The sequence below is a fragment of the Streptomyces sp. NPDC096048 genome, from assembly GCF_044763415.1.
Classification (GTDB): Bacteria; Actinomycetota; Actinomycetes; order Streptomycetales; family Streptomycetaceae; genus Streptomyces.
Genome location: NZ_JBIWGG010000012.1, coordinates 170626 through 265885 on the forward strand (window position 1 = coordinate 170626; position 95260 = coordinate 265885).

Genomic DNA, 95260 nt, shown 5'->3' on the forward strand with positions numbered 1-95260 from the left:
CACGACGTCGACCCCGTCGAGGGTGTCGGGGTTACCGGCCCGGCCGATCCCGCGGATCCGGCCCTCGCGGATGCCGATGGAGACCTTCCTGATCCCCTGGGCGGCGTCGATCACGACGACGTTGCTGATCACGACGTCGCAGGTCTCGCGGACGGCGGCGGCCTTGAGGTGCAGTCCGTCGCGTGCGGTCTTGCCGAACCCGGCGAGGAACTCGTCGCCGTAGCGCTGGGCGTCGGACTCGACGCGGATCACCAGCCCCGAGTCGCCGAGGCGGACGCGGTCGCCGGCGCGGGGGCCGTGGGTGGCGGCGTAGGCGTGGGGGTCGATGTGGATCGACTCGCTGATCTCGCGTCCCTTCGAGCGGCTCATCGCCCGCCTCCTTCCGGTGTGGTGATCCCCAGGTATCCGCAGGCCGCGGCCCGCCGCAGCGCCTCCTCCTTGGCCCCCGGCGCGTCCAGCGGACCGTCGACCAGGCCGGCGAAGCCGATCGCGATCCGCCGGCCGCCGATGGGCACGAGGCCGACCTCGGCGCTCTCCCCGGGTCCGAAGCGGACCGAGGAACCGGCGGGGACGGCGAGGCGCATGCCGTAGGCCCGCTCGCGGTCGAAGTCCAGGCGCGGGTTGGCCTCGAAGAAGTGGAAGTGCGAGGTCACGGAGACCGGCACGGTCGCGGTGTTGGTGACCGGGACACGCACCGCGGCCTCGGGTTCCGCGTGACCGGGGCCCGGCAGCAGGGCCCCCGGGCCCGCCGGTCCGAGCGCCCCGCCCCCGATGGGGTCGGAGACGACCGCGAGCCGGGAGCCGTCGTCGAAGACGGCCTCCACATGCACCTCGGTGACCACGTCCGCGACACCGGGCAGCACGTCGTCCGGGCCGAGTACGGACCGGGCCCGTTCGATCGCCTCCGCGAGGCGGGCACCGTCGCGGGCGGCCTCGCACACGGTGTCCGCGATCAGCGCGGTCGCCTCCGGCACGTTCAGCCTGAGCCCGCGCGCGCGGCGGGCACGGGCCAGCTCGGCCGCTCCGAAGAGCAGCAGCCGGTCACGTTCCGTGGGAGTCAGTCTCACGACGCGGTACCTCCTTGCCGACATGACATTAGAGCAACACTCTAAACATGCGATTCCTGCAACGGAAGGATTGACGGACCGACGGGGCAGACGTCACATTGAACGTCGCTCTAAACCTCAGGCGGCCGTCGAAGGAGACCAGCCATGCCGATAGAACAGCGCGGAGTCGACACCATCCCCGAAGGGGAACGCACCAGCGGGCCCCGGGACCTGGTCTCGATCCTGCTGGGGTCCAATCTCTGCCTGGGCGTGATCGTCTTCGGCTGGCTGCCGCCGTCCTTCGGCCTCGACTGGTGGGCGTCGGTCAGCTCGGTGGTGGCGGGTACGGTCGTCGGCACCCTCTTCACGGCTCCGCTGGCCCTGGTCTCCCTGCGCACCGGCACCAACCTGTCCACGTCGTCCGGCGCCCAGTTCGGCGTGCGCGGACGACTGGTCGGCTCGGTGCTCGGCCTGCTCCTCGCCCTCGGCTACACCGCGCTGACCGTGTGGATCGGCGGCGACGTGATGATGGGCGTGCTGGGCCGGCTCTTCGGCCTGCCGCAGGGCGGGGCCGCGTACGCCGTGGTCTACGGGCTGCTCGCCGCGGCGACCGTGGCGGGCGCGGTCTACGGCTACCGGGTGCTGCTCGCCATGTCCCGGGTGCTGGCCTTCGGCATGACCGCCCTGCTGGTCCTGGGCGTGATCGCCTACGCCCCCGACTTCACGACCGCCGCGCTGCCGGACGCGGGCGGGTACCTGCTGGGCGGGTTCTGGCCGACGTGGCTGCTCGCGGCCGTGGCCGCCGGCCTGTCCGGGCCGGTCGCCTTCATCACCCTGCTCGGCGACTACACCCGGTACATCTCCCCGGCCCGCTTCTCCTCCCGCCGGGTACTGCACGCGACCTGGCTGGGGCTGATGCTGGGCCTGCTGGTGCCGCAGCTCTTCGGCACCTTCACCGCGTACGCCGCCCGCGCCGCCCTGGACTACGCCGGGCCGCTGGTCGACGCCGCCCCCACCTGGTACCTGGTCCCGCTGCTGCTCGCCGCCTCCGCGGGCTCGGTCGGCAACGCGGGGCTGATGCTGTACTCCATGGGCCTGGACCTGGACGCCATCCTGCCGCGCGCCTCCCGGGCCCGGGCCACCTGCGCGGTCGCCGTGGTCGCCACGGCCTGTGTCTTCGTCGGGCACTACGCCTGGGACGCGCAGTCGGCGATGACGTCGTTCGTGCTGCTGCTGACGGCGATCGGCACGCCGTGGGCGGTCATCACGATGATCGGCTTCGTCCGCTGCGGCGGGGTGTACGACGCCGACGCGCTCCAGGTCTTCAACCGCCGGGCCCGCGGCGGCGCCTACTGGTACCGGGTCGGCTGGAACGTCCCCGCCACGGTGGCCTGGGCGGTGGGCGCGGCCGTCGGCCTGCTGGCGGTGTCCCTGCCGTCGTACGAGGGCCCGCTGCTGGCCTTCACCGGCGGGGTGGACTGCAGCTTCCTGCTGTCGGGGCTGGTGGGCGGGGTGGTGTACCTGGTGTGGACACCGGGTGCCGGTGCCGCCGTGGTGACGGCACCCGGGGAGGCGCCGGTCGGGCCCGCTTCCCGCCCGACCGAGTCGAGTGGTGGGCGGCGGGCATAGGCCGGGGGTCCGGGGGCGGAGCCCCCGGCGACGCCCGGCCTATGCCGCCGGAGTCCTCACGCCAGGCGGTGCATCCACCCGTGCGTGTCCTCGGCCGTGCCCCGCTGGATGTCCAGCAGCGCGCTACGCAGCCGCCGTGTCACCTCGCCGGGCTCGCCCCCGCTCTGCTGCCACTGGGCACCGGCCCGCTTCACCGTGCCGACCGGAGTGATCACGGCCGCGGTGCCGCAGGCGAAGACCTCGGTGAGGGTGCCGTTCTCCGAGTCGCGCTGCCACTGCTCGACCGAGACGCGGCCCTCCTCGGCCTCGTAGCCGAGGTCGCGGGCGACCGTGAGGAGGGAGTCGCGGGTGACGCCCTCCAGGATGGAGCCGGTGAGGGCCGGGGTGACGATCTTGTCCCCGTAGACGAAGTACAGGTTCATGCCGCCGAGTTCCTCGACCCACTGGTGCTCGACCGCGTCGAGGTAGCAGACCTGGTCGCAGCCCTTCGCGGCGGCCTCGGCCTGGGCGAGCAGGGAGGCGGCGTAGTTGCCGCCGGTCTTGGCGTCGCCCATGCCGCCGGGGACGGCGCGGACCCGGTCCTCGGAGACCCAGATGGAGACCGGCTTGACGCCGCCGGGGAAGTAGGCGCCGGCCGGGGAGGCGATGACGATGAAGAGGTACTCGTTGGCCGGCTTCACACCCAGACCCACCTCGGTGGCGATCATGAAGGGGCGGAGGTAGAGGGACTCCTCGCCGCCGTGCCCGGGCACCCAGTTCCGGTCCTGCCGGACAAGGGCGTCGCACGCCTCGATGAACGTCTCCACCGGCAGCTCCGGCATGCCGAGCCGGCGCGAGGACGCCTGGAAGCGCTGCGCGTTCTTCTCCGGGCGGAAGGTGGCGACGGACCCGTCGGGGCGCCGGTAGGCCTTCAGACCCTCGAAGATCTCCTGCGCGTAGTGCAGGACCATGGTGGCCGGGTCGAGGGAGAGCGGGGCGTACGGAACGAGCTGACCGTCGTGCCAGCCCCGGCCCTCGGTCCACTTCACCGTCACCATGTGATCGGTGAAGTGGCGGCCGAACCCGGGGTTGGCCAGGATCGCCTGCCGCTCCGTGTCGGAGAGCGGGTTGGCGGAGGGCTTGAGCTCGATCGTGGGCGTCGTCATGGGTTGATGTCCTTCACCGGTTCGGTTGTGACGGGCCGCGGTCACGCCCGTACGGCCGGTGGCCGGTGCTAGGACGTCCGAGCATTCCCTCATGTCGCGGCTTCGCGTTCGATTATCGCGCGCGAGTGGCGATGGCTGAAACGGGGTGAATGCGGCCCAGGGTTCGATGGTCGCACCTGGCGGACGCAGGAGAAAGCCGCCGGGTGCCTTGTTTTGAGACCCGGCGGCTTCGAAACGGATTCGATCGAGTGGCGCGGCGGGTGTCAGCCGGCTACTCGTACGGCGAGCGCGTCGCCGATCTCGGAGGTGCTCCGGGCGGGCAGGTCCCCGCGCTCGCCGAGGTCCGCGGAGACGGCGTCCTCGATCCGGGTGGCCTCGGCCTCGTGACCGAGGTGGCGCAGCAGCAGGGCGACGGACAGCACCGTGGCGGTGGGGTCGGCCTTGCCCTGGCCGGCGATGTCGGGCGCGGAACCGTGGACCGGCTCGAACATCGAGGGGAAGTCGCCGGAGGGGTTGATGTTCCCGCTCGCGGCGACGCCGATGCCGCCGGAGACGGCCGCGGCGAGGTCGGTGATGATGTCGCCGAAGAGATTGTCGGTGACGATCACGTCGAAGCGCTCGGGCTGGGTGACGAGGTAGATCGTCGCCGCGTCGACGTGCATGTACTCGGTGGTGACCTCGGGGTACTCCGCGGCCACCTTGTCGAAGACGTTCGTCCACAGGTGACCGGCGAAGGTCAGCACGTTGTTCTTGTGGATCAGCGCCAGCTTCTTGCGCGGGCGGGCCTGCGCGCGGGCGAAGGCGTCGCGGACGACGCGCTCGACACCGAAGGCCGTGTTGACGGAGACCTCGGTGGCGACCTCGTGCTCGGTGCCCTTGCGGATGGTGCCGCCGTTGCCGGTGTAGGGGCCCTCGGTGCCCTCGCGGACGACGACGAAGTCGATCTCCGGCTGCCCGGCGAGCGGGGTGGCGACACCCGGCAGCAGCTTGGACGGCCGCAGGTTGACGTGGTGGTCGAAGGCGAAGCGGAGCTTGAGCAGGAAGCCGCGCTCCAGGACGCCGGACGGCACTGACGGGTCGCCGATCGCGCCGAGCAGGATGGCGTCGTGCGCCTTGAGGGCGTCGAGGTCGGCGTCGGTGAGCGTCTCACCGGTGGCGTGGTAGCGCCGGGCGCCGAAGTCGAACTCCTTGGTCTCCAGCTTCACATCCTGCGGAAGGACGGCGGAGAGGACCTTGAGACCTTCGGCCACGACCTCCTGGCCGATGCCGTCACCGGGAATCACTGCGAGATTGAGGCTGCGAGACATGACGGCACCCTACCCCTCGTCCCACGGGATGACATGCGGCGTCCGGCATGCGGACGCCGGCCTGTCACCTCCGGCTCAGTGGCCGGTGGCGCCGCCGTTGTCCCGGCGGTCGAGGGCGCGCTGGAGGGCGGCCGCGGCGTTCTTGCGGTCGGAGTCACTGGTGGGGGAGAGATGGCGGACTCGGCGGCGGACGGTCGTCTCGGCCATGGGAATCGACTCCTTCGGCACGCGAAGAGCGCGGAAAGCGAGTGGTACGGGGAGACGCCGGAAGGGGCGGGGAGCGCGGAGCCGCAGGGGTTGCCTGCACGGGGCCCGGCTCACGACCGCCCTTCGCTCGATCGAGCGGGACGTTCGGCTCCTACAAAGTTAAGGGAGTACGGAGCGTCTGTCTCCACAATTACTCGGACTTCCTACTATCTGAGACGGTGCCCTCGGCCACCCGGTCCCGACCTGCGAAAACGCCCGACGGGCCAGGTCGGGTGACCTGGCCCGTCGGGCGTTGTTCCACAGGGCGTCAGCCCATGTGCGGGTACGCGTAGTCGGTCGGCGCGACCAGCGTCTCCTTGATGGCGCGGGTCAGCGTCCAGCGCATCAGGTTCTGCGGAGCGCCGGCCTTGTCGTTGGTGCCGGAGGCACGGCCGCCGCCGAAGGGCTGCTGGCCGACCACGGCGCCGGTCGACTTGTCGTTGATGTAGAAGTTGCCGGCCGCGTAGCGCAGCTTCTCCATCGTGTACGCCGCCGCCGCGCGGTCGTTGGAGACGACCGAGCCCGTGAGGGCGTAGTCGGACACCGACTCCATCTGGGTCAGCATCTCGTCGTACTTGTCGTCCTCGTAGACGTGGACGGCGAGGAACGGGCCGAAGTACTCGGTGCGGAACACCTCGTTCTCCGGGTCGGAGCACTCGACGACCGTCGGACGGACGAAGTAGCCGACCGAGTCGTCGTAGGTGCCGCCCGCGACGATCGTGCAGGTGTCGTCCGCCTTGGCGCGGTCGATGGCGGCCTTGTTCTTGGCGAAGGACCGCTCGTCGATGACGGCGCCCATGAAGTTCGACAGGTCGGTGACGTCACCCATGGTGAGGTAGTCGACCTCGGCGGCGAACTCCTCCTTGAAGCCGTCGTTCCAGATGGACGCCGGGATGTACGCGCGGGAGGTGGCGCTGCACTTCTGGCCCTGGTACTCGAAGGCGCCGCGGGTCAGGGCGGTCTTCAGCACGGCGCGGTCGGCGCTCGGGTGGGCGACCAGGAAGTCCTTGCCGCCGGTCTCGCCGACCAGGCGCGGGTACGTGCGGTACTTCTCGATGTTGTTGCCGACCGTCTTCCACAGGTGCTGGAAGGTCGGAGTCGAGCCGGTGAAGTGGATGCCGGCGAGGTCCCGGTGCTCCAGGGCGACCTCGGAGACCGCGATGCCGTCGCCGGTGACCAGGTTGATGACACCCTTGGGCAGCCCGGCCTCCTCCAGGAGCCGCATCAGCAGCACGGCGGCGTGCGTCTGGGTCGGGGACGGCTTCCAGACCACCACGTTGCCCATCAGGGCCGGGGCGGTGGGCAGGTTGGCCGCGATCGCGCTGAAGTTGAACGGCGTGATCGCGTAGACGAAGCCCTCCAGCGGGCGGTGGTCCATGCGGTTCCACACGCCCTGGGAGTTGGCCGGGGGCTGCTCGGCCAGGATGTTGCGGGCGTAGTGGACGTTGAACCGCCAGAAGTCGATCAGCTCGCAGGGGCTGTCGATCTCGGCCTGCTGGGCCGTCTTGGACTGGCCGAGCATCGTGGAGGCGGCGATGGTCTCGCGCCACGGGCCGGACAGCAGCTCGGCGGCGCGCAGGATGATCGCCGCGCGGTCGTCGAAGGACATCGCGCGCCAGGCCGGGGCGGCGGCCAGGGCGGCGTCGATCGCGTCCTGGGCGTCCTGCTGGGTGGCGTTCGCGTACGTGCCCAGGCGCGCCTTGTGGTTGTGCGGCTGCACGACGTCGAAGCGCTCGCCGCCGCCCATCCGCTTCACGCCGCCGATGGTGCAGGGCAGGTCGATCGGGTTGTCGGCCAGCTCCTTGAGCTTGGCCTCCAGACGGGCGCGCTCGGGCGAGCCGGGGGCGTAGCCGTGCACCGGCTCGTTGACGGGGGTGGGGACCTGGGTCACAGCGTCCATGGGTTCCGTAACTCCTTTAACTGAGCGGTCTTGCGAGCGGGCGGGCTCAGCCCTTGCTGACCATCGAGCGGGCGAAGAACCGGAGGTTGGCCGGCTTCTCCGCCAGACGGCGCATGAAGTAGCCGTACCAGTCGGTGCCGTAGGCGGTGTAGACGCGCATGCGGTGGCCCTCGGCGGCCAGCCGCAGGTGCTCGTCGCCGCGGATGCCGTACAGCATCTGGAACTCGTACTCGTCGAGCTTTCGCCCGGCGGTCCGGGCCAGCTCCTGCGCGATGGAGATCAGACGCGGGTCGTGGGACCCGATCATCGGGTAGCCCTCGCCCTCCATCAGCGTCCGCAGGATGCGCACGTACGCCTTGTCGATCTCGTGGCGCTGCTGGTACGCGACCTCGGCGGGCTCCTTGTAGGCGCCCTTCACCAACCGTACGCGACTGCCGTTGTCGGCGAGCCGGCGCGCGTCGGCCTCGGTGCGGAAGAGGTAGGCCTGGATGACGCAGCCGGTCTGCGGGACGTCCTTCCGCAGCTCCTCGTGGATGGCGAACATCGAGTCGAGGGTGGTGTGGTCCTCGGCGTCGAGGGTGACCGTGGTGCCGATCTCGGCGGCGGCCTCGACGACCGGGCGGACGTTCTTCAGGGCCAGCTCGTGGCCGCCGTCCAGAGCCTGGCCGAACATGGACAGCTTGACCGACATCTCGGCGCGGGCGCCGAGGTCGAGCGGCTTGAGCCGGTCGACCAGCTCCAGGTAGGCGTCGCGGGCGGCCTCGGCCTGCGCGGGGTTGGTGATGTCCTCGCCGACGACGTCCATCGTCAACTCCAGGCCCTGGTCGGTGAGGCCCTGGATGATCGGCAGCACCTCGTCGACCGTCTCGCCGGGGATGAACCGGTCGACGACCGGCTTGGTCACGGGCGCGGCCGAGACCAGCCGACGCATCCGGTCGCTGCGCGACGCGGCGAGAATCACGGGACCCAGCACGGGGCACCTCCACTTACCGACCAACACGAGGCCGCCGCCCGACGAACGGGGGACGGCACGGAGAACCACCGTGAAATCTAAGGATCCACCCGATCGTCGGCCATCGACAGCTGTCACGCATCCGCGCCGCGGATCTCAGACAGATGTATGAAGGGCGCGCGCAAATGCGGCAGAATGCCCGGGTGATGTCGGATTCCAAGGATGACTACCAGGAGCTGGTCGACGAGATCTCCGAGCTGCTGGGCGCACCCGCGACCCTGGAGAACCGCGACTTCGAGCTGATCGCCTTCGGCGCCTACGACAGCGAGGGCGACCTCGATCCGTCCGCCCTCGACCCGGTGCGCACCCGCTCGATCCTGACCCGGCGCTCCACCGCGGCCGTCCGGGCCTGGTTCGAGGGCTTCGGCATCACCCGCGCGACCGGCCCGGTCCGCATTCCACCGACCCCGGAGGCGGGGGTGTACCGGGGGCGCACGTGCCTGCCGGTACGCCACCGGGGTGTCGTCCTCGGCTACGTGTGGCTGCTGGACACCGACCCCGGCCCGACCGATCGGCAGCTGGCCGCGGCCATGGAGGTCACCGCCCGGATCGGCGCGCTGCTCGCGGACGAGGCGCAGCACGGCGCGGACCTGAGCCGGGAGCTGCGGGCCGTGCTGACCGCCGAGCGCGACTGGCAGCGGGACATGGCCGTGGCGGAACTGCGCACCGCCCTCGGCTCCCGCGCGGCGACCCCGCACGCGGTGGTCTGCGTCGCCCCCTGGCCGTCGGCCGACCCCGACGACGCGCCCTCGGTCCGCACGGTGCCGGGGGCGACGGCGCTGTGCACGGTGCCGTGGGGGTCGGCGGGCCAGTCGCTGGCGTTGCTGGTCCGGCTGCGCTCGGCGGACGTACTGACCCCCGCGACGTCGGCCGCGGGGCGGCTGCTGGAGCGGACGCGGGGCACGAGCGGGGCCGGGGGCGCCACGGCGGCCGGGATCTCCGCGCCGCGCACCGGACTGGCGGAGCTGGGGGCGGCCTGGGCGGAGGCGTCGGCGGCGGCCCGGGCGGCGCGCGCCGAGACCCGGTTCGGCCCGGTCGCCGAGTGGACGTCCATCGGGCCGTTCCGCCTGCTGACCGCGCTGCCCCCGCGGTCCGCCCACGACCCCGCCGTACGGGTACTGCTCTCCCCCGCCCACCGCGAACTGACCCGCACCGCCGAGGTCTACCTCGACTGCGCGGGCCAGGCCGGCCGCACCGCCGCCGAGCTGGGCATCCACCGACAGACGCTGTACTACCGCCTCTCCCGCGTCGAACAGCTCACGGGCCTGGACCTGGACGACGGCGAGGACCGGCTGCTGCTCCACATGGCGCTCAAGGCGCACCGCCTGTAGCGGCCTCGATCACCCGGCGCAGACCCTCGGTGAGCTGGGCCGCCTCGGGGGCGGTCTGGGGATCGAAGGTCCACTGCGCGATGAGACCCGTCATCAGGGTCACGTAGAACGTCCCGAGAGTGTCCGCCGCCTCGTCGGAGACGTCCTCCTCCCGTCCGCCCATGAGCGAGGGGATGAGGCCGCGCCCGGCCTCCCGCTGGGCCCGCGCCAGATGGTCGCGCACCTCGGGCATCCGGTCGCCCATGACCAGGATCTCCATGCTGAGGTGCCAGATCGACCCCGGCTCCCGCATGGTCTGGATGATGTTGGTCCACACCACCTGGAACCGCTCGGTCGAGCCGGGTGCGGTCTCGTCCAGCGCGGCCCGGTCCCCCTCGAAGGCGTCCCCCATCCCCTCGACCAGCGAGACGTAGGCCTGCGCGAGCAACGCGTCCTTCGAGCCGTAGTGGTAGCCGATGGACGCCAGGTTGGTCCCCGACTCCTTGACGACGTCCCGCGCGGTGGTGCGCGCGAAGCCCTTCTCCAGCAGGCAGCGCTTGGCGCCTTCCAGCAGATCCTCACGGTGTCCCATCGGACCACCCTACCCCCCGATTCATACACTCGTCCCATACGATCGTACTAGACACTCGTATAAGACGTGCGTACAGTCGCCGTCATGACAACGAACCCGCCCCGCGCCGGCCGCCGTGAGTGGACCGCGCTGACCGTGCTGATGCTTCCGCTCCTCCTGGTCTCGATGGACGTCTCCGTCCTCTACTTCGCGGTCCCGGAGATCAGCGCGGATCTGGAGCCGAGCGGCACCCAGCAGTTGTGGATCTTCGACATCTACGGCTTCGTACTGGCCGGCCTGCTGATGACGATGGGCTCGCTGGGCGACCGCATCGGCCGCCGCAAGCTGCTCCTCATCGGTGCGGCGGCCTTCGGGGCCGCCTCACTGCTCGCGGCCTACGCGCACAGCGCCGAGACCCTGATCGCGGCCCGCGCGGTCCTCGGCATCGGCGGCGCGACGCTGATGCCGACCACGATGGCGCTGGTCCGCACGATGTTCACCGACCCCGCCCAGCGGGCGAAGGCGATCGGGCTGTGGTCCGGGGTGATGACGGCCGGGATCGCGTTCGGCTCCGTGATGAGCGGTGTTCTCGTCGAGCACTTCTGGTGGGGCTCGGTCTTCCTGGTCAACCTGCCCGCCATGGCCCTGCTGCTGGTCCTCGGCCCGGCGCTGCTCCCCGAGTCGAGGAACCCCTCCCCCGGCCGCTTCGACCTGCTGAGCGTCCCGTTGTCGCTGGCGGCGGTCCTGCCGGTGATCTACGGGCTGAAGGAACTGGCCGCCGAGGGCTGGAACGTCCGGTACGTCATGTCGATCACCGTCGGCCTGCTGTTCGCCGCGCTGTTCGTGCAGCGCCAGCGCACCTCGGCCGCGCCGATGATCTCCCCGGCGCTCTTCCGCGGGCACGGCTTCACCCCGGCGCTCGTCCTCAACACCCTGTCGGCCTTCGGGATGATGGGCTCGGCGTACTTCACCACCCAGTACCTGCAGTCGGTCCTGGGCAAGAGCGCGCTGGAGGCCGCGCTGTGGAGCCTGCTGCCGTCGGTGCTCATCGGCGCCGCCGCACCGGTCGCCGCCCAGCTGGTCCAGCGGGGCGTCGAGCGCGCGTACGTGGTGACGGGCGGCTTTCTCGTCGCGGCGGCCGGCTACGGGCTGCTGGCCCTGGCCGGCACGGACTCGCTCTGGCTGGTGCTGGCCGCGTGCGGTGTCCTGGCCGCCGGCATCGTCATCGTGCTGTCCCAGCTCACCGATCTGGCCCTGAGCTCGGCCCCGGTCGAGAAGGCGGGGGCGGCCTCGTCCCTGCTGGAGACCGGCACCGAGTTCGGCGGCGCCCTGGGCATGGCCGCCCTCGGCTCCATCGGTACGGCCCTCTACCGCCACGGCATGCCGTCGAACGCGCCCGCTCCGGCCCAGGAGACGCTGGGCGGCGCGCTGGCCGTCGCCGCCGAACTGCCGGGGCGCGCGGGGGACGCCCTGGCGACGGCGGCACGGGAGGCGTTCACCGACGGAATGCGGGGCGCCGCGATCGCCGCGGCGCTGCTGCTGGTCGTGGCGGCCGGACTGGCGGCGGCCGGACTGCGGCGCGTCCGGGTGCGGGAGGACGCGCCCACGGAGAACGCCGGACAGGCTGGACATCCCAGCCCGTCCGGCGTTTGAGGACGAGCCCGTTCAGGGCGAACGGGGGTCCGGGGGCGAAGCCCCCGGGTCACGTCAGACCAGGTTCACCGAACGGGCCGACGTCGCGCCGATCTCCGCCGAGACCTCGGCCAGCACCCCGGAGGGCACCGTGTCGTCGACGGTCAGCACGGCCAGCGCCTCGCCGCCGACCGTCGCACGGGCGACCTGCATGCCGGCGATGTTGATGCCGGCCTCGCCGATGACGCGCCCGACGGTGCCGACGACGCCCGGACGGTCCTCGTAGCGCAGGACGACCATGTGGTCGGCGAGGGCGAGGTCGACGTCGTACTCGCCGACGGCGACGATCTTCTGGAGGTGCTTCGGGCCGGCCAGCGTGCCGGAGACCGACACCTCCTCGCCGTCCGAGAGGGTGCCGCGCACGGTGACGACGTTGCGGTGCTCCGGGGACTCCGAGCTGGTGGTCAGCCGGACCTCGACGCCGCGCTCCTGGGCGAACAGCGGGGCGTTGACGTAGGAGACGGTCTCGTCGACGACGTCCTCGAAGACGCCCTTGAGGGCACTCAGCTCCAGCACCTTCACGTCGTGCTGGGTGATCTCGCCGTAGACCTCGACGTCGAGGCGGACGGCGACCTCACCGGCGAGCGCGGTGAAGATGCGGCCGAGGCGCTCGGCGAGCGGCAGGCCCGGCTTGACGTCCTCGGCGATGACGCCGCCCTGGACGTTGACCGCGTCGGGGACCAGCTCACCGGCGAGGGCGAGGCGGACCGACTTGGCGACGGCGATGCCGGCCTTCTCCTGGGCCTCGTCGGTGGAGGCGCCGAGGTGCGGGGTGGCGACGACCTGGTCGAACTCGAACAGCGGCGAGTCGGTGCAGGGCTCCTTGGCGTACACGTCGAGACCGGCGCCCGCGACGCGGCCCTCCTTGAGCGCCGAGTACAGCGCCTCCTCGTCGACGATGCCGCCGCGCGCGGCGTTGACGATGCGGACGCTCGGCTTGACCTTGCGCAGCGCCTCGTCGCCGATCAGGCCGAGGGTCTCGGGGGTCTTGGGCAGGTGGACGGTGATGAAGTCGGAGACCTCGAGCAGCTCGTCGAGGGACAGCACCTTGACGCCCATCTGCGCGGCCCGCGCGGGCTGCACGTAGGGGTCGTAGGCGACGACCTTCATGCCGAAGGCCGACATGCGCTGGGCGACGAGGGCGCCGATGCGGCCGAGGCCCACCACGCCGAGGGTCTTCTCGGCCAGCTCGACGCCGGTGTACTTGCTGCGCTTCCACTCGCCGTTCTTGAGCGCGGTGTTGGCCTGCGGGATGTTGCGGGCGGTGGCGACGATCAGGCCGCAGGCCAGTTCGGCGGCGGTCACGATGTTGGAGGTCGGGGCGTTGACCACCATCACGCCGGCCTTGGTGGCGGCGGAGACGTCGACGTTGTCCAGGCCGACACCGGCGCGGGCGACGACCTTCAGCTTCTTCGCGGCGGCGATGGCCTCGGCGTCGACCTTGGTCGCGGAGCGCACCAGGATCGCGTCCACGTCGGCGATGGCGGGGAGCAGTTCGCCCCGGTCCGCGCCGTTGCACTGGCGGATCTCGAAGTCGGGGCCAAGCGCGTCCACGGTCGCGGGCGACAGCTCTTCAGCGATGAGTACGACAGGTTTCGAGCTCACGTGAGTCCTCACAAGTCCAATGCGGACGGCCGTCCCGACGGCCGCATGCGGTGGAGGTTTGCTAGCCGCGTGGAAGACGCACGACGCTGTGGGCCTGACGCGTTTGTTGTTCAGCAGTCTAGTGGCGTGACGGGGGTCGTCCTGCGCCTCCGCGGAAGGATCACCCGGAAGTGGCTGTACAGGACGGCCAACAAGGATCCGGCCCCTCCGGTGATCGAGGAGCGGGATCCGGCGCCGAGCCCCGCGACGGCGCGTGCGGCGCACGGCACCGTCGCGGGGGCGAAAGGCTTACGCCTCCTCGTCGACCCAGCTCATGAGCTTGCGCAGCTCCTTGCCGGTGGTCTCCAGCAGGTGCTCGGAGTCCTGCTGCTTGTACTCGTTGTACTTCTTCAGACCGCCGTGGTACTCGTCCATCCAGTTCTTGGCGAACGTGCCGTCCTGGATCTCGGCGAGGACCTTCTTCATCTCGGCCTTGGTGGCGTCGGTGATGATCCGCGGGCCGGTGACGTAGTCGCCCCACTCGGCGGTCTCGGAGATCGACCAGCGCATCTTCTCCAGGCCGCCCTCGTACATGAGGTCCACGATCAGCTTCAGCTCGTGCAGGCACTCGAAGTAGGCGATCTCCGGCTGGTAACCGGCCTCGGTCAGGGTCTCGAAGCCCGCCTTGACCAGCGCGGCGGTGCCACCGCACAGGACGGCCTGCTCGCCGAAGAGGTCGGTCTCGGTCTCCTCGGTGAAGGTCGTCTTGATGACGCCGGCGCGGGTGCCGCCGATGCCCTTCGCGTACGACAGGGCCAGCTCGAAGCCGCTGCCCGTGGCGTCCTGCTCGACGGCGGCGATGCAGGGAACGCCGCGGCCTTCCTCGTACTGACGGCGCACCAGGTGGCCCGGGCCCTTCGGGGCGACCATGCAGACGTCCACGCCGGCCGGCGGCTTGATGAAGCCGTAGCGGATGTTCAGGCCGTGACCGAAGAACAGGGCGTCGCCGTCCTTCAGGTTGTCCTTGATGTGCTCCTCGTAGACCTGGGCCTGGATGGGGTCCGGGACGAGGATCATGATGACGTCGGCCTCGGCGGCGGCCTCGGAGGGGCTCACCACGCGCAGGCCCTGTTCCTCGGCCTTGGCCTTGGACTTGGAGCCCTCGTGCAGACCGACGCGCACGTCGACACCCGAGTCACGGAGCGACAGCGCGTGGGCGTGGCCCTGGCTGCCGTACCCGATGACCGCGACCTTGCGGCCCTGGATGATGGACAGGTCGGCGTCGGCGTCGTAGAACAGCTCGGCCACTGGGTTCTCTCCTTGTGTGCAGGTGTTGCGTCCCACCGTATGCCGGTGAGGGGAAGGGAAGTTTCGGGGTCTCGGAATGCGGGCGGCCGGTGGTGTCCGCGGCCGCCCGTTTCCGTCGTTATGCGGACCGGTCGAGTGCGCGCAGCGAGCGGTCCGTGATCGAACGGGCGCCGCGGCCGATGGCGATGGTGCCGGACTGGACGAGTTCCTTGATGCCGAACGGTTCCAGCATCTTGAGCATGGCGGACAGCTTGTCGCTGCTGCCGGTGGCCTCGATGGTGACGGCCTCCGGGGAGACGTCGACGGTCTTGGCGCGGAACAACTGGACGATCTCGACGATCTGGGAGCGCGTCTCGTTGTCGGCGCGCACCTTCACCAGAACGAGCTCGCGCTGGACGGCCTGGGTGGGCTCCAGCTCGACGATCTTGAGCACGTTGACCAGCTTGTTGAGCTGCTTGGTGACCTGCTCCAGCGGGAACTCCTCGACGCTCACCACGATGGTGATGCGGGAGATGTCGGGGTGCTCGGTGACGCCGACGGCGAGCGAGTCGATGTTGAAGCCGCGGCGGGAGAACAGGGCGGCGATCCGGGCGAGGATGCCGGGCGTGTTCTCCACCAGGACGGAGAGCGTGTGCTTGGACATGATCTCTGGGTCTCTCTCGCTCAGTCGTCTTCGTTGTCGCCGAAGTCGGGGCGGACGTCCCGGGCGGCCATGATCTCGTCGTTGGAGGTGCCGGCGGCGACCATCGGCCAGACCATCGCGTCCTCGTGGACGATGAAGTCGACGACGACGGGCCGGTCGTTGATGGAGTTGGCCTCCTCGATGACCTTGTCGAGGTCGGCGGGGTCCTCGCAGCGGATGGCGTAGCAGCCCATGGCCTCCGACAGCTTCACGAAGTCGGGGACCCGGGTGCCGCGGGCGTCCGGGTTGACGTCCTCGGGGCCGGAGTGCAGCACCGTGTTGGAGTACCGCTGGTTGTAGAACAGGGTCTGCCACTGGCGGACCATCCCGAGGGCGCCGTTGTTGATGACGGCGACCTTGATCGGGATGTTGTTCAGGGCGCAGGTGGCGAGTTCCTGGTTGGTCATCTGGAAGCAGCCGTCGCCGTCGATCGCCCAGACGGTCTGCTCGGGCGCGCCGGCCTTGGCGCCCATGGCGGCCGGGACGGCGTAGCCCATGGTTCCGGCGCCGCCGGAGTTCAGCCAGGTGGCGGGCTGCTCGTACTTCACGAAGTGCGCGGCCCACATCTGGTGCTGGCCGACGCCCGCCGCGAAGATCGTGCCCTCGGGCGCGAGCTGCCCGATGCGCTCGATGACCTGCTGCGGGGAGAGCGAACCGTCCTCGGGCTGGTCGTAGCCGAGGGGGTAGGTGTCGCGCCAGCGGCTGAGGTCCTTCCACCAGGCGCTGTAGTCGCCGGTGTTGCCCTCGCTGTGCTCCTTCTGGACGGCCTGCACGAGGTCGGCGATGACCTCCCGGGCGTCGCCGACGATCGGCACGTCGGTGGCGCGGTTCTTGCCGATCTCGGCCGGGTCGATGTCGGCGTGGACGATCTTGGCGTACGGGGCGAAGCTGTCCAGCTTGCCGGTGACGCGGTCGTCGAAGCGGGCTCCGAGGGCGACGATCAGGTCGGCCTTCTGCAGCGCGGTGACGGCGGTGACCGCACCGTGCATGCCCGGCATTCCCACGTGCAGCGGGTGGCTGTCGGGGAACGCGCCGAGCGCCATCAGGGTGGTGGTGACGGGCGCTCCGGTGAGTTCGGCGAGGACCTTCAGCTCGGCGGTGGCCCGCGCCTTGAGGACGCCGCCGCCGACGTAGAGCACGGGGCGCTTCGCGGCGGTGAGGAGCTTGGCGGCCTCGCGGATCTGCTTGGCGTGCGGCTTGGTGACCGGGCGGTAGCCGGGCAGGTCCATGACGGGCGGCCAGGAGAACGTCGTCTTCGCCTGGAGCGCGTCCTTGGCGATGTCGACCAGGACCGGGCCCGGGCGGCCGGTGGAGGCGATGTGGAACGCCTGCGCGATCACCCGGGGGATGTCGTCGGCCTTGGTGACCAGGAAGTTGTGCTTGGTGATCGGCATGCTGATGCCGACGATGTCGGCCTCCTGGAAGGCGTCCGTGCCGATCGCCTTGGAGGCGACCTGGCCGGTGATCGCGACCATCGGCACGGAGTCCATGTGCGCGTCGGCGAGCGGCGTGACCAGGTTGGTGGCGCCGGGTCCCGAGGTCGCCATGCAGACCCCCACCTTCCCGGTGGCCTGCGCGTAGCCCTCGGCCGCGTGGCCGGCGCCCTGCTCGTGGCGGACCAGGACGTGACGCACCTTGGCCGAGTCCATCAGCGGGTCGTACGCCGGAAGGATGCACCCGCCGGGAATGCCGAATACCGTGTCGGCGCCGACCTCCTCGAGGGAGCGGATGAGGGCCTGCGCACCCGTGACGTGCTCGGGGGCGGACTGTCCTCCGGATCGGGGCCGGGGCTGCGGGTGATGGGCCCCGGTGGCCTGCTCGGTCATCGGCATTCTCTTCTCGATGCTGAGGGTTTGATGCTGAGGTTTTTGCGAGGTTTCGGGCGGTGCGTGGCTGTTGCTCAGCGGTGCTGGTGCAACAAAAAACCCCTCGTGCCATAAGGCAAGCGAGGGGAGCGCGCCGGGTGTGGGTCGCTGGGAGTCCGGATCGGCCCGGACATCACCAGCTCAGCCGACGCGCTTTCCAAGTACGAGAATTCGGGTGCGCATGGCACTGACCCTCCCCCCGGCACGCACCCACTGTCAAGTGGGTGGGACGGGAGTCTCATTATGTGAGCGCAGGGCCGTGCCACCACTCAGGACGGCCGGCAGCCCGGAGCCGACACCACCGGCGACCTGGCCGGTGGCGGCGCTGCCGACACCCGTGCCGACACCGGTGCCGACCCCCGTACCCACTGTTGGACCGCCCCCGGTGCCGACGCCTTTGGAGTACACCCCCGCGCCGCCGCCCGCGAAGGCCGGTTCGGCCGGTCCGTGCGGTACCGGGAAGTGGCCGGTTTTGAGCGCTCTGCGCAGCCGGTACTCGTCCAGCGGCCCGGAGAACGCCGTGCCCTGCCCATGCGTACAGCCCATCGCGCGCAGGGCGACGATCTGCTCGGGCAGGTCCACCCCGTCGGCCACGGACTTCAGCCCGAGGTCGGTGGCGATGCGCAGCAGACCACTGGTGATCTTGTGCAGCCGCGCGGACTCCACGATGCCCTCGATCAGGCCGCGGTCGAGCTTGAGGACGTCCACGGGGAGGCGCCGGAGCGCGGTGATCGCCGCGTAGCCGTTGCCGAAGCCGTCCAGGGCGATGCGGACGCCGACCCTTCGCAGGGCGTTCAGCCGGCGGTCCAGCTCGTCCAGGCCGACCCGTGGGTCGATGTCCGACAGCTCGATCACAAGTGAGCCGGGTGGCAGTCCGTGCCGGGTCAGCAGGGCCTCCACCGATCCCAGCGGCATGGAGCGGTCCAGCAGCCGACGGGCGCCGATGCGTATGGCCACGGCCGCCGACAGTCCGGCCGCCGCGCGTTCGGCGGCCTGCTCTACGGCCTCCTGGAGCACCCAGCGGTCCAGTTCGGCGGTCTTGTCGCCGTCCTCGGTCACGCGCAGGAACTCGGCGGGGGTGAACAGCACCCCCTGCGAGGAGCGCCAGCGCGGCTGGGCGCAGACCGACGTGATCCGGCCGTCCGTCAGGGAGACCACCGGCTGGTGCAGCAGCGCGAACTCGCCGTCGTGCAGCGCGGCCCGCAGGCGGGTGGCCAGCTCGGCCTTGCGTACGACGTCCTGCTGCATCTGCGGTCTGTACAGCTCGACGCGTCCCTTGCCGCCTGCCTTGGCGCGGTACATCGCGAGGTCGGCGTTGCGCAGCAGCTCGCCCGCACCGAGGCCCGGCTCGGCGAAGGCCACCCCGATGGAGGCGTTGACCCGGACATCGTTGCCGTCGATGAGGTAGGGCTGCGAGAGCGTCATCCTGAGACGGTCGGCGAGTTCCAGGATGTGACCCTCGCGGGCGGCCCGGTCCCGGGCGCCGTCCCCGACGATCAGGGCCGCGAACTCGTCGCCGCCCAGCCGGGAGGCGGTGTCCCCCTTGCGGACGGCCTCGTGGAGTCGGCGGGCGGCCTGCACGAGCAACGCGTCGCCGGCCTGGTGCCCGATGGTGTCGTTGACGGCCTTGAAGCCGTCGAGGTCGATGAAGAGCACCGCCGTGCCGCGCAGGGCGGCGCCGCGGTCGGAGGCGCGGCGGCCGGACAGGGCCTGCTGGACGCGCCGGGTGAACAGGGCGCGGTTGGGCAGGTCGGTCAGCGGGTCGTGTTCGGCGTTGTGCTGGAGCTGCGCCTGGAGGCGCACTCTCTCGGTCACGTCCCGGCTGTTGAAGATGAGGCCGCCGTGGTGGCGGTTGACGGTGGACTCGACGTTGAGCCAGCCGCCGTCCCCGGACCGGAAGCGGCACTCGATGCGCGTGGTCGGTTCCTCCGCCGGGCTCGCGGCGAGGAACCGGCGCACCTCGTGCACCACGCAGCCGAGGTCCTCCGGGTGGATGAGACCGGCCAGTTCGCTGCCGACGAGTTCCTCGGCGGGGCTTCCGTAGACCCCGGCGGCGGCCGGGGAGACGTAGCGGAGGATGCCGTTGGGCGCGGCGATCATGATGACGTCGCTGGAGCCCTGCACCAGGGAGCGGAAGTGGTTCTCCTTCTGGGCCAGTTCCTGGGTGAGGGTGATGTTGTCGAGCAGCATGATGCCCTGTCGCACGACCAGCGCGAGGACCACGGTGCCGCCGGTCAGCAGCACCACGCGGTCGACGCTGCGGCCGTTGAGCACGTTGTAGAGGATGCCCAGGGTGCAGACCGCGGCGGCGAGGTACGGCGTGAGCGCGGCCAGCGACCCGGCGATGGGCCGGGAGGCCGGATAGCGGCCGCGCTCACCTGCGGGCGCGGGCACCGGCGTGGGTGCGGGCCGGTGAGTGGTGCCGCGCTGCCCGGGCAGGTGCTCGCGCACCACGCGCGTGTGCCCGCCGGGCCCCTCCTCGTCCGACGGCCGCCCGCGCCGGGCCGCGGCCCAGGGGGCGTACGCGAGCAGCAGTGAGCCGGCGAACCACCCCGCGTCGAGCAACTGGCCGGAGCGGTAGCTGTGGTGCAGCAGCGGCGAGGTGAACAGGGCGTCGCAGACCACCGTCAGGGCGAGCGCGCCGATGGCGGTGTTGACCGCGGACCGGCAGACGGGCGACCGCCGGAAGTGCAGGGCGAGCACCATGCTGACGAGAGCGATGTCGAGCAGCGGGTAGGCCACCGAGAGCGCCGAGTGCGCCACGCTGGAACCGCCCTCTGCCTTCGCCGCCTGGGCGAGCGCCAGACTCCACGCCAGGGTCAGCAGCGAACCGCCGATCAGCCAGGCGTCCAGGCCCAGGCAGATCCAGCCGGCCTTCGTCACCGGCCGCTTGGCCAGCACCAGCAGCCCCACGATGGCGGGCGGCGCGAAGCACAGGAAGAACAGGTCCGCGTAGCTGGGACTGGGCACCGGCTGCCGCAGGACGACCTCGTACCACCCCCAGACCAGATTGCCCAGGGCCGCCATCGCCGAGGAGAGGGCGAACAGCAGCCAGGCCGGTCGGAACCGGACGCGGGGGCCACGGGCGTAGAGCACGCAGGAGACGGCGGCGGCGCCCGCCGCGGCGCTCAGCCCGAAGTCGCCCATGATCTTGGCGACGTGGTCCGAACCCCAGCCGAGCGCGGAACCGACGGCGTATCCCGCGCAGATCAGGGCCAGCACGAGCTGACGGACGAAGGTCGGTCCACCGGCGGCGGCCGACGGCCGGGGCAGCAGCGGTCGGGGCGGGGACTGCGTCCGCAGCGCTCCGTCCAGAGTCGGCGCGGGGGGCGGCGGACTCACCGGGACCTCCCGGTCCGCGCCGCCCCCGTGTCCCACGGGCCCCGGTGCGGCGGCCGGGCCTGCCCCTCGCTGCCGCTCCGCCGGAGCCGGTGAGGGCCGCACCGACCGTGGCGGCCGTCGTGCCGGCCCCGTCTGCGCGCGGTCGTGGTCGTGCGCCAGGGTCGCCGGCGGCGGCTTCGCCGCGTCGGGTCGTTCGTCCATAGGCCGTGCATCGCCCGTCGCCCCCCTCACAGTCTGAGATGTCCATCCCCGGCGCCGAACCGTGCGCGGCGCATCCCCTGTCGGACGATACACCAGTCTCGTCACTCAGGGACATAGGTTCTCTACGCTCCGTGACGACCAGCGGATATGCGCGTACCCGCCGCATCCGGGGAGTCGCGGAGGGTACCCGAAACGGATTACGCGCCCGTCGTCAGGATCACGTTGCGCAACGGTTCCTGGTTCACGAAACGGCTCAACTGGTCCGCCAGCAGCCGCTTGGCGCGCGGCAGAAAGGCGGAGGTCGGCCCGCCGGCGTGCGGGCTGATGACTATGCCGGGAGCATGCCACAGAGGGTGGCCCGGCGGCAGCGGTTCTGGGTCGGTCACGTCGAGGGCGGCGGTGAGGCGCCCGCTCTCCAGTTCGGCGAGCAACGCCTTCGTGTCGACGACGGGGCCGCGTGCGACGTTGACGAGCAGGGCGCCGTCCTTCATCCGGGTCAGGAAGTCCGCGTCGACCAGGCCGCGGGTGGCCTCGGTGAGCGGCGTGGAGATGACGACGACGTCCGCCTCCGGGAGCAGGGCGGGGAGTTCGGTGAGCGGATGCACCGGACCGCGCGCCGTGGTGCGGGCGGAGCGCGCGACGCGCACCACCGGCGCGACCTCGAAGGGCACGAGCCGGTCCTCGATCGCGGCGCCGATCGAGCCGTACCCGACGACGAGCACCTTCCGGTCGGCGAGCGCCGGCCGGAACCCGCCGAGCCATTCGCCCCGGTCCTGCGCCCGGACGAAGTCGGGGATGCCGCGCAGCGACGCCAGGATCAGGGCCAGGGTGAGCTCGGCGGTGCTGGCCTCGTGCACTCCGCGGGCGTTGCACAGCCGTACGCCCGCGGGCAGGTGCTTCAGCCCCGGCTCCACGTGGTCGATGCCGGCGGAGAGGGTCTGGACGACCTGGACGGAGCGCATACCGGGCAGCGGACGGATGCCGATGCCGCTGGGCTTCATGTAGGGGACGACGTAGAACGCGCAGTCGGCGGGGTCGGCCGGGAAGGCCTCCTCGCCGTTCCAGTAGCGGTAGGCGGGGCCCTCGGGGAGGCCCTCGATCTCGTCCGGCGGGATGGGCAGCCACACGTCAGGAGTCATGGTCAGGAGGCTATGTCAGGGGCGCGGAGGGCAGAGGTTAGGTTGGGTGGCCTGACGAGGGAGGGTCACGACCAGGTGGAGCGCAGGACGATCGGCGCGACGGCGCTCGCGGTGGGGGCCGTCGGACTGGGGTGCATGCCGATGAACTGGGCGTACAGCGCGTCGCGGCAGCGGGGGGAAGAGTCGGTCAGGGCGGTGCACCGGGCCCTCGACCTGGGTGTCTCCCTGCTGGACACGGCGGACATGTACGGCCCGTTCACCAACGAGCTGCTGCTGGGACGGGTGCTGAAGGAGCGGCGGTCCGACGCCTTCGTGTCGACCAAGGTCGGCCTGCTGGTGGGTGATCAGCACATCGTGGCCAACGGCCGCCCCGGCTATGTGAGGCGTGCCTGCGACGCCTCACTGCGCCGGCTGCAGACGGACGTCATCGACCTCTACCAACTGCACCGTGCCGATCCCGAGATACCCGTCGAGGAGACCTGGGGCGCGATGGCGGAGCTGGTCCGGGCCGGCAAGGTACGGGCCCTCGGACTCTGCGCGGTCGGCGCGCGGTCGGCCCGGCGTCCGGGGGCCCGGTTGCACGACGCGACGATCCGGCAGCTGGAGCGGGTGCAGCAGGTCTTCCCCGTGAGCGCGGTCGAGGCCGAGCTGTCGGTGTGGTCGCCGGAGGCGCTGCGGACGCTGCTGCCGTGGTGCGTGACGCGCGGCGTCGGTTTCCTCGCCGCGATGCCGCTCGGCAACGGCTTCCTGACCGGCACGCTGACCCCCGGGCAGGGCTTCGAGCCGGAGGACCTGCGCGCCCGGCACCCCCGCTTCACCGCCGAGATGATGGCGGCCAACCAGCCGATCGTGGCCGGCCTGCGCCGGATCGCGGCCCGGCACGGCGACGGGGTCACACCGGCGCAGGTGGCGCTGGCCTGGGTGCTGGCGCAGGGCAGGCACGTGGTGCCGGTGCCCGGCACCAAGCAGGAACGCTGGGTGACCGAGAACGCCGGGGCGGCACGGCTGCGGCTGACCGAGCGGGATCTGGCGGAGGTGCGTGAGCTGCCCGCGGCGCAGGGGTCGTGGGAGTGACGCGCGCGCGATGGCCGGGTTCGGGATTCGGCGATCGGGAACTCGGAGGGCGCGTGCGGTGTATGACAAGGAGAACCGCCGCGTCGAAGGGACCATGATCGTGCAACGTCGAGCCGTGACGGCCGTGTTGGCCACCGCCGCCCTGCTGCTGACGGCGGGCTGCTCCTCCGGCGACGGGGACCCGTCGGGCGCGGACGCGAGCGCCTCCCCGAGCAGTACGGCGGCGCAGTCGTCGCCCCCGGGCTCGGCGGCCGCCGAGGAGGCGCCGCCCGCGAAGGGTTCCGTGAAGGTGGTCCGTACCGTCACCACGGGGCTGGAGAGCCCCTGGGGTCTGGCTCCGCTGCCGGGCGGTGGGCTGCTGGTCTCCTCCCGTGACGAGGCCACGGTCACGCGGGTCGACGAGAAGACGGGCGAGAAGACCGAGCTGGGTGAGGTGCCCGGGGTGGCTCCGTCCGGCGAGGGCGGCCTCCTCGGCATCGCCCTCTCCCCCGACTACGCCTCGGACCGGATGATCTACGCGTACTTCACCTCGGCCTCCGACAACCGCATCGTCCGCATGCGGTACGACGAGAAGAAGCCGTCCGGTGAGCAGCTGGGCGCGCCGGACACGGTGTTCCGCGGCATCCCCAAGGGGGTCGTCCACAACGGCGGCCGGATCGCCTTCGGCCCCGACAAGATGCTCTACGCGGGCACGGGCGAGAGCGGTGACACGGGGCTGTCCCAGGACAAGGAGTCCCTCGGCGGCAAGATCCTGCGCATGACGCCGGACGGCGACCCGGCGCCCGGCAACCCCTTCCCCGACTCCGTGGTGTACTCGTACGGCCACCGGAACGTGCAGGGGCTGGCCTGGGACGACGAGCAGCGGCTGTTCGCCTCGGAGTTCGGTCAGGACACCTGGGACGAGCTGAACGCGATCAAGCCGGGCGACAACTACGGCTGGCCCGAGGCCGAGGGCAGGAGCGGCGGCTCCGGGTTCCACGATCCGCTCGCCCAGTGGAGCACCGACGAGGCGTCCCCGAGCGGCATCGCCTTCGCCGAGGGTTCGGTGTGGATGGCGGGCCTGCGCGGTGAGCGTCTGTGGCGGGTCCCGCTGAAGGGCACGGAGACCGCGGCCGATCCGCAGGCGTTCCTGGAGGGCGAGTACGGGCGGCTGCGCACGGTGGCCTCGGCGGGCGGCGACAAGCTGTGGCTCATGACCAGCAACACGGACGGCCGGGGCGACGCGAAGGAGGGCGACGACCGGATCCTGGAGCTGCGGGTGACGTAGCCGGCGCCGTCACTCCTCCGCCGCCTCCGCGGGGCGCGGCAGGTGGACGACGACCTTGCCCGAGGTGAGGTCTATCGGGCCGTGGCCGGGATCGCCGTCGCCGACGTCCTCGCGGGTCAGTTCCAGACGGTTCTGCTCGTCGCGGGTGTGTTTGCGGCCGGGGGAGAACAGTTCCTCGAATGCGTTGAACACGGAGCCTCCGTCGGTCGGCGTCTCTCCAGCCTAAGCCTCACTCCGCGGAACGGGACGTGAGCCGTCCGGCCGGGAACAGCGCCAGCCGGTGGGCCACCGCCGCCGCCTCGCCCCGGCCGGAGACTCCGAGCTTGGCCAGGATGTTGGAGACGTGGACGCTGGCCGTCTTCGGGGAGATGAAGAGTTCCTCCGCTATCTGGCGGTTGGTGCGGCCGTCGGAGACCAGGCGCAGCACGTCGCGTTCCCGGCTGGTGAGGCCCAGGGCCTCGGCCGGGTCGGCGGGGGCGGCGCCGGCTCCGGGGGTGCGGCCGAGGGGAAGGCGGGCTCGCTGGGCGAGCAGGCCGACCGCGTCGGCCAGCGGGCGGGCGCCGAGGTGGTCGGCGACCGTGCGGGCCAGGCGGAGCAGTTCCGTGGCGCGGGCGCGCTCGTCCTCGCCGCCGGTCTCCAGCAGGGCGCCGGCCAGCCGGTGCCGGACGCGGGCGAGTTCGTAGGGCCGCTCCAGGCACTCGAAGGCGGTGACCGCCTCCGACCAGGCCTCGGGGGTGTCGCGGCCCTCGGCCCGGTGGAGTTCGGCGCGGACCCACTTCTCGTGGGCGATCCAGACCGGTGCGCCCGTGGTGAGGGACTTGGCGGTCTCGGTGAGCCGATCGAGGATCTCGGCGCGGCCCTCCTCAGCGGCCGGCAGCGCGCGGGCGTCGGCCTCGGCCTCGGCCGCGAACAGCAGCAGGGGCCAGCCGTAGCGCTGGGTGCCGGGTGGGAAGCCGTCGTCCAGGGCCCGGCCGAGTTCGGCGCGCGCGTCGAGGATGCGCCCCTCGGCGGCGGCGAGGGCGACCGTGAGGGCGGCCAGCGGCAGCCGGTACTGCGGCATGGTGTCGTGGGTGCCGTAGGCGGCGCGGGCCTCGGCGATCCGGGCGGCGGCCTCCGCCGTTTCGCCTCGGGCGAGGGCCACGGTGGCTCGCCTCAGGGCGGCTCCGGCGCGTGGTGCGGCGCTGCGGCCCGGGGCGCCGGACAGCACCGCGGCCTCGACCGCCTCGTCCCAGCGGCCCAGCGAGATGGACGACTCGGCGAGATTGCCCCACACGTAGGCCTCGGACTCCAGCAGGCCCATGCGCCGGGTGAGTTCCACCCCTTCGCGCAGGATGCCGAGCGCCTCCTCGGAGCGGCCGACGCTCTCCAGCACGGAGGGCAGGTTGACGTGGCTGCGGGCCACCGCGGCGGCCCGTCCCTGCGCCACCACCAGGTCTCTCACCTGGTACATCTCCGCGAGCCCTGCCTCGATGTGCCCCGCGTCGACCATCAGGCCGCCCAGGGTGAGCCGGGCGTTGAGCTCGATGTCGTCGGCGCCGACCATGCGCGCGTACTCGACGGCCCGCTCGGCGGCGGTCACCGCGTCGGGGCCGGGGTTGTGGAGCATCGACCAGTTGGCGGCCATGGACAGCACCTCGGCGTGCACCTCGGAGGGCGGCAGGCCGCGGACCAGCTCCTGGGCGATGCCGAGCTCCCGCCAGCCGTCGCCGCGGCCCTGTGCCTGGACCAGCAGCGAACGCTGCGTCCAGAACCAGGCGGCGCGCTGCGGGTCCCGGCCGCTCGCGTTCGCCCCGGCGCCCGCCTCCTGCTCGTCCTCCAGCAGGCGCAGCGCCCGCTTGGTGATCTTCATGGCGCGCTCGCGCTCCCCGCACAGCCGCCCGGCGACGGCGGCCTCGGCCATCAGGTCCAGGTAGCGCAGGGGCTTGGTGGCGGGGTCGCAGCCGCAGGGAGGGTAGACCTCGGTGTAGTCGACGGGGCGCAGGGTGGCGCGTACCTCGTCGGGGGCGGCGTCCCACAGCTCCATCGCACGCTCCAGCAGCCGGAGCTGCTCGGAGTAGGCGTGCCGGCGGCGGGCCTCGACCGAGGCGTCCAGTACGGCGGGCAGGGCCTTGGCGGGGTCGTGGGCGTGGTACCAGTAGCTGGCCAGGCGCATCACCCGCTCGGCGGCGGGCACCAGCGTCGGATCGGCGTCGAGGGCTTCGGCGTATCGGCGGTTGAGGCGGGAGCGCTCGCCGGGGAGCAGGTCGTCGGCGACGGCCTCGCGGACCAGGGAGTGACGGAAGCGGTAGCCGTCGCCGTCGGGCGCGGGGAGCAGGATGTTGGCGTTCACGGCGGCCCGCAGTGCCTCGATGAGGTCGTCCTCGGCGAGCCGGGCGACGGCGGCGAGCAGTCGGTACTCGACGGTGGAGCCGCCCTCGGCGACGATCCGGGCGATCCGCTGCGCGCTCTCGGACAGGGCTTCGACGCGGACCAGGAGCAGGTCGCGCAGGGAGTCGGTGAGGCCGGTGCGGCAGCCCTCGTGGGCGGCGACGGCGAGTTCCTCGACGAAGAAGGCGTTGCCGTCGGAGCGTTCGAAGATCTCGTCGACCCGGAGCGGGTCGGGTTCGCGGGCGAGGATGCCGGCGATCTGGCGGCCCACCTCGTCGCGGGTGAAGCGGCCGAGTTCGAGGCGGCGGACGGTGCGCAGCCGGTCGAGTTCGGCGAGCAGGGGGCGCAGCGGATGGCGGCGGTGGATGTCGTCGGACCGGTAGGTGGCCAGGACGACGAGGCGGCCGGTGCGCAGGGTGCGGACGAGGTAGGCGATCAGGTGGCGGGTGGAGGCGTCGGCCCAGTGCAGGTCCTCCAGGACGAGGACGACGGTGTGCCGGACGGCGACGCGTTCCAGCAGGCGGGCGGTGAGTTCGAAGAGGCGGGCCATGCTCTCCTCGTCGTGACGGCCGCTGCCGCCGCCCGGGGTGCCCTCGCCCAGTTCGGGCAGCAGCCGGGCCAGTTCCTCCTCCTGGCCGGAGGCGGCGGCGGCCAACTCGCCGGGCAGTTGGCGGCGCAGGGCGCGCAGCGCCGTGGAGAAGGGCGCGAAGGGCAGGCCGTCGGCGCCTATCTCGACGCAGCCGCCCAGCGCGACGACGGCGTCCTGCCCGCGTGCGGCGGTGGCGAACTCCTCGACGAGGCGGGTCTTGCCGACTCCTGCCTCGCCGCCGAGCAGCAGCGCCTGCGGCTCGGCGGCGTCGGCGCGCACGAGCGCGTCCTGCAACGTGTCCAGTTCGCCGGCACGGCCGACGAACACGGGACTGACGGACCTGGTCTCCACGGAAGCGAGCATCGCACGCGGGTCGGACAGTGGGGCATCGGTTTTCGCGAGGGGGCCGGCGGTCGCGACGGCGGCGGGGAGGGCGGCCGCACGGCCGCCCTCCCCGGTCCCCCCGCTCACTCCGTTCACGCGGCCCGGGTGAACCGGTGCCGGCGGAAGCGGAAGCTATGGCTCTCCGCCTCGGTGGTGTTCCTGGCCGCGTCCCGGCGGGCGGCGCGACGGGCGCGGACGGCCTCGCGGGCCAGCCGGGCCTGATCGGCGCGGCGGATCAGTTCGGCGGAACGGGTCTGCTGGATCTCGTACTCGAACATGGTGTCCCTCGTGTCCCTCGGTGAGAGCCGGTTCCGGCCTCGGTTTCGGTTTCGCTCGCTTGCGATGCCTCAACCTTCGTCTCCCAGGGGGGTGCGCCACATCGGGTAAGTTCCGCATCTTCGGCGGGGGATGGGGCCTTAGACATGCGTGAGGGGTCTTAGGGCGTGCGCCGTGGGCGCGCTGATTCCCTAAGACCCCTCAGAGGGCTTGGTCAGCCGGTGGACGGCAGCCCGAGCAGGACGTCCGTGTACTTCAGGACGGCGAGGAGCAGACCGATGACGCCGAGGGCGACGCCCGCCCAGGCGACCGACTTGATCCACGGGGCCTGCGGGCGGCCGGGAGCGCCGAACGCGGGACGGGCCAGGACCACGACGCCGACGATCAGCGCGACCAGGGCGAACAGTCCGCCCCACAGCGCGGTGGCGTGCCAGGCGTCGCCGTAGCCCTTCTCGATCAGCATGCCGACGTCGGAGGACGAGGACGTCTCCAGCTGGCCGATCAGCGACTCGCGGGCGGAGGCCACGGTGCCGACCCAGCTGCCGGTCAGCGAGACGATGCCGAGCCCGGCGGAGACGACGGCGCCCGCGCCCTGGCCGACGCCGGTGGGGCCCTCGTTCCCGGTGGAGGCGGAGTCGGCGTGGTCCGCCGCCTCGGCGTCCGTCGTGGCGTCGTCCGTCGTGGCGTCCGCTCCGTCCGGGGTCTCGGCCTCGGCGGTCACGGGAGCCTCCGTCGCCTCGTCCGTCTTGTGCAGGTCGGTCTTCACGCCGGTCTCGTCCACTGTCTTCGTTCCCATGTCTCGCACCGTACGGACGCTGTCTGAGAGGTCCCTTAATGATCCTTGTGAGCGGCACGCGCGCGTGCCTCACGTGCCGCACGCCACTCGGGCGCGAGCACCGCCCACACCTCCGTGTCCTGACGGACACCCCGGTAGGGAAAGGTCTCGCGAAGCACGCCCTCACGCATCATGCCGAGTCGCCGGGCGGCGTTGACACTCGGGGTGTTGGCGGAGGACGCGCGCCACTCCACGCGGTGCATGCCGCGCTCGTCGAAAGCCCAGTCGATCAGGACCCGGGCGCCGCGTGCGACGAGGCCGCGCCCCGTGCCGGCGGGCTCCAGCCAGCAGCCGATCTCGCAGACGCCGGTGGCCGCGTCGAAGACCCGGAAGAGCAGGCCGCCGACGAGCTTGCCGTCCAGCCACAACCCGTGCAGGAAGCCGCTGTCGGCGGCGCGCCGGTCGGCGTAGGACTGGATCAGCTGCCGCGCGGAGTCGGTGTCGGTGGCCTTCGTCCCGAAGGGGATGTGCTGTGTGATGAAGTCCCTGCCCCGGTCCAGGTGGGCCAGGAACTCCTCGGCGTGCCACGTCTCCAGGGGGCGCAGTTCGGCTCCGTCGTCACCCAGTGATATCGCGTACATCCCGCTGCCGCTCCTCCTCCGCAAGGACGTCCGCCACCTCGGCGTCCGTCGCCGCGGCCAGCCTCTCATGGGCGGCGCGGCACTCGGGAGGCTCGATGCTGATGCGCGGCAGGAGCTTGTCCAGCCGGCGCGGCAGCCACCAGTTGGCGCTGCCGAGCATGTGCATCAGGGCGGGCACCAGAAGGGTACGCAGGACGAAGGCGTCCAGGGCGACGGCGGCGGCGAGCGCGATGCCGAACATGGCGATCACGCGGTCGCCGCTGAGGACGAAGGCGAGGAAGACCGAGATCATGATGACCGCGGCGGAGTTGATCACCCGGCTGGTCTCGGCCAGGCCGACGCGCACGGCCCGGCGGTTGTCGCCGGTCTCCAGCCACTCCTCGTACATCCGGCTGACCAGGAAGACCTGGTAGTCCATGGAGAGTCCGAAGAGGACCGACACCATGATCACGGGCAGGAAGGGTTCGATCGGGCCGGCGCTGCCGAGGCCGAGCAGTTCGCTCCCCCAGCCCCACTGGAAGATCGCCACGACGATGCCGAACGAGGCGGCCACGGCCGCGACGTTCATCGCGGCCGCTTTGAGGGGGATGCCGACGGAGCGGAAGGCCAGCAGGAGCAGCAGGCAGCCCAGGCTGATGACGACGCCGACGAAGAGGGGCAGCTTGCCGACGATGACGTCGGCGAAGTCGTCGTGGCCGGCCGTGACGCCGCCGACGTGCACGTCGAGCGCGGTGCCGGCCTCGGCACGCGGCAGCACCTCGGAACGCAGCCGCTCGACGAGGTCGCTGGTGGTCCGGGACTGCGGGGCCGACTCGGGTACGACGGCGAGGTACGCGGTGTCGCCACCGGAGTTGTACGTCACCGGTGTCACCGAGGAGACGCCCTCGGTGGTGCGCAGGGAGGCGCCGAGGTTGTCCAGGGCGAGCCGGTCCTCGGCACCGCCGACCTCGGTGACCAGGGTGAGGGGGCCGTTCACGCCGGGTCCGAAGCCCTCGGCGAGGAGGTCGTAGGCCTGACGGGTGGTGCTGCCCTTGGGGTCGTTGCCCTGGTCCGAGGTGCCGAGGCGCAGTCCGAGGGTGGGCAGCGCGAGGACGGTGACGACGACGAGGGCGACGGCGCCCAGCAGCTTGGGGTGACGCTCCACGAACGCCGACCAGCGGGCGGCGAACCCGGTGGGCAGCTCGGGTTCGGGCCCGTGCTCCGCGAGCCGGCGCCGCTCGCGCCGGCTCAGGGCGCGCGGGCCGATGTACGACAGCAGGGCGGGCAGCAGGGTCACGGACGCCGCGACGGTGAGGACGACGGTCAGCGAGGCGGCGATGGCGACGCCGTTGAGGAAGCTCAGCCGGAGGATCAGCATGCCCAGCAGGGCGATGCAAACGGTGGCACCCGCGAAGACGACCGCGCGTCCCGTGGTCGCGACGGCGTTCTCGGCGGCCTCGGCGACGGTGAGCCCCCGTTTCAGGCCGCGCCGGTGCCTGGTGACGATGAACAGCGCGTAGTCGATGCCGACGCCGAGTCCGATGAGGGTGCCCAGCATGGGCGCGAAGTCGGCGACGGTCATGGCGTGGCCGAGCAGGGTGATACCGGCATAGGCGGTGCCGACGGAGACCAGTGCGGTGGCGATGGGCAGCACGGCGGCGGCGAGGGAGCCGAAGGCGAGGAAGAGGACGACCGCGGCCACGGCCACGCCGAGCGCCTCGGCCAGATGACCTTCCGGCGCCTCGGTGAGCGCGACGGCGCCGCCGCCCAGTTCGACCTGGAGCCCGTCGGTCCCGGCCGCCTTGGCGGTGTCGACCACGGCCCGCGCCTCGGCGGCGTCGATGTCCTGGGAGGCCTCCTCGAAGGTGACCGAGGCGTACGCGGTGTGGGCGTTCTCGCTGATCATGGGCGAGTCGGGGTCGTCGTACGGGTTGGTCACCGAGGCCACCCCGGGCAGGTCCGCGATGCGGTCCAGGGTGCGGGTCATGGTCTGTTCGACGTCGGTGGCGCGGACGGTGTCGGCCGTCGTGTGCCAGACGATCGTGTCGCTGTCGCCGCCGAGGCCGGGGAAGCCGGAGGCGAGCAGCCGGGAGGCACGGTCGGAGTCGGTGCCGGGGACTCCGTAGTCGTTGGAGTACGCGGAGCCGGTGACCACGGCGGCCGTGGCGACCCCGCCGAAGGCGAGGAGCCAGAGCAGGACGGCGACGAGGCGGCGTTGGACACACCAGCGTGCGAGGGCTGCCACGAACGTGCTCCCGAGTGTCTGTTTGTGGATCTTTGTCCGGGAACAGTTGTTCATGAACTGAACGGCCCGCAAAGAACGCATGAGTGATGCGGAGCCACTCTTTCAGCCAGAATTGATCGTTTGCGGATTTAGTGGGCTTATTCACAGAGGCGAAGGCGATGCGCAGGACGATCGGATGAACGCGTTGTTCCCTACGGGTGATTCGTAGCCGAACGCCTGAGGGGTCGCACCCGACCGGGTGCGACCCCTCAGAACAAGCGATGCCGGGTGGCTCAGCCCTCGCTGACGCCCAGCCTCTCCAGGATCAGCTCCTTGACGCGGGCCGCGTCCGCCTGGCCCCGGGTCGCCTTCATGACCGCGCCGACCAGGGCGCCGACCGCGGCCACCTTGCCGCCGCGGATCTTGTCCACGACGCCCTGGTTGCCGGCGATGGCCTCGTCGACGGCGGTGGTCAGCGCCCCCTCGTCGGAGACGACCTTCAGGCCGCGCTTGTCGACGACCTCGTCCGGCGTGCCCTCACCGGCGAGGACGCCCAGGATGACCTGACGGGCCAGCTTGTCGTTCAGGTCGCCCTTCGTGACCAGCTCGGCGACCCGCGCGACCTGCTCCGGCGTGATCGCCAGCTCGTCGAGCGCCTTGCCCGACTCGTTGGCGCTGCGGGCCAGCTCGCCCATCCACCACTTGCGGGCGGAGGCCGCGTCGGCACCGGCGTCGATCGTGGCCACGATCGGGTCCAGCGCGCCGGCGTTGAGGATCGACTGCATGTCGTTGCCGGAGATGCCCCACTCCTCGCGGAGCCGGTTGCGGCGCACCAGCGGCAGCTCGGGCAGGGCGGACCGGATCTCCTCGACCCACTCGCGCGAGGGGGCGACCGGCACCAGGTCGGGCTCCGGGAAGTACCGGTAGTCCTCGGCCTCCTCCTTCACGCGTCCCGAGGTCGTGGACCCCGTGTCCTCGTGGAAGTGGCGGGTCTCCTGGATGATCGTGCCGCCGTCGTTCAGCACGGCGGCGTGCCGCTGGATCTCGAAGCGGGCGGCGCGCTCCACGGAGCGCAGCGAGTTGACGTTCTTGGTCTCGCTGCGGGTGCCGAACTTCTCCCGGCCGTGCGGGCGCAGCGACAGGTTCACGTCGCAGCGCATCTGCCCCATCTCCATGCGGGCCTCGGACACGCCGAGGGCACGGATGAGTTCGCGCAGTTCACGGACGTAGGCCCGCGCGACCTCGGGGGCCCGCTCGCCCGCTCCCTCGATCGGCTTGGTGACGATCTCGATGAGCGGGATGCCGGCGCGGTTGTAGTCGAGGAGGGAGTGCGAGGCACCGTGGATACGGCCCGTGGCGCCACCGACGTGCAGCGACTTGCCGGTGTCCTCCTCCATGTGGGCGCGCTCGATCTGGACGCGGAAGGTCTCCCCGTCCTCCAGCTGCACGTCGAGGTAGCCGTCGAAGGCGATCGGCTCGTCGTACTGGGAGGTCTGGAAGTTCTTCGGCATGTCCGGATAGAAGTAGTTCTTCCGGGCGAAGCGGCACCACTCGGCGATCTCGCAGTTCAGCGCGAGACCGATCCTGATCGCCGACTCGACGCCGGTCGCGTTGACGACCGGGAGCGCGCCGGGCATGCCGAGGCAGACGGGGCAGGTCTGGGTGTTGGGGTCGGCGCCCAGTGCGGTCGAACAGCCGCAGAACATCTTGGTCCGGGTGCCGAGTTCGACATGGACCTCGAGGCCCATGACGGGGTCGTACGACGCCAGCGCGTCCTCGTACGACACCAGGTCGGTCGTGGTGGTCACGGTGAAACTTCCCTCTCAGCCCAGCAGGACGTCGTCGTCGCCCAGGCGCTTCAGCTCGCGGTAGAGGATGGCGAGGTTGGTGACGACCGCTGCTCCGGTCACGACGGCGTCGAGCAGCCGCAGCGTGTCGCTCTCGCCGCGGGCCTTCTTGATCTGCTTGTAGACCCCGACGGCGCCGAACGCCGACGTGGCCATCGAGACGTACAGGCCGGACTTGGAGCTCTTGAAGCCCTTGGCCTTGGACAGTGCGCTCACAGCGACGGTGCCTCCTCGATCAGCGGGTGGCCCCACTTTTCCACGAAGGCAGCCTCCACGGCCGCGCCGACCTTGTACAGCCGGTCGTCCTTCATGGCGGGGGCGATGATCTGCAGACCCACCGGCAGGTTGTCCTCGGGCGCGAGGCCGCAGGGCAGCGACATGGCCGCGTTGCCCGCCAGGTTGGTGGGGATGGTGCACAGGTCGGCCAGGTACATCGCCATCGGGTCGTCGGCACGCTCGCCGATCGCGAAGGCGGTGGTCGGGGTCGTCGGGGAGACGATCACGTCGACCTGCTCGAAGGCCTTCTCGAAGTCCCGCGTGATGAGGGTGCGGACCTTCTGGGCGCTGCCGTAGTACGCGTCGTAGTAGCCCGAGCTGAGGGCGTACGTGCCGAGCATGATGCGGCGCTTGACCTCGGGACCGAAGCCGGCCTCGCGGGTCAGGGAGGTGACCTCCTCGGCGGAGTGCGTCCCGTCGTCGCCGGTACGCAGGCCGTAGCGCAGGCCGTCGAAGCGGGCGAGGTTGGAGGAGCACTCGGAGGGCGCGATCAGGTAGTACGCCGACAGCGCGAGGTCGAAGGACGGGCAGTCCAGCTCGACGATCTCCGCGCCCAGCTCCTTCAGCAGTTCGACGGACTCGTCGAAGCGCTGGATGACGCCGGCCTGGTAGCCCTCGCCGCGGAACTGCTTGACGACGCCGACGCGCATGCCGGCGACGGAGCCGTTGCGGGCGGCCTCGACGACCGCCGGGACCGGGGCGTCGATGGAGGTGGAGTCCATCGGGTCGTGCCCGGCGATCACCTCGTGCAGCAGGGCCGCGTCCAGGACCGTACGGGCGCAGGGGCCGCCCTGGTCGAGGGAGGAGGAGAAGGCCACCATGCCGTAGCGGGAGACGCCGCCGTAGGTCGGCTTGACGCCCACCGTGCCGGTGACGGACGCGGGCTGGCGGATGGAGCCGCCGGTGTCGGTGCCGATGGCGAGCGGGGCCTGGAAGGCCGCGAGCGCGGCGGACGAGCCGCCGCCGGAGCCGCCGGGGATCTTGGTGAGGTCCCAGGGGTTGCCGGTCGGGCCGTAGGCGCTGTTCTCCGTCGACGACCCCATGGCGAACTCGTCCATGTTGGTCTTGCCGAGGATGACGACGTCGGCGGCCTTCAGACGCTGGGTGACGGTCGCGTCGTACGGCGGGATCCAGCCCTCGAGGATCTTCGATCCGACGGTCGTGGGGATGCCCTCGGTGGTGAAGATGTCCTTGAGCGCGAGCGGGACGCCGGCCAGCGGGCCGAGCTTCTCGCCGCGCTCCCGCTTCTCGTCGACGGCACGGGCCTGGGCCAGGGCGCCCTCGCGGTCGACGTGCAGGAAGGCGTGCACCTTCTCGTCGACGGCCTCGATGCGGGCCAGGTGCGCCTCGGTGACCTCGACGGCCGTCAGCTCGCCGGAGGCGATCTTCGCGGCGATCTCGGCCGCGGTGAGCTTGATGATGTCGCTCATGGCGGTTACTCCTCCCCCAGGATCTGCGGCACCTTGAAACGCTGCTGCTCCTGGGCCGGGGCGCCGGAGAGCGCCTGCTCGGGCGTGAGCGACGGACGGACCTCGTCCGGCCGCATGACGTTCGTCAGCGGGAGCGGGTGCGAGGTCGGCGGTACGTCTTGGTCGGCGACCTCGCTGACGCGGGCGACCGCGCCGATGATGTCGTCCAGCTGTCCCGCGAAGTGCTCGAGCTCTTCGGGCTTCAGCTCCAGACGCGCCAGCCGGGCGAGGTGGGCGACCTCCTCGCGCGTGATGCCAGGCATGCGGCGTTCCTCTGGGGTGAGTGTGTGGTTTGGGCGAATCGGCTTGGGCAAGTCGGTTCGGGCCAATCCTATGGGGCCGCGCCCCGTGGCCGTTAAACGGTTTCCCCCGGGGCCGGTCCGCGGCACCGCGCGGTCCCGGGCGGTGCCGCGCGGGAGGGCGACGACAGGGCCGCGCTCAGACCGCGAAGAGCAGTCCGGCAGTGATCAGGACGACGACCGCGGTGGCGAAGTGGATGCCGAAGGCCACGGCCTTCGCGCCCCCGTGGCGCAGCACTATGAGCATGTCGCCGAGCGGCACGACGGCCACGCAGAGCATGAACCAGGCCTCGGCGCGGGCACCGGCGAAGGCCAGCAGGGCCAGGCCCACCAGACCGAAGGTCCCGTCCCTCAGGCCCTTGATCGTCAAGTAGGCGCCGGCGTCACCGGCGGGGTCGGCCGGGACCCCGTAGCCGGTGGCGGCGGGTCCGGGCCGGAACAGGAAGCGGTAACCGAGGAACACGCAGAACAGGTTGAGCCCGATGGCCAGGGCGTAGGCGGTAACGGTCACGATCTCTCCTCGCTAGCAGCGCTAGGAACAATGGCGACGCTAGCAGAGCGCCGACAGGATGGCTAGCGTTGCTAGAATCGCAGCCATGACGATCCAGACGCGCCGGGAGCGCGAACGAGCGGAACGCGAGCGGCTGATCGTGACGGCCGCGCGGGACCTGGCCGAGGCGGAGGGCTGGGACGCGGTCACCACCCGTCGGCTGGCCGCCGAGATCGAGTACAGCCAGCCGGTCCTGTACAGCCACTTCAAGGGCAAGGACGCGATCATGGCGGCGGTCGCGGTGCGGGGCTGCGAGGAGTTCACGGCGGAACTGCGGGCGTCGACCGCGGCGGCCGAGGGCGCGCGCGAGACGCTGGCAGCGGTCGGGAGGGCGTACACCGACTTCGGGCGGCGGCGTCCCGCGCTCTACGACGCGATGTTCACGCACCGGGTGGACCTGCCGTTCGCCACGCCCGAGGCCCCGGCGGCCCTCCAGGAGGCGTTCGCCGAGCTGCTGAGGGCCGTCGAGCCCTTCGCCGCCGAGGGTGAGGACCCGGCGCTGCTCACGGAGACGTTCTGGGCGGGCCTGCACGGGCTGGTGACCCTGATGCGCAGCGGCCGGCTACCGGAGCAGGCCCACGACCAGCGACTCGCCCTGCTGATCGAGCGCTTCGCGCCGGGGGACAGCGTGCGCTGAGCGGTACGGCGGGCGCGGCACGGCGCCGGGAGCGGCACGGCCGGGGACGGCAGAGCACCGGGAACCGCACGGCCGGGGACGGCACGGCCCGGAACGGCACGGCACGGCGCCGGGAACCGCACGGCCCGGAACGGCCGGGAGACGCCTCCGCGCCACCTCCGCGCCACCCGCGTCGCCTCCGCCGGACAGCCGACGACAGGCGCCTCCTACGGGCAGGCACACGCGTCGCGCCTGCCGCGCGGCGGTCGGGTCACTCGTCGGTCGCCGCCGCGGGCAGTGCGGCGGCGGCCCGCACCCAGCCCCGGGATCCCCGGGCGAGCAGCCAGGCGGTGGTCTCCTCGGGCGGCATCGCGGCCGCGACCAGCCAGCCCTGTACGGCGTCGCAGCCGAGGTCGCGCAGACGCTCCCAGGTCTCGTCGTCCTCCACGCCCTCGGCGACGACGAGCAGGCCGAGGGAGTGCGCGAGGTCGACGGTGCACCGCACGATCTCGGCGTCCTCGGTGTCGACGGCGAGCCGGGCCACGAACGAGCGGTCGATCTTGAGCTCGCTGACCGGGAGCCGGCGCAGGTGGACGAGGGAGGAGTAGCCGGTGCCGAAGTCGTCCAGGGACATCTTCACGCCGTGCCCGGTCAGCGCGTTGAGGGTGTCGGCGGCACGCTGAGGGTCCTCCAGGAGGACGTGCTCCGTGATCTCCAGTTGGAGCGCTCCCGCGGGGACGCCGTGCCGGGCCAGCCGGGCGGCCACCGCGCCCGCGAAGCCGGGGGTGTGGACGTCGCGCGGGGAGACGTTGACCGCGACCGGCACGAACAGGCCCTGGGAGCGCCAGCGGGCCACCTGTCCGAGCGCCGTCTCCAGCACGTACTCGGTGAGGTGGGGCATCAGCCCGGAGGACTCGGCGATCGCTATGAACTCGTCCGGCGGTACCTTGCCGCGCTCGGGGTGCACCCAGCGGACCAGGGCCTCCAGGCCCGCGACCTGTCCGTCGAAGCGGACCTTGGGCTGGTAGTGCAGCTGCACCTCGTGGGCGTCCAGGGCCCGGCGCAGGTCGCCCAGCAGCCCGAGGCGGTCGGGGGTGTTGGAGTCCCGCTTGGACTCGTAGACCTCGACGCCCGTGCGGTCCCGCTTCGCCTGGTACATCGCCACGTCCGCGCGGCGCAGCAGCCCTTCGGCGTCCAGCGCGTGGTCGGGGAAGACGGCGACTCCGGCGCTGGCCTCCAGGACGAGGGAGAGTCCGTCGAGGTCCATCGGGGAGCTGAGCGCGACGACCAGGCCACGGGCGATCCGGGTCGCCGACGTGGTGGAGTCGGCGACGGGCAGTAAGACGGCGAACTCGTCGCCGCCGAGTCGCGCGACCTCCGCCCCGCGCGGCAGTGCCTGCCGCAGCCGGTCGGCGGTCTGCAGCAGCAGCCGGTCGCCGGCGAGGTGCCCGAGTGTGTCGTTGACCGACCGGAAACGGTCGAGGTCGATCAGCATCAGGGCGGCGCGGGCGTCGATGCGCTCGGCGTCGTCCAGCGCGGTCCAGGTCCGTTCGAGGAGCCACTGCCGGTTGGGCAGTCCGGTGAGCGGATCGCGCAGCTGCTCCTCGGCCCGGGCGCGGGCGATCCACAGGGTGGAGTCGAGGGCGATCAGCGGGATGGAGAACAGCGGCAGCAGCAGCGGCTTGGCGACGGCGACCACGCAGATCAACGGGGCGATGCCGAGCAGGGCGACGGCGACCAGGCCCTGTCTGACCAGGGCGGTGCGGGCGACGGTGGGCAGGCCGACGCGCGGTGTCTGCAGGTACCACAACAGGGCGCGGGTGACGGCGAGGTAGGCGACCGCGACGAGCACCACCTTCGGCACCGCGTACACGCCCCAGGTGTTGGGGTCCCAGGGGTTCTCCACGGAGGGTACGGAGCCACAGACGCCCAGCAGCACGGCGCCCGCGGCGATGCCGAGGATGTCCACCGCGCCGTGCAGGACGCCCTGCCGCCAGCGGCCCCGCCGGGCTATGCCGACCAGGACGACGACGGTGAGGCTGACCATGCCGGCCGGCACCCAGCCGTACAGCAGCAGGACGGCGAGGGTGAGTGCGGCGCCGGATCCGGTGCCGCCCCACCAGCGGGAGCGGCCGAGCATGACCAGGTGCCCGACGACGATGCCGGTCAGCACGGCGAGGGACCAGCCGGCGATGCCGGACGGGAAGAGGGCATGGCCGTCGGTGAACGCCCGGTAGAAGCCGGCGCCCAGCACGAAGGCGGCGGCCGCGACGACCGCAGAGGGCAACGCCGGCCAGTGCAGGTGCCGTTCGCCGTCGGTGTCGGTGTCGGACAGGACGGAGGGACGGCGGTTGGCCGGCGGCGCGGAGCCGCGGGCGGCCGCCACGGGAGGCGGTGCGCCACCACCGCGCTGCCCGAGCCACCGGCTCACGTGCCACGCGCCCACCATGCGACGCAGGCGCAGCCGTGAGCCCGCGGCGGCGCTCTCGGTCGGTTCCATTCCCGTCCCTCTCACAGCCTGCGGTGCCCACGCCACGCGGCCCGGCGCCCGACATCCATCAACGGCTCCGCGTTGGAGAACCCTTCTCCCTGCCCCTCGGGGGCAGGGGGATGCCCCGACCGCGGCTGGGCACGGCAGGCGCACACCTCAACAGTAGGCCGCGGAAGGCTTCCAGGGGCACCGGTCGTCGACGGTTGCCCGAATGCGTCCCGGCCACCCGTATGCATCTGGTATGCGCCGATCGGGTGGCCTTCAACCGCTATTCCTCAGCCGAAAGTGCGACGTCGGCCGCCGCTTCGGGTCCTTGTTCGAGCAGGACGGTGAAACCGTCCTCGTTCAGAACCGGCACCTTCACTTGCATGGCTTTGTCGTACTTCGCCCCGGGGTTGTCACCGACCACGACGAAGGACGTCTTCTTGGAGACCGATCCGGTCACTTTCGCGCCTCGGCTCTGGAGGGCGTCCTTGGCCCCGTCCCGGGTGAAGTTCTCCAGGGTGCCGGTGACGACGACGGTGAGCCCTTCGAGCGGGCGCGGCCCCTCGTCCTCCCCCGTCGACCGGTCCTCCAGCGGGACTCCGGCCGCCTTCCACTTGCGGACGATCTCGCGGTGCCACTCCTCGGCGAACCACTCCTTGACGGCGGTGGCGATGGTGCCGCCCACGCCGTCCGTGTTGGCCAGCTCCTCCTCGGTGGCCTGCTCGATGCGGTCGACGGAGCGGAACTCCCGGGCGAGGGCCTGGGCGGCGACGGGTCCCACGTACCGGATGGAGAGCCCGTTGAGGAAGCGGGCCAGCGGGCGGGACTTGGCCTCCTCGATGTGCTTCAGCAGGGCGAGGGTGTTCTTCTTCGGTTCGCCCTCCTTGTTGGCGAAGACCGTGGCGATCTTCTCCTCGCCGGTCTTGGGGTCGCGCTTGGGCAGCCCGCTGTCCGGGTCGAGGACGTACGCCCTGATGGGCAGCAGCTTCTCGACGGTGAGGTCGAAGACGTCGCCCTCGTCGACCAGCGGTGGGTCGGCCGGTTCCAGCGGCGCGGTGAGCGCCGCGGCGACGACGTCGCCGAAGTGCTCGATGTCCAGGCACTCCCGGCCGGCGAGGTAGGAGAGGCGGCCCCGCAACTGCGCCGGGCACTTCCGGGCGTTGGGGCACCGCAGGTCGATGTCGCCCTCCTTCATCGCCTTGAGCGGCGTCCCGCACTCGGGGCACTCGGCCGGCATGACGAACTCGCGCTCGCTGCCGTCCCGCAGGTCGGCGACCGGCCCGAGGATCTCCGGGATCACGTCACCGGCCTTGCGCAGCACCACGGTGTCGCCGATGAGCACGCCCTTGGCCTTGACGACCTCCTGGTTGTGCAGCGTGGCGAACTCGACCTCGCTGCCCGCCACAGTGACCGGTTCGACCTGTGCGTACGGCGTGACGCGGCCGGTGCGGCCGACGCCCACCTTGATGTCGACGAGCTTGGTGTTGACCTCCTCCGGCGCGTACTTGTACGCGATGGCCCAGCGCGGGGCGCGGGCCGTGGAGCCGAGCCGTCCCTGGAGGCGGATCTCGTCGAGCTTGACGACGACACCGTCGATCTCGTGCGCCACCGAGTGCCGGTTCTCGCCGTAGTACGCGATGAAGTCCCGTACGCCGTCGAGTCCGTCGACCACCCTGTTGTGCGGGGAGGTGGGCAGGCCCCAGGTCTTCAGCAGGTCGTAGGCCTGGGAGAGGCGGGTCATGCCCTTGAAGCCCTCCAGGACGCCGATGCCGTGGACCACCATGTGCAGCGGGCGGGTGGCGGTGACGCGCGGGTCCTTCTGGCGCAGCGAACCGGCCGCCGCGTTGCGCGGGTTGGCGAAGGGCTTGTCCCCCGCCTCGTTCAACCGGGCGTTGAGCTCCTGGAACTTCTCCATCGGGAAGTAGACCTCGCCGCGGATCTCCACGAGGTCGGGGACCTTGTCCCCCTGGAGGCGCTCCGGGATGTCGGCGATGGTGCGGACGTTGGGCGTGATGTCCTCGCCGGTGCGGCCGTCGCCGCGGGTGGCCGCGCGGACGAGGCGGCCGCGCTCGTAGGTGAGGTTGACGGCGAGTCCGTCGACCTTCAGCTCGCACAGGAAGTGGTACTCCTGCTCGCCCAGCTCCTTGGCGATCCGCTCGGTCCACGCGGCGAGTTCGTCGTCGTTGAAGGTGTTGTCGAGGGAGAGCATGCGTGAGCGGTGCTCCACGGCCGTGAACTCGGTCTCGTAGGAGCCGGCGACCTTCTGGGTCGGGGAGTCCGGGGTGCGCAGCTCCGGATACTCCTCCTCCAGCTCCTCCAGGGAACGCAGCAGCCGGTCGAAGTCCGCGTCGCTGACGACGGGGGCGTCCTTCACGTAGTACCGGAAGCGGTGCTCCTCGATCTGCTCAGCGAGCTGCACGTGCTTCTCGCGCGCCTCGGCGGGCACGCTCGTCGTCTCCGCTTGCTTGTCGCCGGCCACCGTGTGGTCCTCCCGTTACTCTGGGTTGTCCGCGAGGGATCTCGCCGCCCGGGCGCAGTGGGCGAGCGCCCGGCGGGCGTACTCGGGGGACGCGCCCGCGAGTCCGCACGTCGGCGTGACGGTGACCGCCTCCGCGAGAAGCCCCGGATGCAGCCCCAGCCTGCGCCACAGCGTCCTGACACCCATGACGCTACCGGCAGGGTCTGACAATGCGCCGTCCGTCCCCGGCACGACACCGGCGAACAGCCGGGTGCCACCCTCGACCGCTTCGCCGATCGCCTCGTCGTCACGCTCGGTGAGGAGTGAGAAGTCGAAGGAGACGCCCGCGACGCCCGCCCGGCGCAGCAGGGCGAACGGCACGTCCGGTGCGCAGGAGTGGACCACGACGGGGTCGTCGCCGTGCACCCCGGCGACGTCGCGCAGGGCGGCCTCGACGACCTGGCGGTCGACGGCCCGGTGGGTGCGGTAGCCGCTGGCGCTCCGTACCCGGCCGCGCAGTACCGCGGTGAGGGACGGCTCGTCGAGCTGGAGCGCGATCCGGGCGCCGGGCACGCGGCGCCGGACCTCGGCGAGGTGCAGGCGCAGGCCCTCGGCGAGCGAGGCGACGAGGTCGCGGCTCGCGCCGGCGTCGGACAGGACCGCCTCGCCGTTCCTGAGCTCCAGGGCGGCGGCCAGCGTCCAGGGGCCGACGGCCTGGACCTTCAGCGGTCCCTCGTAGTCCTGGGTGAACTCCTCCAGCGCGTCGAGGTCCTCCCCCAGCCAGGCCCGGGCCCGCTTGGTGTCCCGTCCCGGCCGGTCGCCGAGCCGCCATCCGCTGGGCTCCACGCGCGCGTACAGCTCGACGAGCATCCCGGCGGTGCGGCCGATCATGTCGGCGCCGGGGCCGCGGGCGGGCAGCTCGGGGAGGAAGGGGAAGTCCTCGAAGGTGCCGGTACTGGTCTTGGCGGCCTCGCGGGCGTCGGTTCCCGGGAGGGAGCCGACGCCTGTGGCGGGGCCGAGGCGGGGGTTGTCGTTCACGGGGGAAGCGTACGCAGGTCTGCGACGGCGGAGTGGGGGTGGTCGGCGGTCGGGGCGGGTCGGGATTCGCCCCCGCCGCCCCTTCCCGTCCCGTATCGGGGGCTGCCGCCCCCGGGCCCCCGCTTCGGCCTGGACGGCCTCGTCCTCGCACGCCGGACGGGCTGAGCGCACCGGGCCGGCGTTCCGGAACGCGGCTCACCGTCCCGGGCGTACCGTCAGGTCGTTGACCTCCGCGTCCCTGGGCAGGTCCAGGGCCATCAGGATCGTCGTGGCGACCGACTCGGGGTCGATCCACTTCGTGGGGTCGTACTCCTTGCCCTCCTGCTGGTGGACCTTGGCCTGCATGGGGCTGGCGGTGCGGCCGGGGTAGACCGAGGTGACGCGGACGCCGTTCGCGTGCTCCTCCTGGCGCAGGGAGTCGGCCAGGGCCTTCAGGCCGTGCTTGGAGGCGGCGTAGGCGGACCAGTCGGCGTGGGCGTTGAGGCCGGAGCCGGAGTTGACGAAGAGCACGTGGCCCTGGGCGACGCGGAGCTGGGGCAGGAAGAGGCGCGTCAGCTCGGCGGGGGCGACCAGGTTGACGTTGAGCTGGTTGCGCCAGGCCTTGGGGGTGAGGTCGCCGACCGGGCCGAGGTCGACCACGCCGGCGATGTGCAGCAGCGAGTCCACGCGGCCGGGCAGGGTCTGGTGCGAGAAGGCCCAGGAGAGCTTGTCCGGGTCCGCCAGGTCGCCGACCAGCGTCTGGGCGCCGGGGAACGCGGCCGCCAGTTCCTTCGCCCGGCCCGCGTCCCGCGCGTGCAGTACGACCTCGTCGCCGCGCTCGTGCAGGCGGCGGGTCACGGCCGCGCCGATGCCGGAGCCCGCTCCGGTGATCACATGTGTAGCCATGTCCGCCATGCTCGCATCACCGCCGACTCATTCGATGCCCTGGCTCTCCTCCAGGTAGGCCAGCGCCCCGACCGGCTCCTCGGCGAAGAACATCAGCTCGGCGAGGGGGCGGGGCAGGAAGCCCTCGTCCTCCATGCGGCGGAACTGCTCCTTGAGTCCGTCGTAGAAGCCCGCCGAGTTGAGCAGGACGACGGGCTTGTCGGTGTGCCCGTGCTTCTTCAGCTCCAGGATCTCCGTCGCCTCGTCCAGCGTGCCGGTACCGCCCACCATGATCACCACGGCGTCGGCCTTCTCCAGCAGCAGCCGCTTGCGCTCGGCGAGGTCCCGCGCGATGACCATCTCGTCGGCGCCCTCACGCGCCTTGGCCGCCAGGAAGTCCACCGAGACGCCCAGGAGCCGCCCACCGGACTCCTGCACGCCGTCGGCGACCACCTTCATCAGCCCGACGTCGGAACCGCCCCACACAAGGGTGTGACCGCCCTTTCCGAGCAGCTCGGCGAACTCCCGCGCGGGGCGCGTGTAGCGCTCGTCGAGGTCGGCGGCGGAGAGGAAGACGCAGATTTTCATGGGGCAACGGTACGTTCGGCGCCCCACGGGGAAGAACCGGGCTTCCGGCCGCGCTGTCATCAGGAGAACCGTCAGGAGAGCCGGCCACCTAGGAGGACGATCGTGACCAAGGGACTCGAAGGACTCAAGGGACACCGCATCACCGTCGAGCCGAGCGACCGGCACGTGCGCGTCGTCCAGGGCGGGCAGGTGCTCGCGGAGAGCGACAAGGCACTGGTGCTGCGGGAGACGGGCCTTCCGGAGCGGTACTACATCCCGCCCCAGGACGTACGCCTCGACCTGCTGACCCCGTCCGACACGCACACGCACTGCCCCTTCAAGGGCAACGCGTCCTACTGGTCGCTGCCGGACGCGGCGGACGTCGTCTGGGCGTACCCGGACCCGAAGCCGGAGGTGGCTCAGATCAAGGACCACCTCTGCTTCTACGAAGTCGAGGTGTCCTGAGGTGCCCTGACCCCTTCGTGTCCTGAGCGATGAATCGCGTGCCGTAGGGCAGTCTGCACAGGCATGGAGAAGAAGACCCTTTCGCGCGACGGCACGCGCATCGCCTACGAACGCACCGGGCAGGGCCCCGCGGTCATCCTCGTCAGCGGCGCCATGTCGACGGGCGCCACGGTCGCGCCCCTGGCAGCGGAGCTGTCGGGGCGTCTCGACGTCACCGTGTACGACCGCCGGGGCCGCGGCGCGAGCGGTGACACGGAGCCCTACGCGGTGGAACGCGAGATCGAGGACCTTGCCGCGCTGATCGAGGCGGTCGGCGGCGAGGCGTCGCTGTACGGCGTGTCGTCGGGCGGCGCGCTGGTGCTCCGGGCGGCGGCGAGCGGGCTGCCGGTGCGCCGGGTGGCCGTGTACGAGGTGCCGTACGCCATGGACGACGCCGCCGCGCGGGCCGCCGCGGAGTACCGCGAGCGGCTGACCGAGGCGCTCGGGCAGGGGCGGCGCGGGGACGCGGTGGAGCTGTTCCTGCGGTTCACCGGTCTGGGCGAGGAGATGATCCAGGGCGCCCGGCAGTCCCCGATGTGGGCCGGTATGGAGTCGGTCGCGCCGAGTCTGGCGCACGACGACGCGGTGCTGGGCGACAGCCTGGTGCCCCGCTCCGAGCTCGCCTCGGTCACCGCTCCCCTGCTGGCCCTGGCGGGCGGCGCGAGCGACGCGTGGTGGCACGAGGCCGCCCGTGCGATCGCGGAGGCGGCCCCCGGCGGCACGTACGGCACTGTGGAGCGCCAGACTCACATGGTGGAGCCGGGCGTACTGGCGCCGGTCCTGGCGGAGTTCTTCACGGCGTGAGCGGAGCGCGGCGCCGTCCCGCGGCTCAGGCCACGCCGGCCGTCGCGCGCGTGGTGGACGCGATCGTCGCCGAGCCCACCACGCGGGTGCCGTCGTACAGCACGATCGCCTGGCCGGGGGCGACGCCGCGCACCGGCTCCCGGAACGACACCTCCAGGGCGCCGTCGACCACTTCGGCCCGTACCTCACTCTCGCCGCCGTGGGCGCGGAGCTGGGCGGTGTAGGTGCCGGGTCCGGTCGGGGCGGCGCCGCACCAGCGGGGCTTGATCGCCCGCAGCGCGTTGACGTCCAGGGCGTCCGCGGGGCCGACCGTCACCGTGTTGGTCACCGGGGAGATGTCCAGGACGTAGCGGGGCTTGCCGTCGGGGGCGGGCGTGCCGATCCTGAGGCCCTTGCGCTGGCCGATGGTGTAGCCGTACGCGCCCTCGTGGGTGCCGAGGCGGTTGCCGGCCTCGTCGACGATGTCGCCCTCGGAGCGGCCGAGCCGGTCGGCCAGGAAACCCTGGGTGTCGCCGTCCGCGATGAAGCAGATGTCGTGCGAGTCGGGCTTCTTGGCGACCGCCAGTCCCCGGCGCTCGGCCTCCGCGCGGATCTCGTCCTTGGTGGTGAGCGTGTCGCCGAGCGGGAACATCGCGTGCGCGAGCTGCCGGTCGTCCAGCACGCCGAGGACGTAGCTCTGGTCCTTGGCCATGTCGGAGGCGCGGTGCAGCTCGCGGGTGCCGTCCTCCCGCCGGACCACCTGGGCGTAGTGGCCGGTGCAGACGGCGTCGAAGCCGAGGGCCAGCGCCTTGTCGAGCAGCGCGGCGAACTTGATCTTCTCGTTGCAGCGCAGGCAGGGGTTCGGGGTGCGGCCTGCCTCGTACTCCGCGACGAAGTCCTCGACCACGTCCTCCCGGAAGCGGTCGGCGAGGTCCCACACGTAGAACGGGATGCCGATGACGTCCGCGGCGCGGCGCGCGTCCCGCGAGTCCTCGATGGTGCAACAGCCGCGCGCGCCCGTGCGGAAGGATTGCGGGTTCGCGGAGAGCGCGAGGTGGACGCCGGTCACGTCGTGCCCCGCCTCGGCCGCGCGGGCGGCGGCGACGGCGGAGTCGACTCCGCCCGACATGGCGGCGAGGACGCGGAGGGGACGGGTGGGCTGCGGGGTCTCAGTCATAACCCTTCCAGGGTACGGGGAGGCGGGAACCGGAGCGCGCGAGTATGCGTTGAAGATCGCATGGGGGCGAAGCACGAATCCAGAAGCGCATCCACCGGTGGATCCGGCAAAGGACCCGCCGGCGGTTCCACCGGCGGTTCCAAGGACGGGGACCGGCGCATCGGCCGTCGGGCGCTGGTCGTCGGCGGCACGGCGGCGGCCGTGGGCACGGCGGTGCTGGCCCGCGACGAGCTGGCCCGTCTGTGGTGGCGCGTGCCGGGAGTGGAGCGGCCTCGCGAGGCGGGCGCGGTCGATTACAGCGGCGCGCGGTGGGTGGCGGCGTCGGACGAGAACTGGCGGCGTGCCGACCGGCCCGACGACTTCGGCGTCGACATGGTGATCGTCCATGTCACGCAGGGCAGTTTCGCGAGCGCGGTCAGGGCGTTCCAGGACCCGGGGCACAAGGCGGCCACGCACTACATCGTCGGACAGGACGGACGCGTCACGCAGATGATCCGCGAGCTGGACGTGGCCTACCACGCGGGCGACCGCGACTACAACGAGCGCAGTGTCGGCATCGAGCACGAGGGCTTCGTGGACCGTCCGCGGGACTTCACCGACGAGATGTACGCGGCCTCCGCGCGGCTGACGGCGAGGATCTGCGCGCGGTACGAGATACCCCTGGACCGCGAGCACATCATCGGCCACGTGGAGGTGCCGGGCACCGACCACACCGATCCGGGGCCGCACTGGGACTGGGACCGGTACATGAAGCTGGTGCGGCGTGCGGCGACGAGCACCCCCTCCCCCGGCGCCTCGAAGAGCGCCTGACCGCCGTCCCCCTCGTCGGCTACGTCAGCCCGGCCGCCCTGGCCCGTTCCACCGCCGGGCCGATGGCCTTGGCGAGCGCCTCGACGTCCGCCTCCGTGGAGGTGTGGCCGAGGGAGAAGCGCAGCGTGCCGCGGGCCAGGTCGGGGTCGGTGCCGGTGGCCAGCAGGACGTGGCTGGGCTGGGCGACGCCCGCGGTGCAGGCGGAGCCGGTGGAGCACTCGATGCCCTGGGCGTCGAGCAGGAGGAGAAGGGAGTCGCCCTCGCAGCCGGGGAAGGTGAAGTGGGCGTTGGCCGGGAGGCGGCCCTCCGGTGCCGGGTCGCCGCCGAGGATCGCGTCCGGCACCGCCGTACGGACCGCGTCGACCAGGTCGTCGCGCAGGGCGCCGATCTCGCGGGCGAACCACTCGTGCTGCTCGGCGGCGAGGCGGCCGGCGACCGCGAAGGAGGCGACGGCGGGGACGTCGAGGGTGCCGGAGCGGACGTGGCGTTCCTGGCCGCCGCCGTGCAGGACCGGCACGGGGCTGTACTCGCGGCCCAGGAGCAGCGCGCCGATGCCGTAGGGGCCGCCGATCTTGTGGCCGGAAACCGTCATCGCCGCGAGTCCGGAGGCGGCGAAGTCGACCGGGAGCTGACCGATCGCCTGGACCGCGTCGGAGTGCAGCGGAACGTCGAACTCGGCGGTCACGTCGGCGAGTTCGCGGACCGGCATGATCGTGCCGATCTCGTTGTTGGCCCACATGACGGTGGCGAGGGCCACGTCGGCCGGGTCGCGGGCGATGGCCTCGCGCAGCGCCTCGGGGTGGACGCGGCCGTGGGCGTCGACCGGCAGGTACTCGATCCTCGCGCCCTCGTGTTCGCCGAGCCAGTGGACGGCGTCGAGGACCGCGTGGTGCTCGACGGGACTGGCCAGGACCCGGGTGCGGGCCGGGTCGGCGTCGCGGCGGGCCCAGTACAGGCCCTTGACGGCGAGGTTGTCGGCCTCGGTGCCGCCGGCGGTGAGGACCACCTCGCTGGGGCGGGCCCCGAGAGCTTCGGCGAGGGTCTCGCGGGCCTCCTCGACGGTGCGCCGTGCGCGGCGGCCGGACGCGTGGAGGGAGGAGGCGTTGCCGGTGACGCTCAGGTGCGCGGTGAGCGCCTCGACTGCCTCGGGAAGCATCGGGGTGGTCGCGGCGTGGTCGAGGTAAGCCATGGTGCGGCCGATTCTACGGGGCGGTGCCGCCCGGCCTCAGAGCAAGGTTGGCCTCTGCGCGAGCCGTGCACGCCGCGACGGGTCACAGGGCCCGCGGCGCGGCTCAAAGGCTCCACGACATCGTGTCGTCCGCGGCCATGAACGCCACCAGGACCAACAGGTCGGCGATGCCCAGCCCGAGGCCGAGGAGGGCCCGGCCGCGCCGGGCGGTGCCGCGCCACAGGGCGACGCTCGCGAGCGCGATGGCCATCGGACCGAGGAAGACGTTGAGGACGAGCAGACCGAGCAGGCCGAGGACGAAGGAGGCGACGGCCATGCCGTCGGTGTCCCGGATGCCGGTCCGGCGGGTGGTGGCCGGTGCGGTGAGCTGCATGGTGTTCTCCCTGCCGTGCGTCAGTGACGTGCATCAGCGCCGTGCGTCAGTGGGCGGAGGTGCTCCGTCGGCGGCCGTGCCGCTCGCGGATCGCGAAGATGCCGAGCCAGACGGCGATGACCAGGCCGACGGCGACGGAGAAGGTGAGCGGTGCGTGGGCGACGGTGCCCAGCATCACGCCGAGGAGCAGAAGTGCGGCGACGAGAAACAGCATGGAGCGGATCCCCCAACCTTGGGTGAACGATTGTGGTTACAGTTGTTCACTGACTTTTCAGTCTAGCGCGCCGCACGGCTTTTCAATTACAGAGAACAGTTGTTAACTGCATGGTATGAGTCACATCCCCGGGGTTCGGCAGGCCCAGAAGCAGAAGACCCGGCAGGCGCTGATGGACGCGGCCCTCGGACTGCTGGAGGAGCAGAGTCTGAGCAGCCTGGGCCTGCGCGAGGTCACCCGCGCCGTGGGCGTCGCCCCGACCGCCTTCTACCGGCACTTCCCCTCCGTCGCCGACCTGGGCGTGGCGCTGGTCGAGGAAGCGCTGGGCAGCCTGCATCCGATGATCCGGACCACGGTGTCACCGGCCGAGGACAGCGACGAACGCATCGCCCGCGCGGTCGAGTTGATCGCCGGCCATGTGGCCGCGCACCCCGCCCACGTCCGGTTCATCGCCCGGGAACGGCACGGCGGGGTCCAGCCGGTGCGGGACGCCATACGGGAGCAGCTCGCCCGGTTCGCCCGGGAGGTGAAGACCGAGCTGGCCAAGGATCCCCTGTCGGCCGGCTGGAGCGACGCCGACCTGCTGATGCTCGCGGGCCTCTACGTCGACCAGATGCTCGTCACGGGCTCCCTCTTCCTGGAGGCGCTGGAGGCCCAGGAAGCCCACGAGGCCCAGGAGGCTCCGGACGAGGTGCGCAGGCGCGCCGCCGACATCGCGACCCGGCAGATGCGGCTGATCAGCATCGGCCGCCGGCACTGGCTGGACTGACGCCCCCCCCGACCCCCGGCCGCCGACCGCCGACCGCCGACCCCGCCCCCGACGGACACGCACCGGACCGGGACGCCGGAGGCGGGGCACGCCTCGGACCGGGACGCCGGAGGCGGACAGGGCCTCGACGTCCCGGCGGGCGGTACGGCCGGACTTCACGGGGCGCCGGCCCACCCCTGGTGACCGCCGGTCAGCCGAGCCGGACCCGGGCGAGCTGGCGGGACTGGGCCACCAGGCGGTCGGCGCTGTCCCAGACCTCGGCGTCCTCCTCCAGGAAGCCGCCGGCGAGGTTGCGGGTGGTGATGGAGACGCGCAGAGGGCCCGGCGCCGGGCGGCACCGCACGTGCGCGGTCAGCTCGACCGTCGGCACCCAGCCCTTGAGCCCCAGTTCGAAGGCGGTCGGGGGCAGCGCGTCCACCGCGAGGAGCATCGACAGGGGGTCCGCGTCGCGGCCGTCGGCGAGTCCGAACCAGGCCCGCATCTCGCCCCGGCCGGAGGGCTGTCCGAGCGCCCAGCCCAGCGTGGCGGGGTCCAGCTTGAGCATCAGCCGGTCGGCGATGGCCGAGCTGCCCTCGACGGGGGCGGGGCCGTCCTGCGTGCCGAAGCACTGGTCCATCGGCGGGATCGCGGGCGGGTTCGCCGAGGTGCGGACGTCGTCGGGCAGCGTGTCGAGGTCGCCGTAGGAGGCGAGGACACGGATGCGCTCGACCTCGTTGCCCTCGTCGTCGTACTGGAAGAGGGAGGCCTGGCCGGTGGAGAGGGTGCGCCCCGTACGGACGGCCTCGGTGCGCACGACCGCCGGGCCCGGCCGGGAGGCGGTGAGGTAGTGCGCCGAGATGGTGAAGGGGTCGGGGTGCGGGAGGGCGTCCCCGAGGGCGCGGCCCAGGACGGCCAGCAGATAGCCGCCGTTGACGGCGTTGATGATCGTCCAGCCGGCGGAGAGGTCGATGTCGTAGACACCCGGGGCACGCCGGGTGACGGCGGTGTCCCGGTCGAACTCGCTGTCACCGATGGTGGCCCGCGTGGCCGCTGCGGAGGCTGCTTCTGGCATGGGTGCACGGTACAACACACGAATACTAAGCGGTAGCTTTTCCGTTCTCCCCCTTCCCCGCCCCCGCCGCCACGCCGGTATTCCGGCCCCGCTCCCGGAGGTACGCCTCCAGTTCGGCGGCCCCCGTCAGCATCGCCCGCCCGCGGGCGGACACCCGGTCGTGCCAGTCGCGCAGGGTGGCCTCCAACGGCTCCAGCCCGCCCGCGGACCGGACCTGCGCGATCACGGGGGCGATCTGCTCCAACAGGTAGCCGCCCCGCCTGAGTTGGTGGGCCAGCCGGGCATCCCGTACGTCCGCCTCGTCGTAGACGCGGTACCCGGTGCGCGGGTCGCGGCGCGGGTGGACCAGCCCGGCCCGCTCCCACTTGCGCAGCGTCGCGGGCCGGATACCGAGCTCCGCCGCGAGCGGCCCGACGAAGGTGCCGCCGGAACCGGACGCCGCCGCCCCTGGGGCGGGCGCCGTGGCGGGCGCCAGGTCCCGCACCGCGCCCTCCACGGCCCGGAGCGTGCGCCGGTCGTCGAGCAGTTGGGCGTGGCTCTCGTCGATGAGCCGGTACGCCTCGTCCACGGCACCCCGGTTCACGGCCCGCATGATCGACGCCGCCGGCTGGTGGCCGTGGCCGGACACCAGGGCGAGGAAGGCGCCCAGCGCCCGCGCGTGCAGCGAGGTGTAGGTGCGGTATCCGTGGGCCGTGCGGTCGGCGTCCGGGAGGATGCCGGCCTCCTCGTAGTTCCGGACGGCCTGCGTGGACAGACCGTGCCCGCGTGCCAGGTCGATCGGCCTGAGCTTGCCACCGCTTTGAAGCTTCCGAGCCATGGTCCGGACGGTATCGCCGGAAAGCTTCAATCGAAAGTCCAACGATACGGTTGAAGGTATGGCGAACACTGGCATCAAGGACACCGCCCACCCCGTCGAGGCCGCCGCCGTCATGCGGCTGCTCCCCGCCCGGCCCCGGCTGCTCGCCCTGGGCGAGCCCACCCATGGTGAGGACACTCTGCTCGACGTGCGCAACGGCCTCTTCCAACAGCTCGTCGAGGAGGAGGGGTACCGGACGATCGCGATCGAGAGCGACTGCCTGCTGGGCCTGGTCGTGGACGACTACGTCACCTCGGGCACGGGCACCCTCGATGAGGTCATGGCGCGCGGGTTCAGCCACGGATGGGGCGCGTACCCGGGCAACCGCGAGCTCGTGCGCTGGATGCGCGCCCACAACGAGCGCGTCCACCGCGACGGCCGGCCCGCCTCCGATCGGCTCCGCTTCGCCGGTTTCGACGGACCGCTGGAGATCACCGGCGCCGCCGGCCCCCGCCAGGCCCTCACCGCGCTCCACGGCTACCTCGCGGCCCGGGTGGACGCGGACCTGCTCCCGTGCACCGCGGAAACGCTCGACCGCCTGCTCGGCGCCGACGACCGGTGGACCGAGCCCGCCGCGATGACGGACCCGGCCCGGTCCGCAGGGCGGTCGGCCGAGGCCCGGGAGCTGCGTCTGCTCGCCGACGACCTGGTGTCGCTGCTCGACGAGCAGACGCCGCACCTGCTCGCGGCGACCTCGCGGGACGACTGGGACCGGGCGTGCCTGTACGGGCGCACCGCGACCGGCCTGCTGACCTACCACTACTGGATGGCCGACAGCTCACCGGCGCGCATGAACCGGCTGCTGGGCGTGCGGGACCGGATGATGGCCGAGAACCTCCTCGCGCTCGCCGACCGGGGCCCGGCCCTCGTCCACGCCCAGAACTCCCATCTCCAGCGGGCGAAGAGCACGATGCGGATGTGGCAGGGGCCGGTGGAGTGGTGGAGCGCCGGTGCACTGGTGAGCGCCCGGCTCGGCGAGGAGTACGCCTTCTTCGCCACGGCCCTCGGCACGATCCGGCACCAGGGAGTGGACACCCCGCCGCCGGACACCGTCGAAGGACTCCTGTACGGGCTCCCGGAGGACCGTTGCGTGGTCGACGCCTCCCGGCTGGCCGCCGCCCTCGGCGACCCGGGGCCCGCGCCCCGCGTGTCCCCCTGGTTCGGCTACGCCTCGCTCGACCCCGGCCACCTGGCCGCGATCGACGGGTTGGTGTTCGTCAAGGACGTCCCGGACAGGCGCTGAACGGACCGGGAGACCTCACTCTCCCTCCGTCACCGTCGACCGCCGGTTCCAGGCGCGCGGCGCCCGCCAGTGGAACCGCAGGGCGAGCAGGCGCAGGACGAAGGCCGTGACCACGGCGAGCCCGGTGGTGAACGAGGTGAGGGCGTCGTACCGGATGCACAGGGCGACCATGGTGGCGCCGACGATGGCGGGGACGGCGTAGAGGTCGCGGTCCCAGCGCAGCAGCGAGGGCACCTCGTTGGCCAGCACGTCCCGCAGTACGCCGCCGCCCACCGCGGTGGCCAGGCCCAGGCAGGCGGAGGCGGTCAGGCCGAGCCCGTAGTCGTACGCCTTGGTCGTGCCGGCGACGCAGAACAGGCCGAGGCCGGCCGCGTCGAAGATGTTCACGCCGGTCTGGAGGCGCTCCACGTGGGGATGGAGGAAGAAGACCAGCAGGGTGGCGAAGAGCGGAGTGATGAAGTAGCCCAGGTCCGTGAAGGCCGCGGGCGGTACGGCGCCGATGACCAGGTCCCGGAAGAGCCCGCCGCCCAGCGCGGTGACCTCGGCGAGGACGGCGATGCCGAAGACGTCGAAGTTCTTGCGTACGGCCAGCAGCGCGCCCGAGATGGCGAAGACGAAGATGCCGATCAGGTCGAGCGTGTGCTGGACGGTGGGGCTGAAGAGTTGCTCGTACACCCCGACATTCTCACCTGCCGGTGAGCCCCCGCCTTACGGACGAAGGCGGGGGCTCACCGGCGGGACGAGGTCACTTCCCCTTGGCGGGAGGCTCCTCGTCGGTGCTCTCGGCCGGACCCGTGCCCTCGGCCGGACCCGTGCCCTCCGCAGGCTCGGCGACGGCCTCGGCCTTGGTGGTGTCCGTCGCCTCGGCCTTGGTGGCGTCCGTCGCCCCGGCCTTGGTGGCGTCCGTCGCCCCGGCCTCCGTGGCGTCCGTCGCCCCGGCCTTGGTGGCGTCCGACGCCTCGGCCTCCGTGGCCACCGCCGCCGAGGTCTGCGCCGACTCCGCCAGTGCCTTCTCGGACACCAGCTCCGCCGCCTCCTTGGCGTCGGAGAGCAGGACGACGTCCTGCGGGGCCTGGTCCTCGAAGTTCTCCGGGTGGTGGCAGGCCACCTGCTGGCCGGGGCGCAGCTCCTTCAGCGGCGGCTCGGTCGTCTCGCAGATCTGCGTCGCCTTCCAGCACCGGGTGTGGAAGCGGCACCCGCTCGGCGGGGAGATCGGCGAGGGCACGTCGCCCTTGAGCAGGATGCGCTCGCTCTTGGTCGACTTGCGCGCGGGGTCCGGGATCGGGACCGCCGACATCAGCGCCTTGGTGTACGGGTGCATCGGCGACTTGTAGAGCAGGTCGCGGTCGGCCAGCTCCATGATCTTGCCGAGGTACATCACCGCGATCCGGTCCGAGACGTGCCGGACGACGGACAGGTCGTGCGCGATGATCACGTACGTCAGGCCCAGCTCGGTCTGGAGGTCGTCGAGCAGGTTGACGACCTGGGCCTGGATCGACACGTCGAGCGCGGAGACCGGCTCGTCGGCCACGACCAGCTTCGGGTTCAGCGCGAGCGCGCGGGCGATGCCGATGCGCTGGCGCTGGCCGCCGGAGAACTCGTGCGGGTAGCGGTTGTAGTGCTCGGGGTTGAGACCGACCACCGACAGCAGCCGCTGCACCTCCTTCTTGACCCCGCCCTCGGGCTCGACGCCCTGGAGCTTGAAGGGGGCGCTGATGATCGTGCCGATGGTGTGGCGCGGGTTCAGCGAGGAGTACGGGTCCTGGAAGATCATCTGCACGTCGCGGCGCAGCGGGCGCATCCCGCCGACCCCGAGGTGGGTGATGTCCTGGCCCTCGAACTCGACCTTGCCGGCGGTCGGCTCCAGGAGCCGGGTGATCAGCCGGCCCATGGTCGACTTGCCGCAGCCCGACTCGCCCACGACACCGAGGGTCTCGCCGGACTTCACCTCGAAGTCGATGCCGTCGACGGCGCGCACCGCGCCGACCTGGCGCTGCAGCAGGCCCTTCTTGATCGGGAAGTGCTTCTGCAGCCCGGTCACCTTCAGCAGGGTCTCGCCGGGGGCGGCGCCCTTGGTGAGGGTGGCGGTGCCGGCGGCCTCGCTCTGTGTGCCGTCGCTCTGCGCAGGGATGGCCACTGCTTCGTCCTTGGCGTTCTCGCTCACAGCTTCGGCGCAATCTCTTCGGTCCAGATACGCTCCCGCTGCTCCTGCGACATGTGGCAGGCGGCCCAGTGCTTGCTGCCGACCTCGGCCAGCTCGGGGCGGACCGTGCGCGTGATGTCGTCCTTGGGCACGTCGGCGTACGGGCAGCGCGGGTTGAAGGCGCAGCCGGACGGCAGGTTGATGAGAGAGGGCGGGGAGCCCTTGACCGGGATGAGGCGTTCCTGCTGGTCGCGGTCGAGCCGCGGCATCGAGCCGAGCAGGCCCCACGTGTAGGGGTGCCGGGGCTCGTAGAACACCTTCTCCGCCGGTCCTCGCTCGACGCACCGGCCGCCGTACATCACCAGGAGGTCGTCGGCCAGCTCGGCGACGACGCCCAGGTCGTGGGTGATGATGATGACCGCGGAGCCGAACTCCGTCTGCAGATCGCGGATGAGGTCGAGGATCTGCGCCTGGACGGTCACGTCCAGGGCGGTCGTCGGCTCGTCCGCGATGAGCAGCTCGGGGTTGTTGACCAGCGACATCGCGATCATCGCGCGCTGGCGCATACCGCCGGAGAACTCGTGCGGGTAGCTGTCCACCCGCTTGTCCGGCTGCGGGATGCCGACGCGGTCGAGCATCTCCACGGCACGGCGCTTGGCGGTCTTCTTGTCCACGTCGTGGTGGACGCGGTACGCCTCCACGATCTGCTGGCCGATCGTGTAGTACGGGTGCAGCGCGGACAGCGGGTCCTGGAAGATCATCGACATCTGCCGGCCGCGCAGCTTGCGCACCTCGTCGGGGTCGGCGGACAGCAGCTCGGTGCCGTCCAGCCAGATTTCACCCGTGATCTGCGCCTTGCGCCTGCCGTACTGTCCGGCGGTGTGCAGGCCCATGATGCCGAGCGAGGTCACCGACTTGCCGGAGCCGGACTCGCCCACGATGCCGAGGGTCTTGCCCTTCTCCAGCTGGAAGCTGAGCCCGTCGACGGACTTGACCAGGCCGTCGTCGGTCGGGAAGTGCACCTTCAGGTCGCGTACTTCGAGGAAGGCCTTGGGTGTGGGCGAGGTGCCGGTGGGCTCGCCCACGGCTGCTCCGCTCTTGCTGAGGTCGGTCATGCGAGCCTCACTCGGGGGTCGATCACGGCGTACAGGATGTCCACCACGAGGTTGGCGATCAGCACCGCGAGAGAAGTGATCAGGACGACGCCCAGGATAAAGGGCAGGTCCTGGTTCTGGATCGCGTCCAGCACCTTCTGGCCGAGGCCGGGGAGGCTGAACGTGGTCTCGGTCAGGATCGCGCCGCCCATGAGGGCGCCGAGGTCCATGCCGAGCATGGTGAGCAGCGGGGTCAGGGTCGACCGCATGGCGTGCTTGCGGATGACGACCTGCTCCCGGAGGCCCTTGGCACGCGCGGTGCGGATGTAGTCCTCGCCGAGGATCTCCATCATGGTGGCCCGGGTGATCCGGGCGTACATCGCGGCGTACAGGAAGGCCAGGGTGACCCAGGGCAGGATCATGCCGCCGAGCCAGCCGGTGAGGCTCTCCTCCAGGGGCACGAACTCACCGCTGATCCAGCCCAGTCCGTAGGAGAAGATCGCCAGGCTGAGCAGACCGGTGAAGTAGATGGGGAGGGAGACGCCCGCCAGCGCGACGACCATCGCGCCGCGGTCCCACAGGGTGCCCCGCTTGAGCGCGGAGAGCACACCGGCGGCGAGACCGAAGATCAGCCACAGGACGGCCGCACCGAGCGCGAGAGCCAGGGTCACCGGGAAACGCTCGGTCAGCACCGGCCAGACGGACTGCTCGGTGCGGAAGGAGTAGCCGAAGCACGGCGCGGAGCAGTGGGTGACGTCGCCGCCGGCCGCGTAGGTACGGCCCGCGAAGATGCCCTTGAAGAACTCCCAGGCCTGGACGAAGACCGGGTCGCTCAGACCCAGCTTCTGTCGCACACCCTCGACGGCGGCAGGGTCGGCCTGCTTGCCCACGAAGCTCAGGGCGACGTCGACGCCCGCCCACTTGGGGACGAGGAAGAAGATGCCGAAGACCACCAGAATGATGACCACCAGCATCACTGCGGCGGCGAACAGCCGCCTGATGAGATAAGCGAGCACGGGTTGCGGCCCGCTGCGGATCGCGGGCCGCCGGAGGTCTTCCGGCGGCCCACGGTCACGCCGCGCCGGCCTTCACCTGCCTTTCGTGCCGTACGGCGGGTGTACCGGTTACTTCTTCAGGCCGAGGTTGACGAAGTCGTACATACCGCTGTAGCCGTCGGTGGTGTACACGTTCGCCAGTCGGCTGGAGCGCCAGTTGATGAACTTCTCGAAGACGAAGGGCAGGTAGTACGCGCCCTCCATCACCTTGTGGTTGATCTCCGTCGCGATCTTGGCCTTGCCCGCGTCGTCCAGCTGGGTCAGGTAGTCCGCGAAGAGACCGTCGATCTTCTTGTCGTCGATCATCGCGAAGTTGTTGTTCGCGCTCTCGAGGATGTACTCGCTGTGCCACAGCGGCAGACCGTAGCCCTGCACGGACGGGAAGTCCGGGCCCCAGCCCATGATGATGATGCCGTAGCCCTTCTTCTTCACGTTCGAAGGGCTGCCGACGGTGCTGGCGTACTGGGCGCCGTCGTACTGGTCGATCTCGACGTCGATGCCGACCTTCTTCAGCGACGCCTGGAGGGACTCGGCGGTGGCCACCTCGACCGGCTTGTTGTTGCGGACGGCGATGGTGGTCTTGAACCCGTTGGGCTTGCCGCAGGCCTTCAGCTCTTCCTTGGCCTTCTCGACGTTGCCCTTCTTGTTCTCACCGGCCATGCCGTACGGGTCGTACTTCTGGCCCTCGGAGCCCGGGACGGACGGCGGCAGCATGTTGGTGCCGATGTCGCCACCGGCGACCGGGCCGCCGCGCGCGGTCTGCAGCGAGACGTGGTCGGCCCCGTACAGCACCGCCTTGCGGCAGTGGATGTTGTCGAACGGCTTCACGTTCTGCGGGAACGAGGCGTACCGGATGTAACCCGAGACCGGGTTGTCCAGGTTGCCCTTGTGCTCCTTCAGGGCGGTGGTGCGGCCCTGCGGGGACATGCCGGTCTGGGCCAGGTCGATGTCGTAGTCGCCGGCGACCAGACGGGCGTCCAGGTCGTTGGCGTTGGAGAAGAACTTGATCGTGATCTTGTCCGGGTACGCCTTGCGGACCGGGTCCGAGTCCTGCTTCCACTCGGTGTTGCGGACCAGGGTGAGGTCCTTGCCCGGGTTGTAGGACTCGAACTTGTACGGGCCCGAGGAGAACGGGCGCAGGCCGTACTTGGACTTGGTGTCCTTGTCCTGGCGGACCGGGGACGCCGAGGTCAGCGCGAGCATCTCCTCGAAGTCCGAGTTGGCCTGCGGCAGCTTGAAGACGATGGTCTTGTCGTCCGGCGTCTCGATCGCCTTCAGACCGAGCTTGTCCTTGGACTTGTCCTTGTAGGGGCCCGGGTACTCGCCCTTGGGGTCGAGGACGTCCTTCAGGTAGACCGGACCGCCGGACAGCACGTCCTGCGCCCAGACGCGCTCGATGCCGTACTTGACGTCCTTGGACGTGATCGGCTTGCCGTCCTCCCAGGTGACGCCGTCACGGAGGGTGTACGTGTAGGTCTTGCCGTCGTCCGAGACCTTGGCCAGCCCGGTGGCGAGGTCGGGGGTGACCTGCGCGCCGGCGGCGCCGGGCTCGGTCTTGTTCGTGACGAGCTGGCGGCTGTAGTAGCGGGAGAAGTTCCACATGAAGCCGTAGTAGCCGCGCGTGGTGTCCCACGAGTCGGCGTCCTGCGTGCTGGCGAACTTCAGCGTCCCGCCCTTCTTGGCCTCGGAGGCCTGAAGGACCTTGTTGTTGGCCGCGTCGAAGCCGGCGGCGCCGTTCTTCGAACCGCCGTTGCTGTCGTCTCCGCCGCCGCCGCACGCCGCGGTGGTCAGCAGCGCGGCGACCACTGCGGCAGCGGCCAAAGCCTGCTTGCGCCGCCCTGAGGTGCGTTGGGTAGTCACGATCTCGGATCCTCCGGATTAGATGAGAGACCCCGTGCAGGTGCCACGGGTCGCTTGCCGGTACGGCAGGTCAGCGGGAGCCCTTCGGGTCCAGCGCGTCGCGTACGCCGTCCCCGAAGAGGTTGAAGGCAAGAACGGTGATGAAGATCGCCACACCCGGGATCACCATGTACATGGGATCCGACTTGTAGTAGTCGATCGCGCTCGAGAGCATCTGCCCCCAGGAGGAGGTGGGCGGCTTGACGCCCACACCCAGGAAGCTGAGTGCCGCCTCGGTCAGGATGTTGGTGGGGATCATCATCGTGGTGTAGACGATGATCGGCGCCACCAGGTTGGGCAGCAGTTCCTTGAAGAGGATGTAGAACCGTCCGGCTCCCAGGGACCGGGCCGCCTCGACGTACTCGCGTTCACGCATCGAGAGCGTCTGGCCGCGGACCACGCGACCGATGTAGGGCCAGCCGAAGAAGCCGATGACCAGGATCATCATGAGCAGGCGCACGCCCGTGCCGCTCAGCCCCAGCATGTTGTCGGGCATGACGGAGACCAGCGCGATGATGAACAGCAGCTGCGGGAAGGCCAGCAGGCCGTCCATGACCCGGCTGATGAGGGCGTCGACCCAGCCGCCGAAGAAGCCTGCCAGGACACCCAGGACGGTGCCGATGACCACGGCGACGAGCGCGGACAGGAAGCCGACGAGCAGCGAGATCCGGGCGCCGTGGACGATGCGGGCGAAGACGTCGCGGCCGTTGACCGGTTCGACACCGAGCCAGTGCTCGCCGCTGATGCCGCCGAGGGACCCCACGGGGGTGCCGAACAGCGGGTCGATCTTGTCCTCGTTGAAGGCGTTGGGATCCTGCCCGTAGAGGGAGGTGATCAGGGGCGCGAGCACCGCGATCACGATGAGGACGAGCACCACGATTCCGCCCGTCAGAGCCAGCTTGTCCCGTTTCAAGCGCTCCCAGGCGATCCGGCCCAGGGAACGCCCCTGTACCGCCTTGGCGTCGGCGCCGGCAACCGCCGCTTCCTCGGCCGCACTCGGGGCCGCTTCCGCGGTCGGCTCGTGCAATGGTGCCGTCATCTGGCAGGGACCCCTCTCAACCGGCGGTAGCCGGCCCGCACTTGCCGCTGTAGCGGCGTGATCAGTCCGTCGTACAAAGGGGCGGACAATCACCCCTTGCTGCGGGAGTCTTCAACGCTTTGGCGATCTGTAGCCAGACTTGAAGGGGAATGGATGCGCAACCGTGATGCTGTTTGAGGTGTTCCGTTATCCGGACACTGGGTAACGGGTGCCGGACGCGGACGAGTTGGGACATCACGGACAAAGCGGGGTCTTACGTCTTCGTCTACGCGCGAAGATGTCCGCCCACCGATGGCGGGACGGGCCCTGCGACGGTCAGTACCGGCCTCCGGCCGGAGGGTATCCGTACCCGCCCGCGGGTGCCTGGGCGGGGGCGGCCGCATGGGCCTCGCGGTCGTAGAAGGGGCGGGCGTGGGCGCGCAGCCACATGGCGACCGGGTCGTGGGTGTCGGTCATCGCCACCGTCGACACCGGCAGCCCGTCCGGCACCGCGCCGACGGACTGCTGCATCATCCCGCGCACCGCGTCGACGGCAGGCGGCGAGGTGTCGTACACGTCGAGGCCGATGGCGAGATAGGGCGCGCCGAGCGCCGGCTGCACCCAGGCGCGGCGGAGCGCGCGGACCGCCGGGGTGCGGTGGGCGTTCTGCGCGAGCAGGGCGTAGAACTGGGGGACCTCGATGGCCGGTTCGGACAGGCGCAGCGGCCCCGCGGGCTGACGGTCCAGGCCGGAGGCGATGCGGCGCAGGTCCAGCCAGGGGATGCCGACGCCGCCGCCGGGGGCGTGCGGGTTGAGCCAGAGGCCGTAGTGGTCGGGGTAGAGGGCGCGGGCCACCTCCAGGCCGTCGACCACCTCGTACGACCGGTTCCAGCCGCTGGCCGACAGCTCCTGGGCGGAGGTGACGCAGGGCGCGTAGCCGTAGCCCTCGACCTCCATGTTCCCGTACTGGGCGTCCGGGGAGCCGGCCTGGCCGTGCCAGAGCAGCATCCAGACCTGGCCGGAGGTGGGCGTGGCGAGGGCGCGCAGCAGGGCCTCGTAGGCGTCGTAGCGCCCGGGCGTCACCTGGCGCAGCATGTGCTCGACCTGCCCGGTCGTGGTGCCGCTGGCGCTCACGTGTATCGCCCCTTCGAGAAGTTCCCCGGTTGTGGAACCAGCTTAAGGCTCCGCCGGTCGGGGGGCGCCTACGAGCTCGGGGGTGCGGTTGTCTTGCGTCCGCGACGCCGCTGTGGCCTGTCGCGCAGTTCCCCGCGCCCCTGGGTTGGCTGCCCTGACCGGCATTCAGGAGTCCCGCCGATTGCCTTTTTTACAAGTCGCGGTCGTAGAACGGGCGGACGTTCGCCCGCATCCAGTCGCAGACCGGGTCCTGGGCCGCCTCCAGGAGGACCAGGTTGACCTGGGTCTTCAGGGGGGCCTTGGCCAGGGCCCGGCCGAGGGCGTCCAGGGGGAGGGTGCGGGCGTCGTCCTCCCAGTGGGTGAGTTCGACGCCGACGAACATGACGGGGTCGGCGGTCTCGACGGCGGCCAGGCAGCGTCGGGCGGTGCGTACGACGCCGACGGCGGCGAACTCGGCGGAGGCCGCGGCCAGGAAGTCCACCGGGTCGTCCTGCCAGTCCGGCTCGAAGAGGCGGACCCGGCCGCCGGACGCGGGCCCGTCCAGCGGGGTGCGGTCGGCCCGGCACAGCTCGGCCACGGCCGGCGGCGGCAGCGGGACGCCGACCACGCCGTCCGGGTTGACGGCGATGCCGACCTGCGGGGGCAGGCCGCGGGCGAACTCCGCGGCGGGGGCGATGGAGTACGCCATCTGCGCGCCGGCGACCTGGCGGAGCTGCTCCTCGGAGCTGAACACCGGCACGTAGGCCTGGCCCTCGATCTCCAGCGAGGGCAGGTCGAGGGGGCCGCTGTTCGGGCCCCCGCCGTTCGGCAGCGGTATCCACACGAAGCTGCGGCCGAGCACCTCCACGATCCGGCCGCCGGCGCCCGGCACGCCGAGGGAGGCGGACAGCACCTCCTCCAGCTCGTTGCCGGGCCACCCGCCGTGCGGGTGGGGGTGCGCCTGTGCCGGGAAGTCCATCTGCCTACCTACCGCCTGCCTGGTACCGCTGCTGTGGCTGAAAAGGCTAACCCGTTCGGCCCTGCGGCCCTACAGTGCGTCACCCCCGCAGTGCGTCACCCCGTGAACGCGATCCGGCGGAGCGTGTTCGCCGCCGCCCGGTCCAGGAGGATCGCCGAGGTGCAGCCGGCGGGCAGGGTGCCCTCGGTCACCGCGCGCAGCAGGCGGGTGTTGGCCGCGCGGTGGCGCAGGAACGCGTACCGCGACACGCCCCGGCCGCGCTCGCGCTGGCCGGCCAGGGCCGCTCCGGCGTCGACGTCGAGCAGCAGCAGGTGCAGGGTGCCGTCCCGGCGGCGGGCCTCGCGGGCCAGCCAGCCGCGCACCCAGGCCTGGGTGCCGCAGTCGTGCACGACCACGCCCTCGCCGGAGCGCAGCGCCCTGCGCAGTCCGGCGTAGTGGGCGAGGCGGACGAGGGGGCGGTAGAGCCCGTACGGCAGGAAGCGCGGCGTGCGGCGGTCCCAGCGGTCACGGGTGTCCTGGGAGTCGATCCGCAGTCCGCGCACGGTGCGCTCCATCAGCGTGGACTTGCCGCTGCCGGGCAGGCCGGTGATCACCACCAGGTCCCGGGGTCCGAAGAGCAGGGCGTGCGGACTGTGGCCGCCCCGGTCCCGCAGGTCGCGGACGACGGGTGCGGGCAGTTCGGCGCACGCCTCCGGTGCTGGGGCGACCGGCTGCTTGGGCAGCGCGAGACCCGAGGTCGTGGCGTACGCCGTGGTCCTGTTCACCGTGATCGTCCTCCCCTGGGGCGGTTCACGAGTTCCCATCCCCGTCGAGTGTAAAGAGAAGGTAATGCGCAGGTCTCGCGTTTTCGTGCGCTTACTGCCACAGGCCGGTTACAGATCACGGTCTGCCATGGATCGGCCGGGCGTGCAATGATGGCGGCGCCAACTGCATACCGGCCGTTTGAATCCGCGCGGGAGAGTCCCCGGCCGCGCCGGGGCGCCGAAGGAGCAAGTCCCTCCCTTGAATCTCTCAGGCCCCGTTACCGCGCGGGCGAGGCACATCTGAAAAGCGGGCCGCCCCTCGACGGGCTGCCCCACCCAAGGTGCAAGTCCTGGACGCCGTACTCCGGTGGTCGTGGCGAACCTCTCAGGTTTCGATGACAGATGGGGAGGATCGACCTCGCCACGTCCTGTCCTGGGAGACGACCGACCGATGAGCAGTACAGAACTCCGCCGTACCGCGCTCGATGCCACGCATCGCGCGCTGGGCGCGACGATGACCGACTTCGCCGGCTGGGACATGCCCCTGCGGTACGGCTCCGAGCGCGACGAGCACCTCGCCGTGCGCTCCCGGGCCGGACTCTTCGACCTCTCGCACATGGGTGAGATCACGGTCACCGGTCCGCAGGCCGCCGAACTGCTGAACTTCGCGCTGGTCGGCAACATCGGCAGCGTGAAGCCGGGCCGCGCCCGCTACACCATGATCTGCCGCGAGGACGGCGGCATCCTGGACGACCTGATCGTCTACCGCCTGGGCGAGACCGAGGCCGATCCTTCTCACTACATGGTCGTCGCCAACGCCTCCAACGCCCAGGTGGTGCTGGACGCGCTGACCGAGCGGGCCGCCGGCTTCGACGCCGAGGTGCGCGACGACCGCGACGCCTACGCGCTGCTCGCCGTGCAGGGCCCGGAGTCCCCGGGCATCCTCGCGTCGCTCACCGACGCCGACCTGGACGGCCTGAAGTACTACGCGGGTCTGCCCGGCACCGTGGCCGGCGTCCCGGCGCTCATCGCGCGCACCGGCTACACCGGCGAGGACGGCTTCGAGCTGTTCGTGAAGCCGGAGCACGCCGTGGAGCTGTGGCAGGCGCTGACCAAGGCGGGCGAAGGCGCCGGGCTGGTCCCGTGCGGCCTGTCGTGCCGGGACACGCTCCGCCTGGAGGCGGGCATGCCGCTGTACGGGCACGAGCTGACGACCGCGCTGACGCCCTTCGACGCCGGGCTCGGCCGGGTGGTGAAGTTCGAGAAGGAGGGCGACTTCGTCGGCCGCGCCGCGCTGACCGAGGCCGCTTCCCGGGCCGAGCAGAACCCGCCCCGCGTCCTGGTCGGCCTGGTCGCCGAGGGCCGCCGGGTCCCGCGCGCCGGGTACCAGGTCGTCGCCGGCGGCGAGGCCGTCGGCGAGGTCACCTCCGGCGCGCCGTCCCCGACGCTGGGCAAGCCGATCGCCATGGCGTACGTCGACCCCGCGCACGCGGCACCCGGCACCGCGGGTGTCGGCGTGGACATCCGGGGCAGCCACGAGCCGTACGAGGTCGTGGCGCTGCCGTTCTACAAGCGCCAGAAGTAGACACTGGGCGGACGGCGGGGCCCTCGTCGCCCCGTCTCGCGTCCGCGCTGCTCAGCAGCGGTTCGGCAGTCCCCTCATCAGCAGCCCCCTTCACCAGCACTCCCTCGCGTACAGGAGAATTCAGGCCATGAGCAACCCCCAGCAGCTGCGCTACAGCAAGGAGCACGAGTGGCTGTCGGGCGCCGAGGACGGCGCCTCGACGGTCGGCATCACGGAGCACGCGGCCAACGCGCTCGGTGACGTCGTCTTCGTCCAGCTCCCCGAGGTCGGCGACTCGGTGACCGCGGGCGAGACCTGCGGCGAACTGGAGTCGACCAAGTCGGTCTCCGACCTGTACTCCCCCGTCTCCGGCGAGATCACCGAGGTCAACGAGGACGTCGTCAACGACCCGTCGCTGGTGAACTCCGCGCCCTTCGAGGGCGGCTGGCTGTTCAAGGTGCGCGTCACGGACGAGCCGGCCGACCTGCTCTCCGCCGACGAGTACACCGCCTTCACCGCCGGCTGAGGAGTCACCACCGCATGTCGCTTCTGAACACACCCCTGCACGAGCTCGACCCCGACGTCGCCGCCGCCGTCGACGCCGAGCTGGACCGCCAGCAGTCCACCCTGGAAATGATCGCCTCCGAGAACTTCGCGCCCGTCGCGGTCATGGAGGCCCAGGGCTCGGTCCTCACCAACAAGTACGCCGAGGGCTACCCCGGCCGCCGCTACTACGGCGGCTGCGAGCACGTCGACGTGGTCGAGCAGATCGCCATCGACCGGGTCAAGGCACTGTTCGGCGCCGAGCACGCCAACGTGCAGCCGCACTCGGGCGCCCAGGCCAACGCGGCCGCGATGTTCGCGCTGCTCAAGCCCGGCGACACGATCATGGGTCTGAACCTCGCCCACGGCGGGCACCTGACCCACGGCATGAAGATCAACTTCTCCGGCAAGCTCTACAACGTCGTCCCGTACCACGTCGGCGACGACGGCCAGGTCGACATGGCCGAGGTGGAGCGCCTCGCCAAGGAGACCCGGCCGAAGCTGATCGTGGCCGGCTGGTCCGCCTACCCGCGTCAGCTGGACTTCGCCGCGTTCCGCGAGGTCGCGGACGAGGTCGGCGCGTACCTGATGGTCGACATGGCGCACTTCGCCGGTCTGGTCGCGGCGGGCCTGCACCCGAACCCGGTGCCGCACGCGCACGTGGTGACGACCACCACGCACAAGACGCTGGGCGGCCCGCGCGGCGGTGTGATCCTCTCCACGGCCGAGCTGGCCAAGAAGATCAACTCCGCCGTCTTCCCCGGTCAGCAGGGTGGTCCGCTGGAGCACGTGGTGGCCGCCAAGGCCGTCGCCTTCAAGGTCGCCGCGAGCGAGGACTTCAAGGAGCGCCAGGGCCGTACGCTGGAGGGTGCCCGCATCCTGGCCGAGCGCCTGGTGCGGGACGACGCGAAGGCGGCGGGCGTGTCCGTCCTGACCGGCGGCACGGACGTCCACCTGGTCCTGGTCGACCTGCGCGACTCCGAGCTGGACGGGCAGCAGGCCGAGGACCGTCTCCACGAGGTCGGCATCACGGTCAACCGCAACGCCGTCCCGAACGACCCGCGTCCGCCGATGGTGACCTCCGGTCTGCGCATCGGTACGCCGGCCCTGGCGACCCGCGGCTTCACGGCCGAGGACTTCGCCGAGGTCGCGGACGTGATCGCCGAGGCGCTGAAGCCGTCCTACGACGCCGAAGCCCTCAAGGCCCGGGTGAAGACCCTGGCCGACAAGCACCCGCTGTACCCGGGTCTGAACAAGTAGACACCGCGTGTTCGGGGGCGCCGTGCCCGCCACGAGCGAGCCCGGCGCCCCGCCCCGAAGCACCACCTCTGCACCACCCCCGTTCTGAGGAGTCCCCGTGGCCATCTCGGTCTTCGACCTGTTCTCGATCGGCATCGGCCCGTCGAGCTCCCACACGGTCGGCCCGATGCGCGCGGCCCGCATGTTCGCCCGCCGCCTGCGCAACGAGGAGCTGCTCGGCTCCGTCGCCACGGTCCGCGCCGAGCTGTACGGCTCGCTCGGCGCCACCGGCCACGGCCACGGCACGCCCAAGGCGGTGCTGCTCGGCCTGGAGGGCGACTCGCCCCGCACGGTGGACGTGGAGACGGCCGACGAGCGCGTCGAGACGATCAAGGCCTCGGGCCGCATCCGCCTCCTCGGCGAACACGAGATCGCCTTCGCCTACGACGACGACATGGTCCTGCACCGCCGCAAGGCCCTCCCCTACCACGCCAACGGCATGACCCTGTGGGCCCACGACGCGGCCGGCACGGAAGTGCTCTCCAAGACGTACTACTCGGTCGGCGGCGGTTTCGTCGTCGACGAGGACGCGGTGGGCGCGGACCGCATCGTGCTCGACGACACGGTGCTGAAGTACCCCTTCCGCACCGGCGACGAGCTGCTGCGCCTGTCCCGGGAGACGGGCCTGTCCATCTCGGCCCTGATGCTGGAGAACGAGCGGTCCTGGCGCGACGAGGACGAGATCCGCGAGGGCCTGCTGGAGATCTGGCGCGTGATGCGGGCGTGCGTCGACCGCGGCATGTCCCGCGAGGGCATCCTGCCGGGCGGCCTGAAGGTCCGCCGCCGCGCCGCCAACACCGCGCGCAAGCTGCGCTCGGAGGGCGACCCGCTGGCCCTGTCCATGGAGTGGATCACCCTCTACGCCATGGCCGTGAACGAGGAGAACGCGGCCGGCGGCCGGGTCGTCACGGCCCCGACGAACGGGGCGGCGGGCATCATCCCGGCGGTCCTGCACTACTACGTGAACTTCGTGCCCGGCGCCGACGAGGAGGGCGTCGTCCGCTTCCTGCTGGCCGCGGGCGCCATCGGCATGCTCTTCAAGGAGAACGCCTCCATCTCCGGCGCCGAGGTCGGCTGCCAGGGCGAGGTCGGCTCCGCCTGCTCCATGGCGGCCGGCGCGCTCGCCGAGGTGCTGGGCGGCTCCCCGGAGCAGGTGGAGAACGCCGCCGAGATCGGCATGGAGCACAATCTCGGCCTGACCTGCGACCCGGTCGGCGGCCTGGTCCAGATCCCGTGCATCGAGCGCAACGGCATGGCCGCGGTCAAGGCGGTCACGGCGGCGCGGATGGCGATGCGGGGCGACGGGTCCCACAAGGTGTCCCTCGACAAGGTCATCAAGACCATGAAGGACACCGGCGCGGACATGTCGGTCAAGTACAAGGAGACGGCGCGGGGCGGGCTGGCGGTCAACATCATCGAGTGCTGAGGGCGAGGGCTGGGGGCGGGGCGGGCCCGTCTCACATCGTGACATGTGGCGACTGAAAACTGAGACGCCTGAGATCGTGACGGTGCCAGCACATTTCGCACGTGAAAGACCGAGAGATGCCCGCACCAGCCACCGGATCAGCCCCGGCACCCGTCAATCCGCGGTCCCGCGTCCTCATCGCCAGCCTCATCGGCACGACGATCGAGTTCTACGACTTCTACATCTACGCGACCGCCGCCGTCCTGGTCTTCCCCTCGCTCTTCTTCCCGAACAGCGACCCGACCACGGCCCTGCTGTCGTCCTTCGCGGTCTTCGGCGCCGCGATGGTGGCCCGGCCGATCGGGGCCGTGTTCTTCGGACACCTCGGTGACCGGCTCGGCCGCAAGAAGACGCTGGTGGTCTCGCTCCTCACCATGGGCATCGCCACGTTCCTGATCGGCGTACTCCCGACGTACGCACAGGCCGGCTGGGCCGCCACCGCGCTGCTCGTGCTGATGCGGCTCGCGCAGGGCTTCGCGCTCGGCGGCGAGTGGAGCGGCGCCGCCCTGGTCGCGACCGAGAACGCGCCCCGCGGCAAGCGCGCCCTGTACGGGACCTTCCCGCAGCTGGGCGCACCGCTCGGTTTCATCATCGGCAACGGCCTGTTCCTGATCATCGGGGCGCTGCTGCCGTCCGCGGCAGGTGCCGACCCCACGCAGCCCTCCGAGGCCTTCACGAGCTGGGGCTGGCGCATCCCGTTCCTGTTCTCCGCCGTGATGGTCGCGATCGGCCTGTGGGTGCGCTCGCGGCTCGTGGAGTCGGCGGTGTTCGCCAGAACGCAGCAGGCCGGGAAGGTGCGGAAGCTGCCGCTGGTCACCGTGGTCCAGGGCCACTGGAAGCAGCTGATCCTGGGCACCTTCATCATGCTGGCGACATACGTGCTCTTCTACCTGATGACCACGTTCTCGCTGAGCTACGGGCGCACCGCCAAGGACGCCGCCGTGCCCGGTCTGGGGTACAGCTACACGACGTTCGTGCTGATGATGATCTTCGGCGTGCTCTTCTTCGCCGTGTTCACCCTGGTCTCCGGCCCGCTCGCCGACAAGTACGGGCGCCGCACCACCCTGGTCTGGGTCACTGCCGCGATCGTGGTCTTCGGCCTGGTGTGGGTGCCGCTGATCGGCCTGGGCACGCTCGGTGTGGTGCTGTGGCTGGTGCTCGGCTTCACGCTGATGGGCATGACGTTCGGCCCGATGGGCGCGCTGCTGCCGGAGCTGTTCCCGACGAGCGTGCGCTATACCGGGTCCGGTATCTCGTACAACGTCAGTTCGATCCTCGGAGCGGCCGTCGCCCCGTTCATCGCGGTGGCGCTGTGGGAGACCGGTGACGGCTCGCCGTGGCTGGTCGGGGTCTACCTCTCCGCGATGGCGGTGCTGACGCTGACCGCCCTCCTCCTCGGCAAGGAGACCAAGGACGTCTCCCTGGACGAGGGCGAGGACGGGGAGGGGGTCGGGGACGCGGCCGCCTCCGCCGACGACGGCACCCGCGCCACGGTCACCTCCTCCGCCCCCTGACGGCCCCCTGACCTCCCTGTTCCGACCGGCGTACGACGGCTGATCGACGGGCATAACCACTACCTGCGTCCCCGGGGCTCGTCAGCCCCACCGGTCTGCGAGGGAGTGGTCATGCTGCGCGGCATCGACGTCAGCGCCTACCAGTCCTCCACCTACGGCACGGACGGCCTCTCCTTCGTCTTCGTGAAAGCGACGGAGGGCCGTTCGTACGTCAACCCCAAGCTCGCCGCCCAGACGAAACGGGCCCGCGACGCCGGACTCGTCGTCGGCTTCTACCACTTCCTGTGGCCGGGCAACCTCACCGCCCAGGCCGAGTACTTCGTCGCCAAGGCCCCCGACCGGGCCGGTGACATCCTCGCCGTCGACTGGGAGACGACGGGCGAGGGCACCCATGCGAGCAACGCGGAGAAGGACGGCTTCATCCGGAAGGTGAAGGCGCTGCGGCCGGACAACCGGGTGATCCTCTATGCCAACAGGCACTACTGGCTGAACGTGGACACCACCTCGTACGCGGGCGACGGCCTGTGGATCGCCGACTACGTGTCGGCGGGCAAGCCCCGCATCCAGGCCGACTGGCGCTTCCACCAGTACACCGACGACCCGGTCGACACCAACGTGGCGGATTTCGCGAGCAAGGCGGCACTGAAGAAGTGGGCCGACGGCGCCTAGCCAGGGCCCGTCCGACGGATCCTGCCTAGCCCCGGAATTCCGCCGGCCGCTCCGGCGTGGCCTCCGCCAGTGCCTTGGTGACGTCCTCGACGCCCCCGCGCAGGCCGTAGACCGGGGTGTCGGGCTGCTGGCGCCAGGAGTCGTCGATGCCGCCGGCGTCCACGGTGTCGAAGCCGAGTTCGTCGATCAGGGACCTGACCTTCGCCTTGGCCGCCTCGTCGTCGCCGGCGACCGGGAGGGCCAGGCGGTCCGGGGCGCCGGCCGGGAGCGGGCGCTCCAGGATGTCCTGGGCGTAGGTGCCGTTGAAGGCCTTGACCACCGGGTGGCCGAGGTGTTTCTCGACCCAGCGGCTCTCGGTGAGGCCCTCGTCCTCGATGGCCGCGATCCGTCCGTCGCGCTGCCGCGGGTAGTAGTTGTTCGTGTCGATGACCGCCACGCCGTCGGCGGCGCCGTCGAGGACACCGGACGGCAGGTCCGGGACCGCCTTCAGCGGGACGGTGACGACCACGATCTCGGCGCCGCGCGCCGCTTCCTCGACCGGCACCGGGGTGGCACCGGTCTCCTCGGCCAGTTCGGTGAGCGTGTGCGGGCCGCGGGAGTTCGCGACCGAGACGTCGTGCCCGAGGGCGGTCAGCCGCCGGGTGAGGTTGCCGCCGATGTTGCCCGCGCCGATGATGCCGATCTTCATGATGCTGACTCGCCTGGCCCTTCGGAGGTCGTGTCGTGCGGAGCCGGCGGCTCGCGCCGGTGATCAGCTCCAACCACCGCCCGGGGCGGGCTATTCCGCGAAGAGGCGCCCCCGGGTGACCGGACGGGCGCCCCTCACGGCGTCGTCACTTGTTCAGGTGCGCCCAGAACTCGTCGAACGACAGCAGCTTGTCCCCGTCGAGGTCGCGACCGGCGATGATCGCCTCGGCCACCGACTCGGTGACGTTCCAGTCGCCGCCCTGGGCCAGGGCGGTCTTGAACTCGGCGGCGGTGATGAAGCCGTCCCCGTCCGTGTCGATCCGCTGGAACTGCTTGCGTGCTTCCTCGATGTCCGCCACCGATCCGCCCCTCATCTCGTGCATGGGTCATTCCGACCTTCTGACGCAGGTCAGATTAACCGCCCGTTCGGGCACCCAGTGCGGCGACCACCCACCCGAACTGCTCCTCGTAGGCGGACGGGGGCTCCACGCCGTTCACGATCGCGGAGAGCTCCCGATAGCGGACGAGGCGGGCGTTCGTCACCGCTGTGAGGCGCTCCCGTACGACGGCCGGCTCGGCGTCGCCGATCAGCGCGCGCAGGATGTCGGCGCCCCGCGGCGAGTCCGGCGCGACACCCTCCCGCAGCGCGTCGTCGGCGAGCCGCACCAGGCGGCTCACGAACCACAGGGAGGAGCCGGCCGGGACGTCCGGTCCCCGGTCGGCGGCGTTGAACTCGATCATCCGGCGCATCGTCGCCCGGAACTCCGGGTCCTGGATCAGCTCGGCCAGCTCCACCCAGGCGTCCACCTGCTCGGGGGTGGGATCGTCCGGCAGATCGGCCGCGGCGTAGCGCAGGCGGGTGCGGATGTCGGGGTCGGCGGCGTCGACGCCCGCGAAGACCTCATCCATGAAGTGCTCGATGACGCGCCGTCGTTCGGCGGCGGACAGGCGTGCCAGTTTGTTCATCAGGGTCGTCTCCTCCGCGGTCGAGCCGCGTCGTGCCACGGTCGACAGCACCGCACGGGTCACCCTGAGCGCCCGGATCCGCGCGTCCAGCGCGCTCACGTGCGCCGCCGCGACCTGCGCGACCGTCGTCTCGCCGGCCAGGACGCGGCGTACGGCGTCCAGGCCGAGGCCGAGTTCGCGCAGGGTGCGGATCAGCTCCAGGCGGGCGGCGGAGGCGGCGTCGTAGAGCCGGTAGCCGCCCGCGGAGCGGGCCACCGGGGGCAGGGCGCCCTGGTCGGACCAGTAGCGGATGGTGCGCGCCGGGAGTCCGGTGGTCCGCGCCAGTTCGCCGATGGTCATGAGTCCGGTGCCGTCGTCGATCATGTGTGTGAGTCTGGGCCTTCCAGTGGGTGGAGACTCAAGGAGCGCGGTGTGGCGGAGAGCCTGCGGGACATTCTGGAGGCGGCGGCGCGGGGCGTCTTCCCGGCGCCGGACGGTGCTACGACCGTCGTGCCGCAGCACGGTCGCCGGGACGCGGGGGTGATCGCGTTCACGGCGCACTCGGTCGTCTTCACGGACGAGGACCCGCGGTGGGTGCGCGAGACGCTGGACGGGCTCGGCTGCGACCCCCTCGCCGCCACGATGAACGCACGGTTCCTGACCGCCTTCATGGAGCGCACGGGACGGACGACCGACACGATCGACGTGCTGCTGACCGGTGCTCCGCTCCCGGGCCGGCCGGAGGTCGCGCTGGCGGAGGTCGCCGACCCCGCCCATCCCCGGGTGGTCTCGGCCCGTCGGCGGCGCGACGACGTGCGGGTGTGGGCGGCGGACGGCGGCGTGCTCGTGCTGGGCCGCGGGGTCGCCGGGCGGCTGGAGGCCGCGGTGGAGGTGGCGGAGGGGGTACGGCACCGGGGGCTGGGGCGGCGCCTGATGACGGCGGCGCGGCAGCTGGCGGGGGACGAGCCGGTGTGGGCGCAGGTGTCGGCGGGGAACGCCCGCAGTCTGCGGGCGTTCCAGGCGGCGGGCTACCGGCCGGTGGGGTCGGAGGCGCTGTTCCTCCGGCCCTGAGTCACGGCCTGCCCTGAACCGGGGCCGTCAGTGCCAGGGCTTGTAGTGCGGGTTGCTCTCGCACTCGCTCATGATCTCGGTCTTGGTCTGCCGGTCGACCGGGCAGACGCCGATGACGTACTGCCGCTGGATGCCGCCGGGGAAGGCGACCTCGACCTGGTCGGCCCACCTGTGGGTGTCGCCGATGGTCTTGTTGACGTCGATGCCTCCGGGGGCGTCGATGTAGTAGTTGTACCCGGACTTGTACCAGGTCTTGTAGAGGTCGTGGTCGTAGGTCGTCGAGACGTACGGAGAGGGCTGGTTGACCAGGACGTACTTCTCGATGTCGTACTGGCCGTTCCTGACGTCCTTGGCGTGGAAGCCCTCCTCGAAGACGACCTGGGGGCCCCGGCTGTCGCTGCGGTAGAGGGTGCCGCACGTGGTGCGCCAGACCGGCTCGGGCGTGATGCGGTCGACGTCGACGGCAGGGTCGGCGGCGGCCTTGACCTTGTCGTCGAACTGGGGACAGGCGGGAGCGGCCTTGACGGGAGCCGTCGTCGGGGCCGCCGCTCCGGGGGCGGTGGCGGCCGAGGTGGCGAGGACGGCGGAGAGGGACAGGACGGCGGCAGCGGTCCGTCGCCGCAGACGAGTGGTGATCATGCGGGTACGATCCCGGCTCCGCGGCGCCGGACCGCGGATCTTCACCCGCAGGTGGCGTGTCCGCCGAACGAGGTTGCTTCCCGCGGCAGATGGCGTCTCAGCGGTCCACGACCCGCATCTCGAACCAGGTGGTCTTGCCGCGCGGCAGCAGATCGACGCCCCACCGGTCGGACAACTTGTCGACGAGGAAGAGGCCGCGCCCGCTGATGTCCGTCTCCTGCACCGGCATCAGACACGGCAGCCCCCGGGAGGGGTCGCGGACCTCGACGCGGATCCAGCCCGGGCGGCGGCGCATGTGGAGACCGAAGATACGGGCCCCGGTGTGGCGTACGGCGTTGCCCACCAGCTCGGAGACGAGCAGGACGGTGTCCTCCGTGACCTTGGGGCCGAGCTTCCACTGGCGCAGGGCCACGACCTGGGCCAGCCGGCGGGCGGTGGCGGCGGACTCGGGGCGGGACGGTAACGGAACTTCGCCCTCCGTCGGGTTTCCGAACAACTCCAGTGCCTTGAGCGCGTGTTCGTCCTCGACCGCCGGCGACCAGCGCGCCGCGGTCGCCCGTCCGGCTCCCCGCGGCTGTTCCGTACCCTCCAGCCCCGCCATGCCCCCATCATGGCCGCCCCCGGGAGGCTCCGTGGCCGTTCCCGGGGAATACGCCCCTGCGGAGCCCGGGCTCGACAGCGGTCGATCGGCATATGCCGCGGGCAGTTCGGAGCCGGAAACAGCCCCACTGACCTGCGCGGACGACTCGGCCGGAGACAAGCGGCGGACTCCCTCGACAAGACGCGCTTAATGGTGCGTTAAGGCTGCCATAAACCGCCCCAACGAGGGACCCCTAATCAGACACCGCGTCAACTGCGCGCGCTCCCGAGCGCCTTCAGAGGAACTTCGCCTTCCCCGGGCCCTCCTCCACGAAGCTGCGCATCCCGCGTTCGCGGTCCTCGGTGGCGAACAGACCGGCGAACCAGTTCCGTTCGACGGCGAGGCCGGTCTCGATGTCCGTCTCCAGGCCCGTGTCGATCGCCTCCTTCGCCGCGCGCAGCGCGATGGCGGGCCCCTTCGCGAGCCGCGCCGCCCAGGCGTGCGCCTGCTCGTACACCTCGGCGGCCGGCACCACGCGGTCCACGAGGCCGATCGCGAGCGCCTCGTCGGCCTTCACCTGACGGCCGGTGAAGATGAGGTCCTTGGCCTTGGAGGGGCCGACCAGCCGGGAAAGCCGCTGGGTGCCGCCCGCGCCGGGGATCAGGCCGAGCAGGATCTCGGGCTGGCCGAGCTTGGCGTTCTCCCCGGCGATGCGGAGATCGGCGCAGAGCGCGAGTTCGCAGCCGCCGCCGAGGGCGTATCCCGTCACCGCCGCGACCACGGGCTTGGGGATGCGGGCCACCGCCGTGAAGGAGTCCTGCAGGGCACGGGCCCGCGCGATCATCGCCGCGTGGTCCATCACCTGCATCTCCTTGATGTCCGCGCCCGCCGCGAACACCTTCTCGCCGCCGTAGATCACCACGGCGCGCACGTCGTCGCGTCGGGTGGCCTCCTCGGCGAGTTCCTTGAGCCGGTCCTGGGTGGCGATGTCCAGCGCGTTCATGGGCGGGCGGTCCAGGCGCAGCGTGCCGACGCCGTCCGCGACTTCCAGTTCTACGGTCATGCCCAGCAGGTTAACGGGGACTAACGGGAACGGCCCCGGTGCCTTACCTCACATCGAGGGCACCAGGGCCGTTCACCGCACTGTCGGCCGAAGACTCAGGCCTTCCACTTCTCCCAGGACATGTTCCAGCCGTTGAGGCCGTTGTCCGGGGCGATGGTCGCGTCGTCGGAGTTCTTCACCACGACCACGTCGCCGATGAGCGAGTTCTCGAAGAACCAGGCGGCCGGCGCCTTCTCGTCCCAGCCGCCGCGCACGTCGCGCAGGCCTATGCAGCCGTGGCTGGAGTTGCGGTTGCCGAAGGCGTCGCCGCCCCAGTAGTTGCCGTGGATGAAGGTGCCGGACGTGGACAGGCGCATGGCGTGCGGAACGTCCTTGATGTCGTACTCGCCGCCGTAGCCGACCGTCTCGCCGTTCATCCGGGTCACGGGGAGCCGCTCGGTGATGACCATCTGGCCGTTCCAGGTCTCGTAGCCGGGAGCGCCGGTGGTGATGGGGATGGTCTTGACGGTCTTGCCGTCCCGCACGACCTTCATCGTGAGCTTCTTGGCGTCGACGACGGAGACCTGGCTGCGGCCGACGGTGAAGGAGACGGTCTTGGCCTGCTCGCCGTAGACCCCGTCGCGGCCCTCGACGCCGTCGAGGTTGAGGTCGACGGTGACCTTGGTGCCGGCCTTCCAGTACTTCTCCGGGCGGAAGTCGAGGCGGTCGTTGCCGAACCAGTGGCCCGCGACCTCGACGGCCGGCTCGGTCTTGACGCGGATGGCCTTCTCGACGTCCTCGGGGTTGGTGATGCCCCGGGTGAAGCGAATCGAGAACGGCATACCGACACCGACCTTCGAGCCGTCCTCCGGCGTGAAGGTGCCGATGAAGGTGTTCTTCGGCGTCAGGGTGGTGAAGCGGGAGTCCTCGGCGGCCGTGCGGCCCTCGGAGTCCTTGGCGACCGCGTGCACGGTGTACGTGGTGGCGGCGGCCAGGTGGGTGGACGGCGTCCAGGTGGCGCCGTCCCCGGATATCTTCCCGTCGACCTTCGCGCCCTCGGCGTCCTTGACCAGGACCTCCGTGAGCTTGCCCTTCGTGGCGGCGACCTTGAGGGCGCCGCTGGTGTCGACGGCCTCGGCCCCGTTCTTCGGGGCGATGCTCACGACGGCCTCGGACTGCTTGCTCTGCGCCGCGGTGGAGTCCTTGGCGTTCTTGCCGCCGTCGTCCCCGGCACCCGAGCCCGCGCCTCCCCCGCCGCACGCGGTCAGCGTCAGCAGCACACCCAGTGCCAGCGCCGGCAGCGTCCTGCCGCGTCCCTTGCCGCCCCGCCCCCGGCTGCCCACCGGCGACGCCCCCGATATCGGACGCATGTTCAACTTGTCTCCCCTCGCCGGACCTGGTCAGGCCCGCGCCCCGGTGCGCCCGCGCGCACCGGCGCATCGTAACCGCAGGCCAGGGGCGCTGGGGACAGAGGAATTGTCACCGTTCCGTACCGAGTTGGCGGCCGGCTGTCGCAGCCGCGCCGGCGTCACTTCACCGCACTGCCCGCTTTCCACTTCTTCCAGTTCATGTTCCAGCCACCGAGCCCGTTGTCGGGGGCGACCTTCTTGTCCTTGCTGTTGACCACCTCGACGACGTCGCCGATCAGGCTGCGGTCGAAGAACCAGCCCGCCGGGGTGTCGGAACCGCCGCCCTTGACGTCGCGCAGCCCGACGCAGCCGTGGCTGACGTTGGCCCGGCCGAAGGTGTCCTCCGGCGCCCAGTAGTTGCCGTGCAGGAAGGTGCCGGAGCTGGTCAGACGGATGGCGTGCGGGACGTCGGGGATGTCGTACTCGCCGCCGAAGCCGACCGTGCGGCTGTTCATGCGGGTGACGTCGAGCATCTCGGTGATCACCATCTTGCCGTTGTAGGTGGGAGTCGTCGGCGCCCCCGCCGTGATCGGCACCGTGGTCAGCAGCGCGCCGTCCCGGCGCACCCGCATGGTCCGTTCGGCCGCGTCGACGAGGGAGACCTGGCTGCGGCCGACGGTGAAGGAGATCGTCTTGTGCTGGAGTCCGTACACCCCGGGCGCGCCTTCGACGTCCCGCAGGTGCAGGTCGACGGTGACCTCGGTGCCGGGCTTCCAGTAGTCCTCGGGGCGGAAGTCGAGGCGGTCCCTGCCGAACCAGTGGGGGCGGATCTCGGTGGCGGGCTTCGCGGTCACCGACACGGCGCGTTCCACGGCCGCGCGGTCGGTGATCTCCCGGTTGAACTCCAGCGAGACGATCATGCCGGTGCCGACGACCGAGCGGTTCTCTGGAGCGACGTACCCGATGAAGCGCTCCTCGGGGACGTAGGTGGTGAAGGTGGTGTGCCGGGCCGAGCGGCGCCCCTGGCCGTCCAGGGCGACGGCGTCCACGGTGTATTTCGCGGCCAGCGCCAGCCGTTCGTCGTCGGGTTCCCAGCGCAGGCCGTCGTCGGAGATCCGGCCGGGTACCGGGGTCTCCCGCGCGTCCTGCGACTTGACGACCTTCACCGATTCCAGCCGCCCGCCGGGCACCCGCACCGACAGCTTCTTCTCCTCCGGCCGGACGGCCTTGCTGCCGTCGTCCGGGGTGATGCGGATGACGTCCTCGGCTGCGGGGGGTTTGCCGAACACCCCGCCGATGCCGCCACCCACGCCACCGCCGTCCGAGGTGCATCCGGCGGCCCCGGCCAGCAGTCCTGCCCATGTCAGTACGGCGGCCAGAGCGGTCGCCGCGCGCCGTGCGCGCCCATGTACGTGCCTCACATCCACCCGTAACGACCGGTCCGCGCTGGGGAAACGTGAGTGCGAGCCATGCGGTGGGCAGAACAGTGGGGAAGGACGACGCGACGGGGAGCGGCGGTCGGCACACCGCGCGCCCTTCTCCCGTCTTCCCGTCTCCGGCACGTCGTTCCACGAGCCGTTCCACGAGCCGCAGGAGGCTGACAGGTGTCCAGCGCAGCCGAGCAGGAGGCGGTGGCCGGGAAGCCGGCCGCCGAGGACGGGCACCCCGCCGTCGTGGTGAACGGCGCGCGGCGTGCCGCGTCGCCGCCCGCCGTGCCGGCCTGGCCGGGCACGCCGGTGCCGCTGGGCGCCCGGTTCCGGACCGGGCCGGACCAGGTGGCGGGGACGAACTTCGCGCTGTGGGCGGGCGGGGCGGAGGCGGTGGAGCTGTGCCTGTTCGACGGGCCGGGCCCCGGCGGCAGGGAGAGCCGGGTGCGGCTGACCGAGCTGACGCACGAGATCTGGCACGGCTTCGTGCCGGGCGTGGGGCCCGGGCAGCGCTACGGCTTCCGGGTGCACGGCCGCTGGGACCCGTGGACCGGCGCCCGCTGGAATCCGGCGAAGCTGCTGCTCGACCCGTACGCGCGCGCGGTGGACGGCGACTTCTCCCTGCCGCCCGAGGTGTACGGGCACGTCCGCGACTGGCCCGAGCAGCATGTGGCGGACACCGTGCGCGACGGCCGCGACTCGGCGCCGTACGTCCCGAAGGGCGTCGTCGTCCACGATGGCGGCCCCGACGACGAATGGGCGTACGACCGGCGGCCGAAGACGCCGTGGGCGGACTCCGTCATCTACGAGCTGCACGTGCGCGGCTTCACCAAGCTGCACCCCGGCGTCCCCGAGGAGCTGCGCGGCACGTACGCCGGTCTGGCGCATCCGGCGGCGATCGAGCACCTGACGCGGCTGGGCGTGACGGCGGTGGAGCTGCTGCCGGTGCACCAGTTCGCGCACGAGAGCCATCTCCTCGACCGCGGCCTGAAGAACTACTGGGGCTACAACTCGATCGGCTACTTCGCCCCCCACGCCGCCTACGCCGCCTCCGGTACCACCGGTGAGCAGGTCGGCGAGTTCAAACGGATGGTGCGCGCACTGCACGCGGCGGGCATCGAGGTCATCCTCGACGTGGTCTACAACCACACGGCGGAGGCGGGCGAACTGGGCCCGATGCTGTCCCTGAAGGGCATCGACAACCGCGGCTACTACCGCCTCCAGGCCGACGCCCGCCGGTACGCCGACTACACCGGCTGCGGCAACACCCTGCACGTCGTCCAGCCGCACGTCCTGCGCCTGATCACCGACTCCCTGCGCTACTGGGTGACGGAGATGGGCGTGGACGGCTTCCGCTTCGACCTGGCGGCGGCGCTGGCCCGCTCGATGCACGACGTCGACATGCTGTCCCCGTTCCTCGCGGTGATCGCGCAGGACCCGGTGCTGCGGCGGGTGAAGCTGATCGCCGAGCCGTGGGACGTGGGCTCGGGCGGCTACCAGGTGGGCGCGTTCCCGCCCCTGTGGACCGAGTGGAACGACCGCTACCGCAACGCCGTGCGGGACTTCTGGCGGCACGCCCTCCCGGACGTCCGGGAGATGGGCTACCGCCTGTCGGGCTCCAGCGACCTGTACGCGTGGGGCGGGCGGCGGCCGTACGCCTCGGTCAACTTCGTCACCGCGCACGACGGCTTCACGCTCCGGGACGTGGTGAGTTACGAGCGCAAGCACAACGAGGCCAACGGCGAGGGCAACCGCGACGGCACCGACGACAACCGGTCCTGGAACTGCGGCGCGGAGGGAGAGACCGACGACGAGGACGTACGGGCGCTCAGGCGCCGTCAGCTGCGCAACCTGCTGACCACGCTGCTGCTGTCGACCGGCGTGCCGATGCTGGTCGCGGGCGACGAGCTGGGCCGGACCCAGCGCGGCAGCAACAACGCCTACTGCCAGGACAACGAGATCAGCTGGGTCGACTGGAGCCTGCTGGACGACCCCCAGTGGCGGCCCCTGTTCGAGCTGACCTCCCGGCTGATCGCGCTGCGCCACCGGCACCCGGTACTGCGCCGCCGGGCGTTCTTCTCCGGCCGCGCGCACTCCGCGGACGGCCTGCGGGACCTGGCCTGGTTCACCGCCCGGGGCACGGAGATGACGGAACGGGACTGGTACGCCCCCGCCGCCACGCTCGGCATGTACCTCTCCGGGCGGGACATCCCGGGCCGCGACGAGCGCGGCGCCCCGATCGTCGACGACAGCTTCCTGGCCGTCCTGCACGCGGGCGACCGGCCGGTCTCCTTCGCGCTGCCGGGGCCGCCCTGGGCGGAGCGGTACGAGGTGGTCGTCGACACCAGCCGGGAGCAACAGGCGGACGCACCGGGCGGGACGCATCCGGCGGGGGCGGAGATCATGGTGCCGGCGCGGGCGGTGCTGCTGTTGCGTGTCGGGTGAGGCCCCCGCGCGGGCCAGCCGAGGATGCCCCGGTCGTGACCCGCCGCCACCGCCGCCGCGCGGTCGTTGACGCCGAGTGTGGCGTAGAGGTGGGTGAGGTGGGTCTTCACGGTCGCCTCGCTGATGAACAGCTCACGGGCGATCTCCTTGTGGGAGGTGCCCCGCGCGACCAGGCCCAGCACCTCGCGCTCGCGGGTTCGGGTCGGCCTCGCGGAAGGACGGAACGGAACCCATGATGGCCAGGAGCAGGGCGGGGAAGAGCATGATCCGCAAGATGCCGCCGGGCGCGCGGGTCGAGCCCGGTGGTCAGCTCGTCCAGCACCACGATCCGCGGGTCGCCGATCAGGGCGAGCGCGATGGACAGGCGCTGCTTCTGGCCGCCCGAGAGCCTGCCGAACCGTAAGTTCGGCTTCGGCGTGAGGCCGAGGCGCTCGGCGAGCGGGCGCCAGTCGGCGGGCCTCGGACGGAAACCGGCGTACGGTTCCAGGGCCTCGCGGACGGTGTGCGCTCTGCTGAAGCTGGGCACCGAGGACGTGGGTGACCTTCTCGTGGTCGGCGACGGGATCGAGGCCGGTGACACGGACGCGGCCCGAGTCGGGGACGCGCAGGCCCTCGACGCACTCGACGGTGGTGGTCCTGCCGGTGCCGTTCGGGCCGAGGATGCCGAAGATCTCGCCCTCCTCGACGGCGGGCCGGCCGCCGTAGGACTTGCGCAGGTCGGTGACTTCGATGACGGGCATGGCACCAGCGTCGCGGGGCGCGGGGGCAGGCACATCGGCCGTCGCGCTCGAAGGCGCATCAGCCGATCGGTCGATGCCCCCCGTACGCCCCCGGTCGATGCCCCCGTACGACCCCGGTGAGCTCGAAAACTCGGTGGGCACTGTCAGTGGTGAACCGTAGGCTCGCTGCTGATGCCCACTACACCCGACTCCGCCGAGGCTCCCACCGGGGACCGGTCCACCGTGCGCGCCCTGCTGCGGCTGTGGCCCTACGTCCGGCCCGTGCGGGCGCGGTTGGCGACCGCCGCGGGCGTGGCGATCGTCGCCTCCTGCATGGGGCTGGTGATCCCGCTCGTCCTGAAGTGGATGGTGGACGGACCGGTCGCCGACCGCGATCCGTCGGGCGTGTGGCTCGGGGCGCTGTACCTGCTCCTCCTCGGGCTGGCGGAGGCGCTGCTGTTCGGGCTGCGGCGGTGGTTGGTGGCCCGGCCGCTGGCGGGGGTGGAGGCGCGCATGCGGGCGGATCTGTACCGCCGTCTGCAGCGGCTGCCGGTGGCCTTCCACGACCGGTGGCCCTCGGGGCAGTTGCTCTCGCGCGGGACGACGGACCTGATGCTGCTGCGTATGTTCCTCGCCTTCCCGCTCACGTTCCTGCTGGTCAACGGCGTGACGATCCTCGTCGGCGTGGGCATCATGCTGGTGCAGGACTGGACGCTGGGACTGGTCATCCTCGGGCCCGCGGTCCCGGTGATGATCACCTGCGCGGTCTTCGAGAAGAAGTACTCCGCGGTGGCGCGGCTCGCGCAGGACCAGGTCGGGGACCTGACGACCGTCGTCGAGGAGAGCGTCCTCGGTGTCCGGATCATCAAGGGGTTCGGCCGGCACCGCAGCCAGGCACGGGCCTTCCACGAGCTGTCGCACACGCTGCGGGGGACCGAGCTGCGCAAGGCGCGGCTGCTCGCGGGCATCTGGGCGGTCATCGTGGCGCTGCCGGAGGTGGCGATCGGGGCGGCGCTGGTGGTGGGCACGGTGCAGGTGGCGGACGGGTCGCTGTCGGCGGGGACGCTGGTGGCGTTCCTGTCCACGGCGCTGGCCCTGCGGTGGCCCGTCGAGTCGATCGGCTTCCTGCTGGCGCTGAGTCAGGAGGCGGCCACGGCCGCGGATCGGTACTTCGAGGTGATGGACGCGGAAGTCGAATCACCGGGGAGTTCGCGTGGGCCTGCGCCGGTGCCGGGCGGTGGGGAGGGCAACCCGGCGGTGCGGGGCGCCTCCCCCACGCTCGGCTCCGCTCGCGCGGGGGGAGGACCCCCGTCGCCCGCCCGTGCCGCCCCTGGGGGTACCTCCCAGACCGTTCAGGCACGGCGGGAGGCAGGACTGCCCGCAGCCGGGGGCGACGGTCTCCGGTTCGAGAACGTCAGGTTCCGTTACCCCGACGCGCCCCCCGACTCCCCGCCCCTCCTCGACGCCGTCGACCTGCACATCCGCCCCGGCGAGTCCATGGCCCTGGTCGGGGCCACCGGCAGTGGCAAGACGACGCTGACCGCGCTCGTCCCGCGCCTGCACGAGGTGACCTCCGGACGGATCACGCTGGACGGCGAGGACATCGCCGCCCTGTCCCGCGAGGAGCTGCGCTCCATGGTCGCCGTGGCCTTCGAGGAGCCCACGCTGTTCTCGGCGACCGTCGGCGAGAACGTGCTGATGGGGGCCGGTGGCGGCGCCGGCGACGAGGAGCTGGGGCGGGCGCTCGCCGTCGCGCAGGCCGACTTCGTCCACGCCCTGCCCCAGGGCACCGGCACCCAGGTCGGCGAGCAGGGCCTCAGCCTCTCCGGCGGCCAGCGGCAGCGCATCGCGCTCGCCCGGGCGGTGGTCGGCACACCGAGGTTCCTCGTCCTGGACGACCCGCTGTCCGCGCTGGACGTGCACACGGAGGCCGCCGTGGAGGCCGCCCTGCGGCAGGTCCTCGCGGACACCACCGCCCTGATCGTGGCGCACCGCCCGTCCACGGTGCTGCTCGCCGACCGCGTGGCGCTGCTCTCGGGCGGCCGTATCGCCGCTGTCGGCACCCACCAGGAGCTGCTGCGCACCAGCGCCGAGTACGCCCATCTGATGTCCGGGCTCGACGGGCACGGGGATCCCGACGGATCCCGGAAGGGGGACCGCCGATGACCGCGCCCACGGCCACCGCGCCGGACAGGGAGCAACCGGAGGACGAGAGCGGCAGGGATCCGGCCGAGGCGGAGACCCGCGCGGCCGACGACCTCTTCGACCGGGACGTCCTGCCCAGTCCGCCGGGCGCGACCGCCGTCCTGCTGCGCTCCCTGCTGGCGCCCATGAAGGCCCGCGTCGCCCTCACCACCTTCCTCCTGCTGCTCCAGCAGGCGGCGGTGCAGGCGGGCCCGCTGCTGGTGGCGTACGCCATCGACCGTGCCGTGCCCGCGCTCCGGGACGACGACCACGGTCCGCTGATCGCGGTGGGCGCCGGTTATCTGCTCTGCTCGCTGGCCGCGGGCGCTTTGCAGTACGCGTTCGTCGCCACCGCGGCCCGCGTCAGCCAGGACGTGCTGCTGGACCTGCGCGGCCGGATCTTCCGGCACGCGCAGGCGCTGAGCGTCGACTTCCACGAGCGCTACACCTCGGGCCGGCTCATCTCCCGCTCGACCACGGACGTGGAGTCGCTGCGCGAACTGCTCGACGAGGGGCTGCACGAGCTGGTGACGGTCGTCCTCTCCTTCGTCTACATCGCGGCACTGCTGCTCTGGCTGGACCTCGGCCTGGGCGCGGTCGCGGTGGCGTCGTTCGTGCCGCTGTACGGGCTGGTGCGGACGTACCGGCGGCGCGCGGGACGGGTGTACCGGCGGCGGTCCACGGCGATCGCGGCGGTGATCGTGAAGTTCGTGGAGACGATGAACGGCATCCGGCCGGTGCGCGCCTTCCGCCGCGAGGACGCCAACGACGCCGACTTCGCCGTACTGAACCGGCGCCACGAGCGGACCAACGGCGACGCGCTCCTGGAGATGGCCCGCTATGTCGTCGGTTCGCGGCTGGTCGCCAACACGGCCGTCGCGGGGATCGTGCTGTGGGGCGCCTACCGCGTCGCGGACGGCACGCTGGCCCTCGGTGTGCTGGCGGCGGCTGTGCTGTACCTGCGCCGGCTGTACGACCCGATCGACCGGCTCGGCATGTTCCTGAACTCCTACCAGTCGGCGGCGGCCTCGCTGGAGAAGATCGCCGGACTGCTGGCCCAGACACCGTCCGTGCCCGAGCCGACCGCGCCGAAGGAGCTGCCGCCCCTGGAGTCGGAGCACCCCGGCCGCGAGGTCGTCTTCGACGGAGTCCGCTTCGGCTACCGCACCGGCGGCGAGGTGCTGCCCCGCTTCGACCTGACGATCCCGGCCGGGCAGACGGTCGCCGTCGTGGGCTCGACCGGCGCGGGCAAGTCGACGCTGGCCAAGCTGCTCGCCCGGTTCTACGACCCCTCCGACGGCCGGGTCCTGCTGGACGGCACCGACCTGCGCGATCTGGCCGTGCCCGAACTGCGGCGCGGGGTGGTGATGGTGACGCAGGAGGCGTTCCTGTTCTCCGGCACGGTCGCCGAGAACATCGCCATCGGCCGCCCGGAGGCGACCCCGGAGGAGATCGAGGGGGCCGCGAAGGCGATCGGCGCGCACGACTTCATCGTCGCGCTGCCCGACGGCTACGACACCGACGTCCGCAAGCGGGGCGGCCGCATCTCCGCCGGGCAACGGCAGCTCGTGGCGTTCGCGCGCGCGTTGCTCGCCGACCCGGCGGTGCTGATCCTGGACGAGGCGACCAGCTCGCTGGACATCCCCGGTGAGCGGGCGGTGCAGCGGGCGATGGCGACGGTCCTGAAGGGCCGTACGGCGGTCGTGATCGCGCACCGGCTCTCGACCGTGGAGATCGCCGACCGGGTGCTGGTGATGGAGCACGGCGGGATCGTGGAGGACGGCACGCCGGCCGAACTGATCGCCGGTACGGGCCGGTTCGCGGATCTGCACCGTGCCTGGCGGGACAGTCTGGCGTGAGCACGGGACGTCGGGACAGCCCTACGGAGGACTGGCGGGGGAGCCATCGGTGATCGACGCGTACGAGGAACCCGGCACACCCGACCACCGGGGCGGCTGGCGCTATCTGTGGTGGCTGGTCCTGCGGCAGTGGCCGCGGTGTCTGGCGGGTGCCGCGTTCGCCAGTGTCTGGATGGTGCTGCTGGCGGCGACGCCGTATCTGATGGCCCGGGCGATCGACCACGGCCTGGAGCGGGGGGACCTGGGGGCGCTGGCGGCCTGGACGGGTGCGCTGGTCGCCGTCGGCGCGTTCAACGCCTGGCTGGGTGTCATGCGGCACCGCACGATGACGCGGGTGCGGATGGACGCCAACTTCCGCACGGTCAAGGTGGTCGTCGGGCATGCCACGCGGCTCGGTGCGGCGCTGCGCCGGCAGGTCGGGGCCGGGGAGGTCGTCACCATCGGGGTCGGCGACGTGCAGACCATCAGCACCTCCCTGACGGCCGTGGGACCGGGCGTCGGCGCGGTCGCCGCCTACGCGGCCGTCGGCGGGCTGCTGCTGTCGGTGTCGACCGGGCTCGCCCTGGTGGTGCTGCTCGGGGTCCCGGTGCTCGGCGTGCTGCTGGGGCCGCTCATGGGGCGGTTGCAGGGCCGGGAGACCGAGTACCGGGAGCGGCAGTCCGTGCTGACCGCGCGGATCGGCGACCTCGCGGGCGGGCTGCGGGTGCTGAACGGGCTGGGCGGCAAGGGTCTGGTCTCGGACGCGTTCCGCCGGGACTCGGGGCGGCTGCGCGAGCAGGGCTACCGGGTCGGGGCGGTGACCAGCTGGATCCAGGCCCTCGGGGTGGGCCTGCCGATGCTGTTCCTGGCGCTGGTCACCTGGCTGGGTGCCCGGCTGGCCGCGCAGGGGCAGATCAGCGTGGGCGAACTGGTCTCGGTGTACGGCTACGTGGTGGCGCTGGGCTGGCCGGTGGCGTTCCTCATCGAGATGGCCCACCAGCTCAGCCGGGGCGTGGTGGCCGCCCGCCGCGTCGTCGGCTTCCTGCGGCTGGAGCCCAAGGCGGACGACGGCACCCGCGCCGCCCCGGCGGAGCCCTCGGTCCTGTACGACCCGGCCTCCGGGGTCCGGGTGCCGCCGGGCCGTCTGACCGCGCTGGCCGCGTCCCGGCCGGCCGACGCCGCCGCCGTGGTCGACCGCCTCGGCCGGTACGCCCCGTCGGACGCGACGTGGGGCGGGGTTCCCCTGGCCGAGGTCCCGCTCACGCAGGTACGGGACCGCATCCTGGTCGCGGAGGCGGAGGCCGACCTCTTCGCCGGCACCCTGCGCGATGTGATCGGCGCCGCCGAAACGCACCCGGGGGGCGCGGGCGGTGTCGAGGTGCGGCTCCGCCACGTGGGCGCGACCGGCCACGACGAACCCGCGGACGCGCGACGACCTGCCGAGGCACCCTCTCAGGCGCACCTGAACGCCATCCACGCGGCCGCCGCCGACGACATCGTGCGGGGCCTTCCCGACGGCCTGGACACCCCCGTCGCCGCCCAGGGCCGCACGCTCTCCGGCGGCCAGCGCCAGCGGATCCGGCTGGCCCGGGCGCTGCTGGCCGATCCCGAGATCCTGCTCGCCGTCGAGCCGACCTCCGCGCTCGACGCCCACACCGAGGCCACGGTGGCGGACCGGCTGCGGGACGCCCGCAAGGGCCGTACGACCGTGGTGACCGGCACCTCCCCGCTGGTGCTGGACCGGGCCGACGTCGTGCACTACCTGGTCGACGGCAAGGTCATGGCCACCGGCGGCCACCGCGAACTCCTGGCCACCGAGCCGGGATACCGGGCCCTGGTCGCGCGGGACGCCGAAGAAGAGGAGACGGTCCGATGACGACACCCGGGCCGCTCCCCGTCGCCGAGCGCGCCGACGTACGGCGGTCGGTGGCCCGACTGGTCCGCGCCGACCGACGGGCCTTCGCCCTCGTCCTCGGCCTGAACGCGCTGGCCGCCCTGGCCGGGCTCGCGGGCCCGTGGCTGCTGGGCCGGATCGTGGACGAGGTGCGAGCCGGGAGCGGCGTCGGCGCCGTGGACCGGATGGCGCTCGCCATCCTGCTGTGCTCGCTGGCGCAGCTGCTGCTGGCCCGCTGGGCGCGCTACGCGGGGCACCGCTTCGGGGAACGGACGCTCGCCCGGGTGCGGGAGCGCTTCGTGGACCGGGCGCTGGCCCTGCCGGCGTCCGTGGTCGAGCGGGCGGGCACCGGGGACCTGACGACGCGCGGCACCGCGGACGTGACCACGGTCGGCACGACTCTGCGCGACGCCGGACCCGAGCTGCTGATCAACTCCGTGCAGGCGCTGTTCCTCACCGGTGCGGTGTTCGTGCTCGATCCGCTGCTCGGCGCGGTCGGGGTGCTGGGGCTGACGCCGGTCTGGTTCGCGCTGCGCTGGTACCTGCGCCGGGCGCGGACCGGTTATCTCGCCGAGGGCGCGGCCACCTCGGACGTCGCCGAGAGCCTCACCGCCACGGTGGCCGGGGCCCGCACGGTCGAGGCGTTCCGGCTGACCGGCAGGCGCGTCGCGACGAACCGGGAGGCGCTGGAGGTCTCGCGGCGCACCCGTTTCCACACGCTGCGCCTGCGCAGCGTGTTCTTCCCGGCGGTGGAGATCTCGTACGTCGTCCCCGTGGCGGGCGTGCTGCTGCTCGGCGGTGTCCTGCACGCGCGCGGGTCGGTGAGCCTCGGGGCGGTGGTGGCCTGCGCCGTGTACCTCCAGCAGCTGGCCGGGCCGCTCGACGAGGTGCTGATGCGGATCGAGCAGCTCCAGGCGGGCGGCGCCTCGTTCTCCCGGGTGGAGGGGCTGGCGCGCGCTCCGCAGGTGACGGCGGACGACTCGCCGGCCCCGGCGGACGACCGTATCGAGGTGTCCGGGGCGCGGTACGCCTACGACCGGGGCGGCGAGGTGCTGCGCGGGGTGGACCTGACCGTGCGGCCGGGTGAACGGCTGGCGGTCGTCGGGCCGTCCGGGGCCGGCAAGACCACGCTCAGCCGGCTGCTGGCGGGCGTCGACGCGCCGACCGAGGGCTCGGTGACGGTGGGCGGGGTGCCCGTGGTCGGCCTCGGGCCGGAGCGGCTGCGCCGCCAGGTCGTGCTGGTCACGCAGGAGCATCACGTCTTCCTCGGCACCGTCCGCGACAATCTCCTCATCGCCGAACCGGACGCCTCGGACGAGAAGTTGTGGTCCGCGCTCGCCGCCGTGGGCGCCGAGGAGTGGGTGCGGGCGCTGCCCGACGGTCTCGGCACCGAGTTGGGCACGGGCGGTCACCGAGCAGACGGATCGCAGGCCCAGCAGCTCGCCCTGGCCCGGGTGGTACTGGCCGACCCGCACACCCTGATCCTGGACGAGGCCACCGCCCTGCTGGACCCGGCGACGGCCCGGCACACCGAGCGCGCCCTGGCCGCCGTACTGGAGGGCCGTACGGTCATCGCCATCGCGCACCGCCTGCACACCGCGCACGACGCCGACCGGGTGGCCGTGATGGAGGACGGCCGGCTGACCGAACTGGGCCCGCACGACGAACTGGTGGCGGCCGGCGGGGCGTACGCGGCGCTGTGGGGGTCCTGGCACGGGGAGCCGTCGCCCGAGCCGCCGGCCGGACCGACTACTGACTGAGCGGGCAGTCAGTACCACCCCGAAGCGTCTCTTCCGTATATCGGACGTGAACGCCCGGACAACGAACCATTTCCGGCCAACTTCCTGACGCGCTCCTGACAGAATGCGCGTTCTCCTGCCACTCTTCCCACGGCCGTCTCCACAGCGCCCCCACAGCTTCCCCCTCAGCGCTGCGCGGCGGTCAGCTCCTAGCACGTGGTTTCTGCGTACCGAACCAGTACCGCCCGGCCGGCCCACCCGCCGGCCGGTCTCCCCTGGCCGCGCGACCCGCGGCCACGCAGAAGGAGTCAGTGTTGAGCAGCAGCACTCCCCACAGACGCACCTCCCACACCGCGTCCCGCACCACCCACCGCCGCGTCGCCGCCGTCGCCCTGGCCGGTGTCGCCGCGCTGATCGCCACGGCGGTCCAGTCCGGCGCCGCCACCGCGGCTCCCCGGCAGGCCCCCGTTCCGGGCGCCGAGTCCGTCAAGCTCACTCCGGCCCAGCGCGCCGAACTGATCCGTGACGCCGACGCCGCCAAGGCGCGCACGGCCGACGAACTCGGCCTGGGTGCCAAGGAGAAGCTGGTCGTCCGCGACGTGGTCAAGGACCGCGACGGCACCGAGCACACGCGCTACGAGCGCACCTACGACGGGCTGCCCGTCCTCGGCGGCGACCTGGTCGTCACCACCGACGCCGGGAAGACCGAGCGGGTCGTGAAGGCCACGCCGAAGGCGATCGAGCCGGCCACCGTGACGCCGAAGATAGCCGCCGGCAAGGCCGAGCAGCAGGCCGTCTCCGCCGCGAAGGCCGCCGGCGCCGAGCAGGCCGAGGCCGACCGCGCCCCGCGCAAGGTGATCTGGGCGGCGAGCGGCGCCCCGGTCCTGGCGTACGAGACGGTCGTGGGCGGCCTCCAGGAGGACGGCACCCCGAACGAGCTGCACGTGGTCACCGACGCCGCCACCGGCGCCAAGCTCTACGAGTACCAGGCGATCCACAACGGCACCGGCAACACCACGTACAGCGGCACGGTGACGCTGGGCACCGCGCAGTCCGGCTCGTCGTACACGCTGACCGACACCGCGCGCGGCAACCACAAGACGTACAACCTCAACCGCAGCACCTCCGGCACCGGCACCCTGTTCTCCGGCCCCGACGACGTGTGGGGCAACGGCAGCCCGTCGAACGCGGAGACCGCCGGCGCCGACGCCCACTACGGGGCCGCGCTGACCTGGGACTACTACAAGAACGTCCAGGGCCGCTCCGGTATCCGCGGTGACGGCGTGGGCGCGTACTCCCGGGTCCACTACGGCAACAACTACGTCAACGCCTTCTGGTCGGACGGCTGCTTCTGCATGACGTACGGCGACGGCTCGGGCAACGCCAACCCGCTGACGTCCATCGACGTGGCCGCGCACGAGATGACGCACGGCCTCACCTCCAACACCGCGGGGCTCAACTACAGCGGCGAGTCCGGCGGGCTGAACGAGGCCACCTCCGACATCTTCGGCGCGTCCGTCGAGTTCTACGCGAACAACTCCTCCGACGTCGGTGACTACCTCATCGGCGAGGAGATCGACATCAACGGCGACGGCACCCCGCTGCGCTACATGGACAAGCCCAGCAAGGACGGCGCGTCCAAGGACTCGTGGTACTCGGGGATCGGCAGCATCGACGTCCACTACTCGTCGGGCCCGGCCAACCACTTCTTCTACCTGCTGAGCGAGGGCAGCGGCACCAAGACCATCAACGGTGTCACCTACGACTCGCCCACCTCGGACGGCCTCCCGGTCGCCGGCATCGGCCGCGAGAAGGCGGCGAAGATCTGGTTCCGCGCGCTGACCACGAAGTTCACGTCGACCACCAACTACGCGGCGGCGCGCACCGGCACCCTCGCGGCGACCGGTGAGCTGTACGGCACCGACAGCACCGAGTACAAGGCGGTGCAGGACGCCTGGGCCGGCATCAACGTCGGCGCGCGGTCGGGCGGCGGCGGTGGCGGCGGCACCTCCTTCGAGAACGCCGCCGACGTGGCGATCCCGGACAACGGCGCGGCGGTCACCTCGTCGGTCGCCGTGACGGGGCGGGCGGGCAACGCGCCCGCGAACCTCCAGGTCGCGGTCGACATCGTGCACACCTGGCGCGGTGACCTGGTGGTCGACCTGCTGGCCCCGGACGGGACCGCGTACCGCCTGAAGAACTCCAGCTCCTCCGACTCGGCGAACGACGTGAAGCAGACGTACACGGTGAACGCCTCCTCGGAGACCGCCAACGGCACCTGGAAACTGCGCGTCCAGGACGTGGCGTCCCGGGACACCGGGTACATCAACTCGTTCAAGCTCACCTTCCCGTAGGTCCCGCGCGGGACCCCACGGTCAGGGCGCCGTCCCGGTGGTTCGAATCCCCCGGGTCGGCGCCCTCCTCTCGGCCGCTCCGGTCATGGCCGAGGGCGGCACCCGGAACGCCGGGTTCCAGGGTGTCGCCCTACTCTTGGTGCCCATGTCCTTCACGTACGACGACGTCGGCGCCACCCGCGAGCAGGGCCACTGCCCGCCCGGCTTCCGCCCCATGCACGTACGCACACGCCTCGGGGAGGGCGAGCCGGTGTTCCAGCGCGCGGTCGAGGCCGTGCTCACCTGGGAGATGCACCGGGAGATGGGCGTCGGCATCGACGCGAGCGCGGAGCGTGCCGCGCCCGGCGTCGACGTCACCGTCACCCTCGCCGGGATGATCAAGGCACCCTGCCGGGTGGTCTGGACCCTGGACGAGCCCCGGCGGGCCGGCTGGGCCTACGGCACCCTGCCCGGCCACCCCGAGTCCGGCGAGGAGGCCTTCGTGGTGGACCGGACGGGCGACGGCACGGTCTGGCTGACCGTGACCGCCTTCAGCCGCCCCGCCAAGTGGTACGCCAAGGCCGGCGGACCGGCCGCCCGCGCCTTCCAGCACGCCTACGCCCGCCGCTGCGGCACCGTCCTGCGACGGCTGAGCGGCGGTGACGAGGAGGGCTGACGGCGCCGGTCGCTCACGCGCGGTCACCTCATCAGCAGCCCCGCCGCCTCCGCCAGCTCGTCCGACGGCACCGCGACCAGTCCCGCCTCCGCGCCGGACGCCAGCAGCCGGTGCGCGGGCAGGATGCGGACCGTGTAGCCGAAGGGACCGGTGCGGTCCAGGGCGAGCGGGCCCTCGTACAGCCAGCGGCCCTCCAGGTCGGGTCCGCCCACCGGTTTCAGCGGCACGGTCGCCGCGTCGGTGATCCGGTCCTCGGAGTCCACCCGGCCGGAGACCGCCTGCACCTCGACGTCGTCCGGCGCGAGGTCGCCGAGGTCGACCCGCACCCGCAGCCCGAGCGTCGAGCCCAGCTCGGCCGTCGCGCTCGTGGCGGACGTCTCCACGTGGTCGACGCTCACCCCGGGCCAGGCCGCCCGCACCCGGGCCTTCCACTCGGCGAGCGCGCGGGCGGAGTCCGGGTCCATCGCGCGGTGCGCCTCGGCCGCCGGGGCGTAGAGCCGCTCGACGTACTCGCGGACCATGCGACCGGCCAGCACCTTGGGCCCGAGCAGGCTCAGGGTCTTGCGGACCATCTCGATCCACCGGTCGGGCAGCCCGCTCGCACCGCGCTCGTAGAAGCGGGGGGTGATCCGCTGCTCCAGCAGGTCGTAGAGGGCGGCGGCCTCTATGGCGTCGCGCCGGTCGGGGTCGGTGCCCGCACCGTCGGCGGTGGGGATCGCCCAGCCGAAGTCGGGCTGGTACCACTCGTCCCACCAGCCGTCCAGCACGGACAGGTTGAGGCAGCCGTTGAGCGCCGCCTTCATGCCGGACGTGCCGCACGCCTCCAGGGGGCGCAGGGGGTTGTTCAGCCAGATGTCGCAGCCCGGGTAGAGCTTCTGCGCCATCGCCATGCCGTAGTCGGGCAGGAACACGATGCGGTGCCGCACCCGCGGGTCGTCCGCGAACCGCACCAGCTCCTGCACCAGCCGCTTGCCGCCCTCGTCCGCCGGGTGCGCCTTGCCCGCGACGACGATCTGGATCGGCCGCTCGGCGTGCAGCAGGAGGTCCATCAGGCGGTCGCGGTCGCGCAGCATCAGTGTCAGCCGCTTGTACGACGGGACACGCCGCGCGAACCCGATGGTGAGCACGTCCGGGTCGAGGACGTCGTCGATCCAGCCCAGCTCGGCCGTCCCCGCGCCGCGCTGCCGCCAGGAGGCGCGCAGCCGCTCCCGCACCTCCTCGACAAGCTGCTCGCGCAGGGTGCGGCGCAGCTCCCAGATGTCCTGGTCGGGGATGTCGGCCACCGAGTCCCAGCGGTCCGAGCCGCCGACGGTCAGCGCGTCCTCGGCCCGTTGCACGCCGATCTGCCGGGCCCCGAGCCGGAACACCTCCGGGGCGACCCAGGTCGGTGCGTGCACGCCGTTGGTGACGGAGGTGATCGGCACCTCGTCGGCGTCGAAGCCGGGCCAGAGTCCGGAGAACATCCCCCGGCTGACCCCGCCGTGCAGCAGGGAGACGCCGTTGGCGCGCTGGGCCAGGCGCAGGCCCATCACGGCCATGTTGAAGAGGTTGGGCTCGCCGCCGGGATAGGTCTCCATGCCGAGCCGCAGGACGCGCTCGACGTCGATGCGCGGCAGTTCCGAGTCGGGGCCGAAGTGGCGGGCGACCAGTTCGCGGTCGAAGCGGTCGATGCCGGCCGGGACGGGGGTGTGGGTGGTGAAGACGGTGCCGGCCCGGACCGCCTCCAGCGCGGAGCCGAACTCCAGCCCCTTCTCGCAGAGTTCGGAGATGCGCTCCAGGCCGAGGAAGCCCGCGTGGCCCTCGTTGGTGTGGAACACCTCCGGCGCGGCGTGGCCGGTGAGCCGGCAGTACGTCCGCACCGCCCGGACACCTCCTATGCCCAGCAGCATCTCCTGGAGGAGCCGGTGTTCGCTGCCGCCGCCGTAGAGCCGGTCGGTGACGCCGCGTTCGCCGAGGTCGTTCTCCTCGACGTCCGAGTCGAGCAGCAGCAGCGGTACCCGGCCGACCTGGGCCAGCCAGATACGGGCGCGCAGTTCCCGGCCGCCGGGCAGGGCCAGGGCGACGTGGGCGGGCGTGCCGTCGGTCTCCTTGAGGAGGGCGAGGGGCAGCTCGTGGGGGTCGAGGACGGGGTAGTGCTCCTGCTGCCAGCCGTCCCGGGAGAGGGACTGCCGGAAGTAGCCGTGGCGGTAGAGCAGGCCGACGCCGACGAGCGGCACGCCCAGGTCGCTGGCCGCCTTCAGGTGGTCGCCGGCCAGGATGCCGAGGCCGCCGGAGTACTGGGGCAGGGCGGCGGTGATGCCGAACTCGGGCGAGAAGTAGGCGACGGCGGCGGGGAGTCGGCCGGACTGGGCCTGGTACCAGCGGTCGCCGGTCATGTAGTGGTCGAGGTCGTCGGCCACCGCGGTCAGCCGGCGCAGGAAGCGCCGGTCCTGAGCCAGCTCCGCGAGGCGCGCGGACGGGACGGTGCCGAGCAGCCGCACCGGGTCGCGGCCGGAGGCGGCCCAGCACCCGGGGTCGACGGACTGGAAGAGGTCGCGGGTCTCCGGATGCCAGGACCAGCGCAGATTCCGGGCCAGATCACTGAGCGGCCGGAGGGGGTCGGGGAGAACGGGACGGACTGTCAGTCGACGGATCGCCTTCACCCTCACGACGTTACCGGCGCGATGTGTCCCTTGCTGGGGCCTTCGCCCTCAGACCTCCGATTCGGCCTGAACGGCGCCCTCCTCGATCGCCGGACGGGCTAATACCCACCGGCGTGACGATCTCCCGGCGGGGAAGGTGTCGAGTCAGGTCGCCGTGTGTGTCGACATACGCGTGAGTAAGTAACAAAGTGCCGGATTGCCCACCCGAAGAGTGTGGGAAGGCTCCTGCGGTACACCCCACACGCACCACCGCAGGACCCACCTCCCCAGAGTCATCCGCCCACCCTCGTTGACGCGGACAGGAGCGGTCATGCCCGCCACGCACCACTCGTCAGCACCCCCCGCGGCGCCAGCGGAGGCGCCCCCCGCGGACGGCACCACCGTCGTCGGACGCATCCCCGTCCTGGACGTCCGCCCGATGGTCCGGCAGGGGCGCAGGCCCGCCAAGGCCGTCACCGGCGAGTCCTTCGAGATATCGGCCACCGTGTTCCGCGAGGGGCACGACGCGGTCGCCGCCAACGTCGTCCTCAGAGATCCGCGCGGCAGGCCGGGCCCGTGGACCCCGATGCGGGAGCTGGCCCCGGGCACCGACCGCTGGGGGGCCACCGTCACCGCCGGTGAGCCCGGACTCTGGTCGTACACCGTGGAGGCGTGGGGCGATCCGGTCACCACCTGGCGCCACCACGCGCGGATCAAGATCCCGGCGGGGATGGACACCGACCTGGTCCTGGAGGAGGGCGCCCGGCTGTACGAGCGCGCCGCCGCGGACGTGCCCCGGAGCGAGGACCGACGGGAACTGCTCGCCGCCGTGGACGCGCTGCGGGACGAGACCCGCCCGGCCGCGTCGCGGCTGGCGGCGGCGCTGACGCCTCAGGTGGACGCGGTGCTGGCCCGGCACCCGCTGCGGGAACTGGTCACCACCTCCGACCCGCTGCCCCTGCTCGTGGAGCGTGAACGCGCCCTGTACG

The 95260-nt window shown here is 71.8% G+C and carries 79 protein-coding genes, 3 pseudogenes and 1 riboswitch (1 of these 83 cut by a window edge); of the genes and pseudogenes, 26 read left to right on the forward strand and 56 right to left on the reverse strand.

Annotation, left to right across the window (positions count from 1 at the left end; translation table 11 throughout):
* Positions 1 to 369, reverse strand: the 5' portion of a protein-coding gene (locus tag ACIQ6R_RS30730; protein WP_404183265.1) for an urease subunit alpha. The gene continues 1347 nt to the left of window position 1, outside the view; only the first 369 of its 1716 coding nucleotides appear in the window; its start codon is at positions 367 to 369; its stop codon lies beyond the left edge, outside the window.
* The gene (ureA, locus tag ACIQ6R_RS30735; RefSeq protein WP_404183268.1) at positions 366 to 1067 is read right to left on the reverse strand and encodes an urease subunit gamma; all 702 of its coding nucleotides are present in this window, start codon (positions 1065 to 1067) and stop codon (positions 366 to 368) included. Before ureA ends, ACIQ6R_RS30730 begins: the two co-directional genes overlap by 4 nt.
* Before the next feature lie 144 nt (positions 1068 to 1211).
* Between ureA and ACIQ6R_RS30740 the strand changes: the two genes are divergently transcribed.
* A complete protein-coding gene (locus ACIQ6R_RS30740) occupies positions 1212 to 2675 on the forward strand; it encodes a cytosine permease (RefSeq protein ID WP_404224844.1) in 1464 nt (487 codons plus the stop codon).
* Between the two features lie 56 nt (positions 2676 to 2731).
* Here ACIQ6R_RS30740 and ACIQ6R_RS30745 read toward each other — a convergent pair whose 3' ends face one another.
* The 5 genes from ACIQ6R_RS30745 to ACIQ6R_RS30765 all read right to left on the reverse strand — a co-directional run bounded on the left by ACIQ6R_RS30745 (position 2732) and on the right by ACIQ6R_RS30765 (position 8246).
* Positions 2732 to 3820: a branched-chain amino acid aminotransferase gene (locus tag ACIQ6R_RS30745; RefSeq protein ID WP_404183274.1), complete on the reverse strand. Its 1089-nt coding sequence runs from the start codon at positions 3818 to 3820 to the stop codon at positions 2732 to 2734.
* Between the two features lie 263 nt (positions 3821 to 4083).
* Positions 4084 to 5127 carry a 3-isopropylmalate dehydrogenase gene (locus ACIQ6R_RS30750; protein ID WP_404183277.1) on the reverse strand — a complete coding sequence of 348 codons (1044 nt, stop codon included), beginning with the start codon at positions 5125 to 5127 and terminating at the stop codon, positions 4084 to 4086.
* A gap of 75 nt (positions 5128 to 5202) precedes the next feature.
* Positions 5203 to 5334, reverse strand: a complete 132-nt coding sequence (locus tag ACIQ6R_RS30755) for a hypothetical protein (RefSeq protein WP_404183280.1) — start codon at positions 5332 to 5334, stop codon at positions 5203 to 5205.
* Positions 5335 to 5641: 307 nt separating this feature from the next.
* On the reverse strand, positions 5642 to 7273 hold the full coding sequence (gene pruA, locus ACIQ6R_RS30760; RefSeq protein ID WP_404183283.1) for an L-glutamate gamma-semialdehyde dehydrogenase: 1632 nt from the start codon (positions 7271 to 7273) through the stop codon (positions 5642 to 5644).
* 46 nt (positions 7274 to 7319) lie between these two features.
* On the reverse strand, positions 7320 to 8246 hold the full coding sequence (locus ACIQ6R_RS30765) for a proline dehydrogenase family protein (protein ID WP_404183285.1): 927 nt from the start codon (positions 8244 to 8246) through the stop codon (positions 7320 to 7322).
* Between the two features lie 164 nt (positions 8247 to 8410).
* Between ACIQ6R_RS30765 and ACIQ6R_RS30770 the strand changes: the two genes are divergently transcribed.
* Positions 8411 to 9616, forward strand: coding sequence for a PucR family transcriptional regulator (locus ACIQ6R_RS30770; RefSeq protein WP_404183288.1), 1206 nt, complete (start codon positions 8411 to 8413; stop codon positions 9614 to 9616).
* On the opposite strand, the gene ACIQ6R_RS30775 is transcribed toward ACIQ6R_RS30770, so the two are convergent.
* On the reverse strand, positions 9597 to 10187 hold the full coding sequence (locus tag ACIQ6R_RS30775; RefSeq protein WP_404224846.1) for a TetR/AcrR family transcriptional regulator: 591 nt from the start codon (positions 10185 to 10187) through the stop codon (positions 9597 to 9599). The two genes, ACIQ6R_RS30770 and ACIQ6R_RS30775, sit on opposite strands and share 20 nt — an antisense overlap.
* 84 nt (positions 10188 to 10271) lie before the next feature.
* On the opposite strand from ACIQ6R_RS30775, the gene ACIQ6R_RS30780 reads away from it, so the two are divergent.
* Positions 10272 to 11819: an MFS transporter gene (locus tag ACIQ6R_RS30780; protein WP_404224847.1), complete on the forward strand. Its 1548-nt coding sequence runs from the start codon at positions 10272 to 10274 to the stop codon at positions 11817 to 11819.
* 54 nt (positions 11820 to 11873) lie between these two features.
* Here ACIQ6R_RS30780 and serA read toward each other — a convergent pair whose 3' ends face one another.
* The 6 genes from serA to ACIQ6R_RS30810 form a co-directional block, all read right to left on the reverse strand.
* On the reverse strand, positions 11874 to 13463 hold the full coding sequence (gene serA, locus ACIQ6R_RS30785; protein ID WP_404183296.1) for a phosphoglycerate dehydrogenase: 1590 nt from the start codon (positions 13461 to 13463) through the stop codon (positions 11874 to 11876).
* A 288-nt stretch (positions 13464 to 13751) separates the two neighbouring features.
* Complete coding sequence (gene ilvC, locus ACIQ6R_RS30790) at positions 13752 to 14750, reverse strand: ketol-acid reductoisomerase (protein ID WP_121749335.1); 999 nt, start codon at positions 14748 to 14750, stop codon at positions 13752 to 13754.
* A gap of 118 nt (positions 14751 to 14868) precedes the next feature.
* On the reverse strand, positions 14869 to 15393 hold the full coding sequence (gene ilvN / locus ACIQ6R_RS30795; protein ID WP_404183300.1) for an acetolactate synthase small subunit: 525 nt from the start codon (positions 15391 to 15393) through the stop codon (positions 14869 to 14871).
* A gap of 20 nt (positions 15394 to 15413) precedes the next feature.
* Entirely contained in the window at positions 15414 to 17264 is a 1851-nt protein-coding gene (locus tag ACIQ6R_RS30800; protein ID WP_404224848.1) for an acetolactate synthase large subunit, read from the reverse strand.
* Between the two features lie 249 nt (positions 17265 to 17513).
* Entirely contained in the window at positions 17514 to 20639 is a 3126-nt protein-coding gene (locus ACIQ6R_RS30805) for a putative bifunctional diguanylate cyclase/phosphodiesterase (protein WP_404224850.1), read from the reverse strand.
* 398 nt (positions 20640 to 21037) lie between these two features.
* Complete coding sequence (locus ACIQ6R_RS30810; protein WP_404224851.1) at positions 21038 to 21979, reverse strand: 2-hydroxyacid dehydrogenase; 942 nt, start codon at positions 21977 to 21979, stop codon at positions 21038 to 21040.
* Positions 21980 to 22054: 75 nt separating this feature from the next.
* Here ACIQ6R_RS30810 and ACIQ6R_RS30815 point away from each other — a divergent pair, with 75 nt between their 5' ends.
* Entirely contained in the window at positions 22055 to 23053 is a 999-nt protein-coding gene (locus ACIQ6R_RS30815; protein ID WP_404183312.1) for an aldo/keto reductase, read from the forward strand.
* 94 nt (positions 23054 to 23147) lie between these two features.
* The gene (locus ACIQ6R_RS30820) at positions 23148 to 24320 is read left to right on the forward strand and encodes a PQQ-dependent sugar dehydrogenase (protein ID WP_404183315.1); all 1173 of its coding nucleotides are present in this window, start codon (positions 23148 to 23150) and stop codon (positions 24318 to 24320) included.
* A gap of 9 nt (positions 24321 to 24329) precedes the next feature.
* On the opposite strand, the gene ACIQ6R_RS30825 is transcribed toward ACIQ6R_RS30820, so the two are convergent.
* The 11 genes from ACIQ6R_RS30825 to ACIQ6R_RS30875 all read right to left on the reverse strand — a co-directional run bounded on the left by ACIQ6R_RS30825 (position 24330) and on the right by ACIQ6R_RS30875 (position 35957).
* Entirely contained in the window at positions 24330 to 24512 is a 183-nt protein-coding gene (locus ACIQ6R_RS30825; protein WP_055421822.1) for a DUF6191 domain-containing protein, read from the reverse strand.
* Positions 24513 to 24549: 37 nt separating this feature from the next.
* Positions 24550 to 27639 carry an AAA family ATPase gene (locus tag ACIQ6R_RS30830; protein WP_404224852.1) on the reverse strand — a complete coding sequence of 1030 codons (3090 nt, stop codon included), beginning with the start codon at positions 27637 to 27639 and terminating at the stop codon, positions 24550 to 24552.
* Between the two features lie 113 nt (positions 27640 to 27752).
* A complete protein-coding gene (locus ACIQ6R_RS30835) occupies positions 27753 to 27938 on the reverse strand; it encodes a hypothetical protein (RefSeq protein ID WP_404183318.1) in 186 nt (61 codons plus the stop codon).
* A gap of 212 nt (positions 27939 to 28150) precedes the next feature.
* Positions 28151 to 28732 (reverse strand): hypothetical protein, encoded by a 582-nt coding sequence (locus ACIQ6R_RS30840; protein ID WP_404224854.1) that lies wholly within the window; start codon positions 28730 to 28732, stop codon positions 28151 to 28153.
* A 35-nt stretch (positions 28733 to 28767) separates the two neighbouring features.
* Entirely contained in the window at positions 28768 to 29352 is a 585-nt protein-coding gene (locus ACIQ6R_RS30845; protein ID WP_404224856.1) for a GNAT family N-acetyltransferase, read from the reverse strand.
* Entirely contained in the window at positions 29330 to 31576 is a 2247-nt protein-coding gene (locus ACIQ6R_RS30850; protein ID WP_404224859.1) for an MMPL family transporter, read from the reverse strand. The genes ACIQ6R_RS30845 and ACIQ6R_RS30850 overlap by 23 nt, the downstream gene beginning before the upstream one ends.
* A 272-nt stretch (positions 31577 to 31848) precedes the next feature.
* Positions 31849 to 33363: an Asp-tRNA(Asn)/Glu-tRNA(Gln) amidotransferase subunit GatB gene (gatB, locus tag ACIQ6R_RS30855; protein WP_404224861.1), complete on the reverse strand. Its 1515-nt coding sequence runs from the start codon at positions 33361 to 33363 to the stop codon at positions 31849 to 31851.
* Between the two features lie 15 nt (positions 33364 to 33378).
* Complete coding sequence (locus tag ACIQ6R_RS30860; protein WP_361738770.1) at positions 33379 to 33618, reverse strand: hypothetical protein; 240 nt, start codon at positions 33616 to 33618, stop codon at positions 33379 to 33381.
* Positions 33615 to 35108 (reverse strand): Asp-tRNA(Asn)/Glu-tRNA(Gln) amidotransferase subunit GatA, encoded by a 1494-nt coding sequence (gatA, locus tag ACIQ6R_RS30865; RefSeq protein ID WP_404183333.1) that lies wholly within the window; start codon positions 35106 to 35108, stop codon positions 33615 to 33617. Before gatA ends, ACIQ6R_RS30860 begins: the two co-directional genes overlap by 4 nt.
* A 5-nt stretch (positions 35109 to 35113) precedes the next feature.
* Positions 35114 to 35410: an Asp-tRNA(Asn)/Glu-tRNA(Gln) amidotransferase subunit GatC gene (gatC, locus tag ACIQ6R_RS30870; RefSeq protein ID WP_003973500.1), complete on the reverse strand. Its 297-nt coding sequence runs from the start codon at positions 35408 to 35410 to the stop codon at positions 35114 to 35116.
* A 175-nt stretch (positions 35411 to 35585) separates the two neighbouring features.
* Complete coding sequence (locus tag ACIQ6R_RS30875; RefSeq protein ID WP_404224863.1) at positions 35586 to 35957, reverse strand: DUF4267 domain-containing protein; 372 nt, start codon at positions 35955 to 35957, stop codon at positions 35586 to 35588.
* 85 nt (positions 35958 to 36042) lie between these two features.
* Here ACIQ6R_RS30875 and ACIQ6R_RS30880 point away from each other — a divergent pair, with 85 nt between their 5' ends.
* Complete coding sequence (locus ACIQ6R_RS30880) at positions 36043 to 36633, forward strand: TetR/AcrR family transcriptional regulator (protein WP_404183339.1); 591 nt, start codon at positions 36043 to 36045, stop codon at positions 36631 to 36633.
* 250 nt (positions 36634 to 36883) lie between these two features.
* Here ACIQ6R_RS30880 and ACIQ6R_RS30885 read toward each other — a convergent pair whose 3' ends face one another.
* From ACIQ6R_RS30885 to ACIQ6R_RS30905, 5 genes are all read right to left on the reverse strand, one after another.
* A complete protein-coding gene (locus ACIQ6R_RS30885; RefSeq protein ID WP_404183342.1) occupies positions 36884 to 39112 on the reverse strand; it encodes a putative bifunctional diguanylate cyclase/phosphodiesterase in 2229 nt (742 codons plus the stop codon).
* Between the two features lie 259 nt (positions 39113 to 39371).
* Entirely contained in the window at positions 39372 to 41567 is a 2196-nt protein-coding gene (ligA, locus tag ACIQ6R_RS30890) for an NAD-dependent DNA ligase LigA (protein WP_404183345.1), read from the reverse strand.
* Between the two features lie 15 nt (positions 41568 to 41582).
* Positions 41583 to 42584, reverse strand: a complete 1002-nt coding sequence (locus ACIQ6R_RS30895; RefSeq protein WP_404183348.1) for a methionine synthase — start codon at positions 42582 to 42584, stop codon at positions 41583 to 41585.
* A gap of 195 nt (positions 42585 to 42779) precedes the next feature.
* Positions 42780 to 43478, reverse strand: coding sequence for an SDR family oxidoreductase (locus tag ACIQ6R_RS30900; RefSeq protein ID WP_404183351.1), 699 nt, complete (start codon positions 43476 to 43478; stop codon positions 42780 to 42782).
* A gap of 18 nt (positions 43479 to 43496) precedes the next feature.
* Positions 43497 to 44036: a TIGR00730 family Rossman fold protein gene (locus ACIQ6R_RS30905; protein ID WP_404183354.1), complete on the reverse strand. Its 540-nt coding sequence runs from the start codon at positions 44034 to 44036 to the stop codon at positions 43497 to 43499.
* Between the two features lie 102 nt (positions 44037 to 44138).
* Between ACIQ6R_RS30905 and ACIQ6R_RS30910 the strand changes: the two genes are divergently transcribed.
* Both ACIQ6R_RS30910 and ACIQ6R_RS30915 read left to right on the forward strand, forming a co-directional pair.
* Entirely contained in the window at positions 44139 to 44480 is a 342-nt protein-coding gene (locus ACIQ6R_RS30910) for a DUF427 domain-containing protein (RefSeq protein ID WP_404183357.1), read from the forward strand.
* A 63-nt stretch (positions 44481 to 44543) separates the two neighbouring features.
* Positions 44544 to 45323 (forward strand): alpha/beta fold hydrolase, encoded by a 780-nt coding sequence (locus ACIQ6R_RS30915; RefSeq protein ID WP_404183360.1) that lies wholly within the window; start codon positions 44544 to 44546, stop codon positions 45321 to 45323.
* Positions 45324 to 45348: 25 nt separating this feature from the next.
* On the opposite strand, the gene mnmA is transcribed toward ACIQ6R_RS30915, so the two are convergent.
* Complete coding sequence (gene mnmA, locus ACIQ6R_RS30920; RefSeq protein ID WP_404183363.1) at positions 45349 to 46479, reverse strand: tRNA 2-thiouridine(34) synthase MnmA; 1131 nt, start codon at positions 46477 to 46479, stop codon at positions 45349 to 45351.
* 60 nt (positions 46480 to 46539) lie between these two features.
* Here mnmA and ACIQ6R_RS30925 point away from each other — a divergent pair, with 60 nt between their 5' ends.
* Positions 46540 to 47289 (forward strand): N-acetylmuramoyl-L-alanine amidase, encoded by a 750-nt coding sequence (locus ACIQ6R_RS30925; RefSeq protein WP_404224865.1) that lies wholly within the window; start codon positions 46540 to 46542, stop codon positions 47287 to 47289.
* 19 nt (positions 47290 to 47308) lie between these two features.
* On the opposite strand, the gene ACIQ6R_RS30930 is transcribed toward ACIQ6R_RS30925, so the two are convergent.
* From ACIQ6R_RS30930 to ACIQ6R_RS30940, 3 genes are all read right to left on the reverse strand, one after another.
* Positions 47309 to 48478 (reverse strand): cysteine desulfurase family protein, encoded by a 1170-nt coding sequence (locus ACIQ6R_RS30930; RefSeq protein ID WP_404224866.1) that lies wholly within the window; start codon positions 48476 to 48478, stop codon positions 47309 to 47311.
* 103 nt (positions 48479 to 48581) lie between these two features.
* Positions 48582 to 48851: a DUF4190 domain-containing protein gene (locus ACIQ6R_RS30935; RefSeq protein ID WP_375908665.1), complete on the reverse strand. Its 270-nt coding sequence runs from the start codon at positions 48849 to 48851 to the stop codon at positions 48582 to 48584.
* Positions 48852 to 48897: 46 nt separating this feature from the next.
* Positions 48898 to 49065, reverse strand: coding sequence for a hypothetical protein (locus ACIQ6R_RS30940; protein WP_375908662.1), 168 nt, complete (start codon positions 49063 to 49065; stop codon positions 48898 to 48900).
* 115 nt (positions 49066 to 49180) lie between these two features.
* Here ACIQ6R_RS30940 and ACIQ6R_RS30945 point away from each other — a divergent pair, with 115 nt between their 5' ends.
* Complete coding sequence (locus tag ACIQ6R_RS30945) at positions 49181 to 49834, forward strand: TetR family transcriptional regulator (protein ID WP_404224869.1); 654 nt, start codon at positions 49181 to 49183, stop codon at positions 49832 to 49834.
* 190 nt (positions 49835 to 50024) lie between these two features.
* Here the strand turns inward: ACIQ6R_RS30945 and ACIQ6R_RS30950 are convergent, their stop codons facing one another.
* Together ACIQ6R_RS30950 and ACIQ6R_RS30955 are read right to left on the reverse strand one after the other, a co-directional pair.
* Positions 50025 to 50885: a thioesterase family protein gene (locus ACIQ6R_RS30950; RefSeq protein WP_404224870.1), complete on the reverse strand. Its 861-nt coding sequence runs from the start codon at positions 50883 to 50885 to the stop codon at positions 50025 to 50027.
* A 25-nt stretch (positions 50886 to 50910) separates the two neighbouring features.
* Positions 50911 to 51702, reverse strand: coding sequence for a TioE family transcriptional regulator (locus tag ACIQ6R_RS30955; protein WP_404224872.1), 792 nt, complete (start codon positions 51700 to 51702; stop codon positions 50911 to 50913).
* A 58-nt stretch (positions 51703 to 51760) separates the two neighbouring features.
* On the opposite strand from ACIQ6R_RS30955, the gene ACIQ6R_RS30960 reads away from it, so the two are divergent.
* Complete coding sequence (locus ACIQ6R_RS30960; RefSeq protein ID WP_404224874.1) at positions 51761 to 52984, forward strand: erythromycin esterase family protein; 1224 nt, start codon at positions 51761 to 51763, stop codon at positions 52982 to 52984.
* Positions 52985 to 52999: 15 nt separating this feature from the next.
* Here the strand turns inward: ACIQ6R_RS30960 and ACIQ6R_RS30965 are convergent, their stop codons facing one another.
* The 9 genes from ACIQ6R_RS30965 to ACIQ6R_RS31005 form a co-directional block, all read right to left on the reverse strand.
* Complete coding sequence (locus ACIQ6R_RS30965; RefSeq protein ID WP_404183387.1) at positions 53000 to 53659, reverse strand: trimeric intracellular cation channel family protein; 660 nt, start codon at positions 53657 to 53659, stop codon at positions 53000 to 53002.
* Positions 53660 to 53729: 70 nt separating this feature from the next.
* Complete coding sequence (locus tag ACIQ6R_RS30970; protein ID WP_404224879.1) at positions 53730 to 55121, reverse strand: dipeptide ABC transporter ATP-binding protein; 1392 nt, start codon at positions 55119 to 55121, stop codon at positions 53730 to 53732.
* Positions 55122 to 55144: 23 nt separating this feature from the next.
* Positions 55145 to 56242, reverse strand: a complete 1098-nt coding sequence (locus ACIQ6R_RS30975) for an ABC transporter ATP-binding protein (RefSeq protein WP_375908641.1) — start codon at positions 56240 to 56242, stop codon at positions 55145 to 55147.
* Positions 56239 to 57237 carry an ABC transporter permease gene (locus ACIQ6R_RS30980; protein WP_404224881.1) on the reverse strand — a complete coding sequence of 333 codons (999 nt, stop codon included), beginning with the start codon at positions 57235 to 57237 and terminating at the stop codon, positions 56239 to 56241. The genes ACIQ6R_RS30975 and ACIQ6R_RS30980 overlap by 4 nt, the downstream gene beginning before the upstream one ends.
* A gap of 108 nt (positions 57238 to 57345) precedes the next feature.
* Positions 57346 to 59136: an ABC transporter substrate-binding protein gene (locus tag ACIQ6R_RS30985; RefSeq protein ID WP_404224883.1), complete on the reverse strand. Its 1791-nt coding sequence runs from the start codon at positions 59134 to 59136 to the stop codon at positions 57346 to 57348.
* 70 nt (positions 59137 to 59206) lie between these two features.
* The gene (locus tag ACIQ6R_RS30990; RefSeq protein ID WP_404224885.1) at positions 59207 to 60214 is read right to left on the reverse strand and encodes an ABC transporter permease; all 1008 of its coding nucleotides are present in this window, start codon (positions 60212 to 60214) and stop codon (positions 59207 to 59209) included.
* Positions 60215 to 60529: 315 nt separating this feature from the next.
* Positions 60530 to 61327, reverse strand: a complete 798-nt coding sequence (locus ACIQ6R_RS30995) for an enhanced serine sensitivity protein SseB C-terminal domain-containing protein (protein WP_210960208.1) — start codon at positions 61325 to 61327, stop codon at positions 60530 to 60532.
* Positions 61328 to 61517: 190 nt separating this feature from the next.
* Complete coding sequence (locus ACIQ6R_RS31000; protein WP_404224887.1) at positions 61518 to 62285, reverse strand: enhanced serine sensitivity protein SseB; 768 nt, start codon at positions 62283 to 62285, stop codon at positions 61518 to 61520.
* Positions 62286 to 62380: 95 nt separating this feature from the next.
* Positions 62381 to 63049: an AAA family ATPase gene (locus tag ACIQ6R_RS31005; RefSeq protein ID WP_404224889.1), complete on the reverse strand. Its 669-nt coding sequence runs from the start codon at positions 63047 to 63049 to the stop codon at positions 62381 to 62383.
* A 179-nt stretch (positions 63050 to 63228) separates the two neighbouring features.
* Positions 63229 to 63322: riboswitch (glycine riboswitch) on the forward strand.
* 157 nt (positions 63323 to 63479) lie between these two features.
* On the opposite strand from ACIQ6R_RS31005, the gene gcvT reads away from it, so the two are divergent.
* From gcvT to ACIQ6R_RS31035, 6 genes are all read left to right on the forward strand, one after another.
* Positions 63480 to 64613 carry a glycine cleavage system aminomethyltransferase GcvT gene (gene gcvT, locus ACIQ6R_RS31010; protein WP_404224891.1) on the forward strand — a complete coding sequence of 378 codons (1134 nt, stop codon included), beginning with the start codon at positions 63480 to 63482 and terminating at the stop codon, positions 64611 to 64613.
* Between the two features lie 127 nt (positions 64614 to 64740).
* A complete protein-coding gene (gene gcvH, locus ACIQ6R_RS31015; RefSeq protein WP_121749291.1) occupies positions 64741 to 65118 on the forward strand; it encodes a glycine cleavage system protein GcvH in 378 nt (125 codons plus the stop codon).
* A gap of 14 nt (positions 65119 to 65132) precedes the next feature.
* On the forward strand, positions 65133 to 66395 hold the full coding sequence (gene glyA / locus ACIQ6R_RS31020) for a serine hydroxymethyltransferase (protein WP_404183412.1): 1263 nt from the start codon (positions 65133 to 65135) through the stop codon (positions 66393 to 66395).
* A 97-nt stretch (positions 66396 to 66492) separates the two neighbouring features.
* Positions 66493 to 67860 (forward strand): L-serine ammonia-lyase, encoded by a 1368-nt coding sequence (locus ACIQ6R_RS31025; RefSeq protein WP_404224893.1) that lies wholly within the window; start codon positions 66493 to 66495, stop codon positions 67858 to 67860.
* A gap of 116 nt (positions 67861 to 67976) precedes the next feature.
* On the forward strand, positions 67977 to 69413 hold the full coding sequence (locus tag ACIQ6R_RS31030) for an MFS transporter (protein WP_404224895.1): 1437 nt from the start codon (positions 67977 to 67979) through the stop codon (positions 69411 to 69413).
* A 111-nt stretch (positions 69414 to 69524) separates the two neighbouring features.
* Positions 69525 to 70082 (forward strand): GH25 family lysozyme, encoded by a 558-nt coding sequence (locus tag ACIQ6R_RS31035; RefSeq protein WP_404224897.1) that lies wholly within the window; start codon positions 69525 to 69527, stop codon positions 70080 to 70082.
* A 25-nt stretch (positions 70083 to 70107) separates the two neighbouring features.
* Here the strand turns inward: ACIQ6R_RS31035 and ACIQ6R_RS31040 are convergent.
* The 3 genes and pseudogenes from ACIQ6R_RS31040 to ACIQ6R_RS31050 form a co-directional block, all read right to left on the reverse strand.
* A pseudogene (locus ACIQ6R_RS31040) lies at positions 70108 to 70791 on the reverse strand (NADPH-dependent F420 reductase); the annotation flags it as partial.
* Between the two features lie 124 nt (positions 70792 to 70915).
* Positions 70916 to 71128 carry an EF-hand domain-containing protein gene (locus ACIQ6R_RS31045; RefSeq protein ID WP_404183490.1) on the reverse strand — a complete coding sequence of 71 codons (213 nt, stop codon included), beginning with the start codon at positions 71126 to 71128 and terminating at the stop codon, positions 70916 to 70918.
* 55 nt (positions 71129 to 71183) lie between these two features.
* A complete protein-coding gene (locus ACIQ6R_RS31050) occupies positions 71184 to 72098 on the reverse strand; it encodes a MerR family transcriptional regulator (protein WP_404224899.1) in 915 nt (304 codons plus the stop codon).
* A gap of 48 nt (positions 72099 to 72146) precedes the next feature.
* Between ACIQ6R_RS31050 and ACIQ6R_RS31055 the strand changes: the two genes are divergently transcribed.
* A complete protein-coding gene (locus ACIQ6R_RS31055) occupies positions 72147 to 72785 on the forward strand; it encodes a GNAT family N-acetyltransferase (protein ID WP_404224901.1) in 639 nt (212 codons plus the stop codon).
* Positions 72786 to 72812: 27 nt separating this feature from the next.
* Here the strand turns inward: ACIQ6R_RS31055 and ACIQ6R_RS31060 are convergent, their stop codons facing one another.
* From ACIQ6R_RS31060 to ACIQ6R_RS31080, 5 genes are all read right to left on the reverse strand, one after another.
* Entirely contained in the window at positions 72813 to 73424 is a 612-nt protein-coding gene (locus ACIQ6R_RS31060) for an ADP-ribosyltransferase (protein ID WP_404224903.1), read from the reverse strand.
* 97 nt (positions 73425 to 73521) lie between these two features.
* A complete protein-coding gene (locus tag ACIQ6R_RS31065) occupies positions 73522 to 74025 on the reverse strand; it encodes an ATP-binding protein (protein WP_404183434.1) in 504 nt (167 codons plus the stop codon).
* A gap of 274 nt (positions 74026 to 74299) precedes the next feature.
* Positions 74300 to 75067, reverse strand: a complete 768-nt coding sequence (locus ACIQ6R_RS31070) for an enoyl-CoA hydratase/isomerase family protein (protein ID WP_404183437.1) — start codon at positions 75065 to 75067, stop codon at positions 74300 to 74302.
* A gap of 95 nt (positions 75068 to 75162) precedes the next feature.
* The gene (locus tag ACIQ6R_RS31075) at positions 75163 to 76416 is read right to left on the reverse strand and encodes an Ig-like domain-containing protein (protein WP_404183440.1); all 1254 of its coding nucleotides are present in this window, start codon (positions 76414 to 76416) and stop codon (positions 75163 to 75165) included.
* A gap of 158 nt (positions 76417 to 76574) precedes the next feature.
* Positions 76575 to 77816 (reverse strand): Ig-like domain-containing protein, encoded by a 1242-nt coding sequence (locus ACIQ6R_RS31080; RefSeq protein WP_404224905.1) that lies wholly within the window; start codon positions 77814 to 77816, stop codon positions 76575 to 76577.
* Positions 77817 to 77999: 183 nt separating this feature from the next.
* Between ACIQ6R_RS31080 and glgX the strand changes: the two genes are divergently transcribed.
* Positions 78000 to 80267, forward strand: a complete 2268-nt coding sequence (gene glgX, locus ACIQ6R_RS31085) for a glycogen debranching protein GlgX (RefSeq protein ID WP_404224907.1) — start codon at positions 78000 to 78002, stop codon at positions 80265 to 80267.
* A 59-nt stretch (positions 80268 to 80326) separates the two neighbouring features.
* Here glgX and ACIQ6R_RS31090 read toward each other — a convergent pair.
* A pseudogene (locus ACIQ6R_RS31090) lies at positions 80327 to 80449 on the reverse strand (response regulator transcription factor); the annotation flags it as partial.
* 95 nt (positions 80450 to 80544) lie between these two features.
* Positions 80545 to 81007, reverse strand: a pseudogene (locus tag ACIQ6R_RS31095) (ATP-binding cassette domain-containing protein); the annotation flags it as partial.
* A 171-nt stretch (positions 81008 to 81178) separates the two neighbouring features.
* Between ACIQ6R_RS31095 and ACIQ6R_RS31100 the strand changes: the two are divergent.
* The 6 genes from ACIQ6R_RS31100 to ACIQ6R_RS31125 all read left to right on the forward strand — a co-directional run bounded on the left by ACIQ6R_RS31100 (position 81179) and on the right by ACIQ6R_RS31125 (position 91650).
* A complete protein-coding gene (locus tag ACIQ6R_RS31100; RefSeq protein WP_404224909.1) occupies positions 81179 to 83152 on the forward strand; it encodes an ABC transporter ATP-binding protein in 1974 nt (657 codons plus the stop codon).
* A complete protein-coding gene (locus ACIQ6R_RS31105; protein ID WP_404224911.1) occupies positions 83149 to 85029 on the forward strand; it encodes an ABC transporter ATP-binding protein in 1881 nt (626 codons plus the stop codon). The genes ACIQ6R_RS31100 and ACIQ6R_RS31105 overlap by 4 nt, the downstream gene beginning before the upstream one ends.
* 49 nt (positions 85030 to 85078) lie before the next feature.
* Positions 85079 to 86884 (forward strand): ABC transporter transmembrane domain-containing protein, encoded by a 1806-nt coding sequence (locus ACIQ6R_RS31110; RefSeq protein WP_404224913.1) that lies wholly within the window; start codon positions 85079 to 85081, stop codon positions 86882 to 86884.
* The gene (locus ACIQ6R_RS31115) at positions 86881 to 88662 is read left to right on the forward strand and encodes an ABC transporter ATP-binding protein (protein ID WP_404183458.1); all 1782 of its coding nucleotides are present in this window, start codon (positions 86881 to 86883) and stop codon (positions 88660 to 88662) included. Before ACIQ6R_RS31110 ends, ACIQ6R_RS31115 begins: the two co-directional genes overlap by 4 nt.
* Before the next feature lie 293 nt (positions 88663 to 88955).
* Positions 88956 to 90995, forward strand: coding sequence for a M4 family metallopeptidase (locus tag ACIQ6R_RS31120; RefSeq protein WP_404224915.1), 2040 nt, complete (start codon positions 88956 to 88958; stop codon positions 90993 to 90995).
* Positions 90996 to 91140: 145 nt separating this feature from the next.
* Positions 91141 to 91650 (forward strand): DUF1990 family protein, encoded by a 510-nt coding sequence (locus tag ACIQ6R_RS31125; protein WP_404183463.1) that lies wholly within the window; start codon positions 91141 to 91143, stop codon positions 91648 to 91650.
* 23 nt (positions 91651 to 91673) lie between these two features.
* On the opposite strand, the gene ACIQ6R_RS31130 is transcribed toward ACIQ6R_RS31125, so the two are convergent.
* Positions 91674 to 94292, reverse strand: coding sequence for a glycosyltransferase family 1 protein (locus tag ACIQ6R_RS31130; RefSeq protein WP_404224917.1), 2619 nt, complete (start codon positions 94290 to 94292; stop codon positions 91674 to 91676).
* Between the two features lie 310 nt (positions 94293 to 94602).
* On the opposite strand from ACIQ6R_RS31130, the gene ACIQ6R_RS31135 reads away from it, so the two are divergent.
* Positions 94603 to 95260, forward strand: a 658-nt coding sequence (locus ACIQ6R_RS31135) for a maltotransferase domain-containing protein (protein ID WP_404224919.1), incomplete at its 3' end; no start/stop codon positions are given.

What these genes read in the sequence shown, in the direction of transcription:
- ACIQ6R_RS30740 (WP_404224844.1), top strand. Translation starts at nt 1,212, where the DNA reads ATGCCGATAGAACAGCGCGGAGTCGACACCATCCCCGAAGGGGAACGC.
- ACIQ6R_RS30745 (WP_404183274.1), bottom strand. Translation starts at nt 3,820, where the DNA reads ATGACGACGCCCACGATCGAGCTCAAGCCCTCCGCCAACCCGCTCTCC.
- ACIQ6R_RS30750 (WP_404183277.1), bottom strand. Translation starts at nt 5,127, where the DNA reads ATGTCTCGCAGCCTCAATCTCGCAGTGATTCCCGGTGACGGCATCGGC.
- ACIQ6R_RS30755 (WP_404183280.1), bottom strand. Translation starts at nt 5,334, where the DNA reads ATGGCCGAGACGACCGTCCGCCGCCGAGTCCGCCATCTCTCCCCCACC.
- pruA (WP_404183283.1), bottom strand. Translation starts at nt 7,273, where the DNA reads ATGGACGCTGTGACCCAGGTCCCCACCCCCGTCAACGAGCCGGTGCAC.
- ACIQ6R_RS30770 (WP_404183288.1), top strand. Translation starts at nt 8,411, where the DNA reads ATGCGGCAGAATGCCCGGGTGATGTCGGATTCCAAGGATGACTACCAG.
- ACIQ6R_RS30775 (WP_404224846.1), bottom strand. Translation starts at nt 10,187, where the DNA reads ATGGGACACCGTGAGGATCTGCTGGAAGGCGCCAAGCGCTGCCTGCTG.
- ACIQ6R_RS30780 (WP_404224847.1), top strand. Translation starts at nt 10,272, where the DNA reads ATGACAACGAACCCGCCCCGCGCCGGCCGCCGTGAGTGGACCGCGCTG.
- ilvN (WP_404183300.1), bottom strand. Translation starts at nt 15,393, where the DNA reads ATGTCCAAGCACACGCTCTCCGTCCTGGTGGAGAACACGCCCGGCATC.
- ACIQ6R_RS30800 (WP_404224848.1), bottom strand. Translation starts at nt 17,264, where the DNA reads ATGCCGATGACCGAGCAGGCCACCGGGGCCCATCACCCGCAGCCCCGG.
- ACIQ6R_RS30810 (WP_404224851.1), bottom strand. Translation starts at nt 21,979, where the DNA reads ATGACTCCTGACGTGTGGCTGCCCATCCCGCCGGACGAGATCGAGGGC.
- ACIQ6R_RS30820 (WP_404183315.1), top strand. Translation starts at nt 23,148, where the DNA reads ATGATCGTGCAACGTCGAGCCGTGACGGCCGTGTTGGCCACCGCCGCC.
- ACIQ6R_RS30830 (WP_404224852.1), bottom strand. Translation starts at nt 27,639, where the DNA reads ATGCTCGCTTCCGTGGAGACCAGGTCCGTCAGTCCCGTGTTCGTCGGC.
- ACIQ6R_RS30835 (WP_404183318.1), bottom strand. Translation starts at nt 27,938, where the DNA reads ATGTTCGAGTACGAGATCCAGCAGACCCGTTCCGCCGAACTGATCCGC.
- ACIQ6R_RS30840 (WP_404224854.1), bottom strand. Translation starts at nt 28,732, where the DNA reads ATGGGAACGAAGACAGTGGACGAGACCGGCGTGAAGACCGACCTGCAC.
- ACIQ6R_RS30845 (WP_404224856.1), bottom strand. Translation starts at nt 29,352, where the DNA reads ATGTACGCGATATCACTGGGTGACGACGGAGCCGAACTGCGCCCCCTG.
- gatA (WP_404183333.1), bottom strand. Translation starts at nt 35,108, where the DNA reads ATGAGCGACATCATCAAGCTCACCGCGGCCGAGATCGCCGCGAAGATC.
- gatC (WP_003973500.1), bottom strand. Translation starts at nt 35,410, where the DNA reads ATGCCTGGCATCACGCGCGAGGAGGTCGCCCACCTCGCCCGGCTGGCG.
- ACIQ6R_RS30880 (WP_404183339.1), top strand. Translation starts at nt 36,043, where the DNA reads ATGACGATCCAGACGCGCCGGGAGCGCGAACGAGCGGAACGCGAGCGG.
- ACIQ6R_RS30885 (WP_404183342.1), bottom strand. Translation starts at nt 39,112, where the DNA reads ATGGAACCGACCGAGAGCGCCGCCGCGGGCTCACGGCTGCGCCTGCGT.
- ACIQ6R_RS30900 (WP_404183351.1), bottom strand. Translation starts at nt 43,478, where the DNA reads ATGGCGGACATGGCTACACATGTGATCACCGGAGCGGGCTCCGGCATC.
- ACIQ6R_RS30905 (WP_404183354.1), bottom strand. Translation starts at nt 44,036, where the DNA reads ATGAAAATCTGCGTCTTCCTCTCCGCCGCCGACCTCGACGAGCGCTAC.
- ACIQ6R_RS30915 (WP_404183360.1), top strand. Translation starts at nt 44,544, where the DNA reads ATGGAGAAGAAGACCCTTTCGCGCGACGGCACGCGCATCGCCTACGAA.
- mnmA (WP_404183363.1), bottom strand. Translation starts at nt 46,479, where the DNA reads ATGACTGAGACCCCGCAGCCCACCCGTCCCCTCCGCGTCCTCGCCGCC.
- ACIQ6R_RS30925 (WP_404224865.1), top strand. Translation starts at nt 46,540, where the DNA reads ATGGGGGCGAAGCACGAATCCAGAAGCGCATCCACCGGTGGATCCGGC.
- ACIQ6R_RS30930 (WP_404224866.1), bottom strand. Translation starts at nt 48,478, where the DNA reads ATGGCTTACCTCGACCACGCCGCGACCACCCCGATGCTTCCCGAGGCA.
- ACIQ6R_RS30935 (WP_375908665.1), bottom strand. Translation starts at nt 48,851, where the DNA reads ATGCAGCTCACCGCACCGGCCACCACCCGCCGGACCGGCATCCGGGAC.
- ACIQ6R_RS30940 (WP_375908662.1), bottom strand. Translation starts at nt 49,065, where the DNA reads ATGCTGTTTCTCGTCGCCGCACTTCTGCTCCTCGGCGTGATGCTGGGC.
- ACIQ6R_RS30945 (WP_404224869.1), top strand. Translation starts at nt 49,181, where the DNA reads ATGAGTCACATCCCCGGGGTTCGGCAGGCCCAGAAGCAGAAGACCCGG.
- ACIQ6R_RS30950 (WP_404224870.1), bottom strand. Translation starts at nt 50,885, where the DNA reads ATGCCAGAAGCAGCCTCCGCAGCGGCCACGCGGGCCACCATCGGTGAC.
- ACIQ6R_RS30955 (WP_404224872.1), bottom strand. Translation starts at nt 51,702, where the DNA reads ATGGCTCGGAAGCTTCAAAGCGGTGGCAAGCTCAGGCCGATCGACCTG.
- ACIQ6R_RS30960 (WP_404224874.1), top strand. Translation starts at nt 51,761, where the DNA reads ATGGCGAACACTGGCATCAAGGACACCGCCCACCCCGTCGAGGCCGCC.
- ACIQ6R_RS30975 (WP_375908641.1), bottom strand. Translation starts at nt 56,242, where the DNA reads ATGACCGACCTCAGCAAGAGCGGAGCAGCCGTGGGCGAGCCCACCGGC.
- ACIQ6R_RS30990 (WP_404224885.1), bottom strand. Translation starts at nt 60,214, where the DNA reads ATGACGGCACCATTGCACGAGCCGACCGCGGAAGCGGCCCCGAGTGCG.
- ACIQ6R_RS31000 (WP_404224887.1), bottom strand. Translation starts at nt 62,285, where the DNA reads ATGGACTTCCCGGCACAGGCGCACCCCCACCCGCACGGCGGGTGGCCC.
- gcvT (WP_404224891.1), top strand. Translation starts at nt 63,480, where the DNA reads ATGAGCAGTACAGAACTCCGCCGTACCGCGCTCGATGCCACGCATCGC.
- gcvH (WP_121749291.1), top strand. Translation starts at nt 64,741, where the DNA reads ATGAGCAACCCCCAGCAGCTGCGCTACAGCAAGGAGCACGAGTGGCTG.
- glyA (WP_404183412.1), top strand. Translation starts at nt 65,133, where the DNA reads ATGTCGCTTCTGAACACACCCCTGCACGAGCTCGACCCCGACGTCGCC.
- ACIQ6R_RS31030 (WP_404224895.1), top strand. Translation starts at nt 67,977, where the DNA reads ATGCCCGCACCAGCCACCGGATCAGCCCCGGCACCCGTCAATCCGCGG.
- ACIQ6R_RS31035 (WP_404224897.1), top strand. Translation starts at nt 69,525, where the DNA reads ATGCTGCGCGGCATCGACGTCAGCGCCTACCAGTCCTCCACCTACGGC.
- ACIQ6R_RS31050 (WP_404224899.1), bottom strand. Translation starts at nt 72,098, where the DNA reads ATGATCGACGACGGCACCGGACTCATGACCATCGGCGAACTGGCGCGG.
- ACIQ6R_RS31060 (WP_404224903.1), bottom strand. Translation starts at nt 73,424, where the DNA reads ATGATCACCACTCGTCTGCGGCGACGGACCGCTGCCGCCGTCCTGTCC.
- ACIQ6R_RS31065 (WP_404183434.1), bottom strand. Translation starts at nt 74,025, where the DNA reads ATGGCGGGGCTGGAGGGTACGGAACAGCCGCGGGGAGCCGGACGGGCG.
- ACIQ6R_RS31070 (WP_404183437.1), bottom strand. Translation starts at nt 75,067, where the DNA reads ATGACCGTAGAACTGGAAGTCGCGGACGGCGTCGGCACGCTGCGCCTG.
- ACIQ6R_RS31075 (WP_404183440.1), bottom strand. Translation starts at nt 76,416, where the DNA reads ATGCGTCCGATATCGGGGGCGTCGCCGGTGGGCAGCCGGGGGCGGGGC.
- ACIQ6R_RS31100 (WP_404224909.1), top strand. Translation starts at nt 81,179, where the DNA reads ATGCCCACTACACCCGACTCCGCCGAGGCTCCCACCGGGGACCGGTCC.
- ACIQ6R_RS31105 (WP_404224911.1), top strand. Translation starts at nt 83,149, where the DNA reads ATGACCGCGCCCACGGCCACCGCGCCGGACAGGGAGCAACCGGAGGAC.
- ACIQ6R_RS31115 (WP_404183458.1), top strand. Translation starts at nt 86,881, where the DNA reads ATGACGACACCCGGGCCGCTCCCCGTCGCCGAGCGCGCCGACGTACGG.
- ACIQ6R_RS31125 (WP_404183463.1), top strand. Translation starts at nt 91,141, where the DNA reads ATGTCCTTCACGTACGACGACGTCGGCGCCACCCGCGAGCAGGGCCAC.